The sequence below is a fragment of the Oscillibacter ruminantium GH1 genome, assembly GCF_000307265.1.
GTDB lineage: Bacteria > Bacillota > Clostridia > Oscillospirales > Oscillospiraceae > Oscillibacter > Oscillibacter ruminantium.
Genome location: NZ_DF158898.1, coordinates 167138 through 282480, shown reverse-complemented (window position 1 = coordinate 282480; position 115343 = coordinate 167138). Strand labels below are relative to the sequence as shown.

At 55.7% G+C, this 115343-nt stretch carries 98 protein-coding genes, 2 tRNA genes and 1 pseudogene (1 of these 101 cut by a window edge); 20 read left to right on the top strand and 81 right to left on the bottom strand.

Features of this window, described 5'->3' with window-relative positions; all coding sequences use genetic code 11:
- Positions 1–206, top strand: the end of a protein-coding gene (locus ON16_RS16000) for a hypothetical protein (protein ID WP_051131651.1). Its footprint begins 280 nt before the window's first position; 206 of the gene's 486 nt are visible here — the last part of the coding sequence; its start codon lies off the left edge, out of view; it ends in the stop codon at positions 204–206.
- Positions 207–287: 81 nt separating this feature from the next.
- Here the strand turns inward: ON16_RS16000 and ON16_RS09030 are convergent, their stop codons facing one another.
- The 4 genes from ON16_RS09030 to trpS all read right to left on the bottom strand — a co-directional run bounded on the left by ON16_RS09030 (position 288) and on the right by trpS (position 4500).
- Positions 288–1043: a hypothetical protein gene (locus tag ON16_RS09030; protein WP_040661352.1), complete on the bottom strand. Its 756-nt coding sequence runs from the start codon at positions 1041–1043 to the stop codon at positions 288–290.
- A gap of 27 nt (positions 1044–1070) precedes the next feature.
- Positions 1071–2222: a non-hydrolyzing UDP-N-acetylglucosamine 2-epimerase gene (gene wecB / locus ON16_RS09025; RefSeq protein WP_040661351.1), complete on the bottom strand. Its 1152-nt coding sequence runs from the start codon at positions 2220–2222 to the stop codon at positions 1071–1073.
- On the bottom strand, positions 2222–3430 hold the full coding sequence (locus ON16_RS09020) for an MraY family glycosyltransferase (RefSeq protein ID WP_051131650.1): 1209 nt from the start codon (positions 3428–3430) through the stop codon (positions 2222–2224). The genes wecB and ON16_RS09020 overlap by 1 nt, the downstream gene beginning before the upstream one ends.
- Positions 3431–3492: 62 nt before the next feature.
- Positions 3493–4500: a tryptophan--tRNA ligase gene (gene trpS / locus ON16_RS09015; protein ID WP_040661350.1), complete on the bottom strand. Its 1008-nt coding sequence runs from the start codon at positions 4498–4500 to the stop codon at positions 3493–3495.
- A gap of 290 nt (positions 4501–4790) precedes the next feature.
- On the opposite strand from trpS, the gene gltX reads away from it, so the two are divergent.
- Positions 4791–6290 carry a glutamate--tRNA ligase gene (gltX, locus tag ON16_RS09010; RefSeq protein WP_081579644.1) on the top strand — a complete coding sequence of 500 codons (1500 nt, stop codon included), beginning with the start codon at positions 4791–4793 and terminating at the stop codon, positions 6288–6290.
- A gap of 46 nt (positions 6291–6336) precedes the next feature.
- Complete coding sequence (asnA, locus tag ON16_RS09005; RefSeq protein ID WP_040661349.1) at positions 6337–7344, top strand: aspartate--ammonia ligase; 1008 nt, start codon at positions 6337–6339, stop codon at positions 7342–7344.
- Positions 7345–7524: 180 nt separating this feature from the next.
- Here asnA and ON16_RS09000 read toward each other — a convergent pair whose 3' ends face one another.
- The 19 genes from ON16_RS09000 to ON16_RS08910 form a co-directional block, all read right to left on the bottom strand.
- A complete protein-coding gene (locus tag ON16_RS09000; RefSeq protein ID WP_040661348.1) occupies positions 7525–8934 on the bottom strand; it encodes an aminopeptidase in 1410 nt (469 codons plus the stop codon).
- Positions 8921–10594 (bottom strand): L-threonylcarbamoyladenylate synthase, encoded by a 1674-nt coding sequence (locus tag ON16_RS15035; protein WP_051131649.1) that lies wholly within the window; start codon positions 10592–10594, stop codon positions 8921–8923. The genes ON16_RS09000 and ON16_RS15035 overlap by 14 nt, the downstream gene beginning before the upstream one ends.
- Before the next feature lie 39 nt (positions 10595–10633).
- Positions 10634–11695 carry a peptide chain release factor 1 gene (gene prfA, locus ON16_RS08990; RefSeq protein ID WP_040661347.1) on the bottom strand — a complete coding sequence of 354 codons (1062 nt, stop codon included), beginning with the start codon at positions 11693–11695 and terminating at the stop codon, positions 10634–10636.
- A 90-nt stretch (positions 11696–11785) separates the two neighbouring features.
- On the bottom strand, positions 11786–12286 hold the full coding sequence (locus ON16_RS08985) for a flavodoxin family protein (protein ID WP_040661346.1): 501 nt from the start codon (positions 12284–12286) through the stop codon (positions 11786–11788).
- A gap of 36 nt (positions 12287–12322) precedes the next feature.
- On the bottom strand, positions 12323–13081 hold the full coding sequence (locus tag ON16_RS08980; RefSeq protein ID WP_051131648.1) for a YdcF family protein: 759 nt from the start codon (positions 13079–13081) through the stop codon (positions 12323–12325).
- The gene (locus ON16_RS08975) at positions 13078–14976 is read right to left on the bottom strand and encodes an ABC-F family ATP-binding cassette domain-containing protein (RefSeq protein WP_040661345.1); all 1899 of its coding nucleotides are present in this window, start codon (positions 14974–14976) and stop codon (positions 13078–13080) included. Before ON16_RS08975 ends, ON16_RS08980 begins: the two co-directional genes overlap by 4 nt.
- Before the next feature lie 9 nt (positions 14977–14985).
- Positions 14986–16368, bottom strand: a complete 1383-nt coding sequence (locus tag ON16_RS08970; RefSeq protein ID WP_040661344.1) for a UDP-N-acetylmuramoyl-tripeptide--D-alanyl-D-alanine ligase — start codon at positions 16366–16368, stop codon at positions 14986–14988.
- Position 16369: 1 nt separating this feature from the next.
- Positions 16370–17419, bottom strand: a complete 1050-nt coding sequence (locus ON16_RS08965; RefSeq protein ID WP_040661343.1) for a D-alanine--D-alanine ligase family protein — start codon at positions 17417–17419, stop codon at positions 16370–16372.
- Positions 17420–17699: 280 nt separating this feature from the next.
- Positions 17700–18683 (bottom strand): Ig-like domain-containing protein, encoded by a 984-nt coding sequence (locus ON16_RS08960; protein ID WP_040661899.1) that lies wholly within the window; start codon positions 18681–18683, stop codon positions 17700–17702.
- Between the two features lie 200 nt (positions 18684–18883).
- Positions 18884–19597 (bottom strand): V-type ATP synthase subunit D, encoded by a 714-nt coding sequence (locus ON16_RS08955; RefSeq protein WP_040661342.1) that lies wholly within the window; start codon positions 19595–19597, stop codon positions 18884–18886.
- 12 nt (positions 19598–19609) lie between these two features.
- The gene (locus ON16_RS08950) at positions 19610–20995 is read right to left on the bottom strand and encodes a V-type ATP synthase subunit B (protein WP_040661341.1); all 1386 of its coding nucleotides are present in this window, start codon (positions 20993–20995) and stop codon (positions 19610–19612) included.
- The gene (locus ON16_RS08945) at positions 20995–22764 is read right to left on the bottom strand and encodes a V-type ATP synthase subunit A (protein WP_040661340.1); all 1770 of its coding nucleotides are present in this window, start codon (positions 22762–22764) and stop codon (positions 20995–20997) included. The genes ON16_RS08950 and ON16_RS08945 overlap by 1 nt, the downstream gene beginning before the upstream one ends.
- 72 nt (positions 22765–22836) lie before the next feature.
- Complete coding sequence (locus ON16_RS08940; RefSeq protein ID WP_040661339.1) at positions 22837–23154, bottom strand: V-type ATP synthase subunit F; 318 nt, start codon at positions 23152–23154, stop codon at positions 22837–22839.
- 13 nt (positions 23155–23167) lie between these two features.
- Positions 23168–24163 (bottom strand): V-type ATPase subunit, encoded by a 996-nt coding sequence (locus tag ON16_RS08935; RefSeq protein ID WP_040661338.1) that lies wholly within the window; start codon positions 24161–24163, stop codon positions 23168–23170.
- 27 nt (positions 24164–24190) lie between these two features.
- Positions 24191–24781 (bottom strand): V-type ATP synthase subunit E, encoded by a 591-nt coding sequence (locus tag ON16_RS08930; protein WP_040661337.1) that lies wholly within the window; start codon positions 24779–24781, stop codon positions 24191–24193.
- A 25-nt stretch (positions 24782–24806) separates the two neighbouring features.
- Positions 24807–25298, bottom strand: coding sequence for a V-type ATP synthase subunit K (locus ON16_RS08925; protein ID WP_040661336.1), 492 nt, complete (start codon positions 25296–25298; stop codon positions 24807–24809).
- Positions 25299–25312: 14 nt separating this feature from the next.
- Positions 25313–27268, bottom strand: coding sequence for a V-type ATP synthase subunit I (locus tag ON16_RS08920; protein ID WP_040661335.1), 1956 nt, complete (start codon positions 27266–27268; stop codon positions 25313–25315).
- 1 nt (position 27269) lies between these two features.
- Positions 27270–27584: an ATP synthase subunit B family protein gene (locus tag ON16_RS08915; RefSeq protein ID WP_040661334.1), complete on the bottom strand. Its 315-nt coding sequence runs from the start codon at positions 27582–27584 to the stop codon at positions 27270–27272.
- A 282-nt stretch (positions 27585–27866) separates the two neighbouring features.
- Complete coding sequence (locus tag ON16_RS08910) at positions 27867–28427, bottom strand: AAA family ATPase (RefSeq protein WP_040661333.1); 561 nt, start codon at positions 28425–28427, stop codon at positions 27867–27869.
- A gap of 448 nt (positions 28428–28875) precedes the next feature.
- Between ON16_RS08910 and ON16_RS08905 the strand changes: the two genes are divergently transcribed.
- Positions 28876–28952, top strand: a tRNA-Arg gene (locus tag ON16_RS08905).
- A gap of 145 nt (positions 28953–29097) precedes the next feature.
- Here ON16_RS08905 and ON16_RS08900 read toward each other — a convergent pair.
- Together ON16_RS08900 and ON16_RS16255 are read right to left on the bottom strand one after the other, a co-directional pair.
- Positions 29098–29292 (bottom strand): hypothetical protein, encoded by a 195-nt coding sequence (locus ON16_RS08900; RefSeq protein WP_040661332.1) that lies wholly within the window; start codon positions 29290–29292, stop codon positions 29098–29100.
- A gap of 408 nt (positions 29293–29700) precedes the next feature.
- Positions 29701–29835, bottom strand: a complete 135-nt coding sequence (locus ON16_RS16255; RefSeq protein ID WP_274531951.1) for a hypothetical protein — start codon at positions 29833–29835, stop codon at positions 29701–29703.
- Between ON16_RS16255 and ON16_RS08895 the strand changes: the two genes are divergently transcribed.
- Complete coding sequence (locus tag ON16_RS08895) at positions 29834–30232, top strand: hypothetical protein (protein ID WP_040661331.1); 399 nt, start codon at positions 29834–29836, stop codon at positions 30230–30232. The two genes, ON16_RS16255 and ON16_RS08895, sit on opposite strands and share 2 nt — an antisense overlap.
- A 298-nt stretch (positions 30233–30530) precedes the next feature.
- On the opposite strand, the gene glmS is transcribed toward ON16_RS08895, so the two are convergent.
- Positions 30531–32369, bottom strand: a complete 1839-nt coding sequence (gene glmS / locus ON16_RS08890) for a glutamine--fructose-6-phosphate transaminase (isomerizing) (protein ID WP_040661330.1) — start codon at positions 32367–32369, stop codon at positions 30531–30533.
- A 499-nt stretch (positions 32370–32868) separates the two neighbouring features.
- On the opposite strand from glmS, the gene ON16_RS08885 reads away from it, so the two are divergent.
- From ON16_RS08885 to nth, 3 genes are all read left to right on the top strand, one after another.
- Positions 32869–33552 (top strand): DUF421 domain-containing protein, encoded by a 684-nt coding sequence (locus ON16_RS08885; protein WP_040661329.1) that lies wholly within the window; start codon positions 32869–32871, stop codon positions 33550–33552.
- Positions 33549–33929, top strand: a complete 381-nt coding sequence (locus ON16_RS08880; protein WP_040661328.1) for a DUF4363 family protein — start codon at positions 33549–33551, stop codon at positions 33927–33929. The genes ON16_RS08885 and ON16_RS08880 overlap by 4 nt, the downstream gene beginning before the upstream one ends.
- 394 nt (positions 33930–34323) lie before the next feature.
- Positions 34324–34977 carry an endonuclease III gene (nth, locus tag ON16_RS08875; RefSeq protein ID WP_040661327.1) on the top strand — a complete coding sequence of 218 codons (654 nt, stop codon included), beginning with the start codon at positions 34324–34326 and terminating at the stop codon, positions 34975–34977.
- A 149-nt stretch (positions 34978–35126) separates the two neighbouring features.
- Here the strand turns inward: nth and ON16_RS08870 are convergent, their stop codons facing one another.
- The 26 genes from ON16_RS08870 to ON16_RS08745 form a co-directional block, all read right to left on the bottom strand.
- Positions 35127–35774, bottom strand: coding sequence for a potassium channel family protein (locus ON16_RS08870; RefSeq protein WP_040661326.1), 648 nt, complete (start codon positions 35772–35774; stop codon positions 35127–35129).
- Between the two features lie 10 nt (positions 35775–35784).
- Positions 35785–37125: a TrkH family potassium uptake protein gene (locus ON16_RS08865; protein WP_040661325.1), complete on the bottom strand. Its 1341-nt coding sequence runs from the start codon at positions 37123–37125 to the stop codon at positions 35785–35787.
- Positions 37126–37140: 15 nt separating this feature from the next.
- On the bottom strand, positions 37141–41133 hold the full coding sequence (locus ON16_RS08860; protein ID WP_243441803.1) for a PolC-type DNA polymerase III: 3993 nt from the start codon (positions 41131–41133) through the stop codon (positions 37141–37143).
- Between the two features lie 141 nt (positions 41134–41274).
- Positions 41275–42312, bottom strand: coding sequence for a flavodoxin-dependent (E)-4-hydroxy-3-methylbut-2-enyl-diphosphate synthase (ispG, locus tag ON16_RS08855; protein WP_040661323.1), 1038 nt, complete (start codon positions 42310–42312; stop codon positions 41275–41277).
- A gap of 13 nt (positions 42313–42325) precedes the next feature.
- Positions 42326–43396 (bottom strand): M50 family metallopeptidase, encoded by a 1071-nt coding sequence (locus ON16_RS08850; protein ID WP_040661322.1) that lies wholly within the window; start codon positions 43394–43396, stop codon positions 42326–42328.
- Positions 43397–43538: 142 nt separating this feature from the next.
- Complete coding sequence (locus ON16_RS08845; protein ID WP_040661321.1) at positions 43539–44684, bottom strand: 1-deoxy-D-xylulose-5-phosphate reductoisomerase; 1146 nt, start codon at positions 44682–44684, stop codon at positions 43539–43541.
- Between the two features lie 12 nt (positions 44685–44696).
- Positions 44697–45548: a phosphatidate cytidylyltransferase gene (locus tag ON16_RS15030; RefSeq protein ID WP_051131647.1), complete on the bottom strand. Its 852-nt coding sequence runs from the start codon at positions 45546–45548 to the stop codon at positions 44697–44699.
- Positions 45549–45576: 28 nt separating this feature from the next.
- Positions 45577–46329: a polyprenyl diphosphate synthase gene (uppS, locus tag ON16_RS08835; RefSeq protein WP_040661320.1), complete on the bottom strand. Its 753-nt coding sequence runs from the start codon at positions 46327–46329 to the stop codon at positions 45577–45579.
- On the bottom strand, positions 46329–46886 hold the full coding sequence (frr, locus tag ON16_RS08830; protein ID WP_040661319.1) for a ribosome recycling factor: 558 nt from the start codon (positions 46884–46886) through the stop codon (positions 46329–46331). The genes uppS and frr overlap by 1 nt, the downstream gene beginning before the upstream one ends.
- 5 nt (positions 46887–46891) lie before the next feature.
- Positions 46892–47608, bottom strand: coding sequence for a UMP kinase (gene pyrH / locus ON16_RS08825; protein ID WP_040661318.1), 717 nt, complete (start codon positions 47606–47608; stop codon positions 46892–46894).
- Positions 47609–47708: 100 nt separating this feature from the next.
- Positions 47709–48131 (bottom strand): YjdF family protein, encoded by a 423-nt coding sequence (locus ON16_RS08820; protein ID WP_040661317.1) that lies wholly within the window; start codon positions 48129–48131, stop codon positions 47709–47711.
- A 173-nt stretch (positions 48132–48304) separates the two neighbouring features.
- Positions 48305–48895 (bottom strand): ribosome biogenesis GTP-binding protein YihA/YsxC, encoded by a 591-nt coding sequence (gene yihA / locus ON16_RS08815; RefSeq protein WP_081579643.1) that lies wholly within the window; start codon positions 48893–48895, stop codon positions 48305–48307.
- Between the two features lie 75 nt (positions 48896–48970).
- Complete coding sequence (lon, locus tag ON16_RS08810; protein ID WP_040661316.1) at positions 48971–51409, bottom strand: endopeptidase La; 2439 nt, start codon at positions 51407–51409, stop codon at positions 48971–48973.
- 76 nt (positions 51410–51485) lie between these two features.
- Complete coding sequence (gene clpX, locus ON16_RS08805; RefSeq protein ID WP_040661315.1) at positions 51486–52805, bottom strand: ATP-dependent Clp protease ATP-binding subunit ClpX; 1320 nt, start codon at positions 52803–52805, stop codon at positions 51486–51488.
- A gap of 47 nt (positions 52806–52852) precedes the next feature.
- Complete coding sequence (locus ON16_RS08800) at positions 52853–53434, bottom strand: ATP-dependent Clp protease proteolytic subunit (RefSeq protein WP_040661314.1); 582 nt, start codon at positions 53432–53434, stop codon at positions 52853–52855.
- A 143-nt stretch (positions 53435–53577) separates the two neighbouring features.
- Complete coding sequence (gene tig, locus ON16_RS08795) at positions 53578–55035, bottom strand: trigger factor (RefSeq protein ID WP_040661313.1); 1458 nt, start codon at positions 55033–55035, stop codon at positions 53578–53580.
- Positions 55036–55124: 89 nt separating this feature from the next.
- Complete coding sequence (locus ON16_RS08790; RefSeq protein WP_040661312.1) at positions 55125–55811, bottom strand: metallophosphoesterase; 687 nt, start codon at positions 55809–55811, stop codon at positions 55125–55127.
- Positions 55812–55893: 82 nt separating this feature from the next.
- Complete coding sequence (gene thrC, locus ON16_RS08785; RefSeq protein WP_040661889.1) at positions 55894–57381, bottom strand: threonine synthase; 1488 nt, start codon at positions 57379–57381, stop codon at positions 55894–55896.
- A gap of 84 nt (positions 57382–57465) precedes the next feature.
- A complete protein-coding gene (locus ON16_RS08780; protein ID WP_243441802.1) occupies positions 57466–58143 on the bottom strand; it encodes a class I SAM-dependent methyltransferase in 678 nt (225 codons plus the stop codon).
- A 6-nt stretch (positions 58144–58149) separates the two neighbouring features.
- Positions 58150–58503 carry a YraN family protein gene (locus tag ON16_RS08775; protein ID WP_040661886.1) on the bottom strand — a complete coding sequence of 118 codons (354 nt, stop codon included), beginning with the start codon at positions 58501–58503 and terminating at the stop codon, positions 58150–58152.
- Positions 58500–59135: a ribonuclease HII gene (gene rnhB / locus ON16_RS08770; RefSeq protein WP_040661310.1), complete on the bottom strand. Its 636-nt coding sequence runs from the start codon at positions 59133–59135 to the stop codon at positions 58500–58502. The genes ON16_RS08775 and rnhB overlap by 4 nt, the downstream gene beginning before the upstream one ends.
- A complete protein-coding gene (gene ylqF / locus ON16_RS08765; protein ID WP_040661883.1) occupies positions 59128–59991 on the bottom strand; it encodes a ribosome biogenesis GTPase YlqF in 864 nt (287 codons plus the stop codon). The genes rnhB and ylqF overlap by 8 nt, the downstream gene beginning before the upstream one ends.
- Positions 59992–60029: 38 nt before the next feature.
- Positions 60030–60635, bottom strand: coding sequence for a signal peptidase I (lepB, locus tag ON16_RS08760; protein ID WP_081579656.1), 606 nt, complete (start codon positions 60633–60635; stop codon positions 60030–60032).
- Positions 60636–60937: 302 nt separating this feature from the next.
- On the bottom strand, positions 60938–61279 hold the full coding sequence (gene rplS / locus ON16_RS08755; RefSeq protein ID WP_040661309.1) for a 50S ribosomal protein L19: 342 nt from the start codon (positions 61277–61279) through the stop codon (positions 60938–60940).
- 217 nt (positions 61280–61496) lie between these two features.
- A complete protein-coding gene (locus tag ON16_RS15025) occupies positions 61497–62126 on the bottom strand; it encodes a site-2 protease family protein (RefSeq protein WP_051131645.1) in 630 nt (209 codons plus the stop codon).
- On the bottom strand, positions 62110–63147 hold the full coding sequence (locus ON16_RS08745) for a M23 family metallopeptidase (RefSeq protein ID WP_040661308.1): 1038 nt from the start codon (positions 63145–63147) through the stop codon (positions 62110–62112). The genes ON16_RS15025 and ON16_RS08745 overlap by 17 nt, the downstream gene beginning before the upstream one ends.
- A 269-nt stretch (positions 63148–63416) precedes the next feature.
- On the opposite strand from ON16_RS08745, the gene ON16_RS08740 reads away from it, so the two are divergent.
- Positions 63417–63493, top strand: a tRNA-Pro gene (locus ON16_RS08740).
- Between the two features lie 69 nt (positions 63494–63562).
- Here the strand turns inward: ON16_RS08740 and ON16_RS08735 are convergent.
- From ON16_RS08735 to ON16_RS08710, 6 genes are all read right to left on the bottom strand, one after another.
- A complete protein-coding gene (locus ON16_RS08735; protein WP_051131644.1) occupies positions 63563–65275 on the bottom strand; it encodes a recombinase family protein in 1713 nt (570 codons plus the stop codon).
- Between the two features lie 42 nt (positions 65276–65317).
- Positions 65318–67159, bottom strand: coding sequence for a VirD4-like conjugal transfer protein, CD1115 family (locus ON16_RS08730; protein WP_040661307.1), 1842 nt, complete (start codon positions 67157–67159; stop codon positions 65318–65320).
- Positions 67146–67610, bottom strand: coding sequence for a PcfB family protein (locus ON16_RS08725; protein ID WP_439645733.1), 465 nt, complete (start codon positions 67608–67610; stop codon positions 67146–67148). The genes ON16_RS08730 and ON16_RS08725 overlap by 14 nt, the downstream gene beginning before the upstream one ends.
- 81 nt (positions 67611–67691) lie before the next feature.
- On the bottom strand, positions 67692–68405 hold the full coding sequence (locus tag ON16_RS08720; RefSeq protein WP_040661306.1) for an antirestriction protein ArdA: 714 nt from the start codon (positions 68403–68405) through the stop codon (positions 67692–67694).
- Entirely contained in the window at positions 68405–68737 is a 333-nt protein-coding gene (locus ON16_RS08715) for a DUF7768 domain-containing protein (protein ID WP_040661305.1), read from the bottom strand. Before ON16_RS08715 ends, ON16_RS08720 begins: the two co-directional genes overlap by 1 nt.
- Before the next feature lie 293 nt (positions 68738–69030).
- A complete protein-coding gene (locus tag ON16_RS08710; RefSeq protein ID WP_040661304.1) occupies positions 69031–70437 on the bottom strand; it encodes a ParB/RepB/Spo0J family partition protein in 1407 nt (468 codons plus the stop codon).
- 257 nt (positions 70438–70694) lie between these two features.
- Here ON16_RS08710 and ON16_RS15020 point away from each other — a divergent pair, with 257 nt between their 5' ends.
- From ON16_RS15020 to ON16_RS08690, 4 genes are all read left to right on the top strand, one after another.
- Positions 70695–71933, top strand: coding sequence for a hypothetical protein (locus tag ON16_RS15020; RefSeq protein ID WP_051131642.1), 1239 nt, complete (start codon positions 70695–70697; stop codon positions 71931–71933).
- Positions 71923–72378: a hypothetical protein gene (locus ON16_RS08700; protein ID WP_040661303.1), complete on the top strand. Its 456-nt coding sequence runs from the start codon at positions 71923–71925 to the stop codon at positions 72376–72378. Before ON16_RS15020 ends, ON16_RS08700 begins: the two co-directional genes overlap by 11 nt.
- Positions 72375–74270: a DUF3732 domain-containing protein gene (locus ON16_RS08695; RefSeq protein ID WP_040661302.1), complete on the top strand. Its 1896-nt coding sequence runs from the start codon at positions 72375–72377 to the stop codon at positions 74268–74270. Before ON16_RS08700 ends, ON16_RS08695 begins: the two co-directional genes overlap by 4 nt.
- 820 nt (positions 74271–75090) lie before the next feature.
- Positions 75091–76887 carry a helicase-related protein gene (locus ON16_RS08690; protein WP_243441801.1) on the top strand — a complete coding sequence of 599 codons (1797 nt, stop codon included), beginning with the start codon at positions 75091–75093 and terminating at the stop codon, positions 76885–76887.
- Positions 76888–77181: 294 nt separating this feature from the next.
- Here ON16_RS08690 and ON16_RS08685 read toward each other — a convergent pair whose 3' ends face one another.
- From ON16_RS08685 to mltG, 4 genes are all read right to left on the bottom strand, one after another.
- Positions 77182–77433, bottom strand: a complete 252-nt coding sequence (locus tag ON16_RS08685; RefSeq protein ID WP_040661301.1) for a hypothetical protein — start codon at positions 77431–77433, stop codon at positions 77182–77184.
- Positions 77434–77562: 129 nt separating this feature from the next.
- A complete protein-coding gene (locus tag ON16_RS08680) occupies positions 77563–78960 on the bottom strand; it encodes an NAD(P)/FAD-dependent oxidoreductase (RefSeq protein WP_369384301.1) in 1398 nt (465 codons plus the stop codon).
- Between the two features lie 24 nt (positions 78961–78984).
- Positions 78985–80217, bottom strand: coding sequence for a peptidase U32 family protein (locus ON16_RS08675; RefSeq protein ID WP_040661299.1), 1233 nt, complete (start codon positions 80215–80217; stop codon positions 78985–78987).
- Complete coding sequence (gene mltG, locus ON16_RS08670) at positions 80204–81370, bottom strand: endolytic transglycosylase MltG (protein WP_040661298.1); 1167 nt, start codon at positions 81368–81370, stop codon at positions 80204–80206. Before mltG ends, ON16_RS08675 begins: the two co-directional genes overlap by 14 nt.
- 115 nt (positions 81371–81485) lie before the next feature.
- On the opposite strand from mltG, the gene ON16_RS15920 reads away from it, so the two are divergent.
- Complete coding sequence (locus tag ON16_RS15920) at positions 81486–81659, top strand: hypothetical protein (RefSeq protein ID WP_162829301.1); 174 nt, start codon at positions 81486–81488, stop codon at positions 81657–81659.
- A gap of 65 nt (positions 81660–81724) precedes the next feature.
- Here the strand turns inward: ON16_RS15920 and ON16_RS08665 are convergent, their stop codons facing one another.
- The 3 genes from ON16_RS08665 to ON16_RS08655 all read right to left on the bottom strand — a co-directional run bounded on the left by ON16_RS08665 (position 81725) and on the right by ON16_RS08655 (position 84265).
- Entirely contained in the window at positions 81725–82390 is a 666-nt protein-coding gene (locus tag ON16_RS08665; RefSeq protein WP_040661297.1) for a dTMP kinase, read from the bottom strand.
- Complete coding sequence (locus tag ON16_RS08660; protein WP_040661296.1) at positions 82387–83109, bottom strand: WecB/TagA/CpsF family glycosyltransferase; 723 nt, start codon at positions 83107–83109, stop codon at positions 82387–82389. Before ON16_RS08660 ends, ON16_RS08665 begins: the two co-directional genes overlap by 4 nt.
- 196 nt (positions 83110–83305) lie before the next feature.
- Positions 83306–84265 (bottom strand): DMT family transporter, encoded by a 960-nt coding sequence (locus ON16_RS08655; protein ID WP_040661295.1) that lies wholly within the window; start codon positions 84263–84265, stop codon positions 83306–83308.
- Between the two features lie 116 nt (positions 84266–84381).
- Here ON16_RS08655 and ON16_RS08650 point away from each other — a divergent pair, with 116 nt between their 5' ends.
- The 3 genes from ON16_RS08650 (at position 84382) to ON16_RS08640 (ending at position 88283) form a co-directional block, all read left to right on the top strand.
- Positions 84382–85008 (top strand): DNA-3-methyladenine glycosylase, encoded by a 627-nt coding sequence (locus ON16_RS08650; RefSeq protein ID WP_040661294.1) that lies wholly within the window; start codon positions 84382–84384, stop codon positions 85006–85008.
- A gap of 2 nt (positions 85009–85010) precedes the next feature.
- Positions 85011–85649: an HAD family hydrolase gene (locus tag ON16_RS08645; protein ID WP_040661293.1), complete on the top strand. Its 639-nt coding sequence runs from the start codon at positions 85011–85013 to the stop codon at positions 85647–85649.
- Between the two features lie 69 nt (positions 85650–85718).
- Positions 85719–88283, top strand: coding sequence for an ATP-dependent helicase (locus tag ON16_RS08640; RefSeq protein WP_040661292.1), 2565 nt, complete (start codon positions 85719–85721; stop codon positions 88281–88283).
- Between the two features lie 281 nt (positions 88284–88564).
- On the opposite strand, the gene ON16_RS08635 is transcribed toward ON16_RS08640, so the two are convergent.
- On the bottom strand, positions 88565–90310 hold the full coding sequence (locus tag ON16_RS08635; RefSeq protein ID WP_040661291.1) for an Rqc2 family fibronectin-binding protein: 1746 nt from the start codon (positions 90308–90310) through the stop codon (positions 88565–88567).
- Between the two features lies 1 nt (position 90311).
- A complete protein-coding gene (locus tag ON16_RS08630) occupies positions 90312–90719 on the bottom strand; it encodes a Mini-ribonuclease 3 (RefSeq protein ID WP_040661290.1) in 408 nt (135 codons plus the stop codon).
- 140 nt (positions 90720–90859) lie between these two features.
- Between ON16_RS08630 and ON16_RS08625 the strand changes: the two genes are divergently transcribed.
- Together ON16_RS08625 and ON16_RS08620 are read left to right on the top strand one after the other, a co-directional pair.
- Complete coding sequence (locus ON16_RS08625; protein WP_051131641.1) at positions 90860–91309, top strand: DUF6323 family protein; 450 nt, start codon at positions 90860–90862, stop codon at positions 91307–91309.
- Positions 91299–92183 (top strand): DUF6179 domain-containing protein, encoded by an 885-nt coding sequence (locus ON16_RS08620; protein WP_040661289.1) that lies wholly within the window; start codon positions 91299–91301, stop codon positions 92181–92183. Before ON16_RS08625 ends, ON16_RS08620 begins: the two co-directional genes overlap by 11 nt.
- Positions 92184–92343: 160 nt before the next feature.
- Here ON16_RS08620 and ON16_RS08615 read toward each other — a convergent pair whose 3' ends face one another.
- The 11 genes and pseudogenes from ON16_RS08615 to ON16_RS08565 form a co-directional block, all read right to left on the bottom strand.
- The gene (locus tag ON16_RS08615; protein WP_040661288.1) at positions 92344–93981 is read right to left on the bottom strand and encodes a GH25 family lysozyme; all 1638 of its coding nucleotides are present in this window, start codon (positions 93979–93981) and stop codon (positions 92344–92346) included.
- Between the two features lie 359 nt (positions 93982–94340).
- Complete coding sequence (locus ON16_RS08610) at positions 94341–96599, bottom strand: S-layer homology domain-containing protein (protein WP_040661287.1); 2259 nt, start codon at positions 96597–96599, stop codon at positions 94341–94343.
- A 17-nt stretch (positions 96600–96616) separates the two neighbouring features.
- Entirely contained in the window at positions 96617–97891 is a 1275-nt protein-coding gene (locus tag ON16_RS08605) for an ABC transporter permease (RefSeq protein ID WP_040661286.1), read from the bottom strand.
- A complete protein-coding gene (locus ON16_RS08600; protein WP_040661285.1) occupies positions 97888–98583 on the bottom strand; it encodes an ABC transporter ATP-binding protein in 696 nt (231 codons plus the stop codon). Before ON16_RS08600 ends, ON16_RS08605 begins: the two co-directional genes overlap by 4 nt.
- Positions 98584–98588: 5 nt before the next feature.
- Positions 98589–100307 carry an HlyD family efflux transporter periplasmic adaptor subunit gene (locus ON16_RS08595; protein ID WP_243441800.1) on the bottom strand — a complete coding sequence of 573 codons (1719 nt, stop codon included), beginning with the start codon at positions 100305–100307 and terminating at the stop codon, positions 98589–98591.
- 312 nt (positions 100308–100619) lie between these two features.
- On the bottom strand, positions 100620–102635 hold the full coding sequence (locus tag ON16_RS08590; protein ID WP_243441799.1) for a TRAP transporter permease: 2016 nt from the start codon (positions 102633–102635) through the stop codon (positions 100620–100622).
- 102 nt (positions 102636–102737) lie between these two features.
- Positions 102738–103772 (bottom strand): TAXI family TRAP transporter solute-binding subunit, encoded by a 1035-nt coding sequence (locus ON16_RS08585; protein ID WP_040661284.1) that lies wholly within the window; start codon positions 103770–103772, stop codon positions 102738–102740.
- A gap of 338 nt (positions 103773–104110) precedes the next feature.
- Entirely contained in the window at positions 104111–107524 is a 3414-nt protein-coding gene (locus tag ON16_RS08580) for a pyruvate carboxylase (RefSeq protein WP_040661854.1), read from the bottom strand.
- 368 nt (positions 107525–107892) lie between these two features.
- Positions 107893–109692, bottom strand: a pseudogene (gene thrS / locus ON16_RS08575) (threonine--tRNA ligase); the annotation flags it as partial.
- A 370-nt stretch (positions 109693–110062) separates the two neighbouring features.
- On the bottom strand, positions 110063–110752 hold the full coding sequence (gene tsaA, locus ON16_RS08570) for a tRNA (N6-threonylcarbamoyladenosine(37)-N6)-methyltransferase TrmO (protein WP_040661282.1): 690 nt from the start codon (positions 110750–110752) through the stop codon (positions 110063–110065).
- A gap of 67 nt (positions 110753–110819) precedes the next feature.
- A complete protein-coding gene (locus ON16_RS08565; RefSeq protein WP_040661281.1) occupies positions 110820–111899 on the bottom strand; it encodes a hypothetical protein in 1080 nt (359 codons plus the stop codon).
- Positions 111900–112060: 161 nt separating this feature from the next.
- Between ON16_RS08565 and ON16_RS08560 the strand changes: the two genes are divergently transcribed.
- Entirely contained in the window at positions 112061–112720 is a 660-nt protein-coding gene (locus ON16_RS08560; protein ID WP_040661280.1) for a Crp/Fnr family transcriptional regulator, read from the top strand.
- Positions 112721–112930: 210 nt separating this feature from the next.
- Here the strand turns inward: ON16_RS08560 and ON16_RS08555 are convergent, their stop codons facing one another.
- From ON16_RS08555 to trxA, 3 genes are read right to left on the bottom strand one after another with little or no spacing between them, the layout of a single operon-like run.
- Complete coding sequence (locus ON16_RS08555) at positions 112931–114625, bottom strand: FAD-dependent oxidoreductase (protein WP_040661279.1); 1695 nt, start codon at positions 114623–114625, stop codon at positions 112931–112933.
- 1 nt (position 114626) lies between these two features.
- Complete coding sequence (locus ON16_RS08550; RefSeq protein WP_040661278.1) at positions 114627–114947, bottom strand: rhodanese-like domain-containing protein; 321 nt, start codon at positions 114945–114947, stop codon at positions 114627–114629.
- A gap of 4 nt (positions 114948–114951) precedes the next feature.
- A complete protein-coding gene (gene trxA, locus ON16_RS08545) occupies positions 114952–115266 on the bottom strand; it encodes a thioredoxin (protein WP_040661277.1) in 315 nt (104 codons plus the stop codon).
- Positions 115267–115343: the final 77 nt, after the last annotated feature.

The window sequence follows — 115343 nt, the reverse complement described above, 5'->3', positions numbered from 1 at the left end:
CGCCCAACGGACCGTTCTATGGTCCACCGCCTCCCCCTCCTCACGGCGACGGACTTTCCTCCGCGCTGCGGCGTCTGCTGGATAAATTTCATTTGGACAACGTGGACTCCGGCGACCTGCTGCTGCTATTGCTTCTGTTTTTTCTATTTAAGGAAGAAGCCGACGACGAGCTCTTGATCGCGCTGGGTCTGCTGCTGGTTTTATAAGGAGCACTTTAACTTACTTACGAATTGCATCTTTTCATAACAACGCGGCTTTCCGGGGATTCCCGGAAAGCCGCGTTTCTCTTATGATACCTCGGTCAAAACTGTTCCGTCGGGCAGCGTGAAATCCGCTGTGGCGGGTCCGGCGGAATCCAGCGCAGGCGATCCCATGCGGTAGATCGTCTCCCCATTTTTCAGCCACTCTGCCGCCGCCAAAAGGCCCGTATCCACACTGACCCAGTACCGCAGGACATAGCCATCCTCGTCCTCGCCAGTTTCTACATAAATGCAATTTACCCCGGACAGGTCGCGGTAGTCCGCCTTTTCGATCTGGTTCACCGGCAAAGCCAGCACATCCTCATACGTAGAAATGCCCTGCTCCTCATCCGCTGAAATTTCTCCGGCGGGACAGCTGTAAACTCTGGTTTGCTTCCCGTACCAGATATAGGTCGTCTCCCCGTCGGTGAGGGTATGGCGGGTCTGCTGACCTGCGGGCGTGGCGTCCGTTCGGGTCCAGCCACCACTGACGGAGACGGTGATCTCCGACGTGCCGCTTCCCCCGCTCCACAGCCGCTCCACGGTAATGCTTCGGCGGTAATTGGCGGGGCGGTGGAGGGATTCAATGGCCGCCTGCACGGTTTCCGGCGTCACGACGATGGGCGTGATAGCGCCTTCCGCGCCGCTTTCCATCGTAGAGGAATCCTCCGTGGGCTGAATGGTGTCCGGCAGGACGATGTGGGAGGAACGGCGCAGACTGTTGCTCAACAAGATCAGCACCACAAGCACGATCAAGCCCACAAATCCGGCGGCAGTAAATTTTCCAATCTTACGGTTTTTCATGGCGTTCTCCCTCCCCGCCGGTATCACTTACGCGCCGGTATAGTCCTCCGGCGGGTTACTGCGCAGGCCAAAATGCCACTCAATCGCGTCCGCGATACGGGCACAGGCCCGGCCGTCACCGTAGGGATTAACGGCGTGGGCCATCTGGTCGTAAGCCGTCTTGTCCTGAATCAGCCGAGCGGCCATGGTAACAATGTCGTCCTGAACGACGCCCGCCAGCTTCACCGTCCCGGCGGCCACAGCCTCCGGCCGCTCTGTCTCCCGCCGCATCACCAGCACGGGCTTTCCAAGGGCGGGAGCCTCCTCCTGTAATCCGCCGGAGTCGGTCAGCACCAGATAGCAGCGAGCCATAAGATTGTGCATCTCGTCAGCAGGCAGCGGGTCAATCAGATGAACCCGGGGCGCACCCCGGAGATATTTGTCCACTGCCTCCCGCACGACCGGACTGAGATGGACGGGATACACCAGCTCCACATCCTCGTTCTCCTCCGCGATCTGGCGCAGAGCCAGCATGATCTGGCGCATGGGATCGCCGTAGTTCTCCCGGCGGTGGCAGGTGACAAGGATCACCTTTTTCTCCTCATAGGGCAGGTGGTTCAGCTCGTCGGTCGCAAATTGATAGTCTTGCCGAATGGTTGTTTTCAGCGCGTCGATCACGGTGTTTCCGGTGATAAACAAATTGTCCCGGATTCCCTCCTTGGCCAGATTGTCCCGGTTGTTCACCGTAGGGCAAAAATTAAGATCCGCCAGCCGGGACACCAGTACCCGGTTCATTTCCTCTGGAAAGGGAGAATACTTGTCATAAGTTCGCAGTCCAGCCTCTACATGGCCAACTTTCACCTGATGGTAAAAAGCGGACAGCGCTCCGGCGAAGGTGGTGGAGGTGTCCCCGTGAACCAGAATCATATCGGGCTTGAGCTTGTCAATGGCCTCGTCCATCCCCAGCAGGCACTTGCTGGTGATGGTGGAAAGGGTCTGCCGGGGAGTCATGATGTCCAGATCCCAATCCGGCTTTAAATCAAAGACCTCCAGCACGGAATCCAGCATCTGCCGGTGCTGCGCGGTCACGCAGCAAAGGCTCTCAATGCCCTCCCGAACCGCCAGTTCTTTGACCAGCGGGGCCATCTTGATGGCTTCCGGCCGGGTGCCGAAAACGCTCATCACGCGTATCTTTTCCATCACTGGTCCTCCTCTTTCTCCCAACCCTCCGGCTCCGGTTCCGCCTTCTCAGATTTTTTCGCCTCGTCCGAAGCGGCGGGGCCGCTTTGCGTCAAAGCCTCTGGCGCATCCTCAACATGGCGACCGTGTTCCTTCAGCTCTTCCATTTCCTCATGAAGCTCCTCACGAACCTCCTTGGGGAACACCACCCTTGCGGCTACCACCGCCACCACGCACAGCGACACAAAGAACATCATGGCCCGCAGCTCACCGCTGGTGGTCAGCACGACGGCGGAAAGTCCCAGAATTGCGGAGATCACGTACAGCGTTGCCACCGCCTGCTTCTGGTTCAGACCCATGTCGATCAAACGGTGATGGATGTGGCTCCGGTCCGCCTGCATGGGGCTCTGCCCGTGGGCAATGCGGCGGATAAAGGCGAACGCCGTGTCAAAAATGGGCAGGCCCAGAATCAAAAACGGCACCGCAAAGGAGATGATGGCCCACGATTTAAACAGGCCCTCCACGGACATGCAGGCCAAAATGTAACCTAAAAACGTTGCTCCGGTGTCACCCATGAACATTTTTGCGGGGTTGATGTTATAGGGCATAAATCCGACGCAGGCTCCCACCAGTGCCGCCATGACCACAGCCACCTGCACCTCGCTGACCAGCAGGGAGATCACCAGCACTGTGGTGGCGGAAATGGCGGACACACCGATGGCAAGCCCGTCCAGCCCATCGATCAGGTTTACCGCGTTGGTAATTGCCACGATCCATAGAACCGTCACCGGGATGGAAAGCGGGCCCATATCCCAGTAGGGATTTTCGGAAAACAGATTGGGATTGCTCAGTACGTGAATCAACACGCCGTTCATGGCCGGAATCAGCGCGGCCACGATCTGAACAACGAATTTAAACTTGGCGGGCAGGGGCGTAATATCGTCCACCACACCCAGCACCACAATGATAACAGCCCCCAGCAAAATGCTGCGGAATTGGTCTGTCATGTCCGCAAACAGCAAAATGCTGACGATGAAGCCCAGAAAAATAGCCAGTCCCCCCAGCCGGGGGATGGGGACATGATGCATCCGGCGGTTATCCTTCGGGACATCTACCGCCCCCACCTTATAAGCAAAGGTCTTTACGATGGGGGACGCCAGAAAACTCACCACCACCGCCACGATCAGGGCCAGAAACACCCCGGCCAACATCTGCGTATTGAATAGCATTGTGATAACGATTCCTTTCACCGCGCGCTTTTCGCCCAGCTTCTCGGCGGCGCGCGCCGTAATCAGCGGTCGATGAAGCCGACCTTTTTATAGACCTTGCCCAGCGTCCGGTTGGCAACCCTGGCTGCCCGTTCCGCGCCGTCGCGATAGATAGACTGAAGTGCCGCCTTATCGGCCAGCAGCCGGTCTGTCTCCTCCCGGATGGGACGCAGCAGCTCCACGACGGCTTCCCCCACGGCGGTTTTGAAATCCCCATAGCCCCGTCCGGCAAATTCCGCCTCGATGGCAGTGAAGTCCCGCCCGGTGGCGGCAGAGTAAATCTGCATCAGGTTGGACACGCCCGGCTTTTCCTTGGGTTCGTAGCGTACGCAGGCCTCGGAGTCCGTCACCGCCTTTTTGAACTTACGCAGAATATCCTCCGGCTTTTCCAGCATATAAACGCAGCCGTTTTGATCCTTGTCGGACTTGCTCATCTTGTTCTCCGGGGTGGTCAGACTCATAATCCGTGCACCCACCTGCGGAATATACGGCTCGGGAATCTTGAATACGCCGCCATAGATTCCGTTGAACCGCTCCGCGATGTCCCGGCAAATCTCAACGTGCTGCTTCTGGTCGCCGCCCACCGGCACCAGATCCGCCTGATAGAGCAGAATGTCTGCCGCCATCAATGCCGGATAGGTGAAAAGGCCCGCATTGATGTTGTCCGCGTTTTTGGCGGACTTGTCCTTAAACTGGGTCATACGGGAAAGCTCGCCGAACATGGTATAGCAGTCCAGCACCCAGCCCAGCTGGGCATGGGCCGGAACGTGGGACTGGACAAACAGCGTGTTTTTCGCCGGGTCTAAGCCGCAGGCAATATAGGCCGCCAGCTGGGTCAGCGTGTGCCGCCGCAGATCGGCGGGGACCTGCCTCACCGTGATGGTATGCATATCCGCCAGCATATAATAGCAGTCGTACTCGTCCGCCAGCGCCGCCCAGTTGCGGATGGCTCCCAGATAAGAGCCAAGCGTCAGGTCGCCGGAGGGCTGGATGCCACTCAAAATTCGTTTTTTCTGTGCCTCGTTTTCCATGATAACACCTCAAAATCTGCCGTCTTCCCAGTTTGGCCATAAAACGGCAATATAGCTTGTATATTGTACCACGGCGCAGAAAAAAGTGCAATTGATTTCGGGGATTTTGCTCCCGGCGGACGCCAAATACGGATTGTCTGCCGGGTAAGAAAGCCTACGGCTCATTTCGTTCCCATTTCCCGGCAGACCGACGTTGTCTGCGCGCGGCAGGAATTGTGCGGGATAACCCTTGACATTCCGGACGACAGAAGCGATAATTAGCCTGTTAAATGATACATGGAGGTAAATTCATGGCTGTTGATAAAGCATTCTTTGACGAGATGGAGGCCCGGATTCCCAAGGGGAAGGTCCGCACCCGTTTCGCCCCCTCCCCTACCGGCTATATGCATGTGGGGAATTTACGCACCGCGCTGTACACCTGGCTCATTGCCCGCCACGCGGGAGGTACGTTCATCCTGCGCATTGAGGACACCGATCAGGGCCGTCTGGTAGAGGACGCCACCGACGTGATCTACAAGACCATGGCGGAGTGCGGATTGAATCACGACGAAGGCCCCGACATGGGCGGCCCCGTAGGCCCCTATATCCAGTCGGAGCGCCGGGATCTGTACGGAAAGTACGCCGAGCTGCTGGTAGAAAAGGGCTTTGCTTATCGTTGCTTCTGCGGCAAGGATGACGCTGCCGAAGAAAATGTGGCAGAGGGCGTATCCATTCACAAGTATGACGGGCGCTGCTCCCGTTTGTCGCAGGAGGAAATTCAGGCCAATCTGGACGCAGGCAAGCCCTTCGTCATTCGCCAGAAGATTCCCCGGGAAGGCAAAACCACCTTCCACGACGTGACCTTCGGAGACATCACCGTGGACAATGACACGCTGGACGATCAGGTGCTCATCAAGTCCGACGGGCTGCCCACCTATAACTTTGCCAACGTGGTGGACGACCACCTGATGGGCATTACCCATGTGGTGCGCGGCAGCGAGTACCTCAGTTCCGCGCCGAAATACAATCTGCTGTACGAAGCCTTTGGCTGGGAGATTCCCACCTATGTCCACTGCTCCCCCGTCATGCGGGACGCGCACAACAAAATGTCCAAGCGCCATGGCGACCCCTCCTATGAAGATCTGATCGCGCAGGGGTATCTGACCACGGCTGTTTTGAATTATGTTGCCCTGCTTGGCTGGGCACCCAAGGGTGATCTGAGCGAGCAGGAGATTTTCTCTCTGGATCAGTTGGTGGAGGCTTTTGACATTGCGGGGATCTCCAAATCCCCCGCCATTTTTGATCTGGCCAAACTGGACTATTTTAACGCGACCTATCTCCGCGCCCTTGCGCCGGAGGACTTTTCCCGCGTTGCGGAGCCGTATATCCGCCAAAGCGTCAAAAATCCCTCCATTGACGCTGCCGCTATCGCGGCTCTCTTGCAGGCCCGGTGCGAAAAGCTGACGGAAATCCCTGAAAAAGTGGACTTCTTTGACGGACTGCCGGACTATGATGTTGAGTTTTATGTCAACAAAAAATCCAAGACCGACAAGGATATCTCCAAGGCAATGCTCTCCGCCGCCATCCCTGTGCTGGAAGCTCTGCCCGTCTGGGACACCGACCCCATTCACGACGCGCTGATCGACCTTGCCGCGAAGCTGGAAGTGAAAAATGCCACGCTGATGTGGCCCGTGCGCATCGCTGCCGCGGGCAAGCTGGTGACGCCCGGCGGCGCTGTGGAGATCTGTCGGATTCTGGGCCGGGACGAAACGCTGCGTCGGCTGAATCATGGCCTTTCCCTGCTGGGTTGAGTCCCGGTATATCAAACTATAAAATCAGAAAGAATGGGTAACCCACATGAGTAAAATAGTGATTCCTGCCGGATATAAAATGCCCTTGACCAACAACCAGCTCCAGCGCGCCATTGAGTTCATCCATGCCGATTTTCAGAAGAACCTGACGGAGCGGCTGAATTTGCACCGCGTTTCCGCCCCCCTGTTCGTGGACGGGGCCACGGGCTTGAACGACGACCTCAACGGCGTGGAGCGGCCTGTGACCTTTGATATTCCGGACGTTGGGACCGATGGGCAGGTAGTCCACTCTCTGGCCAAGTGGAAGCGTTTGGCGCTGAAGCGGTATGAGTTCAAGACCGGTACCGGCCTGTTCACCGATATGAACGCCATCCGCCGGGACGAAGAGGTGGACAATCTCCACTCGGTCTATGTGGACCAGTGGGATTGGGAAAAGAACATCCGCCGGGAGGATCGAACCCTTCAGTATCTGAAGGATACCGTGCGCACCATCGTCGCCTCCATCTGCGACACTGCCGAGGGTCTGCGCAAAGCCTATCCCGCCCTGACCTTCCGTCCTGACCGGGATGTGTTTTTCATCACCACGCAGGAGTTGGAGGACCGCTATCCCGACCTGACGCCGGGAGAGCGGGAAAAAGCCGTGTGCCAGCATCACCACACCGTGTTCCTGATGCAGATTGGCGGAAAGCTGAAATCCGGCAAGCCCCATGACGGCCGCGCCCCGGATTATGATGACTGGACGCTCAATGGTGACATTCTCATGTGGAATCCCGTTCTGGAGCGGAATTTTGAGGTTTCCTCCATGGGCATCCGTGTGGATGAAGCGGCACTGGACAAACAGCTGACTCTCTCCGGCCACGACGAGCGCAGGACGCTCCCCTTCCACAAGATGCTGCTGGATGGCCAGCTGCCCCAATCCATCGGCGGCGGTATTGGCCAATCCCGGCTGTGCATGCTGCTGCTTGGCTCCTGCCACATCGGCGAGGTGCAGGCCAGCCTTTGGGACAAGGAGACGGCGGATGCCTGCGAGCAGGCAGGGATCATCCTCCTGTAAGCGATGCCGTCAGCCCTGTGCGGTGTTGAGCTGGCTTTTTAAGAATCGCGGGGACTGCCGTTTGTTTCGCCGTCTCCCAATTTTGCAGATTGAGCCATACCCCCACGACACCCTTTCACCAGATAAAAAACAGCCCGCCGACGCAGTGCGTCGGCGGGCTGTTTTGCGCTTATTTCATTCTCAGTTCTTCGCCTGAAACACGGCGGTCATACCCTTATACGTCTCGAAGCAGTCCAGCTTCGCCACCGTCTCAAACGGAGCGTGCATACTCAGTACGGGTACGCCCGCATCCAGCGTGGTGATGTTCCGGTTAGCCATATACATGGCCACCGTTCCACCGCCGCCGGCGTCCACTTTGCCCAGCTCCGCGATCTGCCAAAGAACGCCCGCCTCGTCAAAGAGGCTGCGAACATAGGCCACCGTCTCCGCGTCGGCATCGGATGCACCGGACTTGCCACGGGCGCCGGTGTACTTGCAAAGGCCGATGCCGTAGTTCAAATAGGCGGCGTTCCGTTTTTCAAACACATCGGAATAGTTGGGATCAAAGGCCGCCGTCACATCGGCGCTGAGGCAGAAGGACTTTTCAAGGCAAGCCCGAACGGGAACGCCCTGCGCCTCGCACAGGTCCTCCATAAAGGTGTCGAACGCAGCGGACTGCATGCCAGTCACGCCGTCGGACCCAATTTCCTCTTTGTCCGCCAGAATGCACACGCCGGTCTTCTCCGGTGTCTCCTTCAAATCCAAAAGCGCCCGGAACGCCGCGTAGGCGCAAACCCGGTCGTCGTGGCCGTAAGCGCCGATCATGCTGCGGTCAAGACCAATGTCGCAGGCCTTCGCCGCCGGGACAGCCTCCAGTTCGGCGGAGGTGAAATCATCCTCCACGATACCGTACTTCTCGTTCAACAGCTGCATCACCGCCAGCTTTACCCGGTCGCTGCCCTCCCCCATCGGCAGAGGACGGCTCCCCAGCAGAAGATTCAGCGTCTCAGCGGGAACAGCCTCGCTCAAAGGCTTTTTGTTCTGCTCCGCACCCAGATGAGGCAGCAGATCAGTGATAATCAGCTTCGGGTCCCCTTCGTCCACGCCGATGTTTACGGAGACAGTTTTGCCGTTTTTCAGAGCCACCACACCGTGCAGCTCCATGGGGATGGTAGTCCACTGATACTTGCGGATTCCGCCGTAATAGTGGGTCTTGAAGTAGCACAGCTCGCTGTCTTCATACAGAGGATTGGGTTTCAGGTCCAGCCGGGGAGAGTCGATGTGGGCAGCGGCAATCTGCGCGCCCTCGCTGAGCGGCTTTTTGCCCACGCAGGCCAAATACACGCTCTTGCCCCGGTTGCACAGGTACAGCTTGTCTCCCGCCTTCACCTGCATTCCCCGGGAATAGGGCTTGAAGCCCGCCTTCTCCGCCAGTCGCACCAGTTCTGCCGCACACTCTCGCTCGGTCTTACCCGCGTCCAAAAACGCCTTGTAATCCGAGCAGTAGGACTCCATGGCCGCTTCGTCCCCGGAATTAAATCGATCATAGCCGTTTTTTCTGTCGGAGAGCAACTTTTTCCGCAGCTCCTTCAGCTTTTTATCTTCTTCCATTTGCCTTGTCCTCCTTGATTTGTCCGATCAAACGGTCAAAAAATTCTTTCGCAGTCTCCCGAAATGCCTTCGGGGTGTCCACGGTATTGCTCAGTTCCCGGTCGCACTTATCCCGGTAATAGTCATCCTGCTGCTGGGCTGAAACGCGAAGGCGGGCGTACTTCTCGTCAATGCCGTCCCGCTCCATAATCCGCCGGACCCGCATCTCAATGGGAGACGTCACCGCCACCGTGCAGTCGCACAGCTTGTCGATACCGGACTCAAACAGATTCACGGCATCCAGCGCACAGAGCTTGCCCTGAAACGCGGCAATGCGGCGCTCAAGCTCCGGCCGCAGAAAGCGGAACACAATGTCGTTCAGCTGATCCAGCCGGTCGGAATCTCCAAAGACCAACTCGCCCAGAGCTTTGCGGTTCAAGGTTCCGTTGGAGTTGAAAACCTCTGCGCCAAACGCCTCTGCAATGGCGGCCCGCAGTCCGGCGTCCGTGTTCAAAAGCTCGTAATACACTGCGTCGCAGTCCAGCGCCAGTCCGCCCAAATCCTCGATGGCCTTCAGCGCACTGGTCTTGCCCGCGCCGGTGCCCCCGGTAAGGCCCAGAACAATGCTCTCTTCTTCTACCTCCACGACATGGAATCCCGCCGCCTTTTTCAAGCGATTGCCAATAGCCAGCCCCAGTCCTCGATTGTCCGGACACTGGGCCAAAATCTCGGTCACACTGCTCTCGTCAAAGGTCCGCAGCACGTCAAATACCCGCTGGGCCTGAACCTCCTTGTCGTTCACAGGCCCGAGCAGATGCGTCTCGTGGCCCTGAAACAAAGATTCGAACTCGTCAAAGCAGATCACACCGCTGCCCGCTGTCATCCGCTGAACCATGGTCTGAGCCGTCCGCCGGGGATTTCCGGTGAACACGGTGACAGGCGCCTTAGGCGCATAATGGCGGTACTTCATGCCGGGGGCTTTTGGCTGTTCGCCCTCCTCCAGCGGGGCGGTAACCGCTTTATCCACATCTATCTCGCCCAGCACCCGCTGCAAGTCCTCCAGCGGCAGTCCGCCGGGACGGAGCAGGCGGGGCGGCATCACCGTCAGGTCCACAATGGTGGATTCCACGCCTACGGTGCAGGGGCCTCCGTCCACAATGCCCTCAATTTTGCCGGACATATCCTCCATCACATCCTCCGCCGTGGTGCAGCTGGGTCGGCCGGAAGTATTGGCGGAGGGCGCGGCGATGGGAACACCCGCATAACGGATGATGGCCTGCGTCACCGCGTGGGCCGGGCACCGAACGCCCACGGAATCCAGCCCCGCTGTGGTCACATCGGGAACAATGGATTTCCGCTTTAAAATCATAGTCAGCGGACCCGGCCAGAAATTTCGCGCCAGAGTATACGCCAGCGGCGGCACATCCTCGCAGAATCGGGGCAGCCACTGGGCGGAGGGGACGTGGATGATGAGGGGATTGTCCTGCGGGCGGCCCTTCGCCTCAAAAATACGGCGCACCGCCTCCGGGTCCAGCGCGTTGGCGCCCAAACCATACACTGTCTCCGTGGGGATGGCCAGAAGTCCGCCGGTGCGGATGATATTCGCCGCCATCTCGATTTTCTCCTCCACGATACGCTGCTGGCCCTTGATGTTTGTTAAATCAATAAATTTTGTCTCCATGTGGTCATACCTTCTATTTCACACGGGTCGCACCCGCTTTTATTTCTCCTGTTTTCTCAGTTTTTCCGCCGTGTCGGCGGCAATCAGCCCGTCGATCAACTCGTCCAGATCGCCGTCCATCACAGCGTCCAGTTTATAGAGCGTCAGTCCGATGCGGTGATCCGTTACCCTGCCCTGCGGGAAGTTATAGGTGCGGATGCGTTCGCTCCGGTCGCCGCTGCCCACTTGACTGCGCCTCTGCGCCGCCTGTGCTGCGTCCTGCTTGGCCTTTTCCGCCTCATACAGCCGGGAACGGAGCACCTTCATCGCTTTGTCTTTATTTTTGTACTGACTCCGCTCATCCTGACACTCTACCACCGTGCCCGTGGGCAGATGGGTGATGCGGATAGCGGATTCTGTTTTGTTGATGTGCTGGCCTCCCGCGCCGGAGGAACGGTAGGTGTCGATCTGCAAATCGCCGGGGTCGATGGAAAACTCCACCTCCTGCGCCTCCGGCAGCACCGCGACAGTGGCTGCGCTGGTGTGGATGCGCCCGGCAGACTCCGTCTCCGGCACCCGCTGGACCCGGTGAACGCCGCTTTCAAACTTGAACCGGGACCAAGCCCCGTCGCCGTTCACCAAAAAGCTGATTTCTTTCACACCGCCCAGCTCCGTGCGGTTTTCACTGACCACGTCCACGGAAAAGCCTTTCCGCTCGGCAAACATGCTGTACATGCGGAAGAGGGACGCCGCAAACAGCGCGCTCTCTTCCCCGCCGACGCCGCCCCGAATCTCCACCACCACGTTCCGCCCGTCCTCCGGGTCCCGGGGCAAAAGCAGCAGTTTCAGTTCCGATTCCAAACGTTCCGCCTCCGCTTTCGCGGCGGGCAGTTCCTCCTGCGCCATGGTTCGCAGCTCTGCGTCGCCCAGCAATTCCTCCGTCTCCCGCAGGCGGCGCTCCGCCCGCTCCCAAGAGGAAAACGCCTCCACCACCGGGGTCAGTTCTTTTAATTCCTGATTGACCACCCGCAGCCGCTCTGCGTTACCGTAGACCGACGGGTCGCTCAGCTGGGTTTGCAGTGCGTCGTACCGCGCCGCAATTTCCCGCAGTTTTTCAAGCAAATCTTCCGCCTCCCCTTTTTCTTCCGGGCCGCTCCGTCATGCCGGCATACGCCGCAAAACGCGCTCCACCGCCCAAAACCGGGAAAACGGCTAATCCCGAACCTCCTGTGCTTCCAGAAACGCCCGGGTCTGGCGGAGAAACTCCTCCTGCCAAAAGTGATAGCCCACGGACCCGGCCCGCAGGGACACGGCGGTGCAATGGGGCTGGGAGAGATAGTTGTCCATCTGCTGATAGACCTCCTCACACTTGCCGTTGCCGCCCCGGAGAAGTACGTAGGATACGTTGGTCAGGAGATGTCCCTGCTCCTTCAAAAAGCCTCGGGTTACACTGCTGCACCGTCCGGCCCAGACGGGAGTCCCCAGAATCACCAGCTTGTAGTTTGCCAGCGGTTTTTCCGTTTCAAATGGCAAAACCGGCGCCACCGTGCGGCGCATGGCATCCATACCGCTGCGCAGATATCCCTTCGTACCGCTGCGGTCCACGCCGTCCCGCAGCTCCGCCAGCTCGGCGCCCAGTGCGGCGGCCAGTTCTTCCATAGCTGTTTTGGTGTTCCCCGTCCGGGAGAAATACATACATAAAATATCGCTCATAGGCCCTCCTCGGTCGTCTCGCGGGCACACCCGCAATCAGTCAAACAGAACGGATTTCACCAGCGCGAATGCCTCTCGAACATAATAGTTCACACTGAGCCATTTCCACGGCAGTTCCGCTGGAAGTTCAAATACGGTAAGTCCCGCCCGCCGTGCGATCATTCCCGCCCGGAAGCAATGAAAATCGTTGGTTACAACAGCAATGGTACTCTCTGCCATATCCATGCCGCTCTCCGCCAGCAGTTCCCCGGAATAGCGAAAATTCTCCGCCGTACTGGTGGAACGCTCCTCTAAAATCAGGCGGCCCGGTTCGATTCCCCGCTTCGTCAGCGCATCATACATAGCCCGCGCCTCGGTGATGTCCTCACCCGGCCCCTGTCCGCCGGACAAAATGGCCGGAACATCCGTATGCGCCTCCAGATAATCTGCCGCAACGTCAATCCGCGTGGCAAGGGCCAGAGACGGGACGGTCCCGTTAACGCCCGCGCCCAGCACGATCACCGCGTCCGCTGGACGGTCGGAATTGTCTGCCGTTCCCTGTGTCACCAGCAGCAATTCCAAAGAACAAAAGCCAACAAAACCCGCCAAAACAAATGCAAGGAAAATACCTTTACAGATTTTCCCGCTCCTGCTTTTTTCCGACCATCGAAGCAGCACCGCCCATAGGACAAGGGCGGCGGCAATCCCGACGCACAGCTGGGCGGAAAATTTCACGCCGGGGACAAACCAAAGCCCCATGCCGAGCAGTAAGAACACGCCTGCCGCCGCCAGTGAAATCCGCACGCTCTTTTTCATTCTGCGGCCTCCGAAAGTGCCTCCCACTTTTCATACAACTCGTCCAGTGCCGCCTGCACAGCATCCTTTTCGGACATCAGCCCATTCAGCTTTTCATAGTCGCAGGCTGCGTCGATCATGTCCCGGTCCAGCTTTTCAATCAGCGCCTCCGTCTCAGAGATATGCCGCTCACAGATTACCAGCTGCTTGCGTGCGGCAGTCTGTTCCCGGCCTGTACGGGGTGGTTTTTCAGTAATGCTCTTTTCCTTTACAGACTTTGTGTTTTCATGCTTTTGAAGCACTTCTTTTGCTTTTTCCGCGCGGTACTGGCTAAAGCCCATGGGCCAGTCGGTAACGGTGCCGTCTGCGATCTCCCAGATACGGGTGGCGAAGCGATTGATAAAATACCGGTCATGGGAAACGAACAGCAGCGTCCCGTCAAAGCTCTCCACCGCGTCCTCAATCCACTCCCGAGACTCGATGTCCAGATGGTTGGTCGGCTCGTCCAAAATCAGGAAATTGATCTCCTCGTCCATCAGCATACAAAGCCGCAGGCGGCTCTGTTCCCCGCCGGAGAGAACGGAGACGGATTTAAACACATCCTCGCCCCGGAAGTCATAGGAGGCCAGCCGATTTCGCGCGCTAGTTTCCGTCATGCCTTTTTTCACGGCCTGAAGATTCTCTACCAGATTCCAGTTCGGATGGTCAAAGTGAATAATCTGAGGAAGGTACGCAGGCTTGATTGCAGGCCCCAGCTTGATACGCCCATCATCGGGGTACTCCTCGTCCATAATCATTTTGATGAGGGTGGATTTTCCGGTGCCGTTGTCTCCGATCAGGGCGATGCGCTCGCCGCCCTCCACCTTTAGGCTGATGCCCTCGAACAGGTGCTTGTCTCCAAAGGATTTTGCCAAATTGCGCAGTGTTAATACCTCGTCTCCCCGAAACTCCACGGAGGAGAATCGTGCATCCATCTTCCGTCGCTTGGTTGGCCGGTCGGTGGTGCGCATCCGCTCAATGCGCTTTTCCATGGAAAACGCCCGCTTGTACATGGCATCGTTGCCCATGAACGCCCACAACCGCAAGCGGTCTGCCGCCTCGGTGAGTTGGGATATCTTGGCCTGCTCCTTTTCGTACTGCTTGAGCTTCTCCTGATATCGCTTTTCCTTCTCCACGGCATAGAAGCTGTAATTCCCGCTGTAAAACTCTGCTTTTCCGCCGTTGATCTCAATAATGCGGGTCACCGCCCGATCTAAAAAGTACCGGTCATGGGAAATTGCAACCACGGTTCCCTTAAAGTGGGAGATATAATCCTCCAGCCATTCCGTGGCATGGAGGTCCAAATGGTTCGTCGGCTCGTCCAAAAGGAGGATATCCGTATCCTCCAAAATCAGCCGTCCCAAGTTGACCCGAGTCTTTTCTCCGCCGGAAAGGCGGTCAAACGGCTCGTTACGCATGGACGGAGGGATGGACAGGCCGTTTGCAACCTTGTTCACAGCCACTTCCGTGTCATATCCGCCGAAAGTCTCAAATTTCTCCGTCAGCACCCCGTACCGCTTCAAAAGCGCCGGGTCGCTCTCCCCTTCCGCCATACGCTGGGCAATGTCCTCCATCTCCTGCGCCAGAGCGGAAAGGCGGGAGAACGCCGTGCGCAGCACGTCCTCTACGGTGTATCCCTCCGGATAGACGGGGATCTGGGAAATCAATCCCATCCGGTGGCCCTTTGCCAGAGCCACGCTGCCCTCGTCATAATCCAACTCTCCCGTGAGGATGCGAAACAGCGTGGTCTTTCCGGCGCCGTTGGGGCCCAAAAGGCCAACCCGCTCCCCTTCATCAATCTGGAAGGTCAGCCCATCCAGTATTTTCTTTTCCAAATCAAAGGACTTTACCAGCCCCTCTACCTGTATTTCTATCATTGGTAATCCTTAATCCTGATAATCCTGCTCTTTCAGAAAATTCACAATTGTCTCAAAGTGCATGGAGAAATGGGACGCCTTCACCAGAATGCTGGTATCCGGTCCGAACTGACGCAGCACCTCTTCCTCAGCCGAGGCCTTGTCGGGAAAATGAATCGCGCTGCCGCCGGAGGCCAGAGCGCCCTCCGCAATTTTTTCTGCCTTCTGTCCAATGGCGATCACCATGTCGATTCCCAGCATGGCTGCCAGAGCACCGGTGTTGTAGTGGGCAGCCTCGCCGTGTTCTCCCAGCTCGCCCATATCTCCTAAAATCGCCAGCTTATACCGGCCGGTGCTCTTTGCCAGAACCTCCAAGCCCGCAGCCACCGACTGGGGATTTGCGTTGTAGCAGTCGTTCAAAATGATGCGCTGCCCGGGAAGCCGGACGATCTCCATCCGGTTTCCCACCCCCTCAAAGGACGCAACGCCGGAGACGATCTGTTCATGGCTCAGGCCCAACTTTTCCGCGATGGCCACCGCCATGGAAGCGCAGTACACCAGATGCTGTCCCGGTGCGTGAATGGTCAGATCATAGGTATCCTTCTTAGTGGTAACCCGGCAGGTAATGCCGTCCAGCCCGTGATCGCTTAAATCGGTGACACGAACACCGCAGTGCTCTGACTGTCCGCAGCGCAGCGTGGTAAACGGCAGCTCCAGCGTATCCAGCAGCGCGTCATCTCCGTTGAGAATCGCCACGCCGCCGGGTTTCAGGAAATCAAAAATTTCGCTTTTGGCCTTCAAAATCCCTTCTCGGCTGCCCAAAAACTCAATATGGGCGTCGCCCACGTTGGAGATGACGGCGATGTCTGGCCGCACCATCTCCCCCAAATAGTGGATCTCGCCAAAGTGGTTCATGCCCGTTTCGATCACAGCCACCTGATGCTCCGGTGTCAGCTGAAACAGCGTTAGGGGCGTGCCAATGTCGTTGTTGAAATTTTCCGGCGTTTTCAATACGTTCAGCCCCGCCGAGAGGACGGTGGCGATCATTTCCTTTGTGGTGGTCTTGCCCACAGAACCGGTGATCTGAATAAAGGGAATTGAAAACCGATCCCGATAGGCGGAGGCCAATGCCTTCAGCGCCAAGCGGGTGTCGTCCACCTTGATGTAAAACTTATCGGGTCGGATATCGGCGGGCAGACGGGCGCAAAGCGTCCCTGCCGCGCCGGATTCCAGCGCCTTTTCGATGAAATCATGTCCGTCAAAATTTTCACCCTTCCAAGGGACAAACAGGCAGCCGGGAGTCAGGTTTCGGCTGTCGGTACACACAGCGGAAACGGTGGGTGCGTTCTCCGTCGGATTCCACCAAACTCCGCCGACAGCGGTCTCGATCTCTTTGACAGTCATTGGCAGCATATTAGTTTTTCCTCCTTAAAGAAAGCTGAACAATCTCTTCGCAAAGGTCCTCATAAGTAAGTCCCACGGCGGCAGCCTCCTTGGGCATCAGGCTGCCGGAGGTCAGTCCCGGCAGAGAGTTCGTCTCTAAGCACCAAGGCACACCGTTTGAATCCAGCACAAAATCGGCCCGGGAATAAACGGACAGGCCCAGCAGACGATGAAGATTCAGCGCCATTTCTCCCATCTCTCGCTGCTGATCCTCCGTAAGATCGGAAGGACACAGCTCCAGTGCCGCACCGGACTGATATTTCGCGGTATAGTCAAACTTACCCGTGGCGGAGATCACCTCCACCGGCGGCAGCCACCGATCTCCCAGCACCGCGGTGAAAAAGTCCCGGCCCTTGATCCGTTCTTCCACGATGACCTGACTGCCAAAGCGCAGCAAATCCCGCAGCGCATCTTCCAGCTCTGTCTTTGTCTCCGGTAGATAAACACCCAGCGACGATCCGCCGCCCGGCGTTTTCACCACGCAGGGCACGGGCAGTTCTGCCGCCAGCGCGGCGATATCCGCCTCGCCGTACTCCGCCAAACGCCACTTGGGCGTGCGGATTCCGGCAGCATCCATCATTCGCTTCGTAACCACCTTATCCATCGCCATGGCCGAGGACAGGTGGCCGGAGCCGGTATAGGGGATTCCCATCAGGTCAAACGTGGCCTGAATGCGCCCGTCCTCCCCGCTTTCGCCGTGGAGTCCCACAAACACGATATCTGCCAATGCACAAACATTCAATACGTCTTTTCCAATGAGACTGGGGCCCCGGTCCTTCCGGCTCCGGCGCACCGCTTCCCGATCCGGTTCACTGGTTTGGATGGCGGCATTTCCACACCGGCCGTCCGGCGCATCGAACAGCGCCTCCAGCGGACCGTCATACTCTTCCATCCCCAAAAACAGGTCCACCAGAACAGCCCGATGGCCTTTTTTCCGCAAAGCTTTACACACAGCCGTCCCTGTCGCCAGCGAAACCTCTCGCTCCGTTGACAAGCCCCCGGCCAATACCACGATCTTCATGGTTCTCCCTTCCGCCGCCGCCGGCGGCCTTAAAAAACGCCCCACAGCAGCGGGACGGCCCAGCCTTAGGCGGGCTATCCAATAGCTATTTCAATCCGTATCAGTTTAGCACAAATATTCCGCGAATACAAGCACAGGAACCTGCCGGAAGCTCTTTTCGGCAGATTCCTGTACAATTTCTTGAGTTGAATCGCTGGATATTACGCAAACGCCGAAATTGGCGCACGATCTTTCTGCGAACACTTTACCCGGTTCTGGCCGGGTTCGGCCCGGACGCTTTTTACTTCATCCAGTCGAGGAATCCAGTCTCCTCACCTGCCAGCAGCGTACCCGCCGCACAGAGCATCTGTGCCGCGTCCGCCCGGGTCACAGGCTGGGCAAGGGTGTCGCTTCCAAAGCTGCCCGCCGCCATCACGCTGACAGCCTCCATGTTTCCAACGGCCTGCGCGGCCCAAGAGGGAACTGTTTCACGATCCGCGTACCATGTGGCAAGATCCACGTCGCCCACGGTCAAGACCCGGTCCAGAATGGATGCGGCCTCGTTGAACGTCACGGGGTCATCGCTGCAAAATGCCGCCCCTGCCTCGGTGGAAACGCCCTGCACAATACCGTTGGAAAGACCTGCGGCGGCATAGGCTTTTGCCCAAGTGGGGATGGCATCGTCGTCAGAGAAGCCGGTCATAGTCACAGTGTCCGCCGGCAGGTCCGCAAGCTCCATGGTCATGGCCAGAAATTCCGCCCGGGACACACTGCGATTCGGCTCAAAATAATATTTTCCGCCCATGCAGGCACCGGTAAACACGCCGGTTTCCGCCAGATACTGAGCCGCAGCTGCGGCGTTGCTGTCACCGGTGTCCTGATACTCCACGCCGGACTTTGTCTTCTCCACCGTCACAGTGACGGTGGCGGGAGCAGAGACGTTCCCACCGGCGTCCGTCGCCACATAGGTGAAGCTGTCCTTCCCACTTTTACCTTCTGCGGGGGTATAGGTGAAGGTGTTGCCCGATACCGCCACAACGCCCTTTTTCGGCGCAGTCGCCACGGTAAACGTCATTTCATCGCCCTCGGTATCTGTGGCCAAAAACTGTGCGCGGTAGGGAATGTTGCGATAGGTTTTGATGCTAAGTTCTTTTGCGATGGGAGCGCCCTGTGCCGGAGTGGCCGACTCTTCGCTCTTCTTGCCGAACAGTGCCTGAGCGGGGACGGTCATCGTCAGCAGCAATGCCAGCAGCAACGCCGGTACGCGGGCTTGCTTATTTGTCATTTTCAAGGGAACACGACCTCCTGTTGTAAATTCTGTGTGGAGGTAGTGTTTGCCGTCCAAATCAGATTATGCAAAAAAAGAGCGGCAATCAGCCGCTCTTTTTTCTGAACACTCTATTAGGTGCTTCATACGGACAATGCGAAGGCGTTCAATCGAAACATTCCGCTTTTCCTTTGAAGCACAGGTCCAAATTTTAAATCTTACACACCCTGCGCCCCGCCGGACTGCCGGGCAAACGCCTTGACCGCTTTGGCATCCCGCTCCCGCTGTTCTTCGATGGCCTCTTTCAGGATCATATCCTTCACCTTCATCAGTCGGATCGTGGTGGCGCGGTCGTTTTCGTCCAGCTTCATGTTGATATACCGGATGGCCTCCTGCGTGTCGGGGATAACCACATATTCCAGCGCGTTGACTCGCCGACGGGTCTTTTCGATCTCCTCCGCCATCAACTGGGCGGACTTTTCGATCTGCGCCAGCTTCAGCATCTTGCGAAACACCTTGCCCAGCGCATCCACCGCCGTATCCAGCTCGCCGGAGGTCCCGGCGAAGCCATAAGGATAAATATCGCTGTCCGACTGGGTCTTGGTCTTGAAATCATAGACCGGGACGTTGACAGACATGATGTTTTGAAAACCCATGGTCAGTTCCACGCTCTGCTTTGGATACAGCAGCGCCTGCTCCATAGCCTCCGAACTCATCAAGGCCGAGGCCACAGTGAACGAGCCGTGGACGGTCATCAGCTCCTCTTCCACCTCTGCCCGGAGGCTGCGCACCTCTCGGACGGTTTCCAGAAACTGCTTCATCAACTCGTCCCGCTTGTCTTTGAGCAGCTTGTGGCCCCGCTGGGCGGTGCGGAGCTTTCCCTTCAGCCGGGTCAGCTCCATGCGGGTGGGGTTCACATTGAGTTTGGGCATGCTTCCCCCTCCTTACTGTTCGTCTTTCTTGGGCCAGTATTTTTCGATCAGCTCCGGCTTGATTCGCTTCAACTCACTCTTGGGCAGAATGCTCAAAAGCTCCCAGCCCAAATCCAAAGTCTCCTCAATGGATCGGTTTTCCTCATAACCCTGGTTGACGTACCGCTTTTCAAATTCATCCGCAAATTTTGCGTACAGCAAATCCGTGGGCGTCAGGGCAGCCTCGCCCAGAATGCTCATCAGCTCCTTGTTGTCCTTACCGGTGGAATAGGCGGCAAAGAGCTGGTTCATGGTGCTGGCGTGGTCTTCCCGGGTTTTGCCCTCGCCGATGCCCTTATCCTTCAAGCGGGACAGGGACGGAAGCACGTCCACGGGAGGATGAATATTCTTGCGATACAGCTCACGGGACAAGATGATCTGACCCTCTGTGATATAGCCCGTCAGGTCGGGGATGGGGTGGGTCTTGTCGTCTTCCGGCATGGTCAAAATGGGAATCAGAGTGATGGAACCCTTCTTACCCAGCTGGCGGCCGGCCCGCTCGTACATGGTGGCAAGGTCGGTGTACAGATAGCCGGGGAATCCGCGGCGGCCGGGGACTTCCTTCTTGGCGGCGGAGACTTCGCGCAATGCCTCGGCATAGTTGGTGATATCGGTCATGATGACCAGAACGTGCATATCCTTTTCAAAGGCCAGATATTCCGCGGCGGTCAGCGCCATACGGGGCGTGCTGATGCGCTCAACGGCAGGGTCGTTGGCAAGGTTCGAGAAAAGAACCGTCCGGTCGATGGCCCCGGTGCGCTTAAACTCGCTGACAAAGAACTCCGATTCCTCAAAGGTAATACCGATGGCGGCAAACACCACGGCAAAGTTAGACGCCTGATCGCCGCGCACCTTGGCCTGACGAGCAATCTGAGCGGCGAGGTTCGCGTGGGGCAGGCCGGAGCCGGAGAAAATAGGCAGCTTCTGCCCGCGAACCAGCGTGTTCAGTCCGTCGATGGTGGAAACGCCGGTCTGGATAAATTCGTTGGGGTAGTCGCGGGCGGCGGGGTTCATAGGCAGGCCGTTAATGTCTCGATACTCCTCCGCTAAAATGGCGGGGCCGCCGTCAATCGGCTCACCCATGCCGTTAAACACGCGGCCCAGCATATCGCCGGACACGCCCAGCTGGAGCGGATGGCCCAAAAAGCGAACCTTGGACTGGGCCAGATTGATGCCTGCGGCAGAGTCGAACAGCTGAACCACGGCGGTGTCGCCGTTGACCTCCAGCACCTTGCCCTGACGGACGGAGCCGTCGTGCAGCTCTACTTCCACCAGCTCATCATAGGTGACGCCCTCTACCTGCCGAACCATCATCAGAGGGCTGACGATCTGTTCTACGGTACGGTATTCCTTAATCATCAGTCCTCACCTCCCTGAGCGGTCACTGCCGCAATTTCCTTCGCCATATTCGCGTCGATCTCGGCGTATGCCGCCTCGTATTCCTCCGCAGGTACGCTCTTGGCCCGGCCAATCATCTCGCGGCTGGGGATAGCGAACAGCTTGGCTGCGTCCGCACCCTTGGCAATGGCGTCCCGGCACAAAAGGTCGTACCGCAGGATAATCGCCAGAAGCTTCTTCTGCCGGTCATAGCTGGAATAGCCGTCGATATCGGTAAACGCGTTTTGCTGCAAAAAGTCCTCCCGGATCATCCGGGCCGTCTCCAGCGTCAGCTGGTCGGCGGGAGACAGCGCGTCCTTGCCCACCAACTGGACGATTTCGTTCAGGCTGGCCTCGTTTTGCAGAATGCTCATGGCCTGCCCCCGGTCGCGCATGAACTCTTCGCCCAAGTTTTCATCCAGCCAAGGCTTCAGAGAGTCCAGATACAGCGAATAGGAATTCAGCCAGTTGATGGCCGGGAAATGGCGTTTATAAGCCAGAGAGGAATCCAGCGCCCAGAACACCTTGACAATGCGCATGGTGGCCTGCGACACAGGCTCCGAAAGGTCGCCGCCCGGAGGCGACACCGCGCCAACGGCGGTCAGGCTGCCCCGGCGCTCGTCGGAACCGATGCACTCCACGCTGCCGGCCCGCTCGTAGAACTGAGCTAGACGGGAACTCAAATACGCGGGGTAGCCCTCCTCGCCGGGCATCTCTTCCAGACGGCCGGACATCTCGCGCAGAGCCTCAGCCCAGCGGGAGGTGGAGTCTGCAATAACAGCCACGTCGTAACCCATGTCGCGGAAATATTCCGCGATGGTGATTCCGGTATAAACGCTGGCCTCGCGGGCGGCCACGGGCATATCGGAGGTGTTGGCAATCAGCACCGTCCGCTTCATCAGGGATTCGCCGGTGCGGGGGTCCTTCAGTTCCGGAAACTCCCGCAAAACGTCCGTCATCTCGTTGCCGCGCTCGCCGCAGCCGATGTATACCACAATGTCCACGTCCGACCATTTTGCCAACTGGTGCTGAACCACCGTCTTGCCGGAGCCAAAGGGGCCGGGCACGGCGGCGGTACCGCCCTTGGCGATGGGGAACATGGTGTCGATAATGCGCTGGCCGGAGCACAGGGGGCGCTTGGGGGGATACTTGTGCTGATAGGGCCGCCCCACACGAACGGGCCACTTCTGGGCCATGGGCAGCTCCACCGTCTTACCGTCGTCGGTCTTGATGACCGCCACCGTCTCCGTAACCGTGAAGGAGCCGCTTTCGATCTTATCCACCACGCCGCTGACGTTGGGCGGAACCATGACCTTGTGCAGCACCACCGGCGTCTCCGGAACCGTGCCCAAAATGTCGCCGCCGACAACCCGATCTCCGTCTTTTGCAACGGGTGTAAAGTCCCACTTCTTGTCATGATCCAGTGCGGGAACCTCCACGCCGCGGGTGATGTTGGCACCCACTTTTTCCACGATTTTCTCCAGCGGACGCTGGATACCATCGTAAATCCCCTCGATCATGCCAGGCCCCAGCTCCACGCTCATGGGTGCGCCGGTGGTAATCACCTCCGCACCGGGTCCCAGTCCGGAAGTCTCCTCATAGACCTGAATGGACGCGGAATCGCCCTTCATGGTCAAAATTTCCCCGATCAGCCGCTGGGGACCCACGCGGACCACGTCGGACATATTGGCGTCCGCCAGTCCCGTTGCCACCACCAGCGGCCCGGATACTTTTACAACTTTACCGCTCAAACAGACAACCTTCTTTCAGGATAAATTCGCTCTTTGGGTGGGGCTTCACGAGAGAGCCCACCGCCCTGACCGTTACAGGATATCGGCGCCGACCGCCCTTTCAATGGAGTTTTGGATGTTGTTTCTGCCAATGCCCAGCGATCCGCCCCGTCCGGGAATCAAAATGATCGCGGGCCGCAGCTCATCCTTGTACCGGTCCAGCACATCCGGTATTTTTGCCGCCAGCTGTTCCGTCAAGTAAAGCACCGCGCAGTCGGTCTTTGCCAGTTCGTGAATTTTTTTTCGGGCCTCGTCCGGTTCCGAGATCGGGTATGTGTCCAGCCCCAGAGCCCGAAAGCCCATAACGGACTCCCAGTCCCCCATGACCGCGATGCGATAGGTCGTTGCCATTTGCTCACACTCCTTACGTCCGCAGCCGCGCCCGGATCGTCTCCGGGTCCAGCCCGGCGGCTCGGCCCATCAGCAGGATGCGGAGATTCGTATACTCCGTCTCCCGCGCGGCCAAGTAGCCAATCAGCGGCGCTTCGCCAAACGCCACCATCTGCGCGCCGGAAAGATAACCGGACACCGCGTCGTCGCACAGTTTTTCAAATTCCGTCAGCGCGCCGCCCTTCAGTGCGTCCGCACCGGATTGTGCCGCATCCTTCAGCTCCGTGGCAGCGTACAGCTCCGCAAGACCACTGCCGTTGTTTCCGGCAACCGCCAAAATCTCGCTCTTGTCCACAGTCCCGCCGGAAAAGAGCACGCCCTCCAAAAAGGCCGCGTTCTTTCCCATGCGCAGTGTCCGCACCAGCGAGCGCAGGTTTGCCGCGTCAATGGAGGAACGAACGTAGCCCCGGAGAAACTCGCTCCCAGTAGCCTCAGCGGATTCCATCTCGTCCCGATACCGCCAGCGGTCCAGCACAATATCCCCCAGCTGGGGGTCCCGCGTGGTATCCAGCACGTCCTTTGCCTCGGCAATGGCTGCGGCCAGCAGAGGCGGCAGTTGATTCATGTCGCCGCTGGTGATGGCCTCTTTCAGTTCCGCCGCCGGAACGCGCCCCAAATCCGCCAGCATGTGGTCCGGGTCCGTCCCCATCGCCTGCGCCTTCAAAATGGCTTTGGCATTGTGGTAATCGTATTTCAGTTTAAAAATATCCAGATATCTTCCGTCCGGAGCACTGTCGCCCAAGTCCTGTAAGGTTTCTTCCCTTGCGGCTGTGATCGCCGCGTCCATAGCCTCCGGACTCTCCAGACTCATGGTTGGATACCCGCCCTCTTGCAGGAGCTTCACCACTTCCTCGTTGCTGCGGGCAGCTAGGATCTGCTCCATTCGCTCGCCTGTCAGCAGACCAGTCTCCATGGCGCGGATGCGGGCGGAGATCACCAGATAATCGGTGTCCTTGATTTTTTTAGACAAGGCGCTTCCTCCCAGCTTTTTGATTCGTTATGCTTCCGGGAACAGAACCTTAGCCACCTCGCCGGCCATCTCGCCCTTTTGCAGGCGCACCAGCGTGTCAAAGGTGCAGTTGACTTCCACGCTGCCGTCCACCAGAATGAAGCCGCCTTTCAGCAAGCGTGTCTGGTCGGAAAGGGTCAGTTTCCCGTTCAGCTTTTTGTTGGCCGCGTCCACTGTGGCCTGACCCACCTTTTCCCGGTCCGCCTGAGAGAAGACAACCTCTCCCCGGCCCTCCGGTGCGGCTTGAGTCAGCAGTTCCGCAGCCACGGCGATGTACCGTTCGTTCGGCATGGCGCAAAGTTTCTCCAGTGCCTGCGCAAAAGCAGTCTCCACCTGAGTCTGTCTCGCGGAAAGCAGGTCCTTGCGGGCTTCCATCTGTGCCACGCTCACCAGGCGCTCCTCCCGCTCTGCGGCAGCTTTTTCATTTTTCGCCCGGGCGTCTTCCGCCTCGCGGTCTGCTTGAGCGCGGTATTTCGCCGTGATCTTCTCCGCCTCGGCTTTCGCCTCGGTCAGTACCCGGTCGATCTCCGCCTGTGTATCGGCGGTAATGCGGCCCGTGATCTTTTCAATTCCGTTCATGTTGAATCCCCTTTCTGCGGGGCGATCAGCCAATGTTAATAATCATCAGCATGGAAGCCAGCAGAGACAAAATGGCGTAGAACTCCACGGTGATGCACAGCACCATGCCTTTGGACCAGTCATCCGGCTTCTTGGCCAGAATGTTGATGGAACCAGCGGCCACGCGGCCCTGCGCAATAGCGGAAAACAAGCCGCCCAATGCCATGGGAATACAGGCCGCGAAATACCGCAGGCCTTCCTGCACGGTCATGTCGAACGCAGAAGTGTCTCCGCTCAGCAGGCCCATGGAGAAGATGGCAAAGAACCAAACCACCAGACCGTACAGGCCCTGTGTGCCGGGGATGACCTGCAGAATCATGACCTTACCGAACTTAGTAGGATCTTGGCAGAGGAGGCCGGTGCCTGCCTCGCCGGCGATGCCGGTACCCTTTGCGGAACCAATGCCGGGAAGAACCGCCGCCAGACCCGCGCCCAGCAGCGCCAAAGCCAAACCACCGAATGCTTCAAAGAATCCCATGATGAATTTCCTCCTTATTCTTTTACGATATCAACGTATTTTGTATTGATTGCCAGAGGGCGGAACCGCTTGCCGCCGTCCTCATAGAACTTGTTGAAATACTCCAGACACTGCAAACGTAGGTCGTGGACGTAACAGCCCAGCAGGTTCAGTGCAAAGTTCAAGGCATTGCCCGCCAAGGAGATGATGAGGAACACCACCACGTTGCCGGGGATCGCGCCCAAGGTGTTGAACACCTGCGCAATGACGCTGCCGGCCAGCATCAGGGCCATCAGACGGGAGTAGGACAAAATGTCTCCAAAATAGCCCGTTACATGGTTATAGAGCGATCCGAACACGCCGGTAAACGCGCCCAGAATCTTGCCCGCACCCTTGTTGTCCTTGGCCCCATAGAACGCGCCTGCCAGAACCATTACACCGCCCGCAACCAGCACGATATTCGTGACGCCCAGAATGGCCAGCGCCAATCCCGCGAACACGACCCACCAAGTCACTTCTTCCCAAATGGCATCCATGACCTGACCACGCTTGAGCTTTTTGTAAAAGCTGATGGCCATTCCGGTGAGAATTTGAACAAAGCCAAGGCACATGGACCCGATCAGGATCATCAACGTGTCGTTCAACGGGGTAAACAGCGCAGGCAGGGCAAATGTCGTGCCGGGACTGATGATACCCACCAACTGGGTCAGGAAGTCTCCGAAAAAGCCGCCGGTAATCGCACCCATGATAAATGTACTGATTCCGCAAAGGCCCATCAGTCCAAAGAAATGCTCCATGGTCCCCTTTGGCTTGTACTTTTTCAGAACCATCACCGAAGCCAGCATCATTAAAAGGCCATAGCCCATGTCCGCCAGCATAATCCCGTAAAACAGGATGAAGAACGGCGCCATCAGCGGATTGGGGTCCAGACTTCCATAAGCCGGAAGCGAGTACATATCCGTTACCATGTTCAGCGGCTTTGTCAGCCAGTTGTTCTTCAGCTGCACGGGAACGTGGGGGTACTCTGCTTCCTCTGGGTCCGCAGTCTCCCACGCGCAGTCCCGCTTTTCAAGCAGAGCCGCCAGCTTTTTTTCCGACTCCGCTGGGACCCAGCCTTGGAAAAAGACGATGGTTCCGTCGGTCAGCAGACGCTGAGCGTCCGCATCCTGCGCCGCCTCCGCATTCAACCGGTCGGCATAGGCCCGCAGTGCATCCCGTGCGCCGCCGCAGGCGGCAAGCGCTTCGACAATCCGTTTTTGTTCCGCTTCGTTTTTCGCAATGGACTTTTCCAGCTTCGCGAGGTTCTCCCTCGGGGTCCCAGTGCAGTCCTGAAACGTCACCACGCTGAATCCGGCGGGACGCAGGGCCTCCATCGCCGCTTCTTCGTCCGCCCGATGGCAAATCAACAGCAAGTACTGCTGAGTTTTGTCCGCTCCAACAGGATACAGCTCCGCGGCTGTTTCACCACCGCTCAGTTCCGCACGCAAGGCTCCCACATCCGTGGCGGCGGGACAAACGCCCATGCGGAAGATCACATGAGCCGTGTCCGGCGTCTCCAGTGGGAAATCCAAACCTTTCCAAGGCGTTAAAGAGGCGGCGCGGGATGTCATTCGTCCTTTGTCGCTCTGGAGTCCGGCCAACTGCATCAGCAGGCCGTTGATCTTATCGCAGGTTTCCTTTGCCTGCGCCGCGGAGTCGCTGCTCAAAAATTCCGACTCTCGGATGGGCCGCCGCTGAATAAACAGTCCGTCCTTCACCGCCGCATACCGGCGGATGGCGTTTAGGGCGGAAGTCACATCAGCGATGGCTCCTTTGGTGTCCATCAGCGGCGACACACCCCGGCGCAGCAGCGCCGACCAATCCGGGTCGTTCAGCAAACCGTCTGGTTCGCTGATCTCCACGCAGCCCAGACGCAAAAGCGCCCGCAACAACTCGTCCCGTTCCGCCGCCATGGCCACCACGCGGAGCTTTTTCATTTTTAAGATGGCCATTTTACTGTTTCACGACCTTTCCAACGATACGCTCCACGGCCGCAGACATGCGGGCCGCGGCCTGACCGGTCAGAGCCTCGCACGCCTTTGCCGTATCCTTCCGGATAGCTGCGCAGCGCTTCTCCGCGCGGTCTTCCGCCTCATGCATCAGCCGTTTGTTCTCTTCTGCGGCCTGCATGCGCGTCTGCTCCAAAAGCGCAAGTCCGTTTTTTTCTGCCCGGGCAATCAGTTCCTTTGCCTCCTGCTCTGCGGCAGCTTTACGCGCTTTGTTTTCATTTTCCGCCTTATTGACGGTTTCAATGGCTTCCAGTGACATTGTTTGATCACCTTCTCCCCCAATGACTTAGTATTGTTCTGCCAATATCATACAATACCCAATTAGATTATATGGTATTCCAATTTGTAAAGCAAGATTATTTTTCCAATCTGCACTCGTTACCCATTTTTTGTACAAAATAATAGCCAAAATATATCCAGTTAGTCCATAAATATTTGTCATATGTGTTTATTTTAACCATCTTTTTCTTCAACGCCTGTAAATTCCGTAAACATAGAAAGCAGAACGCTTCCATGGCGAAAGCGTTCTGCTTAAAGTTCGTCAATGCTTTTTGGGGTCCTTGAGCGCGGAAACAATTCCATTCAGTTCTTTGCCGGTCTGGTCCATGGCGCGGGGAAGCTGCGCAAGGCCCACCTCAATCTTCCGCAGTTCCGCAGTAATCTGGGTTGCGGTGGAGCCGAACGCTGCGGCAAGCTCCTGATACTGCTGCTGAATGTCCGATACCAGCGTATTCATCCGCGCCGCGGTGGCCGACTCCAACTCATTGGCCCGCCGACGGGCCTGACACTCAATGTCTCCCACCTGCTCCCGGACTTCCTGATAAGACTGGGCTTGGGGCCGCAGCTCCTCCAGTTCCGCAGTGAGGCTTTCAACCCGCTCCCGCAGCTCTTCCGTCTCTTTCCGGGCAGAACTCTCCCGCTCCTGCCGCACAAGGTTCAGCTGGTTTTGCAGAGCCTCTTTCTCAGCACGAAGATCATTATTTTCCTTGCGGAGAACTTCCTGAGCGTCTGTGTTCTCCTGTGCCGTCTTCTGAATGTACTGAATAACTTCCTCTTTGTCGAAGCCGCCAAACGCAACACTTCTGAAATTCTTTGTCTCCATGGTCGCCGCTCCTTCTCTGGGTCCCGCCCGCATCCGGTCAACGGCCTTCAAACGTGCCGCCCGGCGGGCTGATCTTTCACTGGGATCGTCCGTTGCAGACTCTGCTGCGCAAATCGTCCCTGCCTTCTGATTTCAATTGTCCCGTCGCATCGCCTGATCTGCGCCCAGTGGCGGGAAAAGCGCTTATTATCATCGCGCTCTTATATAATAGTATAACTTAGAGTCCATACTATTATAGTCCCTGCGGCTATGCCAGCCGGAGGCTAAAATCTCACCGCTTGCGCACGTTGTACGCAGATGCGCGTATCCTAACCAATCTGCGGTTATTATAGCATGGAGATTTTCGCTTTACAAGCCCTGCAAAAAAAAGTGAAAAAATATAAAAAAAAGGCTTGCATTTTAAAACAAGCCGTGCTAATATAAATAAGCTGCTTCAAGACAGTGACACGCGCCGTTAGCTCAGCTGGATAGAGCGTCTGGCTACGGACCAGAAGGCCGGGGGTTCGAATCCCTCACGGCGTACCAGAAAGCCCCTTAGAGCCGCAAGGCTTTGAGGGGCTTCTTGTTTTATCGAGTACACGCCTAGGTACACACTTTTATTTTTTGTGTCGGCACTCCTCTCTCTATTTCTCCATTATTTCAGTGAATCACTTGATAGAAAGCCAGCAGCTTACGGCTGCTGGCTTTTATTTTCGCGTTCAATCCTCTCTCTGGTCGCCTGCAGTATGTATGCCTGTGCCGACTGCCCAGCCTGTTCTGCGCTCTCCCGGATAAATGCACCTTCCTCCTTGCTTGGCCGGAGGACAATCCTGTCTTGTTTCGCCTGATACTTTGCATTCGCTTTCTTCTGTGCGTCTGTTGGCATTCTCTGCCACCTTACTTTCATTTATAGATATTCTATGTAATTTTAGAAGTAAAAAAATGGATCTGCTTTTTGGGCGATATTCTGGGAATGATATATAGCACCCTAGACTACAATGCCTATGTAGCTACGTACTTACCCCGTTCATTACAGTATACACTATTCCATTCTTTACCCTGTGGAATCACTCTGTTTGTCTTTTTTATTCCTGCTCATTGCCTTTCCTACAGCAGTATATGCGTTGCTGCGCTGCGCGGTGCGGCTGAGTATGAACTGCCTATACCCGAGAGTAAGGAGGCAAGGAATGGCAGTGAAAGCATAGAAACGCTATCTAACCGAAACCTGTTCATTGAGGGCAATACATCGAGTAGATACGGACGCTGGTGTTCATTTACCGCGGTGGCGTACAGATCAGAAGCCGCAGTCCGTTGGGATGGAGATGGCGGTATCCAACCGCGGTTCATCCTCGGACTGCTTTTGCCGCTTGCGCTGGATATCAAACTCCAGTGTATCGAATACACTGGCATGGAAGGAGTGGATGCCCATGTTTGACAGAGTCGCAGCACCACATGTAGATATTTATGACGGTGTCACAAACGAATACTATGGAAGGTCAATATTTCCTGTTACCACAGATATCGAAAACAGCTTACTCCAAATCGTTAACTATGAGGGGATACCTAAAACAATGCTGTTTCGGGACGACACGTTTCTTCCTGCTGCCAAGGATTATGTACCACCCGGCCTTTTTGAAAAGGTCAGACGCAACGGAATCGTGCACGCAACCTTTCGGGAAGCTAATTCACATCTTTGGGTACCAATCGAAATTTACATGAATTTTGACTCACAGGTAAGAGGAAATCTACTGGATGATAAATATCATTTTGACAGTGTGGAATATACGGACATTATTATCCAAGATATTAGAATGCTCTTGCAATAAAAGTAAGCGCCGCTGACTCCCCGGAACTTACCGGACGGCAGACTCCGGGAGAATTTTTCACGTTCATTTTTTATTGCATTGTACTCAAATAATAGAATGTGCGTGTAAAATACATACTGTAGGCGTTCAGAGAGAGGATGGAGCGTAAAAATAAAAGCCAGCAGCTATAAGCTGCTGACTTTTCTAAAAATGGCACAAAAGTGTACCACATGAAGTTCACAAAAGCGCTGGGGATTGCTCCCCAGCGCTTTTGATTTCCTTTTCATTATTCCGAAACGCCGTAGATTCAAAAGTTGGTTTATTCCACGGTTACGGACTTTGCCAGATTCCGCGGCTTATCAATGTCGCAGCCCCGCTGCAGCGCCACATAATAGGCGAACAACTGGAGCGGAACCACACCCAAGGAGGGCTGGAGCATGGCAATCGTGTCCGGCACGGCGATAACGGCGTCCGCAGTTTTCTCCATCTTCGCCTTCTGGCTGTTTGTGGCCAGAGCCATGACTTCCGCACCCCGGGCTTTGACCTCCACCACGTTGCTCATGGCCTTGTCAAACAGCGGCGTATAGCTCCCCAGCGCCACCACCAGCGTTCCCGGCTCGATAAGGGAGATGGTGCCGTGCTTCAGTTCGCCGGAAGCGTATGCTTCCGAATGGATATAGCTGATCTCCTTCAGCTTTAGAGAACCCTCCATGCCCATGGCATAGTCCAGATTCCGTCCGATAAAGAAAATGGAATTGTGATTGAAATATCGGGAAGCAAAATACTTGATGTCCTCCGTGTCCTTCAAAAACGCGGACATCTGCTCAGGCAAACGCTGGATACCCTCCACGGCGGCGGTGTAATCCTCCTTGCAAACCGTTCCCAGCAGATCGCCCAGATACAGTCCCACCATATCCATCAGCGCCAATTGGGTAGAATACGCCTTGGTAGTCGCCACGGCGATCTCCGGTCCCGCCCAAGTATACAGCACGTCGTCCGCGTCCCGGGCGATAGAGGAACCCACCACGTTGACAATAGCCAGTGTCCGCCCGCCGCGGCGCTTGGCCTCCCTCATGGCGGCCATGGTGTCCAGCGTCTCGCCGGATTGGCTGATCACCACCACCAGAGAGTGCTCATCCACCAGAGGATCACAGTAGCGGAACTCAGAGGCCAGCACAACCTCCACCGGGCGGCGCAGCAGCTTCTCCCAGTTGTATTTACTGACCATCCCCACATGATAGCTGGAACCGCAGGCAATAATGAAAATGCGGGAGATGTTCTTCACGTATTCCTGCGTCAGTTTCACATTGTCCAGAACAACACGGCCATCGCGGATGCGGGAGGAAACCGTCTTGCGGATGGCCTCCGGCTGCTCCATGATTTCCTTGAGCATGAAATGAGGATAGCCGCCCTTTTCAGCGGCGGATACGTCCCAGTCCACTGTCCGGCGGGTCTTCTCCATCGGCACCAGCTCGCTGTCGAACACGTCGATTCCCTCCGGGGTCAAAACCGCGATCTCCCCGTCGTCCATATAGGCCACTTCCCGGGTGTATTTGATGACCGCCGTCACGTCGGAGGCGATAAAATTGCAGTCCTTGCCATAGCCCAGAATCAGCGGGCTGTCCTTGCGGGCGGCAATCAGCGCGTCGGGATAGTCCGAGCAGATGATGCCGAACGCATAGGACCCCTCAATTCGCCGCAGGACGCGGCCCACTGCTTCCAGCATGTTGTGGCACTCATCATAGTGGTACTCCAGCAGCTGGGCCACCACCTCAGAATCGGTGTCAGAGGTGAATTTTACCCCCAGATTCATCAAGTGTTCCTTGATCTCCATATAGTTCTCAATGATGCCATTGTGAACCAACGCGATATTGCCGCTGGTACTGATGTGGGGATGGGCGTTCACGTCGCTGGGTTCGCCGTGGGTGGCCCAGCGGGTGTGACCGATGCCCAGCGTGCCCTCCAAATCCGCTCCGCCATGGATCATGTCGCTGAGAACCTGCAAGCGGCCCTTGGATTTTTTCACCTGAAGACCTTTGGACGCAGACCGGATCGCAACGCCCGCAGAGTCATATCCCCGGTACTCCATCCGCTCCAGACCGTCCAGCAAAATCGGGGCCGCCTGTTCGCGGCCCGAATAACCAATAATTCCACACATAAAATAAAATCCTCCTGATAATCAATTTGTCTCCTGCCGGCAAAAAAGCCGTCAAGACACTGACCGGCCCCGGTTTCCGGGCCCGGCTATCAAAAGGACAAACGCGCAGACGATTTGTCTCTTTCCTCACGGTCGCAGTCACTCTGTTTTGCGGTCACCCGCATATTTATGAACTGCGTGTCGTATCCGTGGACACGGAGGGGCATCCGCCGAATTTTCGATACTCCCCTCTCCTCGTTATCCCGCAAGGCGCAAACCCTGCGGGCACATGGCGCTGGTGACGGGACCTTCCCGTAATCCTCCTTTCTCATTCTGCGACTGGAAAACAATCTATGATAATCCCCGCCCATAGGGCGGAGCCTTATCCACTTTAAGACAGCGCGCTGTTCTTCTGCCCGGAGCCGATGGAATCTGCTCTGCGTTCCCGGCTGCTCCGGCAAACTTTTCGGCGCATATGCCCGACCCTCCCGACAAATACTGCTGAAAGGGGGTGAAGCATATGGCTACCGCATTTCTGCGGACTGTAATTCTTTATTTTCTCATCATGGCCGGACTTCGGCTCATGGGCAAACGGCAAATTGGTGAGCTGGAGCCTAGCGAACTGGTGTTGACGATGATGCTTTCAGATCTGGCAACGGTCCCCATGCAGGATTTCGGCATTCCGCTGCTCTCCGGTGTCATCCCGATTTTTACGCTGCTGTCTCTTTCCATGTTATTAAGCCAGCTGTCCCTGCGTTCCCTCCGGTTCCGGCGGGTGCTGTGCGGATCCCCCACGGTGCTGATCGACCACGGTAAGCTCCGCCAAGGCGCCATGCGGAAAAACCGCTTTACTATCGACGAACTGCTGGAAGAACTGCGGGCACAGGGCATCAGCAATTTAAGTGACGTAAAATTCGCGATTTTGGAAAACTCGGGTCAGCTCTCAGTCCTGCCTTGGCCAACGGCACAGCCACCGACTGCAAAGGATCTGAACGTGAAGCCAGAAGACAGCGTTACCCTCCCGGTGATTCTGGTGAATGACGGGCGGCTCATCTGCCAAAACCTGAAGCAGTGCGGAAAATCGGAGGAATGGCTGCAACAGCAAGTGCAGCGGCAGGGCCTCGCCACTTATCGGGACGCGTTTTTACTGACCCTTGACAGCGGCGGAAAAATTAACTGCATTGCAAAGGAGGAATCCGCATGAAATCATGGCTGACCCCCGTTTTGCTTTTGGCGGCGATTCTGGCCGCATCCGCGCTGAACTGCCGCGCCATGGAGCGAGACGTTTCCCGCTGGCAAAGCCAGTTGGAAACCGCAGAGACAGCGGCCGACGCCGATAACTGGCGCAGTGCGGCAGAACTTCTCTCTCAAAGTTATTCTGACTGGTCCTCCCGCCAGACCTATCTCCACATCATCGCGGAGCACAATGCGGTGGACAGCGCGGACGCCATGTACCGCCGCTGCGCGGCCTTTGCCGCCACCGAGGAGCCGTCTGAATTCCGGGCAGAACTGGCGGGCCTGCAACATCAGCTGGGGCTTCTGGTGGAAATGGAGCGGTTCAGCATAAAAAACATTTTATAAAAAGAATCAGTACGCAAAGAACATTTGTGATATGGTAGTTGCCCGCCGCTATTATAGCACAGCTCCACGGCAATCTGCAACAGGAAATCCATTACGTATCGGGAGCAGCAAGGGTTCGCCGCGCAGCAGCACGGCGGACCTTTTATTTGTGTGGGATGAAGACGCGGGCAAGGTGCAAAAGCAATTGCCATCCGCTCTAAAAGACGTTATACTAAAAAAATTAACAGCCTGACCATCAGGCACACGTTTCCCGGTTCATTTACAGCCACCTCGTACTATGAACTATGAGGAATTGTCCTCAAAGATACCGAAATCATACTGAAACAAAAGTCCGCAGCCGAAATTCCGGCGAAAACGATTGTCGGATAACCCGCGCGGATAAGGAGGAAACCGTATGAAAGCAAAAGCAGCGGTCAGCCGCATCATTCAAACGCTGAAAGACCTTTACCCCGACGCGCTCTGTTCCCTGCAATATGAAAAGGACTATGAGCTTTTGTTCGCCGTGCGGCTCGCCGCTCAGTGTACCGACGCGCGGGTCAATCAGGTGACCCCCGCTCTCTTCACCCGATTTCCAAGCCTCGAGAGCTTTGCGGAGGCGGACCCGACGGAGGTGGGACACTACATTCACTCCTGCGGCTTTTTCAACGGAAAAGCCCGGGATTTGGTTGCCTGCGCCCAGAAACTGCTGGCAGACCACGGCGGAAAGGTCCCCGCTACCATGGAGGAGTTGACGGCTCTGCCGGGCGTGGGACGGAAAACAGCGAATCTGATTCTGGGCGATATTTATGGTCAGCCCGCCTATGTCTGCGACACCCACTGCATCCGCATCACAGGCCGTTTGGGTCTGACGGACGGCAGCAAGGACCCCTTGCAGGTGGAGCGGCAGCTGCGGCAGATTTTGCCCGCGAAGGAATCCTCTAACTTCTGCCACCGGATGGTTCTTTTTGGCCGGGACACCTGTACCGCCCGCTCCCCCAAGTGCGAAGGCTGTCCGCTGCAAAAGGACTGCGATCTGCGCAAGGCGGAGAAAAAGGCAGAAAAGGATTGATTTCCCCATCGGTACACAGCCTTTGTTTCAACGCAAAGCGCCCCCTTTTGAAGATTCCGCCGCGGCGTCTCCCCCGCTACCGGTCGAAATTCAAAACAAATCCCCCGTCTCCGGCTGAAAGGCCGGTAACGGGGGATTTTTTGCATAGTTTAGAGCTTTAAAACCTTCATAACATCTTGATCCGCGCCCAACATGAAGACCCGCTCATCGGCCTCAAAAACATGGTCCGGGCCGGGCAGAGGCGAGAGAACCCCGTTTTTTCGGACAGCCAGAATGCTTACCCGGTGCTTCTGCCGCACCGCCAGCTGTACCACGGTCTTCCCCACCCAAGCCGGCGGTACGTCCGTCTCGTAAATAGAGTAACCCTCCGTCAGCTCGATATAGTCGAAAATATGCTCGGAGCTGTATTTCACGGCGGCACGAATGCCGCTTTCCTTTTCAGGATAGACCACCTGATCCGCACCATTGCGCAGTAAGAACTTGGCGTGAACATCCCGCGTGGCACGGGCCACCACCAGCGGCGCGCCGTTGTCTTTCAGCAGGGCCGTTGTCTCCAAAGAGCTTTGAAAGTCATCCCCGATGGCTACCATGCACACGTCGAAATTCCGCACGCCCAAAGACTGGATAAACTGCTCGTTGGTGCTGTCTCCAATCTGGGCACTGGTGACATAGGGCAACACTTCATTCACCCGATTTTCGTTTTGGTCCACGGCAAGCACCTCGTGATGCAGTTCGGACAGCTTCATCGCCATATGCTTTCCAAACCGGCCCAGACCGATAATAAGAATTGATTTCATAGTCTTCTCCTTACCCAATCGTAATCTTTTCCTGCGGCAGCTGACTGGGCGGAGTCACACGGCTGCCCGCCGCAGCATAGATCAGCGTCAGCCCACCCACGCGGCCAAAATACATCAGCGCGATCAGCACCAGCCTTGAAGCCGCGCCCAGCGTGGGCGTTACACCCATGGTGAGTCCCACGGTGCCGATAGCGGAAGCGGACTCGAACAGCGCGGCCGTCAAGGGTACGCCATCCAGCAATCCCAGCAGGGCCGCGCCCAGCAGAAACAGAGCGAAGTACAGAAAGAACAGTGCCGCCGCGCTGCGGGGCGTCTCTGGTGTGAGCCGCTTGCCAAAACACCGAACGTCCGCCTTGCGGCGGTATACCGACCGGACGCACATGACAAGCGTGGCCAGCGTGGTGACCTTGAAGCCTCCGGCGGTGGATCCCGGCGCGCCGCCGGTGAGCATCAAAAACACCGTCAGCAAAATAGACGGCTCTGACATCTGCGCATAATCGACGGTGTTAAAGCCTGCCGTCCGGGGCGTCACCGCCTGAAATGCCGACGCCAGCACTCTCTCCCCCATCGGCATTCCCTGCCATCGGGCGGCATTGAACTCCCAGATGAAAAAGCATACAGCCGGAATCAGCAACAGCGCCGCCGTGGTGGTCAAAATCAGCTTGCTCTGCAAGCGGTAGGCCCGCAGGTGGAAGCGATTTCGATAAAAATCATCCCATGTGAGAAAGCCCACCCCGCCCACAAAGATCAGGCCCATAATGGTCAGGCACACCAGCGGGTCCCTCGTGTATCCGGTGAGCGAGGAAAAAGGCCCCCGCTCTCCCATCAGATCAAACCCCGCATTGCAAAAAGCGGAGACTGCATGAAATATGGCGAACCACAGGCCCTTCCAATGGTATTCCGGCACAAACCGCAGCGCCAGCAGCACTGCGCCCACGCCCTCTACCACAAGAGTGGTCTTCACGATGAAGCCGGTAAGCCGGACAATGCCGCCCACCTGAGGTGCGTCGATAGATTCCTGCATCATAAATCGCTGCCGCAGACCGATTTTCCGTCCGGACAGGATAAACGCCGTCACCGCCATGGTAACCACGCCCATTCCGCCAATCTGGATCAGCAGTAAAATGACCACCTGCCCAAATGGGGCCCAATAGGTGAATGTATCCCGCACCACCAGCCCCGTCACACAGGTGGCGGAGGTGGCGGTGAACAGTGCGTCCAGAAACGGCGTGGCATGGCCGCTGCGGGCGGCAAATGGCAGCATCAGCAGCACTGTTCCCAGCCCAATCAGGGCCAGAAAGCCCAGCAAAACCACCCGCGCGGGGGACGTCTGCTTTTTTATAGTCTCCATTGCATCGCTCCCAGTTTAAAATAGGGTGATCTGGCTGGTTTCCGCCATTCCGGCAAAAGCTCCCAGCTTTTTGAGCTGTTCAATATGGGTCTTGGAGAGTTTATTGCAGCACATGGAAAATTCCTCGATGGAGATGAAGGTCTTTCCCTTCCGCTTTTCCACCGTATCAATCGCCGCCGTCTCTCCCAGACCGTGTACTGCGGTGAACGGCGGCAGAAGCCCCTTTTCGGTCACCTTGAATTTCGTCGCCTCAGACTCGTAGATACTGATGGTGTCGAAGTGGAAACCGCGCAGATAAAACTCGTAGCATACCTCCAGTGTGGTCATCAAATCCTGCTCCACATTGGATGCGTCTTTATTGTTCTCAATTTCCCGAATTTTCCGTTTCACCGCGTCCTTGCCCGCGCAGCAGTATTCCGCGTCAAAGGCTTTGGCCCGGACGGAGAAAAATGTGGCGTAGAAGGCCAGCGGCTCGTGTACCTTGTACCACGCGATGCGAAACGCCATCGTAACATATGCCACGGCGTGAGCTTTTGGGAACAGGTAGCCGATTTTCGCCAGCGAATCGATGTACCAGTCCGGCACATCGTGCTCGTGCATGGCCTCCACCCAGCCGTCCTGAAAGCCGCCTTTTTTAACCTTGCCTTTTCGGACGGCCTCCATAATCTTGAAGCTCATTTTCGCGTCCAAACCCTTGGAGATGAGATACAGCATAATATCGTCCCGGCAGCCCACCGTTTCCAAAACGGTGGCGGTACCACTCACGATCAGCTCCCGCGCATTGCCCATCCACACGTCCGTACCGTGGGAAAAACCGGAAAGGCGCACCAGCGTGTTGAAATCCTTCGGCCGGGTGTCCATCAGCATCCCGCGGGTAAACCGTGTGTTGAATTCCGGAATGGCCACGGCTCCCGTCTCCCCCACCACATCGTCGTGTTCATAGCCCAAAACCTTGCTGGAGGTAAAAATGGACATGGTGTCCGGGTCGTCCAGCGGGATGGAATGAGGGTCTACACCGGTCAAATCCTCCATCATGCGGACCATGGTGGGATCATCATGCCCCAGCATGTCCAGCTTCAGGAGGTTCGCTTCCATGGAGTGGTATTCAAAATGGGTGGTGATGATGTCGCTCTCCGAATCGTCCGCCGGATGCTGGACGGGGCAGAAATCCTCCATCTCCATATCGTCCGGCACAACGACAAGGCCCCCGGGGTGCTGGCCTGTGGTGCGGCGAACGCCCACGCAGCCGAGAGTCAGTCGGTTTTCCTCCGCCCGGCCCGCGGTCATTCCGTTTTCTTCCAGATACTTCTTCACCATGCCGAAAGCCGTCTTCTCCGCCAGCGTACCGATAGTGCCCGCGCGAAAGACCTGCGTTTCGCCAAACATCTCGATGGCGTGGCGGTGGGCCTTGGCCTGATACTCACCGGAGAAGTTCAGGTCAATATCCGGAACCTTTCCGCCGCCGAAGCCAAGGAACGTCTCAAACGGGATGTCGAATCCGTCCTTCACGTACTTCGTGCCGCACACGGGGCACATCTTATCCGGCATGTCCGCACCGCAGCCATAGGAGCCATCCTGAATAAACTCTACATTTTTGCATTTGGGGCAGCGGTAGTGGGGCGGCAGAGAGTTCACCTCCGTGATGCCCGACATGTAAGCCACCAGAGACGAGCCAACAGAGCCTCGGGAGCCGACCAGATAGCCGTTTTCCAAAGACCGCTGCACCAGCTTCTGGGCGGACATGTATACCACGTCGTACTTACCCAAAATGCTGCCTAGTTCCACATTCAGCCGGTCGGTCACGATTTGAGGCAGCTCCTCGCCGTACAGCTCGTGGGCCTTTTCCCAGACCATGCGGTTCAAATCCTCTTCGGAGTTTTCAAGGCGCGGCGGATACAGATCCGGCGGCAGCAGCTCGAAACTCTCGATACTATCCGCCACAGCCCGGGTATTGGTCACCACCACCTCATAAGCCTTTTCCTTTCCGAGATAAGAAAATTCCTTCAGCATTTCGTCGGTGGTTTTGAAGTAAATGGGAAGGCTGGAATCGGCGTCTGCAAACTTTTTGGACGCCAGCAGGATATGGCGGTACACTTCATCCTCCGGCTCCCGGAAGTGAACGTCTCCGGTGGCGCAAACGGGCTTGTTCAGCTCTTCGCCCAGCCGGACAATGGTTCGATTCAACTCCCGCAGCTCCTCTTCACTGCGCACGTCTCCGTTGCGCAGCATGAACATGTTGTTGCAGATGGGCTGAATCTCCAGATAGTCGTAATAGGAGGCGATGCGCTTCAACTCGTCCCAGTCCTTATGGTCCGCTACGGCACGGAACAGTTCTCCCGCCTCGCAGGCCGCGCCCACGATAATGCCCTCGCGATACTGATTCAACAGCGTCTTGGGCACGGTGGGGACGCGCTTAAAATGCTTCATATTGGAAGCCGTGATGATTTTATAGAGGTTTTTCAGGCCCACCCGGTTCCGCGCCAGCAAAATAATGTGCTTCGGGAAACGGTTGGACTTGCTTCCAAGGGGGCGCAGCTTTTCCATCTCCGCATTGACCTCCTGAAGCCGCGTCACGCCCTTTTCCTTCAGCATCTTCCAGAACGGAATCAGCATATAGCCCACGGTCGCGCCGTCATCGCTGGCCCGGTGGTGGTTGAAGGCGGGCAGGTCCAGTTCCTCCGCCACGATGTCCAGCTTATACTTGTTCAGCTTTGGCAGCAGGTTCTGGGCCAAAATTAGGGAGTCTACATAGGTGGGATGGAACTCCAGACCCGTTTTTTTGCACCCCTCCCGGATGAAGCTGATATCGAACTCCGCGTTGTGGGCCGCCAGCGGACGGCCATTCACAAATTTCAAAAATTCCGTCAGCGCGTCCTTCAGCTTGGGTGCTCCCTTGAGCATCTCGTCTGTAATACCGGTGAGGCCGATGATCTCCGGCGTCAGCCGCCGCTCCGGGTCCACAAAGGTCTGAAATGTCTCCGTGATCTCCCCGTTTTTCAGCACCACCGCACCGATTTCCGTGATGGCCTCCTGCATGACCTTCAGGCCCGTCGTCTCAATATCGAAGCAGACGAATTCTCCGTCCAGATCGCAGTCCTGCGTCCCGTGGACGGCCACCCGGTCGTCCAGATTGTTGATGAAGTAGCCCTCCATGCCATAGAGGATTTTGATTTTGTCCCCGGCGGCGTGCCACGCGTCCGGAAAGGACTGGGCCACGCCGTGATCCGTGATGGCGATGGCGGGATGGCCCCAGCGTATGGCCTCCTTCACCACCTCCTGCGTGTCGGTGAGGGCGTCCATATTGCTCATGCGGGTATGCAGGTGCAGTTCCACCCGCTTCACTTCGGCGGTGTCCTCCCGCTCTTTATGGGCGACGGAGTTGATGATAAAGGGCGCCATCTGAATGTCCTTGCCGTCCCATGTCGGTTCCATTTTTCCCTGCACCGCAACCCACATGCCGGGCTTTAATTTGCCGTCCAGCTTGTTTGCTTCGGCGGAAGTCAGGTTTTTCTGTATCGTGACCGATCCGGTATAGTCGGTGATGTCAAAACTCATCCGCCACAGGCCGGGTCGGCGCGTTTCGTGGCAGTCAAAGGCAAAAATCTTTCCAATGACGGTAGCCTTTCCGGTCTTTAAATCCAGCGACCCAACCGGAACGGTTTTGCCGCTGAGCTTCTTGTCTCCGTAAAGCACGTCTTTCACCGCGCCGTCCCGCTTCTTCTCTGCCGCGCCCTGCGGGGCATAGCGCTCCGCTTCCCGCATCGGCTCCGGCGCGCGGAACACAGCTTTAATTCGCGTCTCGGTAAAGCCGTATACCGCACAGATTTCCCGACTCAACTCCTTCAAATCCCCGTCGTTCAGCTCCGAACGTGTCTCCATCTGCAAATCAATGGTTCGCAGCGTCTTATCGATGGCCGCGCCGGTGAGCAGCGCCCCGTCCATCTTTGCCCGCAGGGCCGGAGGAGGCGTTACATCCGCAAACATACTGGAAAATGCGATTTTTGACATTTTTTTCAATCCTAACCCGCTTGTATTTGAGAAGTACCCATTCCATTCGTCGCAGCTTTTGAAGGTGTCGCTTCAACACCGCGTTTTTCCCCGGTGTGAAAATTCCCGTGAGCCGCGCTGCTCAATTGAACCAGGCCTTCCTTACAATTTCTCGATTTCCGCCAACAAGGCGTCTACCAGCTGTTCCTGAGGAACCTTATAAAGGATTTCTCCCTTACGGAACAGCAGTCCTTCCCCGTTGCCCCCCGCAATGCCGATATCGGCGGCGGAAGCCTCTCCCGGTCCGTTGACGGCGCAGCCCATCACCGCTACCGTAATGTTTTTCCGGCAATTCGCCAGCCGCCGCTCCACTTCCTCCGCCATGGGGATCAGATCAATCCGGGTCCGGCCGCAGGTGGGGCAGGCAATCAGGTTCACGCCGTCACGGCGCAGTCCCGCGGCCTTCAAAATCTTTTTAGCCGCGTAAATTTCCTCCGCCGGGTCCGCCGTCAGCGTCACGCGAATGGTGTCTCCGATACCAAGGCACAGAAGGCCCCCGATGCCCATGGCGGATTTCACAAGACCCATAGACGGCGTTCCCGCCTCGGTCACGCCCAAGTGGAGTGGATAATCCGTCCGCTGTGCGAGCAGGCGGTATGCCGCCATGGTCAGCGGCACGTCGGAGCACTTGACGGAAATGCAGATATCGTCAAAATCAAATTTGTTCAGCAGCGCCACATGGCCCATGGCGCTCTCCACCAGTGCCTCCGCCGTCACGCCGCCGTACTTGGCCCGCAGATCCTTTTCCAAGGACCCGCCGTTGACGCCGATGCGGATGGGGATCCCCTTTTGGCGGCAGATATCCGCCACCGCCTTTACCTTTTCTTCCCCGCCGATGTTGCCGGGATTGATGCGGATAGCGTCGATACCCCGCTGGGCGCATTCCAAAGCGTATTTGTAATTAAAATGGATATCCGCGATGAGCGGGATGGAGATTTGCTCCTTAATTTTATCCACAGCCTCTGCCGCCGCCGCATCGGGAATGGCCACCCGGATGATCTCGCACCCGGCGGCTTCCAACGCTTTGATCTGCGCCACGGTAGCCGCCACGTCGTCGGTCTTCGTGTTGCACATGGACTGAATGGACACGGCTGCCCCACCGCCCACAGGAACAGTGCCCACCATCAATTGTTTTGTCATCGGTAAACCTCCCTCACTGGAACAGCTTTGTCACATCCTGCAAGGTCACCAGCAGCATGAATCCAAGCAGAACCACCAGCCCTCCGAAATTAACGGCGGACTCGTATTTTTCAGGAATGCGCTTTTTGAACAATGCCATGGTAATGGCGTCCAAGGTCAAAAACAGCACCCGCCCGCCGTCCAGTGCCGGAAGGGGCAGCAGATTCATCACCGCCAAATTAACGGCAATCAGCGCTGTGAAGTACAGGATGTTTTCCAGCGCGTCCCGGGCGCTCTCCGACTCCTGCCCCACCTGTGTGATGGTGGAGACGATACCTACCGGGCCGCTGAGATCCTTGATCCCTGCGTCGCCCCGCACCAGCATCTGAAGGCTGATGCGCACAGTCCGCACGAAGTCAATGGTGTTGTACCACGCGGTTTTCACCTTGCCGGACACCGTGGCAGGCTCCACCTCGTTGATATAGTAAAGCCCGTAGCCCCGATAGACCTTACCGTCCTGAGACGTGCAGTCCTGATAAGGAATGCCGGCAAGGTTCACTTTTTCTCCGTCCCGCAGCACCGTCAATTGCAGATTATCCTCCTGACCGCTCAGGCTCATCAGCAGCGACACATCGCTGCTGACATACACCCGCTCGCCGTTGATGGCCCAGAGAACATCGCCCGCCTGAAGCGTCTCGCCGTTGTTGGCGGTAAACTCCGGGGCCGTACCGGTGACGGTGGGGACATAAAACCCGCCCGCGCCGGAGTAGAGAATCAGCAAAATCACAAATCCCGTCAAAAAATTGGAAAAGGACCCGGCCACGAAGATGACCAGCTGCTTCCAGTATCCCTGTCGGTTGATGGCGCGGGGATTGTCCGAAGTCTCGTCCTCCCCCTCCATGGCACAGTAACCGCCAATTGGGAACACCCGCAGGGAGTATTGCGTCTCCCCCTTCGTCCTGCTGAACAGGGCCGGGCCCATGCCGATGGAAAACTCATTTACCTGCACACCGCAGGCTTTCGCAGCCAGAAAATGACCCAGCTCGTGGAGGGCGATCAGTACGCCGAACATGAGAATTGCCGCGAGAATATAGACGATCGTCATAAATGCTCCTAACTAGAGCAGGATTCATAAATATCAACAGCAATTGCCGCGTCAAGCGTTCCGCCGTGGGCATTTTGGTATCAAAGCGATTGCATCGCGGCCTTGCTGTCACTATTTCTGAACCTTGCTCTAAAAATTCAGCTCATTCCGAGAGAACGGCTCCCCGAGCGGCAGCGTCTGCTTTCAGAATATCCGCAAGGGACGGATGATATACCACCGGGACAGACTCCCGCGCCTTTTTTACCAGCCGGGAGATGTCGTTAAAGCCGATCTTCTCCTGTAAAAACAGGCCCACTGCCGCCTCGTTGGCTCCATTCAAAATGGCGCAGGCGGTTCCGCCTTCCTTCGCGGCGGCTTCTGCCAGCGCGAAGCACGGGAATGCCTCCCGATCCGGCGCGGCAAAGGTCAGCGGTGGGCAGGTCAAAAGGTCCAGCGGCTCCGCCGGATTCTCCCCCCGCCGGGGATACGTAAACGCATATCGAATGGGAAGCCGCATATCCGGCGTTCCCAGCTGAGCCAGCACCGCTCCATCCCGATACTCCACCAGAGAATGGACGATGCTCTGCCGGTGGATCAGCACATCCACCTGCTCAAGCGGCAGGCGGTAAAGCCGCATGGCTTCGATGACCTCCAGCCCCTTGTTCATCAGAGTGGCGCAGTCCACCGTGATTTTCGGGCCCATTTTCCAGTTGGGATGACGTAAGGCATCTTTCCTTGTCATGCCTTCCAGTTCCTCAAATTTCTTCCCAAAAAACGGACCGCCGGAGCAGGTCAGCAGCAGACGCTTGATCTCCCGGCGGTCTGCACTGCCCTGTAAGCACTGAAAGATGGCGGAGTGCTCCGAATCCACCGGAACAATCTCTGCGCCGTATCGATCCGCGGCATCCATGACCAGTTCCCCGGCGCACACCAGCGTCTCCTTGTTTGCCAGCGCGATGCGCTTTCCCTTCTCAATGGCAGTCAGTGTGGGCGTTAGGCCCACCATGCCCACCACAGCGGTAACCACTGTGTCCGCCTCTTCTATTGCCGCCGCCTCGACAAGTCCCTCCGGACCGGAAAGAACCTTGACGTTCAAGTCCCGCACCCGCCCGGCAAATTTCTCTGCGGCGTCAAAATCGTACAATGCCACAAGACGCGGCAGAAACTGCCGCGTCTGCCGCTCCAGTAAGTCCAAGTTCCCGCCCCGAGCAGTCAAAGCCGCCACGGAGAGTCCCAGCTGCTCGGCCACGTCCAGCGTCTGCCGCCCGATGGAGCCGGTAGCACCTAAAAGTGAAATCGTTTTTGTCATCATGTCACCCTGTTACAAAATTCTGAGGGCAAGCCAAACAAACGGCGCAACAAAGGTCACGCTGTCAAACCGGTCCAGCACGCCGCCGTGTCCCGGCAGGAGATTTCCGTAATCCTTCACGCCAAATTCCCGCTTAATCACGGAAAAGCTCAGATCGCCGATCTGGCTGACGGCACTGCCCGCAAGACCCAGTAAAATCACCTGTCCCCAAGTTAAAAACGACAAACCCAGCAGCCACAGGCCGACCAGCTTTATCAGTGCAAGACCGATCACGCCGCCAAGCAGACCGCCCACGGCCCCCTCCACCGTCTTTTTCGGGCTGACGGGTGTCAGTTTGTGCTTGCCGCAGAGCAGCCCGCCGAACAGGGCGAAGGTGTCGCTGCCGAAAGCAATCCCCAACGGCACGAACACCAACAGCTGCCCGTAATCCTCCAGCCGCAGCAACAGCAGGCAGGACATCATCAGCGGGAATATGCCTCCGGCAAACAGCGCGGCGGTCACGTCCGAAAAAGTGATGCGTTTGTCGTCGGTATAGTCCAGAACCGCGCTTAAAAACACCAGCAGCACAAGCGCCAGCGCCAGTGCGGCTGTCAGCGGAAGGTCTGCCAAAACCGCCAGATACATCCGCTGCGTCCTGTCAACAACCAACTCTTCGTACATGACAGCGGGAAAGACCGCCGCCACCAGCACCGTCAGACGCGCCAGCTTTTCGCCGCCCTCGCCTGCCACGGCCCGCATCAGCTCCCATGCGCCCACGCCGCATAGGGCCATTGCCAGCAACATGGTTGCCATCTCCGGTGCAAAGCCCAAGATCAGAATTAGCGCCGGGATACCGACCACGGCCACCATCACTCGTTTGAACATACGACCAATCCTTATCTGTGAAGCTATTTCACTTCACGCCGCCAAACCGGCGGTCTCTATTCTGATAGGCCACAATGGCCCGGTCAATCTCCGCCTCGTCAAAGTCCGGCCAAAGAGCGTCCGTAAAATAGAACTCTGAATAAGCGCACTGCCACAGCAGGAAATTACTCAGCCTCAGCTCACCGCTGGGCCGAATAATCAACTCCGGGTCCGGAATGCCTGCGCTGTCCAGATACCCGGAAAAAGCCACGTCGTCCAGCTTCTCCGGCTTCCGCGTTCCTGCGGCACAGTCGGCCGCAAAGCGGCGGACCGCCCGCAGAATCTCGTCCCGTCCGCCATAGTTTAGACAGATGTTGGCCTGAAAATCCCGCCGGTCCAAATGTTCGGTAATCTCATCCGTCTCGTGGGCCAAAGCCCGAAGTTCCGGAGAAATCGGCGTCATGTCGCCAAAAAACTTCAGTCGGATGCTGTCCCGCTCCATGGAGTCAATGGCCTCCAGCAGATACTTTTTCAAAAGCGTCATGATCGCGCCGACCTCAGTCTCCGACCGCTTCCAGTTCTCCGTGGAAAAGGCGTACACCGTCAGGTACTGGATACCCAAATCCTTGCAATAGGTCGCAATCTTCCGAAACGTCTCCGCTCCGGCCTTGTGTCCGGCGGTGCGGGGCAGGCCCCGTCTCGTCGCCCAGCGGCCATTGCCGTCCATAATGATGGCAATGTGGCGAGGCAGGCGGCTTTTGTCCACCTGCCCCGCCTGCTTGCCTGAAAATTCGTTTGCCATCAGACCGCCATCAATTCCTTTTCCTTGGAAGCCAGCATGTCTTCCAGCTTCTTGCAGCTGTCATCCGTCATTTTCTGAAGATCCTTCTCCGCCTGCTTCAAATCGTCCTCGGTAATATCGGTGGCTTTCTCCGCCTTCTTGAATGCTTCCATAGCATCCCGGCGGATGTTGCGAACGGCTATCTTACCATTTTCCGCATATTTATGGATCTGCTTCACCAGCTCCTTGCGGCGCTCTTCCGTCAGCTGGGGAAAGCTGAGACGCAGACTCTTTCCGTCGTTTTGCGGATTGATGCCCAGATCGGAGTTCTGAATCGCCTTTTCGATGGCCTTCACTGCCGTGGCATCCCAAGGCTGGATTACCAGCGACCTGGGGTCGGGAGAGGCGATAGAGGCAATCTGCTGAATGGGGGTAGGCGTTCCGTAGTAATCCACGGTGATCCGATCCAGAACGCCGGCGTTGGCCCGGCCTGCCCGCACGGCGGCAAAGTCGGCGGCCACGGACTCGATGCTCTTTTTCATCTTGTCCTCATAAATCTTGTATTCCTCTTTTTGCATGGTGGTCACTCCTTCACAATCGTTCCAATTTTTTCCCCGCATACCGCGCGGATGATATTTTCAGGGTCCTTCAGCGCAAACAACAGCACCGGGATATGGTTGTCCATGGACAGCGACGTGGCGGTGGAGTCCATCACCATCAGGTGCTGCGCCAGCACATCATCATAGGTAATCGAGTCATACTTCACGGCAGAGGGGTCTTTCGCCGGGTCGGCGGAGTATACGCCGTCCACGTTCTTGGCCAGCAAAATCACATCTGCGCCGATCTCAGCCGCCCGCAAAACAGCGGCGGTATCGGTGGAGAAAAACGGGTTGCCGGTGCCGCAGCCAAAAATCACCACACGGCCCTTTTCCAGATGCCGGATGGCTTTGGAACGGATATAGGGTTCTGCAAAAGACCGCATTTCGACAGCGGTCTGCACCCGGACCTCCATGCCCCGCTGTTCCATTACATCAGCCACCGCCAGACAATTCAAAACGGTTGCAAGCATTCCCATGTGATCCGCGCGGGTACGCTCCATTTTTCCGCCGCCGTCCTTGACGCCGCGCCAGAAATTGCCGCCGCCCACCACGACGCCCACCTGAACGCCCATGGCGATGCACTGCTTAATCATGTCGCAGACCTCGCCGATCATCTGGAAATCAAGGCCGGTGTGCTTCTCTCCGGCCAGCGCCTCCCCGCTGATCTTCAGCAGGACACGCTTGTAGACAGGTTTTGCCATTTTGCAAACCTCCATTGTATTCATATGGTGCTATTCTACCAAATTTCACGGCCTTTGGAAAGGGGAAATCAAAGTTTTTTCAAGAAAAAGCGCAGGGGGCTTATCGCCCCCTGTGCTTCTCTTTCCGTTGTTCCTCCCGGAGTGCGAACTGCCGCTCTTTTTCCGCCTCCCGCTGCTCACGGGACCGGGTTTTTCGAGCCTGTTTTCCCTGTTCCTGCTGGAGCTTCAGCGCTTGCTGGGCCTTGGTTCCAATGGTGCTGTCCTGACGGGTCTGCTTTTGGATCATTCGCTGCATCCGCTTGGGATTCATGCACCGCTCCTCCAGTTCCGCCGCCTCTATCGAAGGGCTGAACCGCAACCGGCCAAAGTTTGAAAGCAAAAACTCGTAGACCTCATAATCCTTCGGCTCCGCACCGAAAACAATGCGGCTCACCTCGTAACTTCCACTCTCTTGCCGCTCGTACAATCCGACCCAAAAGGGGTTCTCAAAATACACGGTTAATCTTGACATGGACGCTGCCATATCCATTCCTCCTTTAGACTTTGAAACAAGGAACGGACAACCAAAGGAGGCAGGTTACTGATACCCAAACAGGTACTCCCGGACTACCTACCGGGACGTGTTTTTATCCTTGCAGCATATGAAATTTTCGGGCAATACCGCACAATCTTTACGCGGTTTGCTTGCAATCGCCTTTATTTTCCGCAGACCTCTTCCAACAGTGCAATCAGCTGTTCCCGGCCCGTGCCCTTTTCCGCGGAGAAGGGTACCAGCGGCTCATCGTCCGTCATCTCCAAAGTCTGGCGGATAAGAGCCAGATTGGGCTCTACTTCCCGTGCCTTCAGCTTATCCATTTTGTTAGCCACCACGATTTCGGGACATCCGCTCTCCAGAAACCAGTTATGCATGGTCACATCGTCTGCAGTGGGCTTGTGGCGGGCGTCCACAATCAGAACACCCACCGTGATAATATCGCTCTCGTCCTGAAAATACTGCTCCATCAGTCGGCCCCACCGCTCTTTTTCCGAGCGGCTCACCTTTGCGTAGCCGTATCCCGGTAAGTCCACCAGCCACGCCTTGCCGTCCACCTTAAAATAGTTGATCTGGGTGGTTTTTCCCGGCGTCGCGCCCACGTAGGCCAGATTTTTTCGGCTCACCAATCGGTTGATGACCGAGGACTTGCCCACGTTGGACCGGCCGGCGAAGGCCATCTGGGGCAGACCGTCCCGCAGGAAATCCTTTGGGTCCGCCGCAGAGCGCATAAATTCCGCTTTTGTAAAATTCACTAGGCACTCACCTCCTCATTCTTTTTGTATCGCATCTTCCCCGCGCTCACTTGGGCGCGGCAAAGCTCCGCTCTCTCACTGCCGCAGGGCGTCTCCGCTGTTTTCCCGAGCGGGTGCGAATGCCGCCACCGGCGTCTGCTCCTGAGGCTCCGGCTTTTTTTCCACGCGGCTCTTTATCCGGGCCGGGGCCGGACACAGCGTCCGACTCAGAACCTCGTCCACGTTGCTCACGGGGACAAACTCCAGCGCAGCCCGAACAGTCTGGTCGATCTGCTCCAAATCCCGCACGTTATCCGCCGGAATCAGCACCGTCTTGATACCGTTGCGCAAAGCCGCCATGGTCTTTTCTTTCAGTCCGCCGATAGGCAGCACCCGGCCCCGCAGGGTGATCTCCCCTGTCATGGCCAGTCCCGCCCGAATTTTCCGCCCGGTGAGGGCAGAGCACAGCGCGGTTGCGATGGCGATACCTGCGGAGGGTCCATCCTTGGGGACCGCGCCCTCTGGAAAGTGGACATGGATATCCTTGTTCTTGTGAAACTCCGGGTCAATGTCATAAATCTCCACCCGGCTGCGCAGACAACTCAGCGCCGCCTGCACGGATTCCTTCATCACGTCGCCCAAGTTTCCGGTCAGTTCCAGCTTTCCGGACCCATCCATCACGTTGGCCTCGACCTCCAGAATCTCACCGCCAACCTCTGTCCACGCAAGACCGTTGACCACGCCGATTTCCTCCCGGTCCGTGTGGAGCGCAGGGGGATAGGGCAGCATATCCAGCAGCTCGTGCAGGTCTTTTTCTGTCACGGTAATCCGCTTTACATCCGTTGTCAGAAGGCGGACATCCGCCTTGCGGCACAGTGCCGCAACCCGTCGCTCCAGAACGCGGACTCCGGATTCCCGTGTGTAGTCCCGGATCATAGCCCGGAGGGCGTCGTCCTCCACCCGGAGCTGAGACTTTTTCAAACCATGCTCCTTGAGCTGCTTGGGCAGCAGATGATTTTTGGCAATTTGCAGTTTTTCCTCGTCAGTATAGCTGCCAAGTTCAATGACCTCCATCCGGTCCAGCAGAGGCCGGGGGATGGTATCGGTGGTGTTGGCAGTGGTGATAAACATCACCTTGCTCAAATCCACAGGTATCTCCATAAAATGGTCCCGGAAGGAGCCGTTCTGCTCGCTATCCAGCACCTCCAGCAGAGCCGAGGCCGGATCGCCCCGGTAATCACTGCCCAGCTTGTCGATTTCGTCCAGCAGCAGCAAGGGGTTCATAGATTTGCTACGGCTGATCGCTTCAATGATGCGGCCGGGCATGGAGCCTATGTAGGTTTTCCGGTGACCCCGGATATCCGCCTCGTCCCGAACACCGCCCAGAGACAATCGAGCCAGTTTTCGGTTCAGCGCCTTGGCGACAGAGATGGCGATGGAGGTCTTGCCCACGCCGGGAGGACCAACCAGACACAGAATCTGGCCCTTCCCGCCAGGGTTCATCTGCCGGACGGCGATCGTCTCCACGATGCGCTGCTTCACCTTGTCCAGACCAAAATGATCTCTATCCAGAATTTTTCGGGCGGCCTCCACGTTCAGCCGCTCCTTTGTAACGGTGTTCCACGGCATCTCCAAGCACACGTCCAGATAGTTGCGGATCACCGCACTCTCAGCGCTGGAATAGGGCTGCTTCGCCAGCTTATCCACCTCTTTCATCAGGTGGGTTTCCGTGTCCTCCGACAATTCCAACTGAAGAATCCGCATGCGGTACTCCTCCAGCTCATCGTCTCCGTCATCGCTCTCGCCCAGCTCCCCCTGCATCACCCGAATCTGGGCGCGCAGGATCTGCTCTCTCTGGGACCGGGCCAGCTGGGAGCGGACTTTGTCCTCCATCTCCCCTTCAAAGGCCAGCACATCGTTTTCCCGTGCCAGAAATTCATTCAGTTTCCGCAGGCGGATATAGGAGGAGGGTTCCTCCAAAATGCTCTGCCGTTCCTCCGCCCGCAGCTGGACGTTCTGGGCCAGAAAATCCGCCAAATATCCGGGGTCGCGGCAGTCCAGTACCTGTGCTTTCACCTCGTCCGGCACGCTGGGCGCCCGCTCGGCATATTCCTCAAACAGCACGGTTGTCTGCCGCAAAAGGGCCTCCGTCCGGGCGCTGTTCAAAAACGCCTCAGAGTCCTTTTGCTCCGGCAGCGCCTCAACATTCGCCTGCAAAAACGGCTCGGACTGCCACAGACGCTTCATCCGCGCCCTGCGGCCACCCTCTACCATCACGCGGACGCTCCCTTCGGATACGCGGAGAACCTGAGAGATATGGGACACGGTGCCCACGCGATACAGGTCCTTTTCGCCCGGCACAGCCGTTCCCAGTTCCTTTTGTGTTACCAGAAAAATTTCCTGATCCGTCTCCATGGCCCGGCTCAGAGCAGCAATGGAAATCGGCCGCTCCACGTCGAAGGTCAGATTCATATGTGGGAAAACCGTCAAGCCCCGCAGGGCCAGAACGGGAATATTCCAAGTTGTCAGCTCCATGGTCGGGTTCCTTTCTTTTACTGAAAAAGGGGGGACGCAATTTACGTCCCCCCTTTTATGTCAGGCTTGCATCTGCTCAGGACGCGGAGGCCGGCGTACTACCGGACAGCTCCGGCTTTTCGGTTTTGCCGTTGTTCAGCTTCACCGAGTGATTCACGCGCCGCTTGTCATAGGTCAGCGCGGGCTTTTCCGTTCCCTCCACGCAGCCCTTGGTGATGTTCACCTTTTCGATGGTAGGGTCGGAGGGTACGTCGTACATGATCTGCGTCAGCATGGACTCCATCACTGCTCGGAGTCCCCGGGCGCCGATATTGCGCTCAATGGCCTTGTCGGCAATGGCTTCCAGAGCCTCTTTTTCAAAGACCAGCTCCACATCATCGTAGCCCAGCAGCTTTTCATACTGCTTGACCAGCGCGTTTTTCGGTTCTGTCAGGATACGCACCAGATCGGCCCGGTTCAAAGCGTTCAGCGTGGCGATCACCGGCAGACGGCCAACCAACTCCGGAATCAGGCCGTATTTCAAAATATCGTGGGGCTGAACGCTGGCGAGAATACGGCTCATGTCCCGGTCCTTTTTGCCCTCGATCTTTGCGCCAAACCCGATGCTCTTCTGATCCATACGCTGCTCGATGATCTTATCCAGCCCGTCGAACGCACCGCCGCAGATGAACAGGATGTTTTTCGTGTTCACCTGAATGAACTCCTGATGGGGATGCTTGCGTCCGCCCTGCGGCGGAACGTTTGCCACAGTCCCCTCCACAATCTTCAGCAGCGCCTGCTGCACGCCCTCGCCGGAGACATCCCGCGTGATGGAGACATTTTCACTCTTGCGGGCAATCTTGTCGATCTCATCCACATAGATAATTCCCCGCTCGGCCCGCTCCACGTCGAAGTCTGCCGCCTGCAAAAGCCGCAGAAGGATGTTCTCCACGTCGTCGCCCACATAGCCGGCCTCAGTCAGCGTGGTGGCGTCGGCAATGGCAAAGGGGACCTTCAGAATGCGGGCCAGCGTCTGGGCAAACAGCGTCTTGCCGGAGCCGGTGGGTCCCAGCATAAGGATGTTGCTCTTTTGCAGCTCCACATCCTCGTCGCCGCCGAAATAAATGCGCTTATAGTGGTTATAGACCGCCACAGAGAGGGCGACCTTCGCCTCGTCCTGCCCGATCACATACTGGTCCAGAACGCCCTTAATTTCTTGGGGCGTGGGCAGTTTATCCGGAATCTCCTCCAGACCGGAGGGGCCGTTGTCCTCAAACCCATCGTTCAGAATGCTCATGCACAACTGGACGCACTCGTCACAGATGCGCACGCCGGGCCCTTGGATCATCCGGTGGACCTGCTGCTCGTGCTTGCCGCAGAAGGAACAGCGAAGGGTTCTCTTGGCGTCGTCATTCATGCTATTACCTCAGTTCTGTCTTTCCGTTGTCTTTCTCAAAAGAACGATCAATGATTGGTGATAATCTTGTCGATCAGGCCAAAGTCCTTGGCCTCCTCGGCGGACATAAAGTTGTCCCGCTCACAGGCGGCAGTAACCTCTTCAATGGACTTTCCGGTGTTTTCGGCAAGAATATGGTTCATACGCTTTTTAATGATCTCCAACCGCTTCAGGTGGATTGCCATATCGGTAATCTGACCCTGCGTCCCGGCGGAGGGCTGGTGGATCATGATCTCAGCATTGGGCAGGGCGATGCGCTTGCCCTTTGCGCCGGAGCTGAGAAGGAACGCGCCCATAGACGCGCACATACCCACGCACACGGTGGACACATCGCACTTGACATACTGCATGGTGTCATAAATGGCCATGCCGTCGGTGACGGAACCGCCGGGGCTGTTGATATACAGCTGGATATCCTTGTCGGGGTCCTGTGCCTCCAGATACAAGAGCTGGGCCACGACAAGACTGGCGGTGGTGGCGTTGACCTCCTCACCCAAAAAGACGATGCGGTCATTCAGTAACCGGGAGAAAATGTCATAGGACCGTTCGCCCCGATTGGTCTGTTCCACTACATAAGGTACTAAACTCATTGGTAAAACCTCCACTTAGATACTGGTTTGCGGAGTTTTCGGCCTGATTGCCGGAGAAGGTCCGCCTAGAAACATTCTCCCATGATACCACAGGCACCATGAGAGAATGTGTCGAATCTGTAAAATGTAACCGTCTTCCCAGATTATTCTTCCGTTTTCTTGGCAGTCTTCTTGGCGGCGGGCTTCTTAGCGGGCTTCTCCTCGCCGTCCTCTGCCTTAGCGGTCTTCTTGGCAGCGGTCTTCTTAGCAGGCTTCTCTTCATCGTCCTCAGCGGACTTCTTAGCACTCTTCTTGGCGGGCTTCTCCTCGTCGTCTTCTGCCTTGGGGGCAGTGGCGGTGGCGCTCTCCGTCACAAGATCAATCGCCTTGCGGGTGCTGAGCTGATCCTTGATCTGCTCGGCGGGCAGATACTTCTTCACGTTCTCCAGCTCGATGCTGTACTTCTCGGCCATGGTCTTATACTCGTTCTCCACATCCTCGTCGGAGATCTCGATCTTCTCTTCCTTGATGATGGCAGCCAGAGCCAGATCCAGCCGAACCTGACGCAGAGCAGGCTCCTTGGCGTCTTCCAGCAGCTTGCTCTCGTCCATGCCGGTCATCTTCAGATACTGGTCATAGGGGATGCCCTGCTGCTGAATCTGATTCTTGAAGTTGTCCAAGAAACGGCGGGCCTGTGCGTCCACCATGGCGTCGGGCACATCGGCAGTGATATTCTCTGCCACCTGCTGCATCAGATTGTCCTCAAAGGTCTGCTGCGCAGCGTTCTCGCGCTCTTCGGTGATCTTCTTCTTAATGTCGGCCTTCAGTTCCTTCAGCGTGTCAAACTCAGACACGTCCTTGGCGAACTCGTCGTCCATGGCGGGAACGTCCTTCTCCTTGACCTCGTGGAGCTTCACCTTGAAGACCACGTCCTTGCCGGCAAGCTCCGGGGTGTAGTCCGCCGGGAAGGTGATGTTAACGTCCTTCTCGTCGCCGGCCTTCATGCCGACCACCTGCTCTTCAAAGCCGGGGACAAAGCTGCCGGTGCCCAGCTCCAGATTATGATTCTCGCCCTTGCCGCCGTCAAAAGGCGTACCGTCCAAAAAGCCCTCAAAGTCGATGACGGCCACGTCGCCGTTCTTCGCCTCGCGGTCAGCGGACACCAGACGGGTGTTGCGCTCGGCCATTTCCTTCAGCCGGTCATCCACGTCTGCGGCGGAAACCTTTGCGGGGGTCTTGGGGGCCTTCAGGCCCTTGTATTCGCCCAGCTTGACCTCGGGATAAACGGGAACGATTGCCTTAAAGGTGAAGCCGTCCTTGGTCAGTTCGCCTTCCAGCTCCACCTGAGGATAGCCGACGACTTCCAGCTTCTTCTCCGCAACGGCGGCCTCATAGGCGTCGGGCATAGCGATATTGACCGCTTCCTCGTAAAACACCTCTGCGCCGTACATCCCCTCGATGATCTTCTGGGGAGCCTTGCCCGGACGGAAGCCCGGCACATTGATCTTTTTGCGCATCTTCTGATATGCCTTTACGATGGCGGCTTCAAATTCCGCACCACTAACCTCCACGGTCAGAGCGACGGTACTTTTTTCCTGATTCTCGCAGTTTTTTACGTTCATATTGTTTACTCCTCCGTTCATGACCGGTATAGGCCGGTACATTTCCCTATAATATCAGATAAATATCGAAAAATCCACACTTATTTCCGCTAATCGCAGATTTTTTTTGGAACGAACCCCAAATGGTCCGCAGAGATCAGAGAAAAGGTCGTTCCGGCCCGCTCCTCCTCAAACCGGCGGCGGATCACCGGTCCGTGCAAATGTCCGTAATAGCACGCTTTTACGCCGTACTTCTCCAAAAGCGCCAAAATCTCCGGGCACTGGTAGCCCTGATATAGCGGCGGATAGTGGAGAAAGCACAGAATCGGCTTGTCTCCCGCCGCCTTGAATGAGGTTTCCAGACGCATGACCTCCCGGTTCAGCACCTTGGCGTCCGGGGCTTTCTGATTTTCTTCCTGAAACCACCCCCGGGTGCCGCACAGGGCATAGTCTCCGTAAAAATGGCAGTTATTATGAAGAAATTCAAAGGAGTTCAGCCCCTTTTCCGCAAAAAAGCCGCTCATTTTGTTCACAGTGGACCACCAGTAGTCGTGGTTTCCCTTCACCAACAGCTTTTTTCCGGGAAACTGGTCCAGAAAACGAAAATCCGCCTCCGCCTCCGCCATATCAATGCCCCAAGAGGTATCCCCCGCCAGCACCAGCGTGTCCTCCGCCTTTAAAGCGGCGAGAGACGCGGCAATACGATTGACGTAGTCATGCCATGCCGGGCCAAATACCTCCATGGACTTATTGGCCGTCAGCGACAGATGCAGATCTCCAATTGCATAAAGGGCCATTCAAGCCCTCCTTTTCATCTTGTTCATCTTTTCTCGGACGAACCGCCACAATTCGGCGGCCCGCGCCGCAGATTCATTATGTTCAATCAAGGAATGTCCGCACAACCTCCGGCATTTCCTCTTTCTTCCGGCACAGGTCAAACCGCCGCTCCTTTTCCCGCAGAGCCGCCAGCCGCCATGGAGCGGGCCGTCCGGTGGCGTATTGCAGCTGGTCGATCAGTTCGATTCCCTCCCCTGCCGGGGTCTGGCCGATGGCCTTGAGGACGCTGTCACAGAATTTGAAAGGGGACGCGGTGGAGACGAATACGGCGGGCGTCTCGTCCTTGGTCGCGGCGCGATACTGTTCCAGCACATCCGCCGCCACGGCGGTATGGGTATCGATGAGATAATCGTACTCCTTATAATGGCGCGCAATGGCGGCAGCGGTGGCCTCCTCGCCGCAGGAACCCGCCCAGAACAGCTCCTTGATCTTCCCGAACACGCCGTCGTCCACACGATAGCTGCCGGACATCGCCAGCGCATCCATGTATTTTTTCACCTGTGCGCCGTCTCCCCCGGTCAGATCGAAGATCAGCCGCTCCAGATTGGAAGAAATCAAAATATCCATGGAGGGGCTCATGGTACTATAGAACGTCCGGTTGCGGTCATAGGTTCCGGTGGTCAAAAATTCCGTCAGCACGTCGTTTTTATTCGACGCGCAGATCAGCTTTCCAACGGGCAGGCCCATCTTCCGCGCGTAGTATCCTGCCAGAATGTCTCCAAAGTTTCCGGTGGGAACGCAGAAATTCACCTTGTCTCCCAGCTTTAGTTTCTCGTCCCGTACCAGATCGCAGTAGGCTGAGATGTAATACACCACCTGAGGCAAAATGCGGCCCCAGTTAATCGAGTTGGCGGAAGAGAGAAAATAGCTCCGCTTGTCCAGCTCATCCCGCAGGGCCTCGTCGGAGAAAATGCGTTTCACGCCGCTCTGCGCGTCGTCAAAGTTGCCCACCACGGAGCAGACGTTCACATTTCCTCCCCGCTGGGTCAGCATCTGGGCCTCCTGTACGGCGGAGACGCCGTCCTTGGGATAAAACACCAGAATCTTGGTCTGCTCCACGTCGGCAAAACCCTCCATGGCGGCCTTGCCGGTGTCGCCGGAGGTGGCAGCCAAAATGCAGGCCGTCCGCGTCTCGCCGGTCTTTTTCAGCGCGGCGGACAGCAGCTGGGGCAGCATCTGGAGGGCCAGATCTTTGAACGCGGAGGTAGGCCCATGCCACAACTCCAGGCAGTGGGTGGCAGCATCCAGCGTTTTCACCGGGGCCACGGCGGACGTATCAAACCGGGCGGGGCCATAGGCCTTTTCAGCAAAACCCAGCAGCTCTTTAGCGCTGTAATCCGGCAGATACAAGCCCATCACAAAGGTGGCCCGCTGCTGATAACTCATGGGCAGCATAGCGTTTAAATCGTTCTGAGAGAGTTTGGGGAATTCCACGGGGGTGAGCAATCCGCCATCCCGGCTCAGCCCCTGCTTCACGGCCTGCGCCGCCTCCAGAGACACCCCGGTGTCCCGTGTGCTGGTGTAGTTCATAATCATGACCATGCCTTTCCTCAACGCTGTAAGGCGCAACCAGATCCGTCCTTCAGCGAAAAATAAATTTTTATGTGGGTCTGACTATTTTTTATGGATGATTAAAAACACGCTGGACTCATCCACTTCCCGCACCTGATAGGGATAGCCCGACCGCTTACCGATTTCCTGAAAATCCTCTGGCGAATGGGTCGACGACTGAAACCCGTCCTTGCAGATAATCACGCCGTTTCGACTCTTGCCATAGTCAATTTCCCCCAAAAGCCCTTTTGACGCTTGCTCTTCAAACCATTTGAGGCGAACATCCCAAAATTGAGCGCTGTAACTGCTAAAGTAGGCCGTCCCTCCCGGGGCCAGCGTCTCTAAAACTTTGTGAATGACCGTGGAATCGGCCCGCATGGCGGAAAGTCCGTTTTGTAAACAAAGGATTACATCAAAAGCTTGGGGAAAATTCATCTGGAAAACATCCATTACAACCATGCCTGCGTTGGGATAGTCTTTGAGATAGTCCCTGCCCAACGCCACGTTTTCCTCCGAGATATCTATTCCGACAATCGAACCGCAAAAGGGTGATAATTCTCTGACAATCCGGCCATACCCGGCGCCAAGCTCTAAAACCCGCTGTCCTTTTGATAAATTCCTCTTGACAAACTCTATTTCCGCCTGTAAATACTGCTTGACTCGTGGAATCTGGGTTTCATACACCTGAAACAATGTCTGGGCGTTTAATTTTTCAGAATAATAATTCATGCCTGTAATCACCCCTCCTCATTCAAAGGCATTTTCCAGATACTCCACCCGGAGCGCGCCGTTTTCATCGTAAACCTCCGCCACGTCAAACCGGGCAGGCTCGTCCAAGTCCTTGACGCTCATGTACAGTGCCGCGGCAGTTCGCAGACGCGCCTGCTTGCGCCCGTCCACGTACTCCCGAGGAAGGCCCATTTGCAGATTGCTCCGCAGTTTGACCTCCACAAAGCACAAAAGCCCCTGTCCGTCCCGGGCGATCAGATCAATTTCTCCGAACCGACAGCGCCACTGGCCGGCAAGCAGCCGGTATCCCCGCTTTCGCAGATAGTCCGCCACCGCCGCCTCGCCCCGGTTCCCGGCGCTTCTCGTACTCACAAGCGTTCCCGTTCCCATTTTTTCAAAAAGCTGCTTCGGTGCGCCGGACAAGGGCCGTAGGCATCCAGCATCTCGTAGTGGAGTTTTGTGCCATACCCCTTGTGCTTGGCAAATTGGTACTGGGGATATTGCGTATCCAAAACCTCCGTCACAAACCGATCTCGGCTGACCTTGGCCAGAATGGAGGCCGCCGCAATGGACGCGCTCTTTCCGTCTCCACCGACCACCGTTTCATGAGGCGCGGTGATGGCGCACAGGCTCCCCCGATCCCGGTTTCCGTCGATCAGCGCAAAATCCGCCTTGACGGCCAAACCGTCAATCGCCAGCTGCATGGCCTTCATCCGGGCGTTCAAAATGTCGATGCGGTCAATTTCCTCCGCCTCCACCCGCGCCACGCAATAGCTTTCGGCCTCGGCACAGATGATTTCAAACAACGCATCCCGCTTTTTTGGACTCAATTTTTTAGAGTCGTTCAGCCCGTCGATCACAAGCCCCCGGGGCAAAATCACCGCCGCGGCGTATACCGGCCCCGCCAGCGGCCCGGCCCCGGCTTCGTCCGCGCCGCAGACCGTTTCATATCCGGCGGCAAAGCACCGCTCCTCTATGCTCCAAGGATGCTCCAGTTCAGACATGCTTAGTTTCCTCCGGCATCTCCAGTGTAAAGCGTCCGAGCTTGCCCCCCCGAAACTCGTCCAGCAGGATTTTTGCCATCCGCTCCGTGTCGATTTCACCGCCCCGCATAACAAAGCCCCGCTTCTGCCCCGCCTTTCGCAGCAGGTCATATCCAGAGTCCTCCGGTTCCGGGTGGAACTTATAGCGTTCCTCCAGTGCCGCGCAATAATGCTCCGCGAGATAACGCATCAGATTACATGCCAGCGCCTCGATATCCATTACCTCGTCCCGCACCGCGCCGGTAAAGGCCAGATTCAGCCCCACGCTTTGATCCTCGAACTTGGGCCACAGAATACCCGGCGTATCCAGCAGCTCCAGTCCCCGGTCGATGGGAACCCACTGCTTTGCCCGGGTAACGCCGGGCCGATCCTCGGTCTTGGCGGTCTTCCGCTTTGCCACCCGGTTGATAAAGGTGGACTTCCCCACGTTGGGGATTCCCAGAATCATCACCCGCACGGTGCGGCCCACCTGTCCCTTTTCGGCATAAGCCCGCAGCTTGTCCGCAAGCAGCGTCCGCACGGCGGCGGGAAACCGATCCACACCGCCACCATCCTTCGCGCTGCACTCCAACACCGCGTAGCCCTTGTCCCGGAAATACGCAGCCCACTGCTTCGTCACCACCGGGTCCGCCTGATCCGCCCGGTTCAACACCACCAGACGGGGCTTTCCCGCCGTCAACTCATCCACGTCCGGATTGCGGCTGGAAACGGGGATGCGGGCATCCAGCAGTTCGCACACCGCATCCACATTTTTCAGCTGATCCACAATCATTCGCCGGGTCTTGGTCATGTGACCCGGATACCATTGAATTTTCAGGTCCTGTCCGTTTTCCACAGGTCGCCCTCCCTTTTGCTTTATCGAATCAAGCCAATACGGGTATAATCCCGCTTCCCGGTTTCGGAATCCCCGCCGGGAAACAGCACAAGCGCCGCCTTTCCAAGGATATATCCGGTGTCCACGGTCCCCAGCCGGACATCCCGGCTGTCGTTGGAGTGGTTGCGGTTATCACCCATCACAAAGACGGACCCCTCCGGCACCGTCAGCGGGAATTCCGTTCCGTCTGAGCGGAACGTCAGTTCGTTGATGTACGGCTCGTTCAAAATCTTTCTATCCACCTCCACGCTGCCGGTGGTGAAATCAATATCCACTGTCTGCCCTTCCAGAGCAATTACTCGCTTGACGATGGGTTCTTCCAAAAAGCTCTGTTTGCGCAGCACCACAATATCGCCCACCCGATACTCCCCCGCAAGAACTCCCACAGTCACCAGCAGGCGATCTCCATTTTGCAGCGTGGGTACCATGGAGTGTCCGTCCACCCCGATCAGCCGGACGGCGAAGGTAAAAATCAGCACCACCGTCAGCACAGAGGTCACCAACGCCCGCACCCATTCGTACAAGCCCTGTCCGACCACCGCCGTTTCGTCAGGCGCCATGGCTAATTCTGTCTTGTTGTTCCTCATTTGATACCTCGCCCGGATTGCGCCGGTAAAATTTTCTGCCACTGATTCGCCCGCGCACCGGAGCAGATTTTCCTCTTTGTGCTCGGCGGCTGTTTAACTTTATTAGTATATCAAACCCGAAAGGAAAGAACAAGTGCGGCAACGCATGATTTTTTCCGAGAAATTCCTTGCGCTTCTGGCAAAATACCGCACATGCGGGACCTGTGGGACGGTTTTGACGGCTGCATAGGCGGTGGCCGATGGTGCGGCAAGACGCGCGTAAATACAAAAAAAGAGAGGCTTTCGCCTCTCTTTTCTGTGGATCAAAGCTTTTCCTTGACCTTGGCGCCCTTACCCACGCGCTCGCGCAGATAATAGAGCTTCGCGCGGCGGATCTTGCCGTTGCGGACGATCTCCACCGTGTCGATAGAGGGAGAGTGAACGGGGAACACCTTCTCCACGCCCACGCCGTAAGAAATGCGGCGAACCGTGAAAGTCTCCTCAATACCGCCGTGCTTCTTGGCGATGACAGTGCCCTCGAAGATCTGGATACGCTCGCGGGAGCCTTCCTTGACCTTCACGTGCACGCGAACGGTATCGCCCACCTTCACTTGGGGCATTTCGCGGCCCAGTGTTTCCTTGTTCAGTTCCTGAATGAGATCCATGGATTTATCCTCCTAAATTATAGGTGTTCATGCCGCTTTTCTATGGCACCCGGCGCATGTTCGCGCGTGCGCGGCAGAGGACCGCCCTTTGTAGCCTGAATAGGATACCACACTTCTCCCCCGATTGCAAGCAATTTTTCACAGTTTTCGATGGAAAGCCGCGAAAAACCGACCCTTCTGCGTTTTCATGATAATATTTCTTCAAGTAAAGAAGCGTTTAGCATCTGCAATTGTAAACACCACGCTTCAAACCTGAACCCCAAAGTTCCCGCAGGCACACCGCCAATAGCCCCGCGGCTGGCAGCGCCAGCCAGAGATTGCCCTCGCTTTTCGCCATCAGCCAAACGAGTCCGCAGCTGAGAACTGCCGCGCAAACCGCGCCGACAAGCCGGGCCGTCCGCTCTCCCACTGACGGGCCAAAACGCCATGAAACCAAAAGTTCCAGCGCCTGCCCGCCGTCCAGAGGGCGGATGGGCAGCAGGTTGAAGGCCCCCAGCGCCAGATGCGCGCCCGCGGCGGCGTAAAGCGCTGGTAACTCGCGAGCCGGAGGAACCAGTGCGGCGGCACACAGGAGATTTATCAGCGGTCCCGCCAACAACGCCAGCAGCTCTTCCCCATAGCTCAGTCCACTCCGCTCCGCCATCATGACCGCGCCCAGCGCACCGATCTGCACCCCCCGTACCGGCGCACCACAAAGCCGCAAAGCCGCAAAATGCCCCAATTCATGCAACGCTGCCGCGAATAGGATCAGTATCATCGGCCACAAGCCGTTTTCCATGGCAAACCATGCGGTCAGCAGTAAAAACCCACCGGAGATCCGCAGCGATCTTTTAGGGCAGCGAGACATAGTAGACAGGGTCCAAATACGTCTCTCCGTCATGGATTTCAAAGTGCAGATGCGGTCCCGTGGCCTCTCCGGTCTGGCCCACTTCTGCAATTTTTTGTCCTTCTTTCACTGCGGCTCCGGAGGAGACGGTGATTTTGCTGCAATGCGCATACAGCGTGGAAAAGTCGCCGCCGTGCGCAACGATGGCATATTTCCCATAGCTGCTGCTCTCCCCCACCGCCGTCACCGTGCCATCAGCAAAACAGACGATATTTGTCCCCTCGTTGGCGGCAATATCCAATCCGTAATGAAATTTTTCCTCACCTTCCAACGGATGCTCCCGATAGCCGAAGTCAGACGATAATGTGCCCATTACCGGTGTGCAGTAATCAAAGCCCAATACCTTTTGCTCAAGGCTGACATGCTCCGGCAGAGTCTGGTTGGAATATAAAATATAGGAGAGCTTTTGTGCGCTGCCGGTCCCTGTTCCCAAATTTGTCCCCGTATCCGTTTCAGCATCCGCCACTGATTCCGGTTGGGTTTCGGTGGAACCGGACGGCGAGGTGTCCCCCGCCCCCGTCTTTGCCGTGTCCTCCATTGGTGCGGCCGTCAGCCAGCCGTCGCTGACACGCATCAAGCTGCGCAGGACTGCGCTCCCGGTATCTGGTTCGTCAAAACCGACAACCGCTCCGGTGGGAACCGCCGCAGAGTCCCCCGGCAGGAACACGGACTGGTACAGGTCCTCCCAGCCGCCGTCCTCTTCCCCGGCAAACACACGCCCCACGGCGGAGAACACCTCTGTTACGTCCATACTCCGTTCCAGCGCGCCCCCCACATGTTGCGTCAGCCACTGAACCCGGGCGGGCAGCAATAGTTTTACCGCTACCAGCAGCACGAAAACCGTGCCGCAGACCAAAAATTGGGCCAGCCGCCGTTTCTCCGCATCAGACAGCGGCTCGGTGGCTCTCCGCTTGCCCCTTCGATATCCTGTCCGATTCCTGTACATCTGGCTGATTTTCTGTCCGGTCTGCCGCGACGTCATTCATCCCGCCTCCCCCCACGTTTTTTCCACTCTATGTATCTTTTGCAAAAAGTATGAACAATTTTGCTTGACAAAGGACTGATTTTTTCCTATAATACAATCTGTTGCATAGCGGTGCGGCGCAGCTGATTGGGGAGACAAGGCTTTTTCTTTATAATGTGAAATCCGCTGATCTGGTTTTTTGCAAGCGGAGTATATGCGGCGTCCGCTCATCTTTCTGGCTGCTAATTGTTATGCGGCGCTTGAAGTGTAATTTTCCCATTCAATATCGGGGTGTGGCGAAGCTTGGTATCGCGCTTGGTTCGGGACCAAGAGGCCTCGGGTTCGAATCCCGACACTCCGACCATGCGGAGTGTCCTTATAGGATCTGAGGATCTTATTAAGGACACTCCGCTTTTTTATACACAGAATTCAATCAAGCGGTTTGTGCCGGGGCGTAGTTGACAGCTACGCCCTTCCTTGTTTCCATAAGGATGTCGGCCTCGGGGATTTTGCGACGATCCGGCACATCAAACGCGCCGATGCAGTTATAGAAAATTGTGACCCGCTGGGTGGCAACGCCGTCCTCGTCCTTTTCGGCATGGTACACTTCAATGTGTTCAATCAGCTCCGTCACCATGCGCTTTGTGACCTTTGCGGCGTTGGTGTACCGCTGGACACTTTCAAGAAATTGGTCAACATCCATCCGCTTGCCCTCGGTCTTTTTCAGCTCCAGCTTGAGCGCCTTGACCTTGGCGGCGTTCTCGCCCTGTTCCTGTTCGTACCGTTTGGACATTTTGGAAAAGCGGGCATCGTCAATTTTGCCGGACACGTTATCCTCGTAGAGCTTTTCAAAGAGAACATCCAATTCTTTGTCACGGGCCAGCAGGCCATCCAGCTCCCGCTGTTTCCTGGCTCGGTCGTTTTCAACGAGGTTTGCGGAGCGCCCCATCATGGCCTTGATAAAGTCGCCCTCATACTCATTGGCGAAGCAGGCCAGACGGTTGACCTCATACAGCACCACCTGCTCCAGAAAGTCCAGCCGGATATAATGGGTAGCGGAGCATTTACGAAGCCCGGAATTGTGGTTTTGGCAACTGAAAAACTTGATGTCGTGATTGCCCTGGTTGAAATGGAAATTGAGATTGCCGCCGCACTCGGGGCATTTCAGCAAACCAGAGAACACGCTGGGCTCCTGCGAGACGGACGGCCTTTTACGCCGTGTGCCGCTTTTGAGCGCTTGCACCTTTTCCCATGTGGGGCGGTCAATGATGGCATCATGCACATTGAGGAAGATCGCCCGGTTTTCCTCCGGGTTTTCAATGCGGCGCTTCATCTTGTAGGACTTGGAGTAGCTTTTGAAGTTGATGACATCACCGCAGTATTCCTGCAAGCCAAGAATTTTCTTGACGGTGGTATGCCCCCACTTGGTAGGCTCCAGCGTGCTTTTTGAGCCGCTGCGGTTGGTTCCCTTGCTGCGCCAGTAGTAGGTGGGATTATAAATCCCGTCCTGTTCTAGCACGGCAGCGGTTTCCGCAAGGCCATAACCCTCCAGTGCCATGTGATAGATGCGGCGCACATTTTCGGCGGCCTCTGGGTCTACTATCCAAAATCGGGGATCGTCCGGGTTTTTAAGATACCCATAAGGCGGCTGGGAGAGTGGAACGCCGGAGTTGCCTTTCATCTTATTGACAATGCGGCGCTTTTTGGAAATGTCTTTGGCGTAATACTCGTTCATGATGTTTTTGAACGGAGTAAAATCATTTTCGCCCTCGTCACTATCCACGCCGTCCGAAACGGCAATCAAGCGGACATCGTACTGCGGGAAAAATTCCTCGGTCAGCCTGCCGACCTCAATGTAATTGCGCCCCAGCCGGGAAAGGTCTTTCACGAACACCGCCGAAATGTAGCCCGCCTCAATTGCCTGTATCATCTTCTGATAACCGGGGCGTTTCATGGTCGTACCCGTGATGCCGTCATCCACGAAAAACAAGGTGTCCGTATAACCTTTTTCCTTGGCGGCCTTTTGGAGTATCTTTTTCTGATTGGAAATGCTGTTGGATTCCGTGTCCATATTATCGTCACGGCTCAAGCGGCAGTACAGGGCAGCAGTACCCTCCTCGCGATTTTTGTTGTTTGACTGTTTCAAAATATCCTCCTTTCCGGCAGTCAAACAAGAGGTTTATTCTACCTATATTACAAAGGCGTCCGGGTCGTCCACATCGTCATAGTTGAGAATGTCCTCGTCCTCAGCCGTAAGTATATCGTCCGGCACGGTCGCCTCGTACACCGTGCATTCCTCGCTCAGCCGTGGCCGCCTGTTGCGGTTGATGAGCCTGTCGAGGTCAAAGGCGTTGCGTTTATCGGCCTCCACCGTAAACTTGTAATTGGGATGCTGCTTCAAATCGTATTTGCGGGAATAGAACGGCGGCAGGCCACGAAGCTGCAAAATGCACCTGTCACCAGGCATGGTAGCAAGCTCGGCGGGGGTCATTAACTCCCGGCCCAGCCGCTGGGTGTTTTGATTATAGCTTTCAGACTGTCCCCGCGTGCGCCCGTCGGTCTGCATGGAAATTGTGGCCTTGCCCAGCCAGTTTTCCGATATTTCCTTGATGGTGTAGCTTTCGCGCCCGCCGAGAAATACCACGCTGTCCATATTACCGAGAATAGTTTCGGCGTTTTTGTCATAGATGGCCTTGCATTGCGCCAACTGTTGATACAGCAGACACAGGCTCACCTCGCGTGAGCGGATGACCGCCACCAGCTTTTCGAGCTGTGGCACTTGGCCCGTGTTGGCCGCCTCGTCCCACAGCACCCGCACATGATGGGGCAGCCGCCCGCCGTGGACGGTATCAGCCCGTTCACATAGCAGATTGAACATCTGCGAAAAGGCCAGCGCCACTAAAAAGTTATAGGTGCTATCGGTATCGGAAATGACAAAAAAGGTAGCCGTGCGCCTGTCGCCCATGCGGTCAAGCTCCAGCTCGTCATAGCTCATGATCTCCCGGAGTTGTGGAATATCAAAAGGCGCAAGCCTTGCACCGCAGGAAATTAAGATTGATTTTGCTGTTTTGCCGCTGCTTAATTTATATTTGCGGTATTGCTTCACGGCAAAACAACTGGGCTTGCGTTTTCCAAGGCCGTCAAACATATAATCCACCGCATTTTTGAAGTCATCGTCATCCTCTTTGACCTCCATGCTGGAAATCATATCCACCAGCGTGTTCATGTTTCGATCCTCCGCAGGCCCCTCAAAAATGATGTAGGCAATGAGGGCGCAGTACAAAAGCGTTTCCGCCTTCGTCCAAAATGGATCGCCCTCCTTGCCCTCGCCCTTGGTGTTGCAAATCAAGGTGTTGACGAACTTCAAAATGTCGGCCTCGGTCTTGATGTAAGCCAGCGGGTTATAGTGCATACTCTTGGAAAAGTCGATGCTGTTGAACACCTTGATTTTGTAATTGCGGGGCTTATTTTGCAAAAATGAGCCGACTTGATTTAAGACCCCGCCCTTGGGATCGACCACCACGAAAGACGAATGCGCTTGCAGTAGCTGCGGGGTCAGCCAAAAGCGGGTTTTGCCGCTGCCGGACGATCCGATGATACAGCAATTCAGATTGCGGGCATTAGCAGGATTTTTCGGGCGGGTGTTCATGGTGAGATATTCCGTCCCGGTGAGAATGACATTGTTTTCAAACTTCGGATCGACAAAAGGCTTGATGTCCTTGTCATTGCCCCACCGGGCAGAGCCGTATTCCGCATCCCGCCGAAACTTTTGTGCGTTTTTGCTTTTGAAATAGATCAGCAGCCGGAACGCCACGGCTCCCGCAAGGCCGATTAGCCAGTCAGACGCATGAAAGCCCGGTGCAAAGTCAGCAAACGCTGGGGCGATGGTCTGCCCCAGCCCCATGAGCTTATGCGAAAAATCAGCGCCAGCCGCCAGCCGATAGGCCGTCCCCGCTTTGAGAAACGCCCACCCGATGAACAGATACGGGATATTTGGCAAAATATATTTGCGGATTTTATCTGTCCTCATGCGCCGCCTCCTTTGCCCGTTCCCGCTTGTGCGACGGCTGGCGGGTCAGCGCATCGGCGGCCCGCTTGAGCTGCTCCCGAATGGGGATGCGTTGGGATTTTGTCTTGTCCAACACCTTTTTGGAATACTCGGAAAAGCAGGCGGTGATGGCGTCGGCCTGCTGGGATTTGAAAAACAGCAGATATTTGTCCGGCCCGGTTTGGTAAAAGGCATAGTCCACATTCCATTTTCGGGCAACACGGTCAAATTGCTTGGTGTCCCCAGACAATTCAATGCTGTTCTTTTCGCCACTGTGCGCCATGAGCTTTTTTACTGTCTGTTTGCCGTGGGGCGTTTTGGATGCCCGGTATTCCTTTGCAATTTTACGGCCCACCGCACGGATAACATAGGCAAGACTCCGTGCAGTCAGCTTTCCGGCTTTCATGGAAACGGCTATTGTACGCCGAGACACATCTTCATCAATCAGCTATACCACCTCCTTCATCGCCACAAACCTCACTCTGCTACCTTCGGGACAAAGTGTCCCAAAGTGCTATCTGTCCTCCCGGTCATGCCTTGGCCGCAGCTTATCACCCTCCAGAGAGGAACGGTCAATCACTTCCTTGTAGGCCGTCATTTGCTCCCGGATGGACAGCTTGGGAAAGCGGAATACCTTTTGCTCCGGGGGAATGTCCTCGACGCTGTGATACAACTCTACAAAATCTGTGCTTGTTTTTATCACATAGCCGCCAGGGGCATAATGACCGTTATCGTTCAGCCGCACATCCCGTCCGTATGCTTCAAAATCGAAGTACGGTAAGATATTCTCCGGCACCTCCAGTGCGTCCATGTCCTCTACATAAATTCGCCCCAGCGTTTCATCGTCGGAAACGCCGGAGTACAATTCATAGCAGTCAAGATTATGGACGAGATTGATGATGTCGGCAACGCTGGCTGTGTGGTCGCCCTTGTCGATGACGGCCTCGAATGTGTCCAGCTCGTCCCGGTCAAGCTCCGAGAGCAGGCAGGCCAGATGGTTCAGCTCGTCAAGATTGGCGTATTCGTTCAAATGGTCATACAGCCCCAGCACATCGCCGTCAAACGATGTAATAAAGATTTCCTCATACCGCACACCGTCCACGCCGATTCGCTTTAAGAGAGGCTCCACGGCTTCGGCGTTGGTTGGAAACGCCAGCGTTTCGCCCGCAAGCTGCCCCTCGGCATACTTCCCGGCGTTGGTAATATAGGCTTCAAATATGGAACCCATCAGTGGCGGCCCTGTCCCTTGACGGTCAAAATGCCCTCCAAGGTGGTAGCGGTGATCCGCAGGCGCTCGGCGGTGGCAATGTCATTTTTCATGGCTTCGGTGACGGTATGGCCGCACACCACCAGCACATGAGAGCGTCGGAGCAGGTCACGGCTCATATCGATGCCGCTTTTGTGTTCCTCGGGAATGGCGTCATTAAGGAACAGGGGCAGATAAAGCGTGGGGCAGATCGGCGAAAATCCAGCGTCATAGACAGCACGGCAATACTGCGCCGCCTGTTCTTCACTTTCGCCGTACCATGCGGCGGTGATATAGGCGAGGGGTCGTTTCATTGTGAAAACCTCCGTTTTAATATAATGTAGCGTTCAACTTTTTTCCCCCGCCCTTTTTCAAGATTGAAAAAGGGGGCGGCTCTGGAGGATAAATACCCCCGTCGCTCCGCCGGAAATAGCACAGCCGGGGCAGACCGTCAAGGGCAGGCCGCCGAAAACGGCGGTGCGTTGCACCCTTGACGGGTAGCTCCCGGCTGTGCCAAGACATGAGCGGCGACGGGGGATATATCACCCCAGCACCATGTAAACGAGAGGCGGGCGCTTCGGGAGAAAGTGTCTCGAAGCAGGCCAGCTCACTTTTCCAAATCCGCCTTTTTCTCGGGCTTGCCCAGTTCGGGCGCCTGCTTGGATTTCCAATCATCCAAGAGCGCGAGAATCTGATCTTTCATTTCTCTCGGCGTTTTGTCCTTGCCGAAATAATTGTTGAGTTCTGCAGTAGAAATAATCACTTTGTCTACCTCCTTTTTCTGTTTGCTCAAAATGCCGTCAATCGCATCCCCGTTAAGCCGCCCCTCCTTATCCAATTTTCGCATCTCCTGCGCTTGGGAAAGGGACGGAGAGGACTGTTCGCCCTCAATGGACACCGCCACAAGCCGCTGATTTTTCGGTTTCAGATAGGATAGTTCCACGGCGGGCATGAAGCCCAGCTTTTTTGCGTCGGCCATATCTGCCAGCTCCGGCACAAGGGAATTGATCCGGATATACCGCATGACCTTTTTGTAGTTCATGCCGTTATTTTCGCCCACGATCTCCACAGAGCGTTTCCCCACATCGCCCTCGGCCACGCCGTCCAGACGCCCGCCTTGGTGCTTGATAGCCTCCACTTCCAAATCCAGCAGCCGCGCCAATTCGCTGGGGAGAGGATCGCCGCGCTGCTTGTTGCTGATCTTCATTTCCTGCACGGATTCAATGTCCGTCATATTACGGACAATACAGGGCATTTCCTCCAGCCCCGCAAGACCGCTGCCATGATGCCGCCTGTGACCCGCAATGATTTCGTAGCCGTTGCCGTCCTTTTCCGGGCGGACGGTGGCGGGCGTCATGACCCCGCGTTCCTTGATTGTCCCCACAAGCTCCGTCATTTTTTCATCGTCCGTCACCTTGTAGGGATGCTCCCGAAATGTGTGAAACGCATGAAGCTCGGACAATTTCAGATAGACAAGCTGTCCATCCTCAACCGGGCGAGGGGGAATGACAGGCTCCTCCGGGGTGGGGATGTCCTCTTTTGGAGCAGGCGTATTCTTGACCGGGGCGGCCTTTTTACTTCGGGACACTTTGTCTCGAACCTGCGGCTGGGCGTCACCAAGAGCCGCCTTGGCAGCCTTGGCCGGGCGGTTCTTGCGGGGCTTGGCCGCTTTTTCCTCGTCGGGCGTCTCCTTTTCCGCCTTTTCTACGCGGCCCCGTTTCGGCTTTTTCTGCTCGGCCTCAATATCCGCAATCGGCTTTTCCCACTCCTGCCGTGCGTCCTCGGCGGCGGGATCGCCCTTTTCCGTACCACCCACCCCGACAAAGTCCATCTCCTCCACAGGGGGAGGGATAACGGCCTCGCCGGGATCGGGCAGCGCCTCGCCCTCTTTTTCCAGCGTGATGGCTTCTGCGTGCGTCAGATTGGGGGCAGGAATTTCTTCCGGCGCATCCGTGGCAGGAGCCTCGGGTATGACGGTTTCCTGCGTGGCTGTGTTCAATTTTTCGTCTGCCATTTGCAAATCTCCTTTTTCGTGAAATAAAAAAAGGCCACCTATTTAAAGCTGGCCTGCGAGAGAAAACCTCCCCTCAATGAGTATTTATATATAAATATTGCCCATGGTCTAATTTGGACAATATCATCAATATTGTGTTGAGTCCTCACAAAAAATATGTTAATATGTAGTAAAACAATTTGAGAATATATACTGGTGTGGATGTGTTTAGACAAATCTTCATTTAGTTTGGTATATTATCGGAAGGGGGAGAACTAATGGCTGAGTCGAATAAACGCACAGAAATTACTTCAGCTGACAAACAGCAACTTGGCTTTGAATATCAATACCTTTATTTCATCGTAAGACTGTTACAGTTGCTTCCCGGAGAAGAAGTTGGATATGAAGCTTTAGACGATGTTCATGTTGTTACTGCGACAAAAAAAGAAACTTTATATATTCAGGTAAAACACACAATAGGAAAAGCAGCAAATGAGGAACAGGTTAATCTGGCGAGATTATCTGAGGATTTATGGAAAACCTTATCCAATTGGAGCAAATTAATATCTGATCCAGCGGAAGCAAGAAGCAAACAAAGTGCTCAAAAACTTTTCATTTCGCAATCGCGCTTTGTTTTAGTAATAAACCGTAAAATTGACAGCAATGAAGTTCTTAGTAAAATACAGCAGTTAAAAGATGGCTTAATTACTGACGCTGATATACATACATACTTTGAAAATCTGAGTCAAAATACCAAAGATGAAAGCACGAAATCATTAATTTATGATGTTGCTCATTTGTCGGTATCGGTTTTGTCATTGTTTTTGAAAAAGACAGAATTTTGCAATTCAGAGGATTCTTTGTTTGATGAAATACGAGATGGGATTCGTAGCAAAATGACTGACGATGCGTATGTTAACGATGTCCTTAGCACGCTATATTTGCAGCTCAAAGAGGATTTCTTTAGCAAGGTGCAAAATGGCAAGCACCAAATCATTACATTTTCTGAATGGACGACGCATTATCGTGCTGCGTTTAATACGTATCGCACTACACTATTGCCGTTTAGACAATATAGTCCGCTACTCCCTGAACATCTGGAACAGCAGACCTTTGTTCGGGAGTTAATAGAGATTGGAGCGATAGACCTCGCTGATAATGGTCTAGCAGAAATTTCCCAGTTAACAGAGTGCTATTTATCGGTGGAACTACAATTGAAGGATTGGTATCAAGAGGGACGAATCACTTTGCCAATCCTAAATAGCTTTCACAAAGATGCAGCGTTAACATGGAAACGCATACATCAGTCTTGTCACAGGGCAACAAAGAACAATCATCGCTTAGATTATGAGAATGCCTTAGATTGTTTTTATGAAGTCATGAAAGAGAAGTTAAAACTTATCTCTACGGAAATAGGGGCCTCCCTATCTAATGGAGAATTCATAAAGCTTGCCAACGAAGCACAGATCGGATGGAAATATATATGGGCCAGTGGGAGTATACGACATGGAAATTGATACTTTTCACGACAATGAAATACTTTCTGGCATATCTATTTTAGCCGTACTAAGATATGTTAATTGCATGGAATTATCAAAGTGTATGCTTGTTGAGCCGCTACTAAGTTATTCAAGAGTAGTAAGCGCATTAAAGCGATCCAACTCAAGCGTCAAAAGCATAGAGGATTTAATACTAAAAGAGAGCATTGTTTTCGCGAACTTTAGCGAACGGTTCCATGAAAGAGCATTGCTATCTATGAATTCAATACTTTTATTTGAAAAGTTAGGCCTCCTTAAACTTTCAAATGACGGAGTAAGGTTTTCCGGTGGTAACTTTGATTTTTTTAATCCATCATTAGGTGAAAAAGCAAAAACAAGGATAGCTGCTTCACAGAAACTTGCAGAGATTTTGGTGAAGGGAGACGCAAGTGATTTCTATTTGAGCTTGCGTATAGAGATATGAACTTCTATATTGATAAACTTCTTTTATGGCTTAAAGACGGCAGTTTGCGAACTTTAAAGTTCTCGAATGACAAAGTCAATGTAATAACGGGAAATAGCAAAACCGGAAAAACTGCAGTATTGGAAATCGTTGATTATTGTTTATGTGGCAGTAAGGATACTGTCGTAATTTCGTATGAACATATTGGTGAGAACGTAGCTTGGTACGGCATTCGTTTCGTAATTAACAATAAAACTTATACCGTAGCACGCGGTGAAATAACAGAAAAGGGTAAGTTCTCAGATGATTACTATTTCTCTCAAACGGGAGAAATCCCTGATGAGCCATGCACAAAAATGGACGAGTCTGGAATTAAAGCAATTCTTGAGCCGGAGTTTTCAATAAATGATGAGATTACGTTAGCTTACGGTGGGAAAAGCATCAGAAAAAACACTCGCCTTTCATTTCGCTATTTTTTAATTTTCAATACACTTTCAAAAGACATTATTGATAATGGAAAAAGCTTTTTTGATAAAATGCACATAGACCGTTATCGAGATGTTTGGCCTCAAATCTTTGACCTTTCCCTCGGAGTAATAAGCTGCGAGACTATAAAACTGCAAAAGAAGATAAATGATCTTGAACAAGAAATTAGTACACTAGAATTAGAAAAAAAGAAGTATTCTAGGAAAATTGAGCTACACAATAACGATATTCAAATGCTAGTGAAGAAGGCTAAAGAAAAGGGACTGGTAGATGAAAAGTTAGGCGCCGATGAGGCGTTTAAAGCATTAGAGGTAATGGTTAAGAATGGTATTACAAATTATTCTACCAACTTCTCTGTGCAGCAAGAATATGAAAAGTTGCAATTGGAACGTGAAGGTGTTGCATTACAACTTACAAAATTAAAGCGTTTTGAAAAGAGTTATAATAATTATAGAGAAAGCCTTCGGGACGAAGCTGACGCATTACGGCCAATATCATACATCCAGCAAGAGTTTGGCGATAAAACACAAGGAGAGTACCGCCAATTTATTAACAACTTGGCAAATGAACTTACAAGGGTAAAAGCCGCAATTAAGGAAAAACGTCCGTTTGAATATGATGTTGAGCGTAGCATTCAAGCACTGAATAAACAATTGAAAATGTTAGACGGGAATCTTTCCAGAACCGCTCATGTAGAATATAGTCCAATTTCAACGGCAGAAAAGTTAATTTCTCTTGGTGAAATAAGGGCCGAGTATAACCGACTTGATCCTAATGTGGAAGGCACAGACACCATTGATGCCCAAATAAAAGAAAAGAGCAGCAGTCTTGCAGCTCTTGAAGGCCAATATAGTGAAATTGAAGAAGCCAGAGGGCTCGTAATTAATACTCTAAATGAATTTATTCAAATTTACATAGGTATATCAGAAAACGCACTAGACGAATATGGAAAATACCATGCATGGTTTGACTATAAAAAGGCTATGCTTACCCTAAAAAAGAATATGTCAGCAACCGTTGCAAATATTTCTAGTAGTTCCGACCATTTGTTTATGCATCTATGTCTTTTTGCAGGACTTCATCACATGATGCTCTCAGAGAATACATCATATGTTCCAAGTTATTTAATAATTGATCAGCCAAGTAGACCCTATTTTAATACGTCGGATTATAATTATGAAGAAAGTGAAAAAGCTATTAGTATAAAGGACGATTGGAGCAAAGTAAAGGATATATTTAAACTATGGGATAACTTTTTTTCCATAACTACTTCAAAAGGATGGCACTTTCAAGTGATTATGCTCGAACATGTTTCAAAAAATGCATGGAGCAATTGCAACCACATAAATCTTGTTGAGACATTTGATGGGATAAATAATGCACTCATACCATTAAATTATAAAAACCCAGAGCCAGAAGAAAAGTAAAATTGACAGTCACTTTTCTCGCGTATTCCGACGCATTTGCAAAAGCACCAAAGCGACGGGCTTGGGTGCCAGCGCATATCCTTTTTTGTATATTATGTTTTCTGTATTTAATATTTTAGGATAAAAGCCTCTTGTTGATCACCTGTAAACCATTGATATAACTGAGTTTTTCCAAGTCCTATAATTACACTCCGACCAAATCCTTCATGTGAAAACATGAAGGATTTTTTCTTTTTAGCAACAGACCGGTTCGCAAAAGTTTTTCGGTGGCGGCCCTCTGATTAAACACATGACAAACACCTCAAGAAAACGTATGTTGAGAGTCTATCATTTAGAAGTATGCCTTTGCATAAAATAAAAGCATTTCAGACACACAACATAGAATTTCATTTTTGTGGCAGATAATTCGCCAAATTATGCAAGTTTTGTTTGGTATCATGAAATCTGTCAGAGAAATCTGTGGATTGAAAGTATGTTGTGCGGCTGAATTGCAGTAGCTTGGAACCGTTGGAGCTTTTGCTGCCAACGGTTTCAAGTCCTATAATTGCACTCCGACCGCCAAGATTTTTTAGAGCCGCAACACTTTGAGGGATCTTTTTCTATACGTACAATATACACAAAATGTCGAAAATACATTGCGTTTACAGCCAATACGCACTAGTTATATGGCACATATGTAGTACGCTTTTGCGTCATTATCTGAAAAGCCAGCAGCCGTAAGGTCTCTGGCTCTTATTTTCACGCTCAATTCTCTTTGAGTGTCTGAAGTATATATGGGCGGCTAAGGATTCAGCGTTGTAAAGCGAGTATTTTTTCTTGTTTGATCAACACTACCAACGAGGTGAATTACGCCGTGAAAAAAGAGCAGAAGCAGAGAATAATCTTTAAATCCATTCAAAAAAATTTTGAACAGGTACGCCATGGGGCAATGCATGCCGGCGCTCGCAGTCTGCTGCACCATGACACCGTGATTCGCAACCAGCTTCGCAAGCTGCAAACGCTTTCGCCACAAATCTCTCCAGATTGGAAATCTCTCTTTGACAGCTACGTTTCCCTGCTGGACGAGATCTCCCTCAGAATATTGGAGCGATATAACCAAAAGCACAGAACGGACTATTCTTTTGCATTGGTAATTGACGGCCGCCGGGAGAGCTATCTCAAGTCCGGAATTGTGTCCGTATTGCTGACCATCCACATTCCCCAAATGGTTTCAGCGGAGTTCGCCCGCCTACTACCCGATGACCCCTGCCGGGAATTTCCCAAGGCCCGCCGAATGCACCGACAGTTTTTCCTTCATCTGGGTGATACCAACACCGGCAAGACCTATCAGGCGCTTCAGCGGCTTAAGACAAGTGGGAACGGTATTTATTTAGCACCGCTGCGAATTCTGGCACTGGAAAACTATGAGCGATTAAACCGGGAAGGGGTGCCTTGTGATCTGCTTACCGGAGAAGAGGATATTCAGATACCCGGCGCACAACACTTGTGCTGCACGGTAGAAAAGGCTGATTTACGCGCGCACTACGACGTGGCTGTGATTGATGAAGCGCAGCTGGTGGCAGATTCTCAGCGCGGTGATGCCTGGACCCGCGCCATTCTGGGCCTGTGCTGTCCGGAAATCCACCTTTGTGGCGCAGCGCTGGTAAAAGACCAGCTGTCCGCCATGATTGACAGCTGCGGCGACTCCTTTATACTAAACGAATACTGCCGCCTTGTTCCGCTGAGGATGCTCTCCGCGCCGGTAAGATTATCCGCACCTGAAGCGGGCGATGCTTTCGTGGCCTTTTCCAAACGTCGGGTGATTGCGTTGGCTCGCGATTTTCGGCAGCGGGGCGTGTCGGCCAGTGTAATATATGGCGATCTGCCTCCAGAAGTGCGACGGGTGCAATATGACAAATTTATCAGTGGAGAAAACCCTGTGCTAGTGGCCACGGACGCCATTGGTATGGGCGTAAATTTACCAATACGCCGCATTATTTTTACTGCCGTGGAGAAATTTGACGGTGAGACTCTGCGCACACTGACCACGCAGGAAGTCAAACAAATTGCGGGTCGCGCCGGTCGAATCGGCATTTTTGATGTGGGCTATGTTGGTGCGCTGGATCGGGACGCACTGGAACTGATTGAGGATCGTCTGCACGACGAGGACCCACCTGTGCAGCAGGCGGTTGTTGGACCCAGTGAGGCCATTTTGCAAATAGATCTGCTTCCCTTACAGCAGAAGGTGGCGCTTTGGAGTACGCAGCCCGAGGTTATGGATCGCTATCGAAAAAAGGACATGCGCAACCAGTTGATAATTTTGGATTTGCTCAAAAGTTATCACCTCGGCGAATCGGTGGAATGGAAATTGATGCTCCTCCCCTTTGATGTTGAAAATGAAATCTTGCTGGCCCAGTTTGAAAGCTATGTGAACGAATACTTTGTGGCGCATCAGCCAGAACTGTCCCGCCCCTTGCCGCCCGGCCCCAGCCGGGGGGATTACGAGATTTACTATCAGCAGATCAGCCTGTATTACTCCTTTAGCAAAAATTTTGATACGCCGATGGACGAGCAGTGGGTGGCCCAAACCCGGGCTCAGGTCAGCAAGCGCATCCAAACGCTGATGGAACGGGACTAGGGTCTTCTCTCCCCCATTAAAGCACGTGTTTTCAATTGCTGAGAGAATTTTTATTTACAATGCAGCATGATTACAATTCAGTTAATGCTGCCCCTACCTGAAAAAGGCATGGACCTGACTTAATTCCCGATTATCATGCGCACCGAACCGAGCCAGAAGGCCTTGACGGAAGCTTTGAAAGGGTTATGGGTTCAATCTGCTTCTCAATCAAAAACAGGGACACGGAGCCGAATTGCTCCGTGTCCCTGTTTCAATTCTATTTTTCGCTGGATAGGCTCCACCCGGCAAAACACTTTACTGCCCCGCTTCTTCATTCTCCAGCTCTCCCAGAAAACCGATCAGCTTCGCCTCGTCCACGGGATCGTCGGCAAACAGCTCCAAATTGTCGCCGTTTTCCTCCAGCAGGCGCCCGATGGCAATATACTGGGACAAAGATGATTTCAGATTGAACACATCCCCCTCAGGAGATTTGAGATATACGTCGCGTTTGCAGGTGTCCAACACGCTGATAAATTTTTTAACGTCCTTGATGTTTGTCAATTTCATAATGGTCAGCCTTCTTTCTATGACTTTTTGTGTGCTCTGACTGTAGCACGGTTTGCATCCCCGCGCAAGTGCCCAAACGCCAAAATTTCAGGCCCGAGCTATACGGTCTTCCGTTTGACCCAATCCGGTTCAGCCCTCTTCCGCGATTTTCCGGCCCATCAATGTTCCCATGACGGAGGCCATCATCAGCCCCCGGGTCCAGCCGGAGGAATCGCCCAAGCAGTGGAGTCCCTTCAGGCTGGTGTTGAAGTCGGTATCCATCTTCACCCGGTTGGAATAGAATTTCAGTTCGGGGGAATACAGCAGCGTCTCCGTGGAGGCAAAGCCGGGAACCACATGGTCCATGGCCTGAATGAAGCCGATGATGTTTACCATGGAGCGGTAAGGCATGGCGGCGGTGATGTCACCCGCCACGGCGTCCGGCAGAGTGGGATGGATGTTAGACTGCGCCAGTTCCTTCTGCCATGTCCGCTTGCCGTCCAGAATGTCGCCAAAGCGCTGAACCATGATGTGTCCGTCGCCCAGCATGTTGGTCAACTCGCCCACCTTCTGGGCATAGGCAATAGGCTGGTTGAAGGGAACGCTGAAATTGTGGGAGCACAAAATAGCCAGATTCGTGTTGTCGGTCTTCAAATCCTTGTAGCTGTGGCCGTTGACCACCGCCAGATTGTTGTCGTAATTCTCCTGAGAGACAAAGCCGCCGGGGTTCTGGCAGAAAGTCCGAACCTTGTTTTTGAATGGCCGGGGATAGCCCACCAGCTTGGACTCATACAGCACCCGGTTGACCATCTCCATGACCTCGTTGCGCACCTCTACCCGCACGCCAATGTCCACCGTTCCGGGGGCATGGGCAATGTTGTGCTCCGCGCAGAGCTTTTCCAGCCAATCCGCGCCGCGGCGGCCTGTGGCTACCACAGTGTGCTTGGCATAGACCTCCCGGTCGTTCTTCCCGTCGGAGATGGAGACGCCCTTGCACACATCGTCCTCCAAAATGATGTTGGAACACTCATAGCCGAACAAAATCTCTACGCCATGCTCCTGCAAATATTTTTCGATGGCGAGGTACAAACTCTGGGCCTTTTCCGTGCCCAGATGGCGAATGGGGCAATCCACCAGCTTCAAGCCCGCCTGAATGGCATGCTTGCGGATTTCCTTGCGCTCGATGTCATTGCCCAGTCCCTCGATGTGGTCATCCGCACCGAAATCCAGATAGATGCGGTCGGCATAGTTGATCGTCTCCTGCGCCAGATTCTCCCCGATCAGGGTCGGCAGGTCGCCGCCCACCTCGTAGGAAAGGGACAGCTTTCCATCCGAAAATGCTCCTGCGCCGGAAAAACCGGTGGTAATGTGGCAATAGGGCTTGCAGTTCATGCAGTACCCGGTCTTATCCTTGGGACAGTGGCGCTTTTCCACGCTCTGGCCCTTTTCCACCATCACGATCTTCTGCTTACTGCCCTTTTTCAGCATCTCCAGAGCAGTAAAAATGCCGGCGGGTCCCGCGCCAATAATCACAACGTCTGCGTTCATCATCTTTCTCCTTATCTGTTGAGGTCATTCCTTATCCGGCGACAGCTCTACGGCGTGCCGCACCAATGACAGCGGCGGCACCGGACGGGGTAGTTTCATCTGAAATACGGTCTGGGGCGTTTTGATCTCCCGAACCGCTTCGCCGTCCGCTCCCCGCATCTCCGGTATGGTCATGGAGAAGGGGCGGCAGTCCGGTCCGACGACTTCCACTTCCTCCCCGGTAACCATTTTGTTCCGTAATGAGAGCGTGGCGTTTCCGTTTTCATCGCAGTCTAAGACAAGTGCTTCCACTTGCCATTCTCTGATGTAACGTGAATTCTTAATATACTGCCCCGGCTGGCCATAGAAAAAGCCGGTGGAATAGCGGCGATGGCTGACATGCTCCACCTCATCCCGCCACACGGGGTCGATGGGCTTTCCGGCCAGTACGTCGTCCAGACAGTGGCGGTATGCACCGGTGACAATCGCCGCGTAATACGCGGACTTTGCGCGCCCCTCAATCTTCAGACTGCTGACTCCGGCATCGCACAGGTCGTCCAGATGGTCGATCATGCACATGTCCCGGGAGTTCATGATATACGTACCCTTTTCATCCTCGTACACCGGAAAATACTCGCCGGGACGCTTTTCCTCCATCAGCGCGTACTGGTACCGGCAGGGCTGGGCACACGCGCCCCGGTTGGAATCCCGACCGGTCATATAGCTGCTGAGCAGGCATCGGCCCGAATAGCTGACGCACATGGCCCCGTGGACAAAGCACTCAATCTCCAGAGACGGCGGCGTCTTCGCCCGAATCTCCCGTATCTCGTCCAAACTCACTTCCCGCGCCAGAATGACGCGCTGCGCGCCCAGATCGTGCCACGCCCGGGCGCATTCGTAGTTGGCGATGCTGGCCTGCGTGGAAATGTGACGCTGGCAGTTAGGCGCGTATTTGCCCGCCAGTGTGAAGACCCCCATATCCGCCACGATCAGCGCGTCTACCCCGGCGCTCTGGAGTTTTTCCAGATGCGCCGGAAGGCGGGCCGCCTCGTCGTTGCGGGGCATGGTATTCACCGTGCAGTGGACTTTAACGCCGCGGCTGTGGGCGTACGCCACCGCCGTGGGCAGTTCCTCATCCTTAAAGTTTCCGGCAAAGGAGCGCATTCCAAAACTAGTCCCCGCCAGATAAACTGCGTCCGCGCCATAAGCTACCGCCATTTTCAGCCGCTCGATGTCCCCTGCCGGACACAGTAGTTCCGGTCGTTTAGCTTCCCACATACTGATCACTGTTGATAAAGCTGTTGTGCTCCTGAAGGGTGGCGGAGAAGTGGTGGGTTCCGTCCTTCCCCAGCGCGTAGAAATAGTATCCGGTGGACTCCGGCTCCAGCGCCGCTTTCAAAGAGGCAAGGCCCGGGTTGGCGATGGGCGTGGGCGACAAACCAGCGTACTTATAGAGGTTGTACTTGGAATCCACCTTTTTGTCGTCGTTGGTAATGGCGCCCTCGTGGCCCGGCAGTGCATACAGCAGCGATGCGTCCACCTGAAGCATTCCATAGGTGCCGTGGCTTCCGGTATCCGCCAGACGGTTGTAAATAACAGAGGCAATGGTCTTCTGGTCGTTGCCCGCCGTCTCCTTTTCGATCAGAGACGCCACGGTGACGATTTCCTTCAGACTATGGCCCGAGGCCTCCACTTCGCTCATGAGATCCTCGTCCATCTTTGTGGTAAAGTTGGCGATCAGCCGGCGCAGAGCGCTTTCGGGTTTTTCGTTTACATAGAAATCATAGGTGTCCGGGAAGAGATAGCCCTCCAGACGGGAGATATCCTGCGAGGTGTTGTCAATGAAGTCATAGTTAAACGTGGCGGTCTGGGCAGCTTCGGTCAGACTCTCCTCCGTATTAACGCCGTTTTTCGCCAAGAGCGCGATAATCTGCTGAACAGTATATCCCTCCGGGATTGTGATGCGGACAGTGTCTGTGTTCATGCCGCCGGAGGAGTTGTGCATGGCGTTGATCAGCGCCATGTAGTCCATCTCGGTGCTGAGCTTATAGCTGCCAATACCGATCTTGTCGTTGGCGTTGGCAAGACCCCCAAAAAATTTGAAGAACCACTTATACTGAATCAGCCCAGCGTCGTGGAGCTTGTTGGCAACGCTTTTCAGATCGTCGTCCGCAGTGACCTGAACGGTGGCTGTGATGTCTTCCTTGCTGAACGCGCAGAAGTCGTTCACGAGCAGCCAGCCCACGCCCGCCAACAGCACGGAGGTCAGCCCCACAAACAGCGCGTACTTCCACCCGCTGAGAAAGCGCTTGTGACGGCGGCGGCGGTGAGGTCTTTCCGGTTCTCTGCTTCCGCGCCGGGACATTTCCTCGCCGCGGCGCACCCGGTTCGTATCCCAGCTGGCGGTTTCCTGATTGTTGAATTCAGACATACTCTGTCATACCTCCTGTGATCTCGCGGTGTGTAAAAAATTTTGATGGCCAAGTTTCCCTTTGGCACCTCGCCGCATAGACTGTTGCAAAGACTTGAAGTGAGGTGACAAATACATGTGCTTTAACTCGGGGAATAACAATTGCTCCTGTCTGTGGCTCATCATCATTGTCGTTCTGATTCTGTGCTGCTGCGGCGGAAACGGCTTCTGCGGGAGCAACAGCGGCTGCGGAAACAACGGCGGTTGCGGCTGCAACGGCGGCTGTGGCTGCAATGACGGCTGCTGCTAATCCAACTTCATGGGCAGGCGGGACGCGATGCGTCCCGTTTTGCCGGATGAAAAACCGGACAGGCTTTACAGGTATTTTTTCACCTTCTGCCAGACCTCCGTGTGAATGTCCTCCACAGAGCGGACTTTGCCGTCCCGTGCGCAGTGAATCATGGTCCAGCCCAGATCCCGTGCGATCTGCCGGGCATTCATCCGGCAGTTGCGCAGATAAGCGTCGTCCTGCTCATGAATGTCCGCCTTCACGCCGGTATTATGCTCTCTTTGACGGAGCATCTGCTCGGAAAGTTCCGTCGGCAGGTCCAGATACAGCACCAGATCCGGCTTTGGAAGGCCCAGACGGTGATACTCCAAATCAAACAGCCAGTCCAGAAATTCCCTTCGCTCGGCGGGCTGCAGCTTGCTGGCCTGATGCACCGCGTTGGACGTGGTATAACGGTTTGCTAAAATCAGCGTTCCGGCCTCATAGGCCGCCCCCCAGTCCTGCTTATAGGAGGCGTACCGATCCACAGCATACAGTGTGGAAGCGGCGTAGGCACTGACATCGCCGGGTTTTTTTCCCAGTTCTCCGTCCAGATACAGCTTGGCCGGTTCTGCAAAGGGGTTGCCATACCGGGGAAAGTCAATCTCCTGAAAGGAAACACCCCGCTCTTTCATCGTTGCTCCCAGCAATCCGGCCTGTGTGGCCTTGCCGGAACCGTCGGTCCCCTCGAACACGATTAATTTTCCGCTCATTTCCGCCGTCCCTTCTCCTGCTTGACATGTACCAGAAACAGCGGCAGCTTCATCATCCGCCCAATGCGGCTGGGCTCTTTGCACAGGCGGTAAAACCACTCCAGTCCGTGGCGGGACCAGAATTCCGGCGCCCGCTCCACCCGGCCTGCAAACACGTCCAAACTTCCGCCCAGACCGCAGAGCAGATGGGCTCCGGTGGCTTCGCCGTTTTTCGCCATCCACAGCTCCTGCTTCGGTGCGCCAAGGCACACGAATACACAGTCCGCCCCGCTTTGGCGGATGGCTTCCACCACGGGGGCGTCTTCCTGAAAGTATCCGTCATGCGCGCCGGCGATCTTCAGTCCGGGATACTTCGCGCGCAGCCGCTCTCCCGCTTCCTCTGCCACGCCGGGCTTTGCCCCCAGCAGATAGAGGGATTTTCCCTCCTCTGCCATTTTCTCCACTAAATGCCCGGCAAATTCAATTCCCGGCGTTTTTTCTTTCAAGGGAGTCCCCAGCATCGCCGCGCCTTTAATCACGCCGATTCCGTCCGGCAGCACCAAATCCGCACCATTGACGGCGGCTCTCGCCTCCTCCGACTCCCGACAGACCTCCACGATCTCCGGATTGGGGGTCGCCACATAGTGGGCGCCCGCCGTATTCAAAAGACGTTGTCCCTCCGCCACAGCTTCCGCCATAGTCAGATTGTCAAAGCCAACGCCCAGCACATTGATCCGCATGGAAACACCTCGTATCTTTCGCATACTCATACAGTTTTGCATTATAGCATATCGCTCTTATTTTGTCCATTCAAAAATCCAGCGCGGCTTCCCGCTTGGTTCACCCGTCCGCGAAGAGAAACAGGGGGCGTATGCCCCCTGTCGGTCTGCTCATTCAGCCTTTTCAAGTCGCAGGTGTCCGCGCCGGGAAATGCGCTCAGGTTTCCGGCGGAAGTGGTTCTTCTTCCGCTTCTTCCACCTCGACCACAGCCACTTGCTTCTCCTTCACGGGGATCTGCGCCAGAACCACTGCGGTCAGCATCAAAAAGCAGCCAAAATACTCCCTGCCGCTCATCCGGTCCCCAAGCACCACCGCCCCCGCCACAGTGGCGAACACAGACTCCAAACTCAAAAGGAGCGACACCACGGTGGGGTTGGAGTCTCTTTGGGCCAGAATTTGCAGTGTGTACGCAACGCCGCTGGAGAAAATGCCCACAAATAGCAGCGGCCCGACGCACAGGCGCAGTGCCTCCCACGTCGGCTGTTCCGTGGCCAGCATACCAACAGCGGAGAGGACCGCCGCCACAAAAAACTGAGCGCAGGACAGTTCCATGCCATCCACCTTCTGCGTGAAATGGTCAATAATTAAAATGTGGGCGGAAAAGCAGAGGGAGCACAGAAAGATATAAAAATCTCCGGCCGCGATGGAGGAACCCTGCTGGATGCACAGGCAATACAATCCCCCGACCGCCAGCGCCACGCTGCCCCAGACCATTTTCCCCACCTTCTTTTTCAGGAAAATGCCAAGAATGGGGACAATCACGATGTACAGTGCGGTGATAAATCCCGCTTTACCGGAGGTGGTCGTCTCAATGCCCTTTTGCTGAAGATTGGCCCCCAACGTCAGGGCCGCGCCGCAGCAAAGGCCGCCGATGACCAGATCCCGGCGGTAATGGGGCCGGGGCTTTGCCTGCGCCTCAAAGTCTTTTTTCCTCCTGAAGCGGAACACCGCGCACAAAGCCAGCAAAAAGATGAACGCAATGGCTGACCGGGCGGCGTTGAAGGTAAACGGCTCCACATAGTCCGCGCCCACGCTCTGGGCCACGAAAGACGTACCCCAAATGAACGCCGCCAGCACCGGCAGGATGTTCTGGCGGACAAAACTGGTTTTCTGCATGACTCTTGCTCCCACTCTCTAAAAATGATAGAATGCTTTTACACCGTCGGCGCGGCAGATTAATTAGCTGCCAAAAGTGCCGTGAAATTCTATTATTTTAACACTGAGGTGAGAAAATGGCAAGGCTTCCCCGCGAATATTATCTGGGCGACACGGTCAAAATCGCCCAAGATCTGCTTGGCAAACTGCTGGTGCGGGTCTTAGACGGCGAGACGCTGGTCTGCCGCATCACAGAAACGGAAGGCTACGTAGGCCGCTGCGACAAGGCCTGCCATGCCTACGGTTATCATCGCACCGCCCGGAACGCCGTGATGTTCGGCCCGCCGGGCCACGCCTACCTCTACTTGATCTATGGTATGCACCACTGCCTGAATCTCGTGACGGAGCCGGACGGCGAGCCTTCCGCCGTTTTGATTCGGGGACTGGAGGCAATATCAGGGACGGATACCATTCGCCGCCTGCGGTTTGGGCCATCGTGCGGGGACAAGCTCACTGCCTATCAGCGAAAAAACTTTTTAAACGGGCCGGGCAAGCTCTGTAAAGCATTATCACTTACCACCGCAGATAATGGCCTGGACCTGACGGGAGACACGCTGTTTCTCTGCGAAAGTCCTGAAGACGTGGGTCTTCCCCGCCTTCTCGCAAAACGGGAACACATGTGCGCGGGGCCGCGCGTGGGCGTGGATTACGCAGAGGAAGCGAAGGATTTCCCTTGGCGGTTTTGGCTGGAAACGGAGGAATGACAATGTTTTTATTTGATATGGACGGCACACTGACCGATTCCAACCGCATCTGGAAGGATGTGGATCGGGAATTTCTGGCCAGGCGGGGCCTTCCCTATACCCATGCCTACTATGAGGGCGTGGCCCACACCATCATGCCCAAGGCGGCGGTGTTTACCAAGGAGTTCTGCCACCTCAGCGAGTCTCCGGAGGAGATCGTGGCAGAGTGGATGGCCTTGGCGGGAAATCTCTATGAGCATGTGCCCATCAAGCCCGGCGTGCGGGCATATCTGCGCCAGTGCAAGGCGGAAGGGCGGCGGATGGCGGTGGTCACCAGCAGCGTACCCGCCCACTGCCGCACCGCGCTGAGCCATCTTGATCTGGAAAAGTATTTTGAGCGTATCGTGTTTGCCCACGATCTGGGCCTTGAAAAGCAAAATCCCGACATCTGGCTGCACGCCGCCAAGGAGTGCGGCGTCCGGCCGGAGGACTGCACCATTTTTGACGACAGCATTGCCGCCTGCAAGGGCGCACGCGCCGCAAAAATGCGGGCAGTGGGTGTATACGACAATTTTTTTGCCGCCGATGAGCCGGAGATGCGCGGCTTTTGCGACGTGTACATCAAGAGCTTTGAGGACCTGCTCTACCCCCTGAAAAAGTGATCCAACGGTTGACCCGGCTGGGCTTTTGTCCTAAAATGGTCTTTGAGATTATAGAAAACTGGTGAACATATGACAGACTTTGAAACACGCTATGCCGCCGCCCGGAAGGCCGTGATCTCCCGGGACTTTCAGCGGCTCAACCCCATGCAGCGGCAAGCCGCCATGACCACAGAGGGTCCTCTCCTGCTGCTGGCGGGAGCAGGCAGCGGCAAGACCACCGTCCTCATCCAGCGGGTCTACAACCTTTTAACATACGGCCGGGGCAGCGACTCCGACGAGGTGGTGAACGCCACGGAGGATGATCTGGCTTTCCTTGAACACCTGCCGGAGAATCCAGAGCCGGAGGACCGGCGGCGGGCCGTCCGCCTGTGCGCATTGGACGTGCCCCGTCCTTGGGAGATCATCGCCATCACCTTCACCAACAAGGCGGCGGGAGAACTGAAAGACCGCTTGGCGGCCAGTTTGGGGCCGGTGGCGAACGACATCTGGGCCTCCACCTTCCACTCCGCCTGCGTGCGCATCCTGCGGCGGGACATTGAGCGGATCGGCTTTCAAAAGGACTTTACCATCTACGACACCGATGACTCCAAACGAGTGCTGAAGGACATCGTCAAGGAACTGAACTACGACGAGAAGGCCTTTCCGCCCAAGGAGCTGCTGGGGATTATCAGCAAGTCCCGGGATCGCTATGAGACGCCGCAGGACTTTGCCAAGCAGTATCAGGACGCGGGAGACTGGAAAATGTCCCGCATCGCCAAAATCTACGCGCGGTATGCGGAAAAACTCCGAGCCGCCAACGCGCTGGACTTTGACGACATTATTTTCCACACCGTGGAACTGCTGCAAAAGGACGCCGAGGTGCGGGAATATTATCAGAAAAAATTCCGTTATGTGCTGGTGGACGAATATCAGGACACAAACCATTTGCAGTATCTGCTCACCTCTTTGCTTGCAGGCGGGCGGAAAAATCTCTGCGTGGTGGGCGACGACGACCAATCCATCTACCGTTTCCGTGGCGCGAATATTGAGAACATCCTGAACTTTGAAAAGCAGTACAAAAACGCTCGCACTATCCGGCTGGAGCAAAATTACCGCTCTACCCAGAACATTCTGGACGCGGCCAACGCCGTCATTCAAAACAATCAGGGCCGCAAGGGCAAGACCCTTTGGACCGACAACGGCAGCGGCGACAAGGTGACGATCCGCACGAATTACAGTGAAGCGGACGAGGCCAACTTCGTAGTGGGCGACATCATGATGCAGGTGAACCGGGGACGAAAGTTTTCGGACTGCGCGGTGCTCTACCGCATGAACGCCCAATCCAACGCGCTGGAATATGCCCTGCGGCGCAACGGAATGCCCTACAAGGTGGTAGGCGGCACCAAGTTCTATGACCGGGCGGAAGTCAAGGACATGCTGGCCTATCTCTGCGTGCTGAACAACCCGCTGGACGATTTGCGCCTGCGGCGCATCATCAACGTTCCGATTCGAGGCATTGGCAACACCAGCATGGAAAAAGTGAGCGCTGTCGCATCCCAGCAAGGAATTTCACTTTACGAGGTCATGCGCAATGCGGACCTGTTCCCAGAACTGAAATCCCCGGCAGCAAAGCTGTTGAAATTCGCAGATTTGGTGGATGGACTGCGAAAATTAGGCGGTACGCTGGCCCTGCCGGAGTTTTACGACGCGGTGTGCGACCAGACGGGTTATGTCCGGGCGCTGGAGGAGAAAAACGACATGGAGAGCCGGGGCCGGCTGGAAAACGTACAGGAATTGAAGTCCAGTATCGCGGGCTTCTTGGCAAGCGGCCCTGAGGACGCAACCCTGTCCGGCTTTTTGAATGAGATTGCGCTGTACACCGATCTGGACTCCATGGACGGCAGCGACGACTGCGTGACGCTCATGACCATCCACTCCGCCAAGGGGCTGGAGTTTCCCAGCGTCTATGTGGTGGGTATGGAAGATGGAATTTTCCCCGGCATGAATTCCATGTTCGACATGGACGAGTTAGAGGAGGAACGGCGGCTGTGTTACGTGGCCATGACCCGGGCCAAGGAACATCTGACACTGACCAACGCTCGCCAGCGTATGCTTTACGGCCGCACCAGCGCCAACCGGCCCTCCCGGTTTTTGGACGAGCTGCCAGAGGAAAATTACGAATGGGCAGGCCGTCCGGAGGTTCGATCCGTCAGCGCGGAGGACAACTGGGACAGTTTTGGAGACACATCCGACAGCTTTGGCGGAAACAGCTTTTCCAGCCGGTTCGGCGACTCTGCTGGGAGCTCCTCTGGCGGAGGAATGCGCGTGAACCGCAGCGGCTTAGGGGTCGGCGGCTATGGAGGGAATCCCTCCGGTGGAGAAGTGCGCGTAAACCGCAGCGGCGGAAATTTCCGTCCCTATCCCGGCGGCGCGGCCTCGCGGCCTGCGGCGAAGCCATCGGCGGCAAGCCCAACGGCCCAGCCGCTGATGGAGGTGGCACAGGGTGATGGGGTGGAGCACACCGCCTTCGGCAAGGGCACGGTACTGTCCGTGAAGCCCATGGGCGGCGACGCACTGATTGAAGTGGCTTTTGAGACAAAGGGGACTAAAAAGCTGATGTTGAAGTCCGCTGGGGCACATATGAAAAAAGTATGATACAGTTTGGAATGCTGATTTCTGATAGAAACACAGCATCCATCCGAAATAATCCTTATACGCCGTGACACGGATGACACGTCTGGGCTGGCACGCGGCAAGAGCACCAACGAGGCCAATCGCCGAAATTTACCGGTCCTACTCGTAATAAATATACCAAGGCCCTCCAAATGCTATGGCATTTGGAGGACCTTCGTTTTTTGTTCGTGCATTTTAAAGGCGTTGCATTGGGAGATCGAAGTGGTCATTGCGCCTCCGGAAAACAGACGCAGACTGCGTTGTCATTTTCCCGCCAAACGCTTCACCATTTCCTCCTCCGGCGTGACGTTCACCGTCTCGCAGGTGGAGTAGATTACCATCCCCGGCCTTGCTCCGGCGGGCTTTTTTACATTTTTGACCTGCGTAAAATCCACCGGCACATTGCCGCTCTCCCGGGCTTGGGAGTACCATGCAGCCAACTTCGCCGCCTCCACGATACTGTCCCGGTCTGGCTCTTTTCCGCCGGTGCAGAGGATGACATGGGAGCCGTGGATCTTTTGGGTGTGGAACCAGACGTCCCGGTGATCCGCGTCCCTCGTCAACTTGTCGTTTTGCCGGTTGTTTCGCCCCACCAGAACCTTGAGGCCCGCCGTGGTACAAAATTCCCGGGGCTTTGCCGGACGCTGCAGCCCCTTTTTCTCTCGGCCCTTCTGACGGAGAAATCCAGCATCCTTCAGCTCGGAGCGAATGTCGTTGAAGTCCTGCTCCGTCTCCGCCTCGGCGATCTCCTCCAGCACGCTTTCCAGATACGCCGCATCCCGCCGGGCGATCTCCATTTGCTCTTTTAGATACTTTTCAGCGGTCTTCGCCTTGGCGTACCGTTTGAAGTACTTCGCCGCGTTTTCTTGGGGCGTGAGCAGGGGATCCAGCACAATCGTCAGTTCCCGGTTTTCGTCATAGTAGTTTTCGCAGGTCACCTTACTCTGTCCCCGCTCCATGCGGTAAAGATTCGCGGTAATTAATTCTCCGCTCAGGCGCAAAACATCCCGATCCTGGGTGGCGGCATAGTCCTTCTCCTGCATCGCCAGCTTCCGCCGCAGACGGTCCCGCGCACCGCTGGCGGTGCGGATCAGGTCGGCTCCCCGCTGGCGGATGCGCTCCTGCCGCTCCCGGGACTCATAGAAATCATCCATCAGCGCAGAGAAGCTGGGGTACGTCCGGCTTTCCACTAATTCGCCGTATTGCACGATGGGAACGCAGGAAAATTCCATAGGTTTTCCATCCCGCCAGAGGGAAATCGGAGCAAAGGAATTCTCCTTTACAGCCGCTTGCAATTCGGCAATTTCCTGCCAAAAGCGCCGTTTTCCTGCTTCATCAAGTGAAAAAATCCGACTGTCCGTCTCCCCTGTTGTTCGAAACGTCAGTTCCCGTGCCATCAACGGCGAAACCCCGAAAAAGCAATCCAGCAAGAACGCGTCCATCTGCCGTTCCGGATTGGCGGCAGCCAACTGGTCAAAAAAGTGATCCTCCGTCGCATCGGAGAGGTACGTCTTTCCGTGAGCGGGCGGGTATTGATAGAAAAGTCCCGGTAAGACAGGCCGCTCGGCGGACATCTCCGGGTCCACCCGGCGCAGACATTCGATCACCCGCCGATCCTCGTCCAGCAGGATGAGGTTGGAGTGACGGCCCATGGCCTCCAGCACCAGCGTCCGCTTTCCGGGCTGACCGAAATCGTCGGTAACGTCCAGCTCCAACTCCAGCAAACGCTCCAGTCCCGGCTGGCTCAGCGCGGCCACCCGTGCTCCCACCAGATGCTTGCGCAGCAGCATACAGAACATGGGCGGCTCCGCCGGATTGTCTCGGAGCTGGGCAGTGAGATGAATGCGGGGATTGTTGGCCCCGGCATTCAGCAATAGCCGCAGGCCGCCCCGCAGCAGCAAAATGACCTGATCGCGGGCGGGCTGCTGCACCTTGTCGATGCGCAGGCCCAAAAGCTGCGGACGCAGCTCCAGCGTCACCGCCTGCAAGCAGATGGCATCCAACGCCATATCAGTTCTCCCCTTCCATCATCACGCCGAACAACTCGCTGACGCGCTCCTTCCGTCCGGACAGATACAGCCAACCCAGCAGGGCTTCCAGCGCCGTGGCCTCCGCGTACTGTGCGCGGCTGGCGTGGCTGGGGACGGAGTGGACGTTGGCGTTGCGGCCCCGCCGGAATACGCCAGTCTCCTCCTCCGTCAGAAGCGGCAGAATTTTTTCCGCCCGCTGCGCCTGAGATTCGGCGCAGACGATAGCCACCGTGGCGCGGTGCATCCCCTTTCCGGTGGCCTTTCCCTCGGCACAGAGATAGGAACGGACCAGCAGCTCAAACACGGCATCGCCCACATGAGCAAGACCGATGCTGCTGACAGCCCGAAGCTGGTCGGGCGTCATATGGATATCGAAATAAGTTTCCATGGACTCTCCTTAAGCAAAAAAAGATTTGCAATCGTGCAAATCTTTCGCCTTATTTTATACCGATATTACCACAAATCCGGAAAAATTTCAAGTCTTGTACCAAAATCGCCGGAGGTGTATAGAATATACGAGGTGATAAAATGAACTTTAGTCTGACAGACTCTCCCGCCCAGTTGACCGCCGCCGCGAAGGAGCTGGCGGAGAGCAACCGCATTTCTCAAAAATTCGGCCTGACCCTCTCCCCCACCGAGGCATCCATGCTGGTGCAAAGCCGAGCGGAAGCCTTGCGCGAGACGGGGCAAATTGAATTTGGCGGTGGGACTTTGAAAAAACTGGCGCTGGCATTTTGCGATTCTCCCTTTATTCAGCAATCGGACTGGGCGAACACGCTATCGCGGCTCCAAGCGATTTTCTATGAACTGAAAAACGAGACGGCCGACCGCCTTGGCGACGATGCGCTGATCTCCCGTATGGCGACCCGGTTCAACGGTGCGGCGGGCGGCTCTCTGGACGCGCTGGAGTCCACACCGCCGAAACAGCCCCTCTATCCCGAGACGGGATACGGACAGGAGGCTGTGGATGAACACTGAACTTTTACCGCAGCGCTCTCCGCTGTCCATGGAAGAAGACCTGCTGGCGCAAGAGGCGCTCTGGCGGCTTTTAAGGCAGCAGGCGCGGCTGTATGCGCCGGAAAGCTCTTCCCTCCCAGCAGAAACGGCGGCGGCGCTGGCGGAATCTATCCGCCTGACGCTGGGCGCGGATCGAAATCCCCGGATCCTGCTTGCCCCCGATTTGGAGGAGCAGTTCCGTCTGGGACGGCGGCGGCTGGAACAAAAGGTGGAGTTGAGCCGCCAGCTCTGGCGGACTGCGTGCCTCACCATGCCGGAAATGGAAAACCGCTCCCTCAGCGACACCCTGCGGAGCATCGGCGGATTTTGGAAGCGGTACGACCCGCGCTTTTTCGCGCAGAACGTACCCTGTGATATTGATTACCAGCTTTCCCATCCGGTATCAGAACAATTGCAAGGCGTGGACTATGTGAACGAGTGGCTTCGCAGGCTGTGTCTGGAGCAGAAGTTTTTGAGCCAATTTGATCCGGCGCTGGCTCGCGCCATTGTGGCGCGAAGCTGCCCGGACTATCGGAGACTGCTCGTCAACCTCTTTGAGCCGGTAGCGGTCAATGCGCTGGGTCTGGCCCTGCTGGGAGAGGACCCCCGCTCCCTCTCCGTTCCCACTCCCCTGCGACGCAGATTGGAGACGCGGTTCACCGCCCTGACCGATGCGGAGTCTGACGCGGCACTGCGTTCCGGCGCAAAGTCTCTCTGCGCCGCTCTGGGCATTGAAGCCAGCCAAACCACCCGGTATTTGGATGACCTGGCGTTGGGTATTCGCCCCCGTCTGCGTGCAGCGGTGGAAGCCGGAACGCTGGAATATGTCTTTCTGGAGGTTTCCTCCCCTGCCTAGCTTTGAACCTCTAAAAACGGAAGGGACGGCCTAAGGCCGTCCCTTCCGTTTGCAGCAGAAGAATTCTCAGGCAAAATTACCTGTATCCTTCAAAGAATTTGAAAACAGGGCTTGTCCCGCCGACAAGTTCAATCCGCATTTTCCCGCCATCCAGCGGAGATTAATTCGGGATGAACTGCAAATTGCAGTCCACATTTCCGCTCAGTCCCGCAACGCTGCCCTTGCTGGTGAACTGCCAATAGTTTGGCCGGTAGTAAAGCTGCGGGTACAGCGCAGTGGACGAGGCGGACTTATACTCCGGATACCACACGGGGTATTTGGACAAAACGGACAGGTCGAACTTGTTATAGGCCACATAGCTGCTGGTGTAGACCATGGCCTGATAGCCCGCCGCCTCAATCGTCTCGCAAAATGCCTTGGCACAGGCGGTGGCCATGGCGGAACTGGTGCCGTATACCCGGTAGGTACTGTCGTGCATTTCCCAGTCGTAGGCTATCGGGGCGGTGAGCTTTCGCCCGCCCAGCAGGGAGAGCACATAGTTGGCCTCTTCCACGGCCTCCGCCACGGTGATTGCCTGCGAGAAAAAGTACACACCGGTGTCAAGACCCGCAGCCATAGCTCCGTCGATATTCTGAGCATAAAATGCGTCGGAATTCAGCGTACCGGAGCCGGTGCCCCGGAAACCGATACGAGCAAAGACAAACTCCACCCCGTCATTTTTTGCCGCATTCCAGTCAATGGTCTTGCTCGGGATAGATCGGTTCTGATAGGCGGAGACGTCGATTCCGAAACGGGTTGTGAAGTCTGTACCGCTGTAAACCAGTCGGCCCGCGTCGTTCCAATAGAAACTGCCGTTACCGAAGGTATTCACCGGCACACCCTCGTAATAGGGAATCTTTTTGCCGTCCGGCCCGGTGATATATGTCCAGTTCAGGGAGGGAACATTCTCTGCGGGAGGGGGCGTGGTGGTGCCGGGATTCTCCGGCGGCGTGGTGGCATACTGATCCACGGTTGCGCTGCCAAGGTTCTGGATGGTTCCGCTCAGAGTCACGTCCTGCAAAACCACGCCGCCGGTAACGCCGGGAGCGATGATCAGGTCGCCGCCGATGCTCATGCCGTTCAGCGTGGCGCCGTCTGCGGCGTTTATCATCAGCGTTCCCTTCGTACTGGTGGAATAGTCGCCGCTCTGCTGGATCAGCGTATCAACCATATTATTCAGAAGATTAATCAGTTCTGCCCGTGTGATTGGCTCCGTGGGTCGAAAGCGGTTATCCGCTCCAACGTCCGTGATGTAGCCCCGTTCAGCCATGGTTCCCAGATATCCGGAAGCATAGGATTCAATCTGAGCCACGTCCGCATAGGCCGGGACCGCCGTAGACTCCGGCAGCTTGAACGCACGACCCACCATGGTAATCGCCTGCTGGCGCGTGATATTGGCGGTGAGCCGCGCCGCGCCGTCCGTTCCTAAGTACACGCCCGCAGCGTGAAGCCGCAGAATTGCATCCTCCCAATAAGCGCCGGAGGTATCTTTGAAGGTACTGTTGGGTGAAATTTTTTGATACTGCAAGAAGCGGTTCAATATCCCCGCGAACGCTCCCCGGGTAATGGGGTCGTCCGGGTGAAATGTGGCGTCTTCATAGCCTTTGATTACGCCGTATTTCTCGCTCCATTTTTCAATGGCGCTCTCTGCCCAATGGCCGAGGGTGTCCGTAAATGCAGCGGCGGAAATCGGTTGCGTCAGCAGCGCCGCGGACAGGGTAAGTGCGGCCGCAGCGCGGAAAATCCGAAATTTTGCCATAGATTCTCCCTTCTAAATCGTCGAAAAATGTCGAGGTATTCTTCAAAAAAAGACTCCAGACCGGTATTTCTCTTGGTCTAAAGTCATTTCCCGTTTTACTTCCTGCATCGAAAGGAATGCTCACGCATTTCTTCGCGTGTTCCACAGCTTCTCTGCGGATTTTCCGAAAAGCACACAAATACGGTGCACAGCCTAAGAACATGGATCAGGAGCGTATCTGGGGTAATATGCTAATTATACCAAATATGCTCCCATGCGGTCAATCCCAAAATTTATGTAAACTCTCCCAGTTTTCAAGCAGCAATACGCGAAAGGGACCGCCCGCAGGCGGTCTCCTTTCACGAATGCATTTGCTTTGATTACTGAACTTCCACCACGCGGACATAGCCGGATTTATCCGTATAGACCGTAGAGGAAGTTGCGAAGGCGCGTGCCTCGTCCAACGTGACCCATTTGCCGCTGGCCTTATTGTAGCACAGCACATCGGAAGGCACCGTATAGCTTCGTCCGCCGATGGTAACAGAGGAAACGCTGGCCCACGCACTGTTGGGAATGTTGGTAAACTTGGTCAAAACCACGAGCTTTTCAATCATAGTCTCCTGCCTGTTCAGGATTACGCCCACATAGTCGCCGTCATGAACCTGCGCATCGTCTTCAATCTCAAATCCAGCGGAGAACGGCCCCAGATCAGCACCGTTCATCAGGATTTTAACCGTTGTGATTTGACCGTTGTCATTCATAATTCCATTGAGCCGGCCAAAGCGGTACTCGCCGCCCGTGACGCTGGATATCAGGATCAGGTCGATCTTGCCGGCCCAGTCCGTCCGGCAGGAGACAATGCCGGACGCAAGGATCTTCGCGCTGGGGATTTTATTAAGCGCGATGGACTGAAGGCCGGTAGAGGTCGTCTGATAGATCGCCACGTTATCCGCCATCATCTTGTTTCCAACCTTGCGGGCAGCCACATCCAAATCTCCGGGAACACTGCCCACCATCCGGGCGACAGAGACTTTTCCCTTCTGATCAGAAGCCACGGAAACCAGCTGATTCTTCAACTTATTCAGCGCGTCTCCGGTAACAGTCAAGGCACCCTTGATCTCAAGGCCCGACAACAAACGCACGCTGCTGCCGCTGATGGTACCCACAGCGTTGCCCAATGCACCGCTGGTTCCGGCCTCCACAGCGCCTGCCACCTGATTGTCTTCTGTGAGCAGCAATGTAATGGTGCTGCCCAGCTTGAGTTTGCTCATGGTGTCCGCTGCAGTGGACAGGACCGTAAATTCCGTTCCCATCACAGTGATCTTGTTGGGATTTGCTAAGCTGGGGGACGCATTCTCATACACACCGGTAAGGCGGGTATCGCTCACCCGGATGGAGTTGGTGGCAGGGCTGTAAATCGCCACATCGTAAGGCCGCATGTCGCTGGCCGTGGCCGCACTGCCGTTTTTATAAATGGTATAGCGGGAGTTGCCACCGGCAAGGTCGCTGAAGCCCGCGGTAGACCCCTTGGTGTAAACCACCACGGCTGCGGAGGATGTGGTGCTGGCCCCAGCGAAGATGTATTCCACCGTGCCGCTTCCGCCGATATACAGCGTCAGAGACACACCGGGATTCAGCCAAGTATAGCCAGTGGCCCAAGTCTTCTGCTCACCGTTTACCACCATAGCTGTGTCGCTCTTGATGGTAAAGCTCTCGCCGGTGGTAGTGGTGAGCTTCGTCGTGGTACCGGAGGCAAAGGTGACGGTGCGGTTGGTTCCGGTGATTTCCGGGACAAAGGTCATGACCTTTCCAGCCTTATTCAGCAGAAGGGTTCCCTTCATGCCGTTCATGGCACCGGTGGAAGTCTTGTTGCCCGCCATGGCATAAGCCGTTGTGGTGCCCAGCTGCATGGCGGTATCGCTGCCGTCCGGCCCAGTGGCGGTGGACGTGGTCAGCATTCCCTCCACAGAGCTGGCGGCGATGGAGCTGCCGTAATTCGCGCCGCCCTTTGTGTTGCTGCGCAGTAAATTCACAAACAGCCGCGCGGCCAGTCCACGGGTGAGGGGCGCGGACGCGGCGGTGTTCAATCCGTCGGTCAGGCCCACGGTAGAGGCCGCGGCCATATAGCCGTCCGGCCAGATACCGCCCATATCGGCGTCCGTATAGCCCAGAAGCCGCATCAGAATAGTAACCGCCTGACCGAACGTGACCACCCGCTCCGGGTGGAACTTTCCGTCCACATAACCTTTGATAATAGAGTAATCTGTCTTGTCGTCACCCACCGTACCCCGGTTGGAGTCGGAGGCCAGATTAATATAGGGCGCGGCCCAGTGAGAGGGTTTCACGTCCGGGAAAACAGTGACGGTGCGATAGCGGCTCAGCTGACTCTCGCCGTCCTTAATGACAAAGGTTGCCATTTTACAAAACTGGGCGCGAGTCACCTGCCCTTCCGGCTGGAAAGATCCGCCTGCATAGCCGTCCATCGCCCCCAGCAGGCGGAGGCACTCCGCCGCCACAGCAGTGGAATGGTCGCTGATGTCGGTGAAGCCCGTCGCCGTTGCCGCCGCACCCGCAGGCAGCGTCAGCAGCGTCGCGGTCATGCACACCGCCATCAATAAGGATAAGATTCGTTTCTTCATTCTGCTTCTCCCTCTTTTTATTCCGCCCGCAACGCTTCCACGGGCTGGAGTTTGGAGGCTTTCGCCGCCGGATAAATACCGAACAAAATGCCCAGCGCCACGGACAGGGCAAACGCGCCCAACGTAATGCCGAGCGACGGCCAAATATTCATCTGCACCAAAAGCCGTCCGGCAATTCTTGTACCCAGCGTACCGATGGCAATACCGATGATGCCGCCAATGCCGCAGATCATGGCGGCCTCGATCAAAAACTGGGTGACAATGGAGCCGCGTTCCGCGCCGATGGCCCGGCGGATGCCGATCTCTCGGGTTCGCTCCGTGACTGTCACCAGCATGATGTTCATGATGCCGATACCGCCCACCAGCAGAGAAATCGCGGCAATGCCGCCCATGACCAGACTCATCATTGTGGCATAGTCATTGCTGCTCTGCTGCCACTGATTCTCGCTCTGGGCGGAGAAGTAACCCTTTTCCCGGTTCTGTCCCATGAGCCCCGTCAAAAAGCTGATGATGCGGGAGGTGGCCTCCACTGCCGCGTCGCTGCTCTTTGCTTTGACAGAGAATTCTGTCAGAGTCGTGCTGGGAGCCAGCATCCGCTTAACAGTATAGGGGAAGACGATAATATTGTCCATAGACCACTTACTGTCCGGGTCCTTTTCCTTATAGACGCCGATAACTGTATAGGGCAAGCCGTTCACCTGCATGGTCTTGCCCACCGGGTCTACATAGTTGAAAAAGGTTTGGGCCGCCCGCGCTCCCAGAACGCAGACCTGCTTATAGTCCTGTATGTCCAGCAACGTAATATCCCGGCCCTTGGCAATCTTAAAATTATTGCAAATGGCATACTGGTCACTGCCAAAATACAGGGTAGGGGGCATCTCTGTATTCTCACTGCCGCTGCCACCTTCGCTCGCCACCATCATGCCGCCGCCATAATAACCCATGCCGCTGCTCCCGCCCATCTTAGCGCTGTTTTTTGCCCCGTATACCACGGTGGCAGAAAACTGGCTGTTGGGAGTCACGCCGTCCACATAATCGCTCAGCTTCTGGCAGTAGTCATACAGGTCCTGAAACGCATCCCGACCATTATTGTAGCTGGCGGAAACAGTGATCTTGTTCGTGCCCATGGCTGCCATCATTTCCATGCTCTTCTTGTTCATGCCGCTGATGGTGGACACGATGGTCATAACGGAGGCGATGCCGATGATAATGCCCAGCATCGTCAAGGCGGAGCGGCCCTTGTTGCCCAGAATGGATTTCAGCGCCATCTTCAGCGCCTGTCCGATTTTCATAGCCAATCCACCTCCTGCTCGCAATCCTCGGTCTTTTTCCCGTCGGCCAACCGCACCACCCGGCGGGCGGTGGCGGCAATGCCGTTGTCGTGGGTGATGAGGATCACGGTGCTTCCGTCCTTGTTCAGTTGCTGGAGGAATTTCAACACATCCTGGCCGGTGTGGGAATCCAATGCGCCGGTGGGTTCGTCGGCCATGATGATGGGCGGCCGGGTGGCGATGGCTCTTGCGATTGCCACGCGCTGCTGCTGGCCGCCCGACATCTCTGTGGGCCTATGCTTCACGCGGTTTTCAAGGCCCACCTTTTCCAGCGCCTCCAGTGCCATTTCTCGGCGCTTTTCTATGCCGATGCCCTGATAAATAAGGGGTAGCTCCACATTTTCCAGCACGTTAAGATTCTGAACCAAGTTATACTGCTGAAAGATGAAGCCGATCTGTTTGTTGCGGATGTGGCTCAACTCCTTGTCGCTCAGCTCTTTCACATCCACCCCATCCAGAAGGTACTCCCCCCGGGTGGGGATATCCAAACACCCCAGAACATTCATCATGGTGGATTTTCCGGAGCCGGACTGGCCTACGATGGCCACAAATTCGCCCCGGTCAATGTCTAAAGAAACGCCGTCCAGAGCCCGGACCTCGCTCTCCAACCCCTCCGCGTAAATTTTATAAATATCCTTCAATTCGATCAGCATATGCCTTACCATCCATAGGAGTTCTGGCTCTGGGTGGTGGTGAACACGGTGGTTCCCTCTTCCAGCCCGGATTTGATCTCCACATTATAATTGTCGGAAATGCCGATCTCCACCTTAACGGGATAATATCCCTCCGGTACGCCATCCACCGGCACGGCCAGCTCCACCACATTCTCCGGCGCCTTATCCGCCTTGATAAAGGCCACGTTGCCGGAGGTTCCGTCCGCGAACTGGGCATTTTTCACGCTCTGGATTGGCAGCGTCAGGCAGTTGTCATTCTGGCTGGCAACCAGCTTATAGGTGACATTGCTTCCGCTCATCAGCGATCCGTCCGCATTGTCCACAGAGATCACCATGGGATATGCCGCCACGCCGTTTTCCACCTTGCTGTTCAGGCTGACAGACTGCACTGTGCCGGAAAACGGAGTACCCCACTGATCCAGATCCACAGTCATTCCGGCCTGCACATAGCCGATATTCCGCTCATCCACTGTCGCGTCGATCAGGATTGTAGAGGTATCCGCAATGGAGATCACGGTGGTGTTCGCTGCCACCTCGTTCCCCACTACAAGAGCAAGCCCCATGACCGTGCCGTCAATGGGGGCCACGGCGCTGCAGTTATCCAGATTCTTCTGCGCGGTATCCAGTGTCTTCTGGGCATCCGCCAGATTCTGTTCCAGAGAGAACATCTCATTCTCGCTGTTTTCGCCGTCGATCTGCACCAACACCTGACCGGGCGTCACATCCATGAAGTCCAGCAGTTTGGTGGAAAGGATCGTGCCGCCAACGGTGGTCTTCAAATCAATCGTGCGGTTGTAGTCCAGCTTACCGGACTCATAGGGGTACACGCTCTCGCCGTTCACCGTAATTACAGCGGAAGCTACCATGTCCTTCGTCAGCGTACCGGGGTTTTTGATGGAGAATTCCACCTCAAACAGCCGGGACCCTTCCGGGGAAATGCGATCCACCATATGTACTGCGGAGACAGTGCCGGTCACGTTCCCCATCAGCGCGGGAATGGAGACGTTGGCGGTCTGCCCCGTTCGAACGTCGCCCTGATAGGCATAGCTGTAATATTGCTGGAGTTTCATGGTGCGATCGTCTACCAAGGTAGCTACCTTGGTTTCCTTGCCAATCTCTTCGCCCACGTTCAGCTTTTGCGTATTCATCAGCTTTCCGGCAAACGGCGGCGTCATATTCAGCCCCGCAATATCCTTGTTCATGGCGTTGAGCTGCTTTTGATACCCGTCCACGGATTTCCGTGCCTTTTCCACGGCGGAGCGGGCCGTTTCGGAGTCGATGACAAACAGCGGCGTTCCGGCGGTGACCTTCTGGCCCTCTGTGACAAAGACCTCCTGCACCGTACCGGAAGTGGTCAGTGTAATGGTCTTGCTCTCCTTGGCCTTGGTAATGCCGCTGCCCTGAACGGTAGAGGTAATGGAATTGTACGTCACCGTATCCTCCACCACTTGGGCCTCCGGCTCTGCTTTTCCGCCCAGCACTTTTGCCAGCACGATCACAGCAATCAGCACCACGCCGCCAATGATGCACCGGCGGATCAGCTTCTTTTTCTGCTTTGGCGTCATAGGGGGGCGCTTGGACTTTCCTGTTTTTTCAAGCGCGGCGGCCGCGGCCTCCTCCATCGCGGGCGTAATCTCCTCCGCAGCAGCGGCAGGCATCCCTGCGCTCTCCCCGTTCTTGACCGAGTCTTTCACTTCTGACATGTACCGTTCCTTTCTCACAGGGCCCCCTGTGTCTAAATTCGAACTGTATGAATCAGACTAATACAGTTTGATATGCAAATCAACAACAAAATAGTTACAGTTTTGGTTTTTTTATCATACTTTTTGCAACATCGATTTGTTTTGGGCCGTTTTTTCTCATTATTATAAATGAGACGTAGGGATGAGCAAAAAAGTTTCCTTAAAAGCTCGATTTTTCCCGATCTGTGAATTTTGACCAAATAGAATAGCCGCTCTTTTAACATGCAAAAGCCCCGCCGTTTCCGGCAGGGCTTTTGAAAAAGTCTTTCGCGATTACTGCGCAACCATCTGCTCTTTTTTTGCAGTGAGCTTCTGATAGATGCAAAGTGCCGCCAAAATCACAAGGCCGATGACATCCGTCAGCATTCCGGGGATCAACAGCGTCAAACCGCCGACAATGAATAGAATGCGGAACAGCCAGTTGATCTTTTTGTAGAGGAACCCGCCAAGGCCCGCCGCTACGCCGAAGATGCCTAACAGAGCTGTGATGACGATCAAAACCATGTCGTACCACTGCGCGTCAATACCCAGCATGACCGGGCTAAACGCGAAAATGTACGGCACGATGAAAGCCGCGATGGCAAGTCGGGTAGCGTTTACGCCGGTCTTCATGGGGTTGCCCTTTGCGATAGCCGCGCCGGCATATGCCGCCAAAGCCACAGGAGGCGTGATATCCGCCACGATACCGAAGTAGAACACGAAGAAGTGCGCCACCACAATGGGGAAGCCCATCTGCACCAGAATGGGGGCGCAGGTAGACGCCATGATGCAATAGTTGGCCGTGGTGGGAACGCCCATGCCCAGCACGATGCAGCACAGCATCGTCAGGAACAGCGCGATCAGGGGGATGCCCATGGACGCTGTCATGATGCCGCCCAGCAGCTTGGACGCAAGACCGGTTACGGTGATGCAGCCGGCGATCATACCCGCCATAGAGCACGCCACCGCCACGGTAATCACGTTCTTGCCGCCGACCTCCAGCGCATCAATGATCTTGGTCAGATTCAGCCGCTCATCCTTGTTGATAAAGCCCACCAAAATGGCGACAAGGATGGCGATTGCCGCGGAGAACTGCATGGTATAGGTGTTGCTGGCCACCAGCACCACCAGAATAATCAGGGGCAGCAGCAGATAGATTTTCTTAATCAATACGCCGAACTTGGGCAGTTCGCTCTTGGGAATGCCCTTCAATCCAAGACGCTTTGCTTCCAGATGAACAGCGATATAAATGCCGGCGAAATACAGCAGAGCAGGCAGAATCGCCTTTAACGCCACCTCTGCGTAAGTCACGCCCATATACTCCGCCATCAGGAACGCAGCTGCGCCCATGATCGGGGGCATAATCTGGCCACCGGTGGAAGAAGCAGCTTCCACCGCGCCGGCAAATTCCGGCTGATAGCCGGTCTTTTTCATCATTGGAATGGTAACGGAACCAGTAGTGACCGTGTTGCCCACAGAGGAGCCGGACACCATGCCGCACAGCGCGGAGGAGATGACCGCCACCTTGGCGGGGCCGCCTGCGGCAGCGCCGCAAATGGAGTTTGCCAGTTGAATAAAGAAGTTTGCAATGCCCGTCCGCTCCAAAAATGCGCCGAAGATGATGAACACCACAATATACTTGGCGCAGACGTTAATGGGCGTGGCCATAATGCCGGAGGTGGTATAGAACAGCGTGTAAATGACCCGACGGATAACCATGAAGGCCGTCGCGTTGGGCGTTTGGAACATGTTGTAGAACGTGTAAATCAAAAGCACGCTCAACACACACAAAATGGGCATGCCAACGCTGCGGCGGCACAGCTCCATCAGCGAAAGAATCGCAATCAAGCCCAGCACAATCATAAACGGCTCAATGCGAGCGGAGAGTTTGATGATGCGAACGGCATCATAGGCATAGTAGAAAAACGGCAGGGACCCGCAAAGCATTAAAATCACGTCATACCACGGCAGACTGTTGACCTTTACATTGCCTTTTTTGGCGGGATAAGTCAGATATCCCATAATCGCGATCAGACCAACAAACACGGTCAGACGCTTCTGAGGCATTGCGTTGCTGAACAGGGTCACCCAAATGCTGTACACGGAGAACGCAACCATCAGCCAGCGGATCACCAGCTTGGGTGTGCCCTCCCAGACCCGGACATTCGATTCCCGGTCATACTTTTTCATCAGGGCTTCGACGTCCGCTGCTGTCCCGACATCGACATCTGCGGGAGCACTCGCAGTGGAAGTCTGCTCCAAAGGACGCTCCTGCTCGTCGTCCCCGGATTTATTTCTAAATGAACTCATAGGCTTCTCCTTACTCTTGCTCTTGAGGTAAATAAAGAAGACAACTGCGGCGGGCGGGAATGCCCGCCGCAGCTATCTGCATACGGTGCCGGTTGTTGGTTCTTACTTCGTGGGAACAGTGATGCCCTTCTCAGCAAAGTACTTGGCAGCACCCGGATGATAAGGCACGGAGGTAACGGAAGCCGCGAACTCCACGCTCAGCTCAGCGCCCTTGGCGTGCTGGGCGGAAATGGCATCCAGATTCTCAAAGATGGTGGAGACGAACTCGTAGATCGCGTCCTCGCTGACATCGTCCCGGGCGACGACCACGGCGCCGACAGCCACGGTGGTGGTATCAGCATCCAAGCCCTCATAAGTGCCGGCGGGGATGACATACTTGGTGTAGTAGGGAGAGGAGGCAATCAGGGTATCAATGTGCTCGTCGTCCAAGCTTACCAGATACACGCTCTTGGTGGTAGCCAGAGAGGTGATTGCGGTGGTGGGAGCGCCAGCCACGACGAACGCCGCGTCCAGCTTGCCATCCTGCAGAGAGTCAGCGCTGTCGCCGAAACCCTGATAGGTGGGGTTGATGTCCTGCTCGGTCAGGCCATAAGCACCCAGAATGTCGATAGCATTGTAATACACGCCGGAACCGGCGTCGCCGATGGAAACGTTCTTGCCCTTCAGATCAGCAACCGTCTTGATGTCGGGGTTGGTCGTAACAATCTGGACCTGCTCCATATAGAGGTCGGCGACCGTGGAGATATCCGTCACAGCGCCGCTCTCGGCAAACAGGTTGGTGCCCAGATACGCATAGCTCATGACGTCGGACTGCGCAAAGCCCAGCTGGGCCGCGCCGTCCTGCAGGTTCTCAATGTTGTTCTGAGAGCCGCCGGATTCGATGGCCGTAACGGTCAGGCCGGTATTGCTGGTAACATACTGGCTCAGCACGCCGCCGAAGGCATAATATGTACCCTGAGAACCGCCGGTGGAGAAGGTCAGGCTGTCGGTCGCACCGGTAGAAGGCGCCGCCGCGCCGGAGGAAGCAGCCGCGCCGCTGGAGGCTGCCGGAGCAGAAGTGGCACCGCCACCACCGCAACCGGTCAGGACAGAGGCCATCATCAGTGTGGCCAGGAGGAGAGACATTAGTTTTTTCATCGCAATACTCCTTTTCTTTCATTTGGATTTTGCATGGATCTATACACGCATTGTAATGTATTTGTCAGGAAATTTCAATATGTTTTGGGCGTTTTATGCAAATTTTTTTCTAGCTCATGAATTTTTTCCTGCAAAACGACGATTTTCTGTAAACATACTGTGAAGAAAATTGCAAGTAAAAAGTATCCAATATGAATAAACTACCATATTTTTCAAGACAAATTGTAAAAAAAGTTCTAAGAGTGCAGGACGGGCTGCGAAAAAATTTTTCCGCGACCCGTCCTGTTTATTTTAAGAAAACGCAATCAAAATTTATGAAATTCTGTAACCAAGGCAGTTTACCGGATCGTCAGCAGCAGTTGACCGCCCTTCACCGTGTCGCCTTCGGCCACCTGAATGGACTCCACCGTGCCCGCCATGCGGGCGGTGATGGCGGTTTCCATCTTCATGGCCTCGATGGTGATGAGCGTTTGGTTCACTTCCACAGCGTCTCCCACCTTCACTTGGACCTTGCTCACCGCGCCGGGGATAGACGCGCCCACCTGACTTTTGTCCTCCGGGTCGGCCATGGGCACCTTGACAATGCTCTTCTGCGCCTCCGCGTCAGGAACCTGAACATCCCGGCGAATACCGTTGAGCTCAAAGCTGACCGTGCGCATTCCCTCTGCATCCACTTCGCCAAGGCCCAAATACTTGATAACAAGCGTCTTGCCGTCGGCAATGTTGACCTTGTTCGTCTCTCCCACGGCAAGGCCGTGGAAAAAGACGTGGCTGCCCAGACGGGTGACGTAGCCATACTCCTTCTGATCCCTCTTATACTCCCGGTAGACCTTGGGATACAGGCAGTAGGAGATCACAGCCCGGTCGGATGGATCGGGGTCGAACTCCAGCATTTCCTTCTTCACCGCCTCGAAATCCACCGGCTCCAACAACTCGCCGGGGCGGCAGACAATGGCCTTCTTCCCTTTCAGAACCGCCTTTTGCAGCTCCTTGGGGAAGCCCCAAGCGGGCTGACCCATCATGCCGGAGAAATAGCTGACCGCGCTGTCCGGGAACGCCAGATTTCCGCCCTTTTCCACGATGTTCTCCGGATTCAGGTTGTTCTGGGTCATGAAGATCGCCAAATCGCCCACCATTTTAGAACTGGGCGTGACCTTCACAATGTCGCCCAGCATTTCGTTGACCTTTCGGTAGTTCTCCTTCACATCCTGGAACCGATCGCCCAGACCCAGAGATTCCACCTGCGGTTTCAGGTTCGTGTACTGTCCGCCGGGAATCTCATAGCGGTAGATATCGGTAGCGGGGCATTTGATGCCCGCCTCGAAGGAGTCGTACCGCTTGCGCACATCCTCCCAGTAATCCGTCAGCGTCTGGAGCCGCTCCAGATCCATGCCGGTATCCCGCTCGGTCCCTTGGAGCGCGGCCACCACCGCGTTCAAAGACGGCTGGCTGGTCAAAGAGCTCATGGAGGAAATGGCGAGGTCCGCCACGTCCACCCCGGCCTCCGCCGCCAGCAGAACCGCGGCCACCTGATTGCCGGAGGTGTTGTGGGTATGGAGCTGGATGGGGATGCCGATCTCCTGTTTCAAGGCGGTGACCAGCTTTTTGGCGGCGTAGGGCTTCAGCAAACCAGCCATGTCCTTGATGGCCAGCATGTGCGCGCCCCGCTTCTCCAGTTCTTTCGCCATGTTGACATAGTAGTTCAGCGTGTACTTATCCCGGGCCGGGTCCAGAATATCGCCGGTGTAGCACACGGTGGCCTGACAAATCTTCCCCTGCTTCAAGACCTCGTCCATGGCAACTTCCATGCCGGGAATCCAGTTCAGGGAGTCAAACACGCGGAACACGTCGATGCCGCTCTTAGCGGCTTGCCGCACAAATTCCCGGATTACATTATCGGGATAGTTCGTGTAGCCCACGGCGTTTGCGCCGCGGATCAGCATTTGCAGCAGCAGATTGGGGGCCTTTTCCCGGATCATATCCAGCCGCTCCCACGGAGATTCGTGGAGGAAGCGATAGGCCACGTCGAAGGTCGCCCCGCCCCAGCATTCCAGTGAGAACGCATCTGCCTCAATCTCGGAGGTAGCCTCCATGCATTTGATAATGTCCCGTGTGCGGACGCGGGTGGCCAGCAGAGACTGATGCGCGTCCCGGGTGGTAGTGTCGCAGATCAATAGCTTTTTCTGATCCAGCACCCACTTGGCAACCGCCTCAGGGCCTTTCGCGTCCAGCATCTGCTTAAGTCCGTCGGGCCGAACGCCGGTGACAGGCGGGAAACGGGGGTCGTCATAGAGCTTCTGGGTTCCCTGCTCCTTCACCACGATGTTGCCGATGTATTTGAGCATCTTGGTGGCCCGGTCCAGTCCCTCATCCAGTTCAAACAGGCTGGGTGTTTCATCAATGTACTTCGTGTGGCAGTGGCCCGCCCGGAACACCTCGTCGTGGAGGATGTTTAAGATAAACGCAAGGTTGGTCTTCACACCCCGGACATGAACCTCCCGCACAGCGCGGATGGCCTTGCGGCACACGCCCTCAAAGGTGGAGTCCCAAGTGGTGACCTTCACCAGAAGAGAATCATAATAGGGGGAGATCACCGCGCCCGCATAAGCGTTGCCGTCCAACCGGACGCCAAAGCCGCCGCCGGAACGGTAGGCCGTGATTTTTCCGGTATCGGGGGCAAAGCTGTTGGCCGGGTCCTCGGTGGTGACACGGCACTGGATGGCGTAGCCATTCAGGCGTACATCGGCCTGCTTTTTGATGCCGATCCGGGGATCGCTGAGGGGGCAGCCCTCGGCAATCAAAATCTGGGAGCGTACCAAGTCCACGCCGGTGACCATTTCGGTAACGGTATGCTCCACCTGAATCCGGGGATTCATCTCAATAAAGTAGTGGTGTCCTTCGTTATCCACCAAAAACTCCAGCGTGCCCGCATTGGTGTAGCCGACGTGCTTTGCGATCTTCACCGCATCCTCATACAGCTCCTCCCGTACCTTTTGAGATACGGAAAATGCCGGGGTGAACTCCACCACCTTTTGGTAACGACGCTGCAAAGAGCAGTCCCGCTCGAAGAGATGGACCACATTTCCATGTTCGTCGCCCAGCACCTGCACCTCGATATGCTTGGGCTGAACGAGGAATTTCTCCATAAAGATATCGTCGTTGCCAAAGGCTTTTTTCGCCTCGGACTTGACGAGATCATAATTGACTCCCACCTCTTCCACGGTGTCGCAGCGGCGCATTCCGCGCCCGCCGCCGCCTGCGGCAGCCTTCAAAATCACCGGGAAGCCGAACTCCATGGCCAGCTTCTGGGCCGCCTGACGGCTGGGGATGGGGTCCTTCGTGCCGGGAGTGGTGGGAACGCCGCACTCGATGGCAAGCGCCTTGGCGGACAGCTTGTCACCCATCATGTCCAAAACCTTGGAGGTGGGGCCAATAAACTTGATACCCGACTCTTCGCAGGCCCGCGCCAAGTCACCGTTCTCACTCAAGAAACCGTAGCCGGGGTGGATTGCGTCCGCGCCGTGCTTTTTGGCCAGCTCGATGATGCGGGGGATATCCAGATAGGCCCCCAAGGGGCTTTCGTTTTCGCCGATGAGATAGGATTCGTCCGCCGCCGTGCGGAACAGGCCGTACATATCTTCATTGGAATAGATGGCGATGGTCTGCAAACCCAGATCGTGGCACGCGCGGAACACGCGCATGGCGATTTCGCCGCGGTTAGCCACCAGCACCTTTTTGAACTCTCCGCTCATGGTTTTTCCTTCCTTCCCCCGCGCTCCGGGCGCGGGACGGCTTTTGAAACAGCGCCTCGGGGGTGCGGACTTTGCCGCCGGCAACTCAAGTCCGCGCAAAACGCCGCAGAGCTGTCTCTTCTCTTGGAACATACCGCAGATTCCGCCACGGAACCACGGTTTTTGACCTTTCCTTTACCTTTCCCAGTATACTCCTGTGCAAAGTCGGACTGCAACGGCAATTCCGCGATTTTCCGCATTTCGGAAAACGGCACAGCTTTTACGCAATCTTTCCGTCTGTTTCCGGCAATTTTTACAAAAGGCGCGCAAACTCCCGTATTTTTCAGAACGCCGCGCCCGAAATCTCGGGCGCGGCGGCTGTGTCTGCGTTATTTTTTTGCTTTGCTGTCCACGACTTCCTTCAGAACCGCGGTAAATTCCTCCGCGCTCATGACGCCAAGATCGCCGTCCGCCCGGTGACGCACAGCCACCTGACCGGCCTCGGCCTCCTTGTCGCCAATGACCAGCATATAGGGCACCTTCTCCAGCTGCCCCTCGCGGATCTTCTTGCCGATTTTCTCGTTGCGGTCGTCCACTTCCGCGCGGAAGCCCATAGCCGACAGCTTCTTCTTCAGATCATAGGCATAGTCGTCCACCCGGCTGGTAATCGTCAGGATGCGCACCTGCTCCGGCGCCATCCAAGTGGGCAGCGCACCGGCATACTCTTCCAGCAAATAGGCCAGCGTCCGCTCATAGCAGCCCATGGAGGTGCGGTGGATGATATAGGGGCGCTTTTTCTGCCCGTCGGCATCCACATACTCCATACCGAACTTCTCCGCCAGCAGCATGTCGATCTGGATGGTGATGAGGGTATCCTCCTTGCCGAACACGTTCTTATACTGAATGTCCAGCTTGGGGCCATAGAACGCGGCCTCGTCAATGCCGATTTTATAGTCCACGTTCAGATCGTCCAGAATGGTCTTCATGACGCTCTGAGCCTCATCCCACTGCTCGGCAGTGCCCTCGTACTTGTTGCCGGGATTGGCGGGGTCCCACTGGGAGAAGCGGTAGGAGCACTTGTCCTCCAGTCCCAGAGTGGTCAGGCAATATTTTGCCAAATCGAGGCAGCCCTTGAACTCCTCTTCCAGCTGCTCCGGGCGCAGAATCAAATGGCCCTCGGAGATGGTGAACTGGCGGACGCGGATCAATCCGTGCATCTCACCGGAATCCTCGTTGCGGAACAGGGTGGACGTCTCTCCCAAACGCATAGGCAGATCGCGATAGCTGCGCGCCCGGTTCAAGAACACCTGATACTGGAACGGGCAGGTCATGGGACGCAGCGCAAAGCACTCCTTCGTTTCGTCGTGGGGATCGCCCATAATGAACATTCCATCCAGATAGTGGTCCCAGTGGCCGGAAATCTTATAAAGATCGCGCTTGGCCATCAAGGGGGTCTTGGTCAGCAGATAGCCGCGCTTCTGCTCCTCGTCTTCAATCCAGCGCTGCATCAGCTGAACCGTGCGCGCTCCCTTGGGCAGCAGAATGGGCAGCCCCTGTCCGATGACATCCACCGTGGTGAAATATTCCAGCTCGCGGCCGATCTTGTTGTGGTCGCGGCGGCGGGCTTCCTCCTGCTGCTGAAGATATGCGTCCAACTCTTCCTTCTTCGGGAAGGAAATGCCATAAATTCTCTGTAATTGCTTGCGGGTGGAGTCACCCCGCCAATAGGCGGCGTTGCAGGCAGTCAGCTTGATGCCGTTGCCCTTGATGCGACCGGTGGAGTCCAGATGGGGGCCGGCGCACAGGTCGGTAAATTCACCCTGCTTGTAGAAGGAGATGATCGCGTCCTCCGGCAGGTCGTTAATCAGCTCCACCTTATAAGGCTCGCCCGCGTCCTCCATGAACTTGATGGCCTCGGGCCGAGGCAGCTCAAAGCGCTCCAGCTTCAGCTTTTCCTTGCAGATTTTCCGCATCTCGCCCTCAACCTCGGTCAGCACCTCCGGCGTGAAGGGGAAGGGGGAATCCATGTCGTAGTAGAAGCCCTCGTCGATAGAGGGGCCGATGGCCAGCTTCACTTCCGGGTGCAGGCGCTTCATCGCCTGCGCCAACACATGGGAGCAGGTATGCCAATAGGTCTTGCGATAGTCTTCGTTTTCAAACGTGTACAGGTTTTCTTCGGACATTTCTGTTTCCTCCTTGTATTGGGGGTGAGACAGCAGACGCGGTATCGCGCCCGGTGATTTTTGATAAAAAAATCTCACCCCTGAAAAATCAGGGGTGAGATACGAATTCGTATTCCACGGTTCCACCCTGCTTGCGTCCCTTTCGGAGCGCCGCTCGTGTCCTCTGTAACGGGAGGTCCCGTCCCGCTCTACTCAGGTTTCCCCTTTCGGTGGGCGGCTCCAAGGTGGTGCCATTTCGGTTCCGGCAAGGGTCGCTTCCAGCAAGCGCGGCCCCTCTCTGGCGTCTTTCCCGAACGGTGTCCTTTTCCAAGCCTTTTCGAATGATTACTGCTAAATATAGCACCTTAGAGCAAGGCTGTCAAGTGTTCTTGCGCTGTTAATTTTTTTTCACGGACAGAACCGTCAGCCGTTCTCCGTCTACGGAAAACCGCACCTCCGCCCCGGCAAAGCCGAACCCATATACCCTGTCGGGATCGTCCTGATAGGCGGGCCGCGGGTCCTCCGCCAAAACGCCCAGCAGCGCCGCTCGGCTCTCCACCGGCAAAATCTCCAGCATCGCCGGAGAGCAGTCCACCGTCAGTCTCCGCTCCGGCGCGGCGGGGGCGAAGCCGCCCGTCGCCTCCGGATGGGCATCCACATAGGGGAGATAGGGCTTGATATCCAAAATGGGCGTGCCGTCCATTAAATCGGCTCCCGCCACGCGGAGGACCGGCCCCAACTCCCGATCCTCCTCCACACCCAAAAGCCGCACACAGGAAAGGCCGATGGGGTTTGGCCGGAAGGGCGACCGGGTGGCGAACACGCCCATGCGGGCATTTCCGCCAAGGCGCGGCGGACGCACCGTGGGCGACCACGAGGACCGCACGGCCCCGGAAAACTGCCAGATCAGCCACAGATGAGAAAAACCCTCAATGCCCCGCAGAGCGTCGGGATTCCGATACTCCGGGGTAAAGACCACGGTGGATTCCAACTCCTCCACCAAGCCGCTCTGTCTGGGGATGCCAAATTTTGTCTGAAAGTCGCTGCGAATATGGGCGATAAAATTGACGGAAAAGCCGTCGGCCATGGGACCACTTCCCTTTCCTTTGTAAATTCTGTTTTCAGGAATAGTATACCGGACTCCGGCTCACTTTTCAACGGGTTTCCAGCCGCCCGCGCCAACTCAGCAGCCGTCCTGTCTCGATGGCCGCGATTGCCCGGACACTGTCAAAGTCCACATAGGGATTGTACACCGCCTCCAACGCATCGTGGGTGCTCTTTGTGTCCCGCAGGGCGGACACCGCCTCTTCCCGCAGTTCTGCGGTCATCCGGCGAAGGAACCGCTCTCTTCCCCGGTCTTCTCCGTCGGTCAGCGCATCCAGCCGAATGCGGCGGAATGGTTTTTTGCCATATTCCATGCCGGGCCGGGACGTGACAAAGCCCAAGCCCAAGCCGGGGATCAGCAGAAGCTCCAGCCGCTCCGGCTCCTCTGGTGCCGGGCAGGCAATCACGTTCCACCCCCGGCTCACTGCGGTTTTCCGCAACCGCTCCAAAAGCGGCCCCGCCAGCTCCCAGCGGTCCGCCAGTTCATAGATTTTCGGGCACAATACGTCCACGCTGTCAAACCGCCAGACCGTTCCCCGGCAGGTCAGCCCACCCAGAAAACGATAATCCGTGCGTCCCTGCTCAGTTCCCTTTTTGCGTAGTTCCCGCGCAATAATTCCATCCAGCCGCCTGTCCGCCCGCTCGAAGTCAAAGGATTTCTTTCCATCGGTCATCAGCTCCAGCTCCACCTGCCGCGCCGCTTTCAAACAGCGGTATGCCCGCGCGCCAGCCTCCTGTCCCAGCTTTGTCAGGCCGAAAATTTCGCTTCGGGACGACTTTGCCGCCGTCAAATCATAAAATCGGCCCAAATCCACGATTCGATCCACCGCCGCCGGATAGCGCGGCTCCATCACATGGGGCGGCGTGCCGTCCACCGCCGCGCAGTTCATATCCGGCAGCACCACTCCATCCAGAGAATCCGGGTCGCCGCTGCACCGCAGATATTCTACCCGTTCTCCCGCTTCCTCCATGGTTTCGCCCAAAGTGCGAAGAAATGTAGACTTCCCCACGCCGGGTCCGCCCTTTAAAATCATCAGATCGTATGTATGCTCTCCAGCCAGCCCATCGAACAGACTGTGAAATCCGCTCCCGCTGTTGGCGCCTAAGAAGAAATTGGTTACACTTGCCATGTCGTCTCCTCCAATTCCGGTTTCACACTCAGATTATGCGGAAGTGGTTTGGCCTGACACAAAAACAAGCCTCTCCGATCTTCGCGGTTGGACGCGGCGATCTCAAATTGACTTATCACTTGGATCAAGTATAATAGCTTTATAAAAAAGGGGGATGCGGCATGAGTCTGGAACAATATTTTTTGATCTGGGATCAATTGACCGCCGACGAACAGGCGGTTCTCAACCAAGCCGCAGTCAAGCGGCTTGCACCAAAAGGAACGCGGCTCCACAACGGCTCCGCGGATTGCGTGGGGCTGTTTGTGATCTGCTCCGGTCAACTTCGGGCGTTCATCCTGTCCGACGAGGGCAAGGAGGTCACGATCTACCGTCTTTTTGAGCGGGACGTCTGCCTGTTCTCCGCCTCCTGCATTATGAGCAGTGTCCAGTTTGATATTACGATTGAAGCCGAGAAGGATTCCGAACTGTGGATCATTCCGACGGACGTTTACAAAAATTTGATGGACCGTTCCCTTGCCGTGGCAAACTACACGAACCAGATCATGGCCTCCCGTTTTTCCGAGGTCATGTGGCTGGTGGAGCAGGTCATGTGGAAGAGCGTTGACAAACGTCTGGCAGGCTTTCTGCTGGAAGAAGCGAATTTGGAGGGCGGCAGCGTCCTAAAGATTACGCATGACAAAATTGCCGCCCATCTGGGCACAGCCCGGGAGGTCGTCACCCGGATGCTGCGCTACTTCCAGTCCGAAGGGATGGTATCTCTTGCCCGGGGAACGGTTGAGATTACCGATCCCAAAAGGCTGGAGTCGCTGCAAAAATCCTAAAACAGCGCCGCACAACTTGGCGCAAACGGGCCGCGGAAAATTTTTTGGGCAGAAAAAGACATAATTCGGACGGAATTCCGACAAATCTCAAAGAGCTGCAGCACATGGATGTCACAGAATTTGCGCAAGACGCCGATGCCGTAATTTTCGATGTTCGCCTGACAAAGCCCCCGTCGCAGGCAAGCCTGCGACGGGGGCTTTGTTTTGTTTTCAACGTTTTTCCATTCCGCAGGGAAACGCTTGCTCCGCCGCGCAGCGATCCTTATCGATGGTTTCGTACAGGCGGTACCCGCCGGAGAAGTTGTAGCATACAAATCCATTCTGGGCAAGGATGCGGCAGGCAATGTAGCTGCGCAGGCCGCTCTGGCAGATCACATAGACCGGCCTGCCCGCTTCCAGCTCCGGGAGACGCTCCCGCAGCTCATCTACAGGGATGTTCAAAAAGCCGTCAATATGCCCCGCGGCATATTCCCTTACTGTACGGGTATCCAGCAGCGTCACGCTGCCATCCCGGGGCAGGTTTGCAACATCCTCCCAGTGAAACTGCTTTACGGTTCCGTTCGCAAGGTTTTCCATCATGAAGCCCGCCATGTTCACAGGGTCCTTCGCGGAGGAATATGGGGGCGCGTAAGCAAGGTCCAAGTCCTTCAGTTGCGGGCCGGTCAGTCCCGCGTGCATGGCGGTGGCAAGTACGTCGATTCGCTTATCCACACCTTCATAGCCCACAATTTGCGCACCCAGCAGACGGAACGTGCCCTTTTCATAGAGCACCTTCATAGTCATCACCCTGCCGCCCGGATAATAGGCGGCGTGGGCTGCCGGAGAGAGATACACCTTATCGCAGTCGATCCCCGCCTTTTTAGCGGTTTGCTCATTGATACCCGTGGTCGCCACCGTCATGTCAAACACCTTGATAACCGAAGATCCCTGAGAGCCGCGATAGACGCTGTCTCCGCCGCAGATATTATCCGCCGCGATGCGTCCCTGCTTGTTGGCGGGGCCTGCCAGGGAAATCAGCGCTTTTTCTCCGGTGATAAAATGCCGCGCCGCCACCGCATCGCCCACCGCATAAATATCCGGCGCGGAAGTCTCCATGCGGTCATTAACCGCGATGCTCCCCTTGACTCCAAGCTCTAAGCCCGCCTCTTTGGCCAGCTGTGTGTCGGGAGTCACGCCGATTGCCAGAACCACCATATCTGCTTTGAGTGGTTCCTCGCCCTTCAGCAGGACCTTCACGGCGCTTCCATCCTGTTCAAAGCCCTCCACACTATGGCCCAGCATCAGCCGAACGCCATGCTTCCGCAGCTTCGCGTGGACAAAAGCCGCCATCTCCGCGTCCAGCGGATTCAACAACTGCTTTGGCCGCTGGACGATGGTAACCGCAAGCCCCAGCTCCCGCAGATTTTCCGCCAGCTCCAGGCCAATGTAGCCGCCGCCTGCGAGAACCGCTGATTTGGGACCTTCCCGCTCCACAAACGTCCGGATACGCAGGGTATCCTCCACTGTGCGCAAGGTAAAGAGCTTGTCCAGCTTGGCTCCCGGAAGCTCCGGCATGGTGGGCTTTGCGCCGGGAGACAGAAGCAGCTTGTCATAGACCTCCTCAAACACCTCACCGCTGTCCAGATTGCGGACCGTGACAGCTTTCCGTTCCGGATGGATCGCTGTCACCTCGTGGCGCACCCGCATTTTGACGCGGAAGCGCCGCCAAAAGCTCTCCGGAGTCTGAAGCGTCAACTCCTCCGGGTCCGTGATGACTCCGCCCACATAGTAAGGCAGACCGCAGTTTGCATAAGAGACAAATCCAGAGCGCTCAAAGACCACCACCTCTGCCGTTTCATCCAGTCTTCGGATGCGAGCCGCCGCAGTGGCGCCGCCCGCCACGCCGCCGATGATTACAACCTTCATGTTACTTCTCCGCCTTTCCTCGGTATCCGTTAATCCCGCCGATATTCTCTACGTTTACATACCCCATACGTTTCAGTTCGGACACTGCCTGACGGCTTCTCGCCCCGCTCAGGCAATAGACAAACAGGGGCGCTGCCTTGTCCGGAACTTCCGTTTCGACCCTGTTCAGCTCCTGAAGGGGAATATTCCGGCTGTGGGGAATGTGTCCCTGCACGTATTCCTCAGGCGTCCGCACGTCCAGCAGCACCGCATTTGCGGTCGAATCAAACCGGGCAACGCCGTCGTTGATGTCCGGCGTATTCAAAAAATCAAAAAGGCCCATCCCGTCACCTGCTCTCCAGCATTTTTAATATCTGCGCCTTGGGCCGTACACCCGCGGCCTGATTAGCGATTTTTCCATCCTTTATGACGACAAGCGTGGGGATGCTCATGATATTGAACGCGGCGGCCAGCTCGCGCTGTTCATCCACATTGATTTTGCCCACCTTCACATCCGTGGTTTCGGCGGCAATCTCATTAAGGATGGGAGACACCATCCGGCAGGGGCCGCACCAGCTGGCCCAGAAGTCCAGAAGAACCGGCTGTTTACTTTCCGTGACTTCTCTCTGGAAGTTCTCTTTTGTAATCGTCATGGTAGCCATTTTATTTCCTCCTTTGCACTGCGGCAAATATCTTCTTAATTACTTTGAAGCAATTATAACTCTATTTTCTTCCGCGT

Bases quoted from the DNA above. Each gene is read 5' to 3' on its own strand.
- ON16_RS08600 (WP_040661285.1), bottom strand. From the start codon at position 98,583: ATGCTGATCGAATTGAAGGATATTTATAAAATTTACGCGGAGGGGTTG.
- ON16_RS08550 (WP_040661278.1), bottom strand. From the start codon at position 114,947: ATGGGCCTTTTTGATTTTTTGAATACGCCGGACATCAACGACGGCGTT.
- ON16_RS08960 (WP_040661899.1), bottom strand. From the start codon at position 18,683: ATGACAAATAAGCAAGCCCGCGTACCGGCGTTGCTGCTGGCATTGCTG.
- ON16_RS08580 (WP_040661854.1), bottom strand. From the start codon at position 107,524: ATGAGCGGAGAGTTCAAAAAGGTGCTGGTGGCTAACCGCGGCGAAATC.
- ON16_RS08800 (WP_040661314.1), bottom strand. From the start codon at position 53,434: ATGAGTTTAGTACCTTATGTAGTGGAACAGACCAATCGGGGCGAACGG.
- ON16_RS15035 (WP_051131649.1), bottom strand. From the start codon at position 10,594: ATGGAGACAAAATTTATTGATTTAACAAACATCAAGGGCCAGCAGCGT.
- ON16_RS08790 (WP_040661312.1), bottom strand. From the start codon at position 55,811: ATGGCCCTTTATGCAATTGGAGATCTGCATCTGTCGCTGACGGCCAAT.
- ON16_RS08620 (WP_040661289.1), top strand. From the start codon at position 91,299: ATGAACACTGAACTTTTACCGCAGCGCTCTCCGCTGTCCATGGAAGAA.
- ON16_RS08695 (WP_040661302.1), top strand. From the start codon at position 72,375: ATGAACTTCTATATTGATAAACTTCTTTTATGGCTTAAAGACGGCAGT.
- ON16_RS08650 (WP_040661294.1), top strand. From the start codon at position 84,382: ATGGCAAGGCTTCCCCGCGAATATTATCTGGGCGACACGGTCAAAATC.
- ON16_RS08555 (WP_040661279.1), bottom strand. From the start codon at position 114,625: ATGAAGGTTGTAATCATCGGCGGCGTGGCGGGCGGCGCCACTGCGGCG.
- ON16_RS09030 (WP_040661352.1), bottom strand. From the start codon at position 1,043: ATGAAAAACCGTAAGATTGGAAAATTTACTGCCGCCGGATTTGTGGGC.
- ON16_RS08870 (WP_040661326.1), bottom strand. From the start codon at position 35,774: ATGAAATCAATTCTTATTATCGGTCTGGGCCGGTTTGGAAAGCATATG.
- ON16_RS08625 (WP_051131641.1), top strand. From the start codon at position 90,860: ATGAACTTTAGTCTGACAGACTCTCCCGCCCAGTTGACCGCCGCCGCG.
- ON16_RS08930 (WP_040661337.1), bottom strand. From the start codon at position 24,781: ATGAACGGAATTGAAAAGATCACGGGCCGCATTACCGCCGATACACAG.
- ON16_RS08940 (WP_040661339.1), bottom strand. From the start codon at position 23,154: ATGGCAACGACCTATCGCATCGCGGTCATGGGGGACTGGGAGTCCGTT.
- uppS (WP_040661320.1), bottom strand. From the start codon at position 46,329: ATGGCAAACGAATTTTCAGGCAAGCAGGCGGGGCAGGTGGACAAAAGC.
- ON16_RS08665 (WP_040661297.1), bottom strand. From the start codon at position 82,390: ATGAGCGGAAAATTAATCGTGTTCGAGGGGACCGACGGTTCCGGCAAG.
- ON16_RS08970 (WP_040661344.1), bottom strand. From the start codon at position 16,368: ATGCTGCCAATGACTGTCAAAGAGATCGAGACCGCTGTCGGCGGAGTT.
- lon (WP_040661316.1), bottom strand. From the start codon at position 51,409: ATGGAGCTGACAACTTGGAATATTCCCGTTCTGGCCCTGCGGGGCTTG.
- ON16_RS08630 (WP_040661290.1), bottom strand. From the start codon at position 90,719: ATGGAAACTTATTTCGATATCCATATGACGCCCGACCAGCTTCGGGCT.
- ON16_RS08590 (WP_243441799.1), bottom strand. From the start codon at position 102,635: ATGAGTTCATTTAGAAATAAATCCGGGGACGACGAGCAGGAGCGTCCT.
- ON16_RS09000 (WP_040661348.1), bottom strand. From the start codon at position 8,934: ATGGAAGAAGATAAAAAGCTGAAGGAGCTGCGGAAAAAGTTGCTCTCC.
- ON16_RS08720 (WP_040661306.1), bottom strand. From the start codon at position 68,405: ATGGGTTCCATATTTGAAGCCTATATTACCAACGCCGGGAAGTATGCC.
- ON16_RS08680 (WP_369384301.1), bottom strand. From the start codon at position 78,960: ATGAACGCAGACGTTGTGATTATTGGCGCGGGACCCGCCGGCATTTTT.
- ON16_RS08885 (WP_040661329.1), top strand. From the start codon at position 32,869: ATGGCTACCGCATTTCTGCGGACTGTAATTCTTTATTTTCTCATCATG.
- ON16_RS08595 (WP_243441800.1), bottom strand. From the start codon at position 100,307: ATGTCAGAAGTGAAAGACTCGGTCAAGAACGGGGAGAGCGCAGGGATG.
- asnA (WP_040661349.1), top strand. From the start codon at position 6,337: ATGAGTAAAATAGTGATTCCTGCCGGATATAAAATGCCCTTGACCAAC.
- ON16_RS08880 (WP_040661328.1), top strand. From the start codon at position 33,549: ATGAAATCATGGCTGACCCCCGTTTTGCTTTTGGCGGCGATTCTGGCC.
- ON16_RS08985 (WP_040661346.1), bottom strand. From the start codon at position 12,286: ATGAGCGATATTTTATGTATGTATTTCTCCCGGACGGGGAACACCAAA.
- trpS (WP_040661350.1), bottom strand. From the start codon at position 4,500: ATGGAAAACGAGGCACAGAAAAAACGAATTTTGAGTGGCATCCAGCCC.
- ON16_RS08965 (WP_040661343.1), bottom strand. From the start codon at position 17,419: ATGAAGATCGTGGTATTGGCCGGGGGCTTGTCAACGGAGCGAGAGGTT.
- ON16_RS09020 (WP_051131650.1), bottom strand. From the start codon at position 3,430: ATGCTATTCAATACGCAGATGTTGGCCGGGGTGTTTCTGGCCCTGATC.
- rnhB (WP_040661310.1), bottom strand. From the start codon at position 59,135: ATGTCTGAACTGGAGCATCCTTGGAGCATAGAGGAGCGGTGCTTTGCC.
- rplS (WP_040661309.1), bottom strand. From the start codon at position 61,279: ATGGATCTCATTCAGGAACTGAACAAGGAAACACTGGGCCGCGAAATG.
- clpX (WP_040661315.1), bottom strand. From the start codon at position 52,805: ATGAATGACGACGCCAAGAGAACCCTTCGCTGTTCCTTCTGCGGCAAG.
- thrC (WP_040661889.1), bottom strand. From the start codon at position 57,381: ATGAACTACACCAGCACACGGGACACCGGGGTGTCTCTGGAGGCGGCG.
- ON16_RS08895 (WP_040661331.1), top strand. From the start codon at position 29,834: ATGTTTGACAGAGTCGCAGCACCACATGTAGATATTTATGACGGTGTC.
- ON16_RS08950 (WP_040661341.1), bottom strand. From the start codon at position 20,995: ATGATTAAGGAATACCGTACCGTAGAACAGATCGTCAGCCCTCTGATG.
- ON16_RS08920 (WP_040661335.1), bottom strand. From the start codon at position 27,268: ATGGCCATCTTAAAAATGAAAAAGCTCCGCGTGGTGGCCATGGCGGCG.
- ON16_RS08700 (WP_040661303.1), top strand. From the start codon at position 71,923: ATGGAAATTGATACTTTTCACGACAATGAAATACTTTCTGGCATATCT.
- ON16_RS08710 (WP_040661304.1), bottom strand. From the start codon at position 70,437: ATGGCAGACGAAAAATTGAACACAGCCACGCAGGAAACCGTCATACCC.
- gltX (WP_081579644.1), top strand. From the start codon at position 4,791: ATGGCTGTTGATAAAGCATTCTTTGACGAGATGGAGGCCCGGATTCCC.
- ON16_RS15020 (WP_051131642.1), top strand. From the start codon at position 70,695: ATGGCTGAGTCGAATAAACGCACAGAAATTACTTCAGCTGACAAACAG.
- ON16_RS08845 (WP_040661321.1), bottom strand. From the start codon at position 44,684: ATGACAAAAACGATTTCACTTTTAGGTGCTACCGGCTCCATCGGGCGG.
- tig (WP_040661313.1), bottom strand. From the start codon at position 55,035: ATGAACGTAAAAAACTGCGAGAATCAGGAAAAAAGTACCGTCGCTCTG.
- ON16_RS16255 (WP_274531951.1), bottom strand. From the start codon at position 29,835: ATGGGCATCCACTCCTTCCATGCCAGTGTATTCGATACACTGGAGTTT.
- ON16_RS08610 (WP_040661287.1), bottom strand. From the start codon at position 96,599: ATGAAGAAACGAATCTTATCCTTATTGATGGCGGTGTGCATGACCGCG.
- ON16_RS08745 (WP_040661308.1), bottom strand. From the start codon at position 63,147: ATGACGTCGCGGCAGACCGGACAGAAAATCAGCCAGATGTACAGGAAT.
- ON16_RS08560 (WP_040661280.1), top strand. From the start codon at position 112,061: ATGAGTCTGGAACAATATTTTTTGATCTGGGATCAATTGACCGCCGAC.
- ON16_RS08635 (WP_040661291.1), bottom strand. From the start codon at position 90,310: ATGGCGTTGGATGCCATCTGCTTGCAGGCGGTGACGCTGGAGCTGCGT.
- ON16_RS08850 (WP_040661322.1), bottom strand. From the start codon at position 43,396: ATGACGATCGTCTATATTCTCGCGGCAATTCTCATGTTCGGCGTACTG.
- ON16_RS08655 (WP_040661295.1), bottom strand. From the start codon at position 84,265: ATGCAGAAAACCAGTTTTGTCCGCCAGAACATCCTGCCGGTGCTGGCG.
- pyrH (WP_040661318.1), bottom strand. From the start codon at position 47,608: ATGGCAAAACCTGTCTACAAGCGTGTCCTGCTGAAGATCAGCGGGGAG.
- nth (WP_040661327.1), top strand. From the start codon at position 34,324: ATGAAAGCAAAAGCAGCGGTCAGCCGCATCATTCAAACGCTGAAAGAC.
- tsaA (WP_040661282.1), bottom strand. From the start codon at position 110,752: ATGGCCGACGGCTTTTCCGTCAATTTTATCGCCCATATTCGCAGCGAC.
- ON16_RS08685 (WP_040661301.1), bottom strand. From the start codon at position 77,433: ATGAAATTGACAAACATCAAGGACGTTAAAAAATTTATCAGCGTGTTG.
- ispG (WP_040661323.1), bottom strand. From the start codon at position 42,312: ATGACAAAACAATTGATGGTGGGCACTGTTCCTGTGGGCGGTGGGGCA.
- ON16_RS08925 (WP_040661336.1), bottom strand. From the start codon at position 25,298: ATGGGATTCTTTGAAGCATTCGGTGGTTTGGCTTTGGCGCTGCTGGGC.
- frr (WP_040661319.1), bottom strand. From the start codon at position 46,886: ATGCAAAAAGAGGAATACAAGATTTATGAGGACAAGATGAAAAAGAGC.
- ON16_RS08900 (WP_040661332.1), bottom strand. From the start codon at position 29,292: ATGCCAACAGACGCACAGAAGAAAGCGAATGCAAAGTATCAGGCGAAA.
- wecB (WP_040661351.1), bottom strand. From the start codon at position 2,222: ATGGAAAAGATACGCGTGATGAGCGTTTTCGGCACCCGGCCGGAAGCC.
- ON16_RS08645 (WP_040661293.1), top strand. From the start codon at position 85,011: ATGTTTTTATTTGATATGGACGGCACACTGACCGATTCCAACCGCATC.
- ON16_RS15920 (WP_162829301.1), top strand. From the start codon at position 81,486: ATGTGCTTTAACTCGGGGAATAACAATTGCTCCTGTCTGTGGCTCATC.
- ON16_RS08605 (WP_040661286.1), bottom strand. From the start codon at position 97,891: ATGAAAATCGGACAGGCGCTGAAGATGGCGCTGAAATCCATTCTGGGC.
- ON16_RS08675 (WP_040661299.1), bottom strand. From the start codon at position 80,217: ATGTGGGAAGCTAAACGACCGGAACTACTGTGTCCGGCAGGGGACATC.
- lepB (WP_081579656.1), bottom strand. From the start codon at position 60,635: ATGAGGAACAACAAGACAGAATTAGCCATGGCGCCTGACGAAACGGCG.
- ON16_RS08860 (WP_243441803.1), bottom strand. From the start codon at position 41,133: ATGTCAAAAATCGCATTTTCCAGTATGTTTGCGGATGTAACGCCTCCT.
- ON16_RS08585 (WP_040661284.1), bottom strand. From the start codon at position 103,772: ATGAAAAAACTAATGTCTCTCCTCCTGGCCACACTGATGATGGCCTCT.
- ON16_RS08955 (WP_040661342.1), bottom strand. From the start codon at position 19,597: ATGCCCAAACTCAATGTGAACCCCACCCGCATGGAGCTGACCCGGCTG.
- ON16_RS08910 (WP_040661333.1), bottom strand. From the start codon at position 28,427: ATGGAGACAAAGAATTTCAGAAGTGTTGCGTTTGGCGGCTTCGACAAA.
- trxA (WP_040661277.1), bottom strand. From the start codon at position 115,266: ATGGCTACCATGACGATTACAAAAGAGAACTTCCAGAGAGAAGTCACG.
- ON16_RS08730 (WP_040661307.1), bottom strand. From the start codon at position 67,159: ATGAGGACAGATAAAATCCGCAAATATATTTTGCCAAATATCCCGTAT.
- glmS (WP_040661330.1), bottom strand. From the start codon at position 32,369: ATGTGTGGAATTATTGGTTATTCGGGCCGCGAACAGGCGGCCCCGATT.
- mltG (WP_040661298.1), bottom strand. From the start codon at position 81,370: ATGTCTGAATTCAACAATCAGGAAACCGCCAGCTGGGATACGAACCGG.
- ON16_RS08615 (WP_040661288.1), bottom strand. From the start codon at position 93,981: ATGGCAAAATTTCGGATTTTCCGCGCTGCGGCCGCACTTACCCTGTCC.
- ON16_RS15030 (WP_051131647.1), bottom strand. From the start codon at position 45,548: ATGTTCAAACGAGTGATGGTGGCCGTGGTCGGTATCCCGGCGCTAATT.
- ON16_RS08715 (WP_040661305.1), bottom strand. From the start codon at position 68,737: ATGAAACGACCCCTCGCCTATATCACCGCCGCATGGTACGGCGAAAGT.
- ON16_RS08820 (WP_040661317.1), bottom strand. From the start codon at position 48,131: ATGGCAGCGTCCATGTCAAGATTAACCGTGTATTTTGAGAACCCCTTT.
- ON16_RS08640 (WP_040661292.1), top strand. From the start codon at position 85,719: ATGACAGACTTTGAAACACGCTATGCCGCCGCCCGGAAGGCCGTGATC.
- ON16_RS15025 (WP_051131645.1), bottom strand. From the start codon at position 62,126: ATGTCTCGCTGCCCTAAAAGATCGCTGCGGATCTCCGGTGGGTTTTTA.
- ON16_RS08980 (WP_051131648.1), bottom strand. From the start codon at position 13,081: ATGAAAAAGAGCGTGCGGATTTCACTGGCGGCGGCAGGCGTGTTCTTA.
- ON16_RS08865 (WP_040661325.1), bottom strand. From the start codon at position 37,125: ATGGAGACTATAAAAAAGCAGACGTCCCCCGCGCGGGTGGTTTTGCTG.
- ON16_RS08975 (WP_040661345.1), bottom strand. From the start codon at position 14,976: ATGATAGAAATACAGGTAGAGGGGCTGGTAAAGTCCTTTGATTTGGAA.
- ON16_RS08565 (WP_040661281.1), bottom strand. From the start codon at position 111,899: ATGGCAAGTGTAACCAATTTCTTCTTAGGCGCCAACAGCGGGAGCGGA.
- ON16_RS08660 (WP_040661296.1), bottom strand. From the start codon at position 83,109: ATGCGGATCAATGTGCTGGGCGTTGGCTTTGACAATCTGACTATGGCG.
- ON16_RS08915 (WP_040661334.1), bottom strand. From the start codon at position 27,584: ATGTCACTGGAAGCCATTGAAACCGTCAATAAGGCGGAAAATGAAAAC.